The sequence below is a fragment of the Azospirillum formosense genome, from assembly GCF_040500525.1.
Lineage (GTDB): Bacteria > Pseudomonadota > Alphaproteobacteria > Azospirillales > Azospirillaceae > Azospirillum > Azospirillum formosense_A.
Map to the genome: position 1 here is coordinate 2016477 of NZ_CP159402.1, position 112865 is coordinate 2129341.

At 69.8% G+C, this 112865-nt stretch carries 97 protein-coding genes, 1 tRNA gene and 2 pseudogenes (2 of these 100 cut by a window edge); 52 read left to right on the plus strand and 48 right to left on the minus strand.

The window, feature by feature from the left end:
- The 3 genes from ftsA to lpxC all read left to right on the plus strand — a co-directional run.
- A protein-coding gene (gene ftsA, locus ABVN73_RS09645) for a cell division protein FtsA (protein ID WP_353859475.1) crosses the window boundary here: on the plus strand, positions 1–328 show its end. Its footprint begins 935 nt before the window's first position; 328 of the gene's 1263 nt are visible here — the last part of the coding sequence; its start codon lies off the left edge, out of view; the stop codon is at positions 326–328.
- 145 nt (positions 329–473) lie between these two features.
- Positions 474–2261, plus strand: a complete 1788-nt coding sequence (ftsZ, locus tag ABVN73_RS09650; RefSeq protein ID WP_353857799.1) for a cell division protein FtsZ — start codon at positions 474–476, stop codon at positions 2259–2261.
- A gap of 391 nt (positions 2262–2652) precedes the next feature.
- The gene (gene lpxC / locus ABVN73_RS09655) at positions 2653–3570 is read left to right on the plus strand and encodes a UDP-3-O-acyl-N-acetylglucosamine deacetylase (protein WP_353857800.1); all 918 of its coding nucleotides are present in this window, start codon (positions 2653–2655) and stop codon (positions 3568–3570) included.
- Between the two features lie 276 nt (positions 3571–3846).
- Here the strand turns inward: lpxC and ABVN73_RS09660 are convergent, their stop codons facing one another.
- Positions 3847–4245, minus strand: coding sequence for a bacteriohemerythrin (locus ABVN73_RS09660; RefSeq protein ID WP_353857801.1), 399 nt, complete (start codon positions 4243–4245; stop codon positions 3847–3849).
- 122 nt (positions 4246–4367) lie between these two features.
- Complete coding sequence (gene ligA, locus ABVN73_RS09665) at positions 4368–6755, minus strand: NAD-dependent DNA ligase LigA (protein WP_353857802.1); 2388 nt, start codon at positions 6753–6755, stop codon at positions 4368–4370.
- A gap of 220 nt (positions 6756–6975) precedes the next feature.
- Here ligA and ABVN73_RS09670 point away from each other — a divergent pair, with 220 nt between their 5' ends.
- A complete protein-coding gene (locus ABVN73_RS09670; protein WP_353857803.1) occupies positions 6976–7503 on the plus strand; it encodes a hypothetical protein in 528 nt (175 codons plus the stop codon).
- A 380-nt stretch (positions 7504–7883) separates the two neighbouring features.
- Positions 7884–9242: a globin-coupled sensor protein gene (locus tag ABVN73_RS09675; RefSeq protein WP_353857804.1), complete on the plus strand. Its 1359-nt coding sequence runs from the start codon at positions 7884–7886 to the stop codon at positions 9240–9242.
- A 247-nt stretch (positions 9243–9489) separates the two neighbouring features.
- Here the strand turns inward: ABVN73_RS09675 and ABVN73_RS09680 are convergent.
- From ABVN73_RS09680 to ABVN73_RS09725, 10 genes and pseudogenes are all read right to left on the minus strand, one after another.
- Positions 9490–9951, minus strand: a pseudogene (locus tag ABVN73_RS09680) (carbohydrate-binding domain-containing protein); the annotation flags it as partial.
- Positions 9952–10035: 84 nt separating this feature from the next.
- Positions 10036–10689 (minus strand): annotated as a pseudogene (locus tag ABVN73_RS09685) (S8 family serine peptidase); the annotation flags it as partial.
- Between the two features lie 204 nt (positions 10690–10893).
- On the minus strand, positions 10894–12564 hold the full coding sequence (recN, locus tag ABVN73_RS09690; RefSeq protein ID WP_353857805.1) for a DNA repair protein RecN: 1671 nt from the start codon (positions 12562–12564) through the stop codon (positions 10894–10896).
- A gap of 8 nt (positions 12565–12572) precedes the next feature.
- The gene (locus tag ABVN73_RS09695) at positions 12573–13391 is read right to left on the minus strand and encodes an outer membrane protein assembly factor BamD (protein ID WP_353857806.1); all 819 of its coding nucleotides are present in this window, start codon (positions 13389–13391) and stop codon (positions 12573–12575) included.
- A gap of 155 nt (positions 13392–13546) precedes the next feature.
- A complete protein-coding gene (locus ABVN73_RS09700) occupies positions 13547–14284 on the minus strand; it encodes a protein phosphatase CheZ (protein ID WP_353857807.1) in 738 nt (245 codons plus the stop codon).
- Positions 14285–14484: 200 nt separating this feature from the next.
- On the minus strand, positions 14485–15594 hold the full coding sequence (locus tag ABVN73_RS09705) for a protein phosphatase CheZ (RefSeq protein WP_353857808.1): 1110 nt from the start codon (positions 15592–15594) through the stop codon (positions 14485–14487).
- A 3-nt stretch (positions 15595–15597) separates the two neighbouring features.
- A complete protein-coding gene (locus tag ABVN73_RS09710; protein WP_014241240.1) occupies positions 15598–15963 on the minus strand; it encodes a chemotaxis response regulator CheY in 366 nt (121 codons plus the stop codon).
- A gap of 366 nt (positions 15964–16329) precedes the next feature.
- Entirely contained in the window at positions 16330–18360 is a 2031-nt protein-coding gene (locus tag ABVN73_RS09715; protein ID WP_353857809.1) for an aminopeptidase P family protein, read from the minus strand.
- Positions 18361–18469: 109 nt separating this feature from the next.
- On the minus strand, positions 18470–18931 hold the full coding sequence (locus tag ABVN73_RS09720) for a TerB family tellurite resistance protein (protein WP_014241242.1): 462 nt from the start codon (positions 18929–18931) through the stop codon (positions 18470–18472).
- Between the two features lie 67 nt (positions 18932–18998).
- Positions 18999–19913 (minus strand): 50S ribosomal protein L11 methyltransferase, encoded by a 915-nt coding sequence (locus ABVN73_RS09725; protein ID WP_353857810.1) that lies wholly within the window; start codon positions 19911–19913, stop codon positions 18999–19001.
- Positions 19914–20263: 350 nt separating this feature from the next.
- On the opposite strand from ABVN73_RS09725, the gene ABVN73_RS09730 reads away from it, so the two are divergent.
- Positions 20264–21370 carry a PDZ domain-containing protein gene (locus ABVN73_RS09730; RefSeq protein WP_353857811.1) on the plus strand — a complete coding sequence of 369 codons (1107 nt, stop codon included), beginning with the start codon at positions 20264–20266 and terminating at the stop codon, positions 21368–21370.
- Positions 21371–21386: 16 nt separating this feature from the next.
- Here ABVN73_RS09730 and ABVN73_RS09735 read toward each other — a convergent pair whose 3' ends face one another.
- The gene (locus tag ABVN73_RS09735) at positions 21387–22583 is read right to left on the minus strand and encodes a hypothetical protein (protein WP_353857812.1); all 1197 of its coding nucleotides are present in this window, start codon (positions 22581–22583) and stop codon (positions 21387–21389) included.
- Between the two features lie 148 nt (positions 22584–22731).
- Positions 22732–25074 (minus strand): UvrD-helicase domain-containing protein, encoded by a 2343-nt coding sequence (locus tag ABVN73_RS09740; protein WP_353857813.1) that lies wholly within the window; start codon positions 25072–25074, stop codon positions 22732–22734.
- Positions 25075–25635: 561 nt separating this feature from the next.
- Between ABVN73_RS09740 and ABVN73_RS09745 the strand changes: the two genes are divergently transcribed.
- Together ABVN73_RS09745 and ABVN73_RS09750 are read left to right on the plus strand one after the other, a co-directional pair.
- Entirely contained in the window at positions 25636–26325 is a 690-nt protein-coding gene (locus ABVN73_RS09745) for a response regulator transcription factor (RefSeq protein WP_353857814.1), read from the plus strand.
- Positions 26326–26569: 244 nt separating this feature from the next.
- Positions 26570–27232 carry a response regulator transcription factor gene (locus ABVN73_RS09750; RefSeq protein ID WP_353859476.1) on the plus strand — a complete coding sequence of 221 codons (663 nt, stop codon included), beginning with the start codon at positions 26570–26572 and terminating at the stop codon, positions 27230–27232.
- Positions 27233–27263: 31 nt separating this feature from the next.
- On the opposite strand, the gene ABVN73_RS09755 is transcribed toward ABVN73_RS09750, so the two are convergent.
- Positions 27264–28034, minus strand: coding sequence for an alpha/beta hydrolase (locus tag ABVN73_RS09755; protein WP_353857815.1), 771 nt, complete (start codon positions 28032–28034; stop codon positions 27264–27266).
- 257 nt (positions 28035–28291) lie between these two features.
- Positions 28292–28852, minus strand: coding sequence for a hypothetical protein (locus ABVN73_RS09760; RefSeq protein WP_353857816.1), 561 nt, complete (start codon positions 28850–28852; stop codon positions 28292–28294).
- 232 nt (positions 28853–29084) lie between these two features.
- Between ABVN73_RS09760 and ABVN73_RS09765 the strand changes: the two genes are divergently transcribed.
- On the plus strand, positions 29085–29534 hold the full coding sequence (locus ABVN73_RS09765) for a YccF domain-containing protein (protein ID WP_353857817.1): 450 nt from the start codon (positions 29085–29087) through the stop codon (positions 29532–29534).
- 123 nt (positions 29535–29657) lie between these two features.
- Here ABVN73_RS09765 and ABVN73_RS09770 read toward each other — a convergent pair whose 3' ends face one another.
- Positions 29658–30815, minus strand: coding sequence for a DUF3095 family protein (locus tag ABVN73_RS09770; protein ID WP_353857818.1), 1158 nt, complete (start codon positions 30813–30815; stop codon positions 29658–29660).
- A 203-nt stretch (positions 30816–31018) separates the two neighbouring features.
- Between ABVN73_RS09770 and ABVN73_RS09775 the strand changes: the two genes are divergently transcribed.
- Positions 31019–32293 carry a hypothetical protein gene (locus tag ABVN73_RS09775; RefSeq protein WP_353857819.1) on the plus strand — a complete coding sequence of 425 codons (1275 nt, stop codon included), beginning with the start codon at positions 31019–31021 and terminating at the stop codon, positions 32291–32293.
- A gap of 60 nt (positions 32294–32353) precedes the next feature.
- Here ABVN73_RS09775 and ABVN73_RS09780 read toward each other — a convergent pair whose 3' ends face one another.
- Complete coding sequence (locus tag ABVN73_RS09780; RefSeq protein ID WP_353857820.1) at positions 32354–32794, minus strand: CBS domain-containing protein; 441 nt, start codon at positions 32792–32794, stop codon at positions 32354–32356.
- A gap of 438 nt (positions 32795–33232) precedes the next feature.
- Between ABVN73_RS09780 and ABVN73_RS09785 the strand changes: the two genes are divergently transcribed.
- Positions 33233–33589, plus strand: coding sequence for a hypothetical protein (locus ABVN73_RS09785; protein ID WP_353857821.1), 357 nt, complete (start codon positions 33233–33235; stop codon positions 33587–33589).
- A 97-nt stretch (positions 33590–33686) separates the two neighbouring features.
- Here the strand turns inward: ABVN73_RS09785 and ABVN73_RS09790 are convergent, their stop codons facing one another.
- The 4 genes from ABVN73_RS09790 to ABVN73_RS09805 form a co-directional block, all read right to left on the minus strand.
- Positions 33687–34895 (minus strand): acetate/propionate family kinase, encoded by a 1209-nt coding sequence (locus ABVN73_RS09790; RefSeq protein WP_353857822.1) that lies wholly within the window; start codon positions 34893–34895, stop codon positions 33687–33689.
- A 14-nt stretch (positions 34896–34909) separates the two neighbouring features.
- Positions 34910–36304 (minus strand): bifunctional enoyl-CoA hydratase/phosphate acetyltransferase, encoded by a 1395-nt coding sequence (locus ABVN73_RS09795; RefSeq protein ID WP_353859477.1) that lies wholly within the window; start codon positions 36302–36304, stop codon positions 34910–34912.
- 675 nt (positions 36305–36979) lie between these two features.
- Complete coding sequence (locus tag ABVN73_RS09800; protein ID WP_353857823.1) at positions 36980–39178, minus strand: CHASE domain-containing protein; 2199 nt, start codon at positions 39176–39178, stop codon at positions 36980–36982.
- Between the two features lie 315 nt (positions 39179–39493).
- Positions 39494–40957, minus strand: coding sequence for a hybrid sensor histidine kinase/response regulator (locus ABVN73_RS09805; protein WP_353857824.1), 1464 nt, complete (start codon positions 40955–40957; stop codon positions 39494–39496).
- Positions 40958–41341: 384 nt separating this feature from the next.
- On the opposite strand from ABVN73_RS09805, the gene ABVN73_RS09810 reads away from it, so the two are divergent.
- The 3 genes from ABVN73_RS09810 (at position 41342) to ABVN73_RS09820 (ending at position 45175) form a co-directional block, all read left to right on the plus strand.
- Positions 41342–42559: a HAMP domain-containing sensor histidine kinase gene (locus ABVN73_RS09810; protein ID WP_353857825.1), complete on the plus strand. Its 1218-nt coding sequence runs from the start codon at positions 41342–41344 to the stop codon at positions 42557–42559.
- A 94-nt stretch (positions 42560–42653) separates the two neighbouring features.
- The gene (locus ABVN73_RS09815) at positions 42654–43136 is read left to right on the plus strand and encodes an MmcB family DNA repair protein (protein WP_353857826.1); all 483 of its coding nucleotides are present in this window, start codon (positions 42654–42656) and stop codon (positions 43134–43136) included.
- Positions 43137–43315: 179 nt separating this feature from the next.
- On the plus strand, positions 43316–45175 hold the full coding sequence (locus ABVN73_RS09820; RefSeq protein WP_353857827.1) for a response regulator: 1860 nt from the start codon (positions 43316–43318) through the stop codon (positions 45173–45175).
- A gap of 86 nt (positions 45176–45261) precedes the next feature.
- On the opposite strand, the gene ABVN73_RS09825 is transcribed toward ABVN73_RS09820, so the two are convergent.
- Positions 45262–45825 carry an N-acetyltransferase family protein gene (locus ABVN73_RS09825; RefSeq protein ID WP_353857828.1) on the minus strand — a complete coding sequence of 188 codons (564 nt, stop codon included), beginning with the start codon at positions 45823–45825 and terminating at the stop codon, positions 45262–45264.
- A 183-nt stretch (positions 45826–46008) separates the two neighbouring features.
- On the opposite strand from ABVN73_RS09825, the gene ABVN73_RS09830 reads away from it, so the two are divergent.
- From ABVN73_RS09830 to ABVN73_RS09840, 3 genes are all read left to right on the plus strand, one after another.
- On the plus strand, positions 46009–48093 hold the full coding sequence (locus tag ABVN73_RS09830; protein ID WP_353857829.1) for a 4Fe-4S binding protein: 2085 nt from the start codon (positions 46009–46011) through the stop codon (positions 48091–48093).
- A 207-nt stretch (positions 48094–48300) separates the two neighbouring features.
- Positions 48301–49326, plus strand: a complete 1026-nt coding sequence (gene moaA / locus ABVN73_RS09835) for a GTP 3',8-cyclase MoaA (protein ID WP_014241273.1) — start codon at positions 48301–48303, stop codon at positions 49324–49326.
- A gap of 168 nt (positions 49327–49494) precedes the next feature.
- Positions 49495–50349, plus strand: coding sequence for an NAD kinase (locus ABVN73_RS09840; RefSeq protein WP_353857830.1), 855 nt, complete (start codon positions 49495–49497; stop codon positions 50347–50349).
- A 12-nt stretch (positions 50350–50361) separates the two neighbouring features.
- Here ABVN73_RS09840 and ABVN73_RS09845 read toward each other — a convergent pair whose 3' ends face one another.
- Complete coding sequence (locus ABVN73_RS09845; RefSeq protein ID WP_353857831.1) at positions 50362–51228, minus strand: N-formylglutamate amidohydrolase; 867 nt, start codon at positions 51226–51228, stop codon at positions 50362–50364.
- Between the two features lie 256 nt (positions 51229–51484).
- On the opposite strand from ABVN73_RS09845, the gene ABVN73_RS09850 reads away from it, so the two are divergent.
- The gene (locus ABVN73_RS09850) at positions 51485–52435 is read left to right on the plus strand and encodes a succinylglutamate desuccinylase/aspartoacylase family protein (RefSeq protein WP_353857832.1); all 951 of its coding nucleotides are present in this window, start codon (positions 51485–51487) and stop codon (positions 52433–52435) included.
- A 19-nt stretch (positions 52436–52454) separates the two neighbouring features.
- Positions 52455–53516, plus strand: coding sequence for an AbrB family transcriptional regulator (locus ABVN73_RS09855; RefSeq protein ID WP_353857833.1), 1062 nt, complete (start codon positions 52455–52457; stop codon positions 53514–53516).
- Between the two features lie 307 nt (positions 53517–53823).
- Here the strand turns inward: ABVN73_RS09855 and ABVN73_RS09860 are convergent, their stop codons facing one another.
- Positions 53824–54285, minus strand: coding sequence for a CreA family protein (locus ABVN73_RS09860; RefSeq protein WP_353857834.1), 462 nt, complete (start codon positions 54283–54285; stop codon positions 53824–53826).
- Between the two features lie 199 nt (positions 54286–54484).
- Here ABVN73_RS09860 and ABVN73_RS09865 point away from each other — a divergent pair, with 199 nt between their 5' ends.
- Genes ABVN73_RS09865 through ABVN73_RS09875 form a run of 3 tightly spaced genes read left to right on the plus strand, consistent with a single transcriptional unit; the run spans position 54485 to position 57180 of the window.
- Entirely contained in the window at positions 54485–55597 is a 1113-nt protein-coding gene (locus ABVN73_RS09865; RefSeq protein WP_353857835.1) for an AI-2E family transporter, read from the plus strand.
- 54 nt (positions 55598–55651) lie between these two features.
- The gene (locus ABVN73_RS09870) at positions 55652–56707 is read left to right on the plus strand and encodes an SPFH domain-containing protein (RefSeq protein WP_353857836.1); all 1056 of its coding nucleotides are present in this window, start codon (positions 55652–55654) and stop codon (positions 56705–56707) included.
- A 44-nt stretch (positions 56708–56751) separates the two neighbouring features.
- Positions 56752–57180 carry an NfeD family protein gene (locus ABVN73_RS09875; protein ID WP_353857837.1) on the plus strand — a complete coding sequence of 143 codons (429 nt, stop codon included), beginning with the start codon at positions 56752–56754 and terminating at the stop codon, positions 57178–57180.
- A 364-nt stretch (positions 57181–57544) separates the two neighbouring features.
- Here the strand turns inward: ABVN73_RS09875 and ABVN73_RS09880 are convergent, their stop codons facing one another.
- On the minus strand, positions 57545–57961 hold the full coding sequence (locus tag ABVN73_RS09880) for an HRDC domain-containing protein (RefSeq protein ID WP_353857838.1): 417 nt from the start codon (positions 57959–57961) through the stop codon (positions 57545–57547).
- A gap of 226 nt (positions 57962–58187) precedes the next feature.
- On the opposite strand from ABVN73_RS09880, the gene ABVN73_RS09885 reads away from it, so the two are divergent.
- The 4 genes from ABVN73_RS09885 (at position 58188) to ABVN73_RS09900 (ending at position 61245) form a co-directional block, all read left to right on the plus strand.
- Positions 58188–59174, plus strand: coding sequence for a hypothetical protein (locus ABVN73_RS09885; protein WP_353857839.1), 987 nt, complete (start codon positions 58188–58190; stop codon positions 59172–59174).
- Between the two features lie 162 nt (positions 59175–59336).
- Positions 59337–59654 (plus strand): STAS domain-containing protein, encoded by a 318-nt coding sequence (locus ABVN73_RS09890; protein ID WP_353857840.1) that lies wholly within the window; start codon positions 59337–59339, stop codon positions 59652–59654.
- A gap of 19 nt (positions 59655–59673) precedes the next feature.
- Entirely contained in the window at positions 59674–60939 is a 1266-nt protein-coding gene (locus ABVN73_RS09895; RefSeq protein ID WP_353857841.1) for a fused response regulator/phosphatase, read from the plus strand.
- A gap of 93 nt (positions 60940–61032) precedes the next feature.
- The gene (locus ABVN73_RS09900) at positions 61033–61245 is read left to right on the plus strand and encodes a hypothetical protein (RefSeq protein WP_353857842.1); all 213 of its coding nucleotides are present in this window, start codon (positions 61033–61035) and stop codon (positions 61243–61245) included.
- A 58-nt stretch (positions 61246–61303) separates the two neighbouring features.
- Here the strand turns inward: ABVN73_RS09900 and ABVN73_RS09905 are convergent, their stop codons facing one another.
- Complete coding sequence (locus tag ABVN73_RS09905; RefSeq protein WP_353857843.1) at positions 61304–61774, minus strand: ferritin family protein; 471 nt, start codon at positions 61772–61774, stop codon at positions 61304–61306.
- A gap of 640 nt (positions 61775–62414) precedes the next feature.
- Between ABVN73_RS09905 and ABVN73_RS09910 the strand changes: the two genes are divergently transcribed.
- From ABVN73_RS09910 to ABVN73_RS09930, 5 genes are all read left to right on the plus strand, one after another.
- Entirely contained in the window at positions 62415–64181 is a 1767-nt protein-coding gene (locus ABVN73_RS09910; RefSeq protein ID WP_353857844.1) for an ABC transporter permease subunit, read from the plus strand.
- 76 nt (positions 64182–64257) lie between these two features.
- Positions 64258–65613 (plus strand): nitrate/sulfonate/bicarbonate ABC transporter ATP-binding protein, encoded by a 1356-nt coding sequence (locus ABVN73_RS09915; protein ID WP_353859478.1) that lies wholly within the window; start codon positions 64258–64260, stop codon positions 65611–65613.
- Between the two features lie 57 nt (positions 65614–65670).
- The gene (gene hrpB, locus ABVN73_RS09920; protein ID WP_353857845.1) at positions 65671–68238 is read left to right on the plus strand and encodes an ATP-dependent helicase HrpB; all 2568 of its coding nucleotides are present in this window, start codon (positions 65671–65673) and stop codon (positions 68236–68238) included.
- Between the two features lie 17 nt (positions 68239–68255).
- Positions 68256–68783, plus strand: a complete 528-nt coding sequence (locus ABVN73_RS09925) for a DNA-binding protein (protein WP_353857846.1) — start codon at positions 68256–68258, stop codon at positions 68781–68783.
- Positions 68784–68826: 43 nt separating this feature from the next.
- Positions 68827–70059, plus strand: coding sequence for an adenylate/guanylate cyclase domain-containing protein (locus ABVN73_RS09930; RefSeq protein ID WP_353857847.1), 1233 nt, complete (start codon positions 68827–68829; stop codon positions 70057–70059).
- A gap of 156 nt (positions 70060–70215) precedes the next feature.
- Here ABVN73_RS09930 and ABVN73_RS09935 read toward each other — a convergent pair whose 3' ends face one another.
- The 4 genes from ABVN73_RS09935 to ABVN73_RS09950 form a co-directional block, all read right to left on the minus strand.
- On the minus strand, positions 70216–71772 hold the full coding sequence (locus tag ABVN73_RS09935) for a SpoVR family protein (RefSeq protein WP_137139176.1): 1557 nt from the start codon (positions 71770–71772) through the stop codon (positions 70216–70218).
- A gap of 163 nt (positions 71773–71935) precedes the next feature.
- Positions 71936–73228 carry a YeaH/YhbH family protein gene (locus ABVN73_RS09940; RefSeq protein WP_353857848.1) on the minus strand — a complete coding sequence of 431 codons (1293 nt, stop codon included), beginning with the start codon at positions 73226–73228 and terminating at the stop codon, positions 71936–71938.
- 50 nt (positions 73229–73278) lie between these two features.
- On the minus strand, positions 73279–75225 hold the full coding sequence (locus ABVN73_RS09945) for a PrkA family serine protein kinase (protein ID WP_353857849.1): 1947 nt from the start codon (positions 75223–75225) through the stop codon (positions 73279–73281).
- 819 nt (positions 75226–76044) lie between these two features.
- Positions 76045–76434: a response regulator gene (locus ABVN73_RS09950; protein ID WP_353857850.1), complete on the minus strand. Its 390-nt coding sequence runs from the start codon at positions 76432–76434 to the stop codon at positions 76045–76047.
- Positions 76435–76603: 169 nt separating this feature from the next.
- Here ABVN73_RS09950 and ABVN73_RS09955 point away from each other — a divergent pair, with 169 nt between their 5' ends.
- The gene (locus ABVN73_RS09955; protein WP_353857851.1) at positions 76604–77452 is read left to right on the plus strand and encodes a DUF4743 domain-containing protein; all 849 of its coding nucleotides are present in this window, start codon (positions 76604–76606) and stop codon (positions 77450–77452) included.
- 48 nt (positions 77453–77500) lie between these two features.
- Here the strand turns inward: ABVN73_RS09955 and ABVN73_RS09960 are convergent, their stop codons facing one another.
- The 3 genes from ABVN73_RS09960 to ABVN73_RS09970 form a co-directional block, all read right to left on the minus strand.
- Positions 77501–79063 carry an ATP-binding protein gene (locus ABVN73_RS09960; protein ID WP_353857852.1) on the minus strand — a complete coding sequence of 521 codons (1563 nt, stop codon included), beginning with the start codon at positions 79061–79063 and terminating at the stop codon, positions 77501–77503.
- A 167-nt stretch (positions 79064–79230) separates the two neighbouring features.
- Positions 79231–80082, minus strand: coding sequence for a tRNA glutamyl-Q(34) synthetase GluQRS (gluQRS, locus tag ABVN73_RS09965; protein WP_353857853.1), 852 nt, complete (start codon positions 80080–80082; stop codon positions 79231–79233).
- 76 nt (positions 80083–80158) lie between these two features.
- Positions 80159–80326, minus strand: coding sequence for a hypothetical protein (locus tag ABVN73_RS09970; RefSeq protein WP_014241314.1), 168 nt, complete (start codon positions 80324–80326; stop codon positions 80159–80161).
- 343 nt (positions 80327–80669) lie between these two features.
- On the opposite strand from ABVN73_RS09970, the gene ABVN73_RS09975 reads away from it, so the two are divergent.
- On the plus strand, positions 80670–81233 hold the full coding sequence (locus ABVN73_RS09975) for an HNH endonuclease (protein ID WP_038526361.1): 564 nt from the start codon (positions 80670–80672) through the stop codon (positions 81231–81233).
- Positions 81234–81275: 42 nt separating this feature from the next.
- On the plus strand, positions 81276–81428 hold the full coding sequence (locus tag ABVN73_RS09980) for a DUF1289 domain-containing protein (RefSeq protein WP_353857854.1): 153 nt from the start codon (positions 81276–81278) through the stop codon (positions 81426–81428).
- A 37-nt stretch (positions 81429–81465) separates the two neighbouring features.
- Here ABVN73_RS09980 and ABVN73_RS09985 read toward each other — a convergent pair whose 3' ends face one another.
- Complete coding sequence (locus ABVN73_RS09985; RefSeq protein ID WP_353857855.1) at positions 81466–82086, minus strand: demethoxyubiquinone hydroxylase family protein; 621 nt, start codon at positions 82084–82086, stop codon at positions 81466–81468.
- The gene (locus ABVN73_RS09990; protein WP_353857856.1) at positions 82083–82613 is read right to left on the minus strand and encodes a disulfide bond formation protein B; all 531 of its coding nucleotides are present in this window, start codon (positions 82611–82613) and stop codon (positions 82083–82085) included. The genes ABVN73_RS09985 and ABVN73_RS09990 overlap by 4 nt, the downstream gene beginning before the upstream one ends.
- Before the next feature lie 137 nt (positions 82614–82750).
- Between ABVN73_RS09990 and ABVN73_RS09995 the strand changes: the two genes are divergently transcribed.
- The 3 genes from ABVN73_RS09995 to ABVN73_RS10005 all read left to right on the plus strand — a co-directional run bounded on the left by ABVN73_RS09995 (position 82751) and on the right by ABVN73_RS10005 (position 83939).
- Positions 82751–82837: transfer RNA gene (locus ABVN73_RS09995), tRNA-Leu, on the plus strand.
- Positions 82838–82999: 162 nt separating this feature from the next.
- Positions 83000–83395, plus strand: coding sequence for a cupin domain-containing protein (locus ABVN73_RS10000; RefSeq protein WP_353857857.1), 396 nt, complete (start codon positions 83000–83002; stop codon positions 83393–83395).
- Between the two features lie 151 nt (positions 83396–83546).
- Positions 83547–83939 (plus strand): c-type cytochrome, encoded by a 393-nt coding sequence (locus ABVN73_RS10005; RefSeq protein WP_014241321.1) that lies wholly within the window; start codon positions 83547–83549, stop codon positions 83937–83939.
- Positions 83940–83954: 15 nt separating this feature from the next.
- Here the strand turns inward: ABVN73_RS10005 and ABVN73_RS10010 are convergent, their stop codons facing one another.
- On the minus strand, positions 83955–84542 hold the full coding sequence (locus tag ABVN73_RS10010; protein ID WP_353857858.1) for a PQQ-dependent catabolism-associated CXXCW motif protein: 588 nt from the start codon (positions 84540–84542) through the stop codon (positions 83955–83957).
- A gap of 426 nt (positions 84543–84968) precedes the next feature.
- Here ABVN73_RS10010 and ABVN73_RS10015 point away from each other — a divergent pair, with 426 nt between their 5' ends.
- The 4 genes from ABVN73_RS10015 (at position 84969) to ABVN73_RS10030 (ending at position 87938) form a co-directional block, all read left to right on the plus strand.
- Entirely contained in the window at positions 84969–85955 is a 987-nt protein-coding gene (locus ABVN73_RS10015) for an ABC transporter substrate-binding protein (RefSeq protein ID WP_353857859.1), read from the plus strand.
- Positions 85955–86713, plus strand: a complete 759-nt coding sequence (locus ABVN73_RS10020; RefSeq protein WP_353857860.1) for an ABC transporter permease — start codon at positions 85955–85957, stop codon at positions 86711–86713. The genes ABVN73_RS10015 and ABVN73_RS10020 overlap by 1 nt, the downstream gene beginning before the upstream one ends.
- Positions 86604–87413 carry an ABC transporter ATP-binding protein gene (locus ABVN73_RS10025; protein WP_353857861.1) on the plus strand — a complete coding sequence of 270 codons (810 nt, stop codon included), beginning with the start codon at positions 86604–86606 and terminating at the stop codon, positions 87411–87413. Before ABVN73_RS10020 ends, ABVN73_RS10025 begins: the two co-directional genes overlap by 110 nt.
- Before the next feature lie 90 nt (positions 87414–87503).
- A complete protein-coding gene (locus tag ABVN73_RS10030; RefSeq protein WP_353857862.1) occupies positions 87504–87938 on the plus strand; it encodes a hypothetical protein in 435 nt (144 codons plus the stop codon).
- A gap of 34 nt (positions 87939–87972) precedes the next feature.
- Here ABVN73_RS10030 and ABVN73_RS10035 read toward each other — a convergent pair whose 3' ends face one another.
- The 6 genes from ABVN73_RS10035 to pedF all read right to left on the minus strand — a co-directional run bounded on the left by ABVN73_RS10035 (position 87973) and on the right by pedF (position 94148).
- Positions 87973–88638, minus strand: coding sequence for a response regulator transcription factor (locus ABVN73_RS10035; protein WP_145622721.1), 666 nt, complete (start codon positions 88636–88638; stop codon positions 87973–87975).
- A 225-nt stretch (positions 88639–88863) separates the two neighbouring features.
- Complete coding sequence (locus ABVN73_RS10040; protein WP_353857863.1) at positions 88864–90627, minus strand: methanol/ethanol family PQQ-dependent dehydrogenase; 1764 nt, start codon at positions 90625–90627, stop codon at positions 88864–88866.
- 272 nt (positions 90628–90899) lie between these two features.
- The gene (locus ABVN73_RS10045; RefSeq protein ID WP_353857864.1) at positions 90900–91832 is read right to left on the minus strand and encodes a quinoprotein relay system zinc metallohydrolase 1; all 933 of its coding nucleotides are present in this window, start codon (positions 91830–91832) and stop codon (positions 90900–90902) included.
- On the minus strand, positions 91829–92656 hold the full coding sequence (locus ABVN73_RS10050; protein ID WP_353857865.1) for a quinoprotein dehydrogenase-associated SoxYZ-like carrier: 828 nt from the start codon (positions 92654–92656) through the stop codon (positions 91829–91831). Before ABVN73_RS10050 ends, ABVN73_RS10045 begins: the two co-directional genes overlap by 4 nt.
- A gap of 161 nt (positions 92657–92817) precedes the next feature.
- Complete coding sequence (locus tag ABVN73_RS10055; protein WP_353857866.1) at positions 92818–93708, minus strand: transporter substrate-binding domain-containing protein; 891 nt, start codon at positions 93706–93708, stop codon at positions 92818–92820.
- Complete coding sequence (gene pedF / locus ABVN73_RS10060; RefSeq protein ID WP_353857867.1) at positions 93705–94148, minus strand: cytochrome c-550 PedF; 444 nt, start codon at positions 94146–94148, stop codon at positions 93705–93707. The genes ABVN73_RS10055 and pedF overlap by 4 nt, the downstream gene beginning before the upstream one ends.
- A 264-nt stretch (positions 94149–94412) precedes the next feature.
- On the opposite strand from pedF, the gene ABVN73_RS10065 reads away from it, so the two are divergent.
- From ABVN73_RS10065 to ABVN73_RS10080, 4 genes are read left to right on the plus strand one after another with little or no spacing between them, the layout of a single operon-like run.
- On the plus strand, positions 94413–95582 hold the full coding sequence (locus ABVN73_RS10065) for an ABC transporter substrate-binding protein (protein ID WP_353857868.1): 1170 nt from the start codon (positions 94413–94415) through the stop codon (positions 95580–95582).
- Positions 95583–95621: 39 nt separating this feature from the next.
- The gene (locus ABVN73_RS10070; RefSeq protein ID WP_353857869.1) at positions 95622–96590 is read left to right on the plus strand and encodes a YVTN family beta-propeller repeat protein; all 969 of its coding nucleotides are present in this window, start codon (positions 95622–95624) and stop codon (positions 96588–96590) included.
- Positions 96591–96610: 20 nt separating this feature from the next.
- The gene (locus ABVN73_RS10075; RefSeq protein WP_353857870.1) at positions 96611–97351 is read left to right on the plus strand and encodes an ABC transporter ATP-binding protein; all 741 of its coding nucleotides are present in this window, start codon (positions 96611–96613) and stop codon (positions 97349–97351) included.
- A complete protein-coding gene (locus ABVN73_RS10080; protein ID WP_353857871.1) occupies positions 97348–98172 on the plus strand; it encodes an ABC transporter permease in 825 nt (274 codons plus the stop codon). Before ABVN73_RS10075 ends, ABVN73_RS10080 begins: the two co-directional genes overlap by 4 nt.
- A 13-nt stretch (positions 98173–98185) precedes the next feature.
- On the opposite strand, the gene ABVN73_RS10085 is transcribed toward ABVN73_RS10080, so the two are convergent.
- A complete protein-coding gene (locus ABVN73_RS10085; protein WP_353857872.1) occupies positions 98186–99850 on the minus strand; it encodes an NAD+ synthase in 1665 nt (554 codons plus the stop codon).
- Between the two features lie 146 nt (positions 99851–99996).
- Here ABVN73_RS10085 and ABVN73_RS10090 point away from each other — a divergent pair, with 146 nt between their 5' ends.
- From ABVN73_RS10090 to ABVN73_RS10100, 3 genes are all read left to right on the plus strand, one after another.
- Positions 99997–101565 carry an FAD-dependent oxidoreductase gene (locus ABVN73_RS10090; protein ID WP_353857873.1) on the plus strand — a complete coding sequence of 523 codons (1569 nt, stop codon included), beginning with the start codon at positions 99997–99999 and terminating at the stop codon, positions 101563–101565.
- A 142-nt stretch (positions 101566–101707) separates the two neighbouring features.
- On the plus strand, positions 101708–102679 hold the full coding sequence (locus ABVN73_RS10095) for a hypothetical protein (protein WP_353857874.1): 972 nt from the start codon (positions 101708–101710) through the stop codon (positions 102677–102679).
- A gap of 134 nt (positions 102680–102813) precedes the next feature.
- Positions 102814–103248, plus strand: a complete 435-nt coding sequence (locus tag ABVN73_RS10100; RefSeq protein WP_353857875.1) for a nuclear transport factor 2 family protein — start codon at positions 102814–102816, stop codon at positions 103246–103248.
- Between the two features lie 27 nt (positions 103249–103275).
- Here ABVN73_RS10100 and ABVN73_RS10105 read toward each other — a convergent pair whose 3' ends face one another.
- The 3 genes from ABVN73_RS10105 to ABVN73_RS10115 all read right to left on the minus strand — a co-directional run bounded on the left by ABVN73_RS10105 (position 103276) and on the right by ABVN73_RS10115 (position 107484).
- Positions 103276–104430 carry a serine hydrolase gene (locus ABVN73_RS10105; RefSeq protein WP_353857876.1) on the minus strand — a complete coding sequence of 385 codons (1155 nt, stop codon included), beginning with the start codon at positions 104428–104430 and terminating at the stop codon, positions 103276–103278.
- 226 nt (positions 104431–104656) lie between these two features.
- On the minus strand, positions 104657–106348 hold the full coding sequence (locus tag ABVN73_RS10110) for a glycosyltransferase family 39 protein (RefSeq protein ID WP_353857877.1): 1692 nt from the start codon (positions 106346–106348) through the stop codon (positions 104657–104659).
- Positions 106345–107484, minus strand: a complete 1140-nt coding sequence (locus ABVN73_RS10115; protein WP_353857878.1) for a glycosyltransferase family 2 protein — start codon at positions 107482–107484, stop codon at positions 106345–106347. The genes ABVN73_RS10110 and ABVN73_RS10115 overlap by 4 nt, the downstream gene beginning before the upstream one ends.
- Before the next feature lie 401 nt (positions 107485–107885).
- Between ABVN73_RS10115 and ABVN73_RS10120 the strand changes: the two genes are divergently transcribed.
- The 4 genes from ABVN73_RS10120 to ABVN73_RS10135 all read left to right on the plus strand — a co-directional run bounded on the left by ABVN73_RS10120 (position 107886) and on the right by ABVN73_RS10135 (position 112818).
- Positions 107886–109895 carry a HAMP domain-containing methyl-accepting chemotaxis protein gene (locus ABVN73_RS10120; protein ID WP_353857879.1) on the plus strand — a complete coding sequence of 670 codons (2010 nt, stop codon included), beginning with the start codon at positions 107886–107888 and terminating at the stop codon, positions 109893–109895.
- A gap of 118 nt (positions 109896–110013) precedes the next feature.
- Positions 110014–110664, plus strand: a complete 651-nt coding sequence (locus ABVN73_RS10125) for a hypothetical protein (protein ID WP_353857880.1) — start codon at positions 110014–110016, stop codon at positions 110662–110664.
- A gap of 50 nt (positions 110665–110714) precedes the next feature.
- Positions 110715–111881, plus strand: coding sequence for an ABC transporter substrate-binding protein (locus ABVN73_RS10130; RefSeq protein WP_353857881.1), 1167 nt, complete (start codon positions 110715–110717; stop codon positions 111879–111881).
- Positions 111882–111903: 22 nt separating this feature from the next.
- Complete coding sequence (locus tag ABVN73_RS10135) at positions 111904–112818, plus strand: branched-chain amino acid ABC transporter permease (RefSeq protein WP_109072288.1); 915 nt, start codon at positions 111904–111906, stop codon at positions 112816–112818.
- Positions 112819–112842: 24 nt separating this feature from the next.
- Here the strand turns inward: ABVN73_RS10135 and queC are convergent, their stop codons facing one another.
- On the minus strand, positions 112843–112865 hold the 3' end of the coding sequence (gene queC / locus ABVN73_RS10140; protein WP_353857882.1) for a 7-cyano-7-deazaguanine synthase QueC. Its footprint extends 673 nt past the window's final position; only the last 23 of its 696 coding nucleotides appear in the window; its start codon lies off the right edge, out of view; it ends in the stop codon at positions 112843–112845.

A 112865-nucleotide genomic window follows, 5' to 3' on the forward strand; every position in this document is an offset into this window, starting at 1 on the left:
AATCTTCGAGCATGTCCGCTCGCGGCTGGAGCAATCCGGCTACGCGAAGCTGGTCGGCCGGCGCGTCGTCCTGACGGGCGGCGCCAGCCAGCTTCCGGGCATGCGCGAACTGGCGCAGCTGATCCTGGACAAACAGGTCCGCATCGGGCGACCGACGCGGATCACCGGTCTGAACGAGGCGCAAGGCGGTCCGTCCTATTCGACCGCCGCGGGCCTCCTTCTCCACGCCGTGCGCAATCCGGCGGAACTTCCCGTGGCGGGCCATGAGGCTGGCGCCGGCACGGGGTTCTTCGGTCGTGTCGGCCTGTGGCTGCGGGAGAACCTGTGATGATCCACCGGAAATGGTTCCCGGCCCCAAAAAGGCTCCCGCCGCACCACGGCATTCCTGCCTAAAAACATCACCCGGACCCAACCGGGCAAAGAACCCGCGACGCAAAGCATCGAACCAATCAAAAGGTTGTGGAGGCCATAACATGATCAACGTGACCATCCCCAGCATCGAGCCCGAACTGAAGCCCCGCATCACCGTCTTCGGTGTCGGCGGCGCCGGCGGCAACGCCGTGAACAACATGATCAAGTCCAACCTGGAAGGCGTGGACTTCGTCGTGGGCAACACCGACGCTCAGGCCCTGAAGGGCTCGCTCTGCGAGAAGCGCGTCCAGCTCGGCACCACCATGACCCGCGGCCTGGGCGCCGGCTCCAAGCCGGACGTCGGCCGCGCCTCCGCCGAGGAGCAGCTCGAGGAGATCATCGGTCACCTCGAAGGCGCCAACATGGTGTTCATCACCGCCGGCATGGGCGGCGGCACCGGCACCGGTGCGGCCCCGGTCATCGCCCGCGCCGCCCGCGAGCGCGGCCTGCTGACCGTCGGCGTGGTGACCAAGCCCTTCCATTTCGAGGGCGCGCACCGCATGCGGCTGGCCGAATCGGGCATCGCCGAGCTGCAGCAGTACGTCGACACGCTGATCATCATCCCGAACCAGAACCTGTTCCGCATCGCCAACGAGAAGACGACCTTCGCGGACGCCTTCAAGATGGCCGACGACGTTCTGCATTCCGGCGTGCGCGGCGTGACCGACCTGATGGTGATGCCCGGCCTCATCAACCTCGACTTCGCCGACATCCGCTCCGTCATGACCGAGATGGGCAAGGCGATGATGGGCACCGGTGAGGCCGGCGGCGAGCGCCGCGCCATCGAGGCCGCCGAGGCCGCCATCTCCAACCCGCTGCTCGACGACGTGTCGATGAAGGGGGCCCGCGGCGTCCTCATCAACATCACCGGCGGCTACGACATGACCCTGTTCGAGGTCGACGAGGCGGCGAACCGCGTCCGCGACGAGGTCGATCCGGACGCCAACATCATCTTCGGCTCCACCTTCGACAGCTCGCTGGACGGGGTGATGCGCGTGTCGGTGGTCGCCACCGGCATCGACGCTGCGGCCATGTCCAACCCGCGCACCCTGCACCCGGTCAACCTGTCGCTGGTCTCCGACCGCAACGGCGGCAACGGCGGCCCCAAGAAGCCCGCCGGAGCGGCCGGCCTGACCCAGGCCGCCCCGGCTCCGCTCGCCTCCTCCGGTCCGGTCGCCCCGGCGATCCCCGGCGCCGGCTTGGCTCCGCGCCCGATGGGCGGGGTCGCGCAGCCGCAGGTCCAGCCGCCGGTCCATCCGTCGGAGTTCCAGCAGCACGTTCCGGTCCAGCAGCCGGTCCAGCAGCCGATCGAGCCGATGGCTCAGCACGCCCCGCAGCATGCGCCCCACCCGCACATGCCGATGAGCCACGACCCCATGCAGCCGGTGGAAACCGCTCCGGCCCGCAACGTCGCCACCGGTCCGCTGCACAGCGAGCGCCGCGACGGCCACTTCATCGCCCCGAAGGCCGCCGATCCGGGCCCGCGCCAGCCCTCCGTGCCGATGTCGAGCCAGCTCGCCTCCGCCCCCCAGGCGGAGCCGCCGGCCCGCAAGCCGAACTTCCTGTTCGGTCTGGTCACCGGTCTGGCCGGCCGCAAGGCCGACCCGGCGCCGCAGCCGGCCCCCCAGCCGCAGCATCAGCCGCAGCACCACCATCAGCCGCAGCAGCATCAGCCGCAGCAGCATCAGCCGCAGCACCAGCAGCCGGTGATGCCGCAGCCGCCGATGGCCGCGCCGCAGCCGCCGATGCAGGCCCCGCGCCCGCAGGCGACGGGCGCCGACGGCACCACCCAGAGGATCGACGAGGAAGCGCTGGACATCCCCGCCTTCCTGCGCCGTCAGGCCAACTGACGCGTCACCGAGGCTGGCCCAATTGATCTGAGGGCAACAGCAACCCGCCGGTCGCCGCCGCCTCTTTCGAAGCGGCATCGGCGGGTATCCACAACCTGTTAGACTTCAACCGCCTCCAGAGCTTCGCAAGAACGCTCCGGAGGCGGTCTTTTCGTGTTTGGGGGGACGCCCGTTTCGCGTCCGGCGACGGCGCTCTACCGCCCTGCAACAAACGGTAACAAAGAGTGATTTGTCGTCCACAGGGGCCAATGATACCTAGCATATGCGGTCATAAGTGCTGGCCCGCCCCCCTTCCGAGGGAGACCGGCGGCAAGTCGCGGACCGATCGCACAAAGACCAAGATTGAAACGGGACAGACACCGTGGCTCAGAATCGCATCAAGACCGAAGGCATGCTGCAGCGTACCCTGGCGAAGCCGGTGCGTTGCTCCGGCGTCGGGCTGCATACGGGCGCGACGGTCACCCTGACGATTTCCCCGGCCGAGCCGAACAGCGGCATCGTTTTCCGGCGCACCGACCTCAGCGGCCCCGCCGTGGTAGTCCCGGCGCGCTGGGACCATGTGGTCGACACCAAGCTGTGCACGGTCATCGGCAACGCCCACGGCACCACCATCGGCACCATCGAGCATCTGATGTCGGCGCTGGCCGGCTGCGGCGTGGACAACGCCGTGGTCGCGCTCGACAACATCGAGGTGCCGATCATGGACGGCAGCGCCGCCCCCTTTGTGGAGGCCATCGAGCGCGTCGGCACCGTGTCGCAGAACGCGCCGCGCCGCGCCATCCGCATCCTGAAGCCGGTCACCGTGACCGAGGGCAACAAGAGCGCCACCTTCACGCCGGACCACGGCACGGGCTTCAGCTTCGAGATCGACTTCGCCAGCAAGGCGATTGCCCAGCAGAGCCATGAGTTGGAGCTGGACGCCGAGACCTTCCGCGACGAGATCAGCGCCGCCCGCACCTTCGGCTTCCTCCACGAGGTCGAGGGGCTGCGCAAGATGGGCCTCGCCCGCGGCGGTTCGCTGGACAACGCGGTGGTCATCTCCGGCGACGAGGTGATGAACGAAGGCGGCCTGCGCTTCGACGACGAGTTCGTGCGCCACAAGATCCTGGACGCGGTCGGCGATCTCTATCTGGCCGGCGCGATGTTCGTCGGCCACTTCCACGGCGTCCGCTCCGGCCACGCCCTGAACAACCAGCTGCTGCGCGCGCTGTTCGCCGACGCCAGCGCCTGGTGCTACGAGACCCCGCCGAGCACGGCGCTGCCGGGCGCCGTCTGGAACGCGACCAAGCGGCTCGCCGTCGTCGCCTGACGCGCCTCGAACGCCGGGTTTGCCCCTGCCCTCCCCTTCCGGGGAGGGCGTTTTCGTTTTGCGCACTCCCCTCCCCTACCGGACTCGCGCGCAAGGAGTTTCGCGCGCACTCCCCTCCCCTTCCGGGAGTGGACGGGAGCGATTCCCTCTTCACTTTCCCGAAATCGAAGAAGTATTAAATTATATCAATACTTTATGTGGTGTTTTTGAGACGTTGGCTGAGATGACGCCATCGACATCCCCTCTCCCGGTACGGGAGAGGGGACATGAGGCGATTCACCGATCCGCGGCATAGGCGCCGAAGCGGGTGTCTTCCTTCAGGATGTGCTGGCCCAGCCAGTCGGCGCAGAACTCGAACACCGCGTCGCCCGTGATGGTGTCGCGCTGGGCGTGGAAGCGCTCGCGGTAGGATTCGACGTTGCGCGTCAGAGCGTCGTGCAGGGCCTTGTGCGCGGCGAAGGTCGGGTAGTTGGCCTGGGCCATGTGCGCTTCTTCGCGTGCGAAGTGATCCTTGGTGTAATGGATCAGTTCGTCGAGGATCGCTTCGACGATGTCAGGAGAGGCGCGGTTTTCGTCCGCACTCAGCTTGTTGACGATGTCCACGAGAACGCGATGATCCTCATCGAGTTCTTCGATGCCGACGCTCATCCAGCGCGACCATTGAATGGAGTCCATAGCGATCCCCCGTCTCGTTTTTCTTATGGCGCTTCGACCCTTTATGGAACCGGCGGCGAGGGGCGTCAACGCGGCACTCGGCCGCGCCGCCCCTCCCCTTCCGTCCCCCGGCCAGACGGCGATCAGCCGGCGATCAGTTCGGCCCACTCCTGCTCGCTGAGGATGGTCACGCCCAGGTCGCGCGCCTTGGCGGCCTTGCTGCCCGCGTCCGCCCCGCAGACCACGTAGTCGGTCTTGGCCGAGACCGAGCCGGCGACCTTGGCCCCCAGCGACTCGGCGCGGGTCTTGGCCTCGGTGCGGGTCATGGTCTCCAGCGTGCCGGTGAAGACCACCGTCTTGCCGGCGACGGGGGAGCCGCTGGCCGCCTTCGGGCGCTCGGCGTCGGCCACCCGGACGCCGGCCGCGCGCAGGTCGTTGATGATGGCGCGGTTGCGCTCCTCCTGGAAGAAGCCGGCCAGCTCCTCCGCGGCGACCTCGCCCACGTCGGGGATGGCGACCAGCTCGCCCCAGCCGGGGCCGGGCTGCGCGCCGACCGCGGCGAGCATCGCCGCCTTCCAGTCCGCCAGGGCGCCGTAGCGCTCGGCCAGCGCCTGGGCGGCCCGGCTGTCCACCTTCTTGATGCCCAGCAGCTTGATCACGCTGTCCAGCCGCAGCGCCTCCTGGCCGGCGTAGAAGTCCAGCTTCGGCAGGTTCTCCGGGTCGGCGAACCAGACGAGCAGCGCGTCGGCCTTCACCGGGCCGAGGCCGCTCAGAGCGTGCAGGTCGCGCCATGCGTCGCCCGGCATGTTGGCGACGGCGCGCTCCATCCCTTCCAGCCAGCCGTCGATGGAGCCGTAATGGCGGGCCAGCGACTTGGCGGTCACCTCGCCGATGTGGCGGATGCCCAGCGCGAAGATGAAGCGGTGCAGGTCGATGCGCTCGCGCCGCTGGTTGATCGCGGCGAACAGGTTCTCGACCGACTTCTCCTTCCAGCCAGGACGGCCGAGGATGGCGATCTCGCCCGCCGCCACCCGGCGCTCCAGCGTGAAGATGTCCACGGGAGAGCGGATCAGCCCGTCCTCCCAGAACTCCTCGATGGTCTTCTCGCCCAGCCCCTCGATGTCGAAGGCGTTGCGCGACACGAAATGGCGCAGCCGCTCCTTGGCCTGGGCGGCGCAGATCAGGCCGCCGGTGCAGCGGCGCACCGCCTCGTCCGGCTCGCGCACGGCGAGGCTGCCGCAGACCGGGCAATGGTCGGGGAAGACGTAGGGCACGGCGTCGTCGGGGCGCTGCCCCTCCACCACCCCGACGATCTGCGGGATCACGTCGCCGGCCCGCTGGACGGTCACCAGATCGCCGATGCGGATGTCCTTGCGGGCGATCTCGTCCTCGTTGTGCAGGGTGGCGCGGCTGACCACCACGCCGCCGACGGTGATGTCCTCCAGCTCGGCCACCGGGGTCAGGGCGCCGGTGCGGCCGACCTGGATGGTGATTCCCGTCAGACGGGTCTGCGCCTGCTCCGCCGGAAACTTGTGGGCGATGGCCCAGCGCGGCGCCCGGCTGACGAAGCCGAGCCGCTGCTGAAGCTCCAGGCTGTTGACCTTGTAGACCACCCCGTCGATGTCGAACGGCAGCGCCGAGCGCTCCTCGCCGATCTTGCGGTAGTGGGTCAGCAGGGCTTCGGCGCCGTCGCACAGGTTGGCCGGGCGGTTCAGCGAGAAGCCCCAGCCGCGCAGCCGCTCGCGGATGCCCCATTGGGTGTCGGCGATCGGCTCCGACAGCTCGCCCAGCGCGTAGCCGAAGAAGCAGAGCGGGCGCGACGCGGTGATCTTCGAATCCTTCTGGCGCAGCGAGCCGGCGGCGGCGTTGCGCGGGTTGGCGAACAGGTCCTCACCCCGCTCCGCGTAGGCGCGGTTCATCGCCAGGAAGTCGTCGCGGTTCATGTAGACCTCGCCGCGCACCTCCAGCACCGCGGGATAGGGAGCCTTCAGGGTCTGCGGCACGTCCTTGATGGTGCGGACGTTGGCGGTCACGTCCTCGCCCTCCGTCCCGTCGCCGCGGGTGGCCGCCAGGACCAGCCGGCCGTTCTCGTAGCGCAGCGAGCAGGACAGCCCGTCGATCTTCGGCTCGGCCACGAACTCCAACGGCGCGTCGTCGGACAGGCCGAGGAAGCGGCGGACGCGGGCGACGAACTCGTGCGCCTCCTCCGGCTCGAAGGCGTTGCCGAGCGACAGCATGGGCAGGGCGTGCCGCACCTTGCGGAAGCCCGCCGCCGGGGCGGCACCGACGCGCAGAGACGGCGAATCGGCCCGGCGCAGCTCCGGATAGCGCGCCTCGATCCCGTTGTTGCGGCGGACCAGCGCGTCATAGTCGGCGTCGGAAATCTCCGGCTTGTCCTGCTGGTGGTAGAGCCGGTCGTGGTGAGCGATCTCCTGGGCCAGCGCGGCCAGTTCCGCCTGCGCCTGCTCCACCGTCAGCTCCTCCACGGGGATGCTGCGGAGCGCGGCGGGGGTGTCGAACAGGTCGTTCATGGCGGGTCTCTTCGATGCCTTCTCGTGTGGACGGCGCGGGATCGGCGGGCGCCGCCGGGGGCGCAGCATAGCGCCGCGGGGGCGTGCCGTGGAGTCCGGCCTTGAGCCGGTCTGGCATTCGGCCCCCTGCGCACCAACCTTGAATCCAAGGCCCTTGAGAGGTGCGGGGGTTCCAGGGTTGCGTGTATGATGAGCCGGCGCCCGTGAACGGATGTGCTGTATGACCGAGCCGACCAGCCGTGCGACCGCCGGCAGCCTGACCATCGACGATCGCTTCGTCATCGCCGCGGCGCTTGACCGCATCCTGTACGACGATCCCGACCAATTCGCGACGGAGGACGCGCGCCTGCTGCGCCGCATGATCCCGCGCACCCGCTCTCCCTGGCTGCGCCTGGGCTTCCGCGCCGAAAGCCAGGGACCGTCCATGTCGGGCCGCGCCGCCGGGGTGGGCGACGTGAAGATGGACGGCGACAAGAAGGTGGTCGAGGGCGGCGTGGGCGAGGCCCCGGTCTGGCGCTGCGGCCAGTACAAGATCTCCAACCACGGCGACGATCTGGAGATCTGGCAGGTGATGAGCGACGAGTTCGCGGAGGAGCCGAAGGGCGCCCGCCTGGAATACGGCCCCACCGGCGCGCCGGAACGCCTGACCTTTTTCCAGCCTCGCGACCTTGAGTTGCGCATCCCTTTCACGGGCATCGCCGTCGGTCTTCGTCTGGGCGGCTGGCAGCCCTGGAAGCGCGCCGCCTAGGACCGGCATAAGCCTGCGCCCGGTTGTCGCATACCAGAGTATTAAAACCTTCCGGCAGTGAACCGCCAGACGGCGGGCGAACGACGCTTCGCCGCATCTTTGCGAAGTTTTCCAGCGACTTGAGAATCCGCCTTATCTCTTATGACCTCGGCAAGAGTCTGGCATGGGAAATTATCTGATTTTCTTGGTTTTCTCTTTTTATCTCTCGTCATCTGATAAATTTAATATTTTACAGAGCTGCAATAGAGCATGAAACTAATCGTTAAAATTGTCATGCCCATGATGCCCGCATGGTGATAGCCGAGCGGTGATCAGCCGGGAGGAGCCCCGGTCCAGCCGCAGTTCAACGCTTGCCAACCAAGAACAAAGAGATGAACACCATGGACCGTGGCATTCAAGCCGGCACTCAAGGCGGGATTCAGGAACGCCTCTCCTTTCTGCGGATTGGTGGTGACACGGCCACGCTTCTGAAGGAAGCCTGGAGCATCGCCGAGCCGCAGCTGCCTATCATTCTCAAGGACTTCTACGACCACCTCCTCGCCATTCCGGAACTCCGGACGATCCTGGACGGAAAATCCGTCGAGCGGCTGAAGGAAGCCCAGGTCAACCACTGGCGACATCTCTTTTCCGGGAGCTTCGACGACGTCTATCTGACGCGCGTGAAGGCGGTGGGCCAGGCGCATTACCGCATCGGCCTGCACCCGCGCTGGTATTTCGGAGCCTACCGGCTGGTCATGGGACGGCTGGGCGGTCTGATCGGCGAGCGGCACCGCCGCGACGCGCCGCGCGCCATGAGGATCATGGGGGCGGTGGAAACCGCGATCTTCCTCGACCTCGACCTGTCCTTCGACGCCTACAGCACCGCCGTGATGACCATGACCAACCGGATGCTGGTCGAACTGGCGGAGAATTTCCGCGACACCGTGCAGGGCGCCATCGAAACCGTCGGCCACTCGGCGGCGGCGGTCAACGCGGCGACCGGCGCGGTGCGCGACATCGCCCAGGACACCGGCGTGCGCACCGAGCATCTGACCGTCGCGGTCGCCGGCACCGCCAGCAACGCCCGCGCCATCGCCGCCGCCGCCGAGGAGCTGACCGCCACCAACCACAGCGTGGTGTCGCGCATGGAGAGCGCCTTCTCCATCGTCGACGACGCGCAGGCCGCCACCCAGCGCTCGACCGAGGCGGTCACCGCGCTGGCCGGGATCGCCGGGCGGATCGGCGGGACGCTGAAGCTGATCAACGCCATCGCCAACCAGACCAACCTGCTGGCGCTGAACGCCACCATCGAGGCGGCCCGCGCCGGCGAGGCCGGGCGCGGCTTCTCCGTGGTGGCGGCGGAGGTGAAGGTGCTTGCCAAGCAGACCGCCGGAGCCACCGAGGACATCACCCGCCTGCTTCAGGAGATCGACGGCGCGACGGGCCGGACCCGCGACGAGATCGCCGGGATTGGGACGGTGGTCGGGGCGCTGCGCACCCATTCGCAGGACGTGCTGTCCATCATGGGCCAGCAGAACGACGCCACCCGCGAGATCGCCCAGAACATCCATGAGGCCAGCCGCTCCGCGGAGCGCATGTCCGATGAGGCCGGGCATCTCGCCGACGGCGCGCGGTCGGTCATGGCGTCGGTCGAGGACGCCTTCCACACCACCGCGCGGCTGACCGGGACGGCGGACGAACTGCGCGCCGCGCTGGACAAGTTCCTGTCGCACATGATGTCGCTGCGCGTGGCGGCGTGAGGCAGGGGGGCGTCGATCAGGCCGCGTCGAACGGATGCAGCGGGTCGGGGTGATGGTCCGTCAGCGCGGCGAGGGCGTGGACATCCCCCGACAGGCCGAGATCCGCCATGGAGGGCACCGCATCCGCATGGACCGGCGCCGCGGCCTCCAGACCCTGGGCGACAAGGTGCTGCCACACCGTGTCCTGGCCGTCCGCCGACAGGGCCGAGGCCATGGCGCCGCTTCCCGAGGCGCCTGCGGAGGACGGGAACCAGGACTTGTCGGCGTCGACGACCAGCGTGCCGTTCCACCACAGTCCGGCCTGCCCCTTCACCACGTCCTTGCCGTCGAGCGCGCCCTTGTCATAGGTGACGTTGGCGGCGGTCGGGCTGTGGGCGGTGCCGTTGATGGTGACCTTGTTGACGAACAGGTTGCGGTCCTGGCCGTTCACGAAGCCGTCGTTGTCGTACTGGACCTGCACCTTGTGGGCCTGGTCGGCGGTCAGGTTTGCGGTGAAGCTGTAGTCCTTGGCCGCCGAATCCACCGTGGCCTGCCCCACCGTCTTGCCGTCGACCAGCAGCTTGAAATGCGCGTTCACCCCGCCGGCCGGCGCGCCGGAGGCGTTGACGGTGATCGTCGTGGCGCTCTGCGCTGTGGGCACCGGCGCCGACTGGGCGATCTTGGCGAGCAGGGCGTCGGTGTCCAGCTCGAAAAAGCCGGCGGTGCCCATGGCCTTGCCGGTGCTGCGGGCGAGATCGAGGAACTCTCCCTGGGTCAGCCGGGTGCCGGTCTGCTCCACCCACGCCTGCTGCGCCTTCGCCACCGCCGCGGTGACCGCCGGGGCGGCGAAGGAGGAGCCGTTGGCCGTGTAGGTGACGCCCGACAGGTTGGTGATCCGCACGTCGGTGCCGTCGGCGCAGATGTCGGTCAGCGTCGGGCTGCGCTGCGCCCAGGACGGGAAGGCGCCGTCGCCGGTGGAGGCCGAGACGCAGATCTGGTTCACGTCGGCCGAGTAGCTGGACACGCCCTGCGTCACACCGCCGTCGCCGCTGTTTCCGGCGGCGGCCACGGTCAGCACGCGCTTGGCGGCCAGAGCGGCCAGCTCGTCGGAGATCGAGGTGGTGGCCGCGGTCGTCTGCGCGCCGCCGCCCAGCGACAGGTTCACCGCCGTGATGTTGTAGGCGTCGGCGTTGGCGACGACCCACTGCAGGGCCTTTTCGATGTTGGCCTCGCTGGCGCCGCTGCCGTCGTCGGGCATGACCTTCAGCGCGATGATGCCGACGTCGGGCGCGTTCTCCAGGATTTCCGCGGTGACCAGCGCGCCGTGCGTGTTCGCGTTGGCGACCATGACGTCGTTGTCGTTTCCGTAGAAGTCATGCTGGTAGACCAGCCGGCCCGTGTTCCAGGCGGAGGACAGGCCGCTGTCGATCACGACGACGTTGCCGGCGGAAGCGGAGCTGTTCGACATCTTGCCAACCTTGTTCGTTCTTGGGCGTTCGTTCTTGGGCGAACGGCGCCCGGTTACCGGACGCGCAAGGCTGGACTATGCGTGTTTTGCTGTGGCCGCCGTATGACCGCTGCGGGCGATTGCTGTGACCTCGACGGCGGATTTGGCCCCCTCCCCTCCGGGGAGAGGGCGCGTTCCGTGCGGCGGGCATGGGATTCCCGGAAGTTATCCCCGGCCGGCGATCAGGCTGTCAGCGGCGGCGCGGGCCTCGGCGGTGACGGTGGCGCCGGACAGCATGCGGGCGATCTCCTCGCGGCGGTCGTCGCCGTCCAGCTCGACCACGCCAGTCGTCACCTGCTCGCCCTTCACCGACTTCTGGACCTTCAGGTGGATGGAGCCGCGGGCGGCGACCTGCGGGCTGTGGGTGACCACGAGCACCTGGAGCCCTTGCCCGAGCGTCTTCAGCCGCTCGCCCACCGCGGCGGCGACGGCGCCGCCGATGCCGGTGTCCACCTCGTCGAAGACCAGCGTGCCGACGGTCGAGGTCTGGGCCAGCACCACCTTCAGCGCCAGCATGAAGCGCGCCAGCTCGCCGCCGGACGCGATCTTGTTCAGCGCGCCGGGGGGGGAGCCGGGGTTGGTGGCGACTTGGAAGGCCACGCGGTCCATGCCCGACGCCGTCCAGTCCGATTCGTCGGTCAGCGGCTCGACCAGCGTGCGGAACTTCGCCTTCTCCAGCTTGAGCGGGGCGAGTTCGGCGGCGACCGCCGTATCCAGGCGGCCGGCGGCCTGCTGGCGCTCCCGGCTCAGCGACTCGGCGGCCTTGCGGTAGGCGTCGCGGGCGACCTCGGCCTCGCGGGCGAGGCGGGCCAGCAGATCGCCCTGGTCCTCGATCAGCAGCAGCCGGTCGGCCATGTCCTTGCGCAGGGGGGCCAGCGCGTCCACGTCCACCCCATGCTTGCGGGCGGCGGCGCGCAGGGCGAACAGCCGCTCCTCCAGCTTCTCCAGGGCCTGCGGGTCCATGTCCACGTCGGAGGACACGGCCTGGAGACCGGCGATGGCCTCCCCCGCCTCGGTCGCGGCGCGGTCCAGGGCGGCGATGACCGGGTCGAGCTTGCCGGCGGCCTTGTCGGCGATTCGGCTCAGCGTGCGGATGGCCGAGGAGAGCGCGCGCTCCACCCCGCGGTCGCCCGACAGCTCCCCATAGGCGGCGTTCAGGGCGTCGACCAGCTTTTCCCGGTGCATCAGCACGGCGCGGGTCTCGGCCAGCTCCTCCTCCTCGCCGGCCTTGGGGGCCAGCGCGTCCAGCTCGGCCACGGCATGGCGGAGATACTCCTCCTCCGAGCGGGCGCGGGCGATCTCGGCGGCGGCGTTGGCGCGCGCGTCCTCGACCTGTCTCCAGGCGCGGTGGGTGGCGGCGACCTGGGCGGCCTGGGCGGCCAGCCCGGCGTAGGCGTCCAGCACGCCGCGGTGGGTCTGCGGATTCAGGAGGCCGTGCGTGTCGAACTGGCCATGGACCTCGACCAGCTCCTCGCCCAGCCGCTTGAGCAGGCCGACGCCGACCGCCTGGTCGTTGACCCAGGCGCGGCTGCGCCCATCGGCGCTGACGGTGCGGCGGACGACCAGCCGCTCCTCGGGGTCGAGTCCCTGCTCCCTGAGGATGGCGAGCGCCGGGTGGTCGCCCGACAGGTCGAACTCCGCGGTCACCGACGCCTGATCGGCGCCGTGGCGGACGAGGCCCGAATCGGCCCGCGCGCCCAGCGCCAGACCCAGCGCGTCGAGCAGGATCGACTTGCCCGCACCGGTCTCGCCGGTGAGGACGCACAGGCCCTTGCGGAAGCCCAGCCCCAGCCGTTCGATCAGGACGACGTCCCGGATCGTCAGCGACGCCAGCATGGATCGTCCTAGAACAGGGAGCTCCAGGCTCTGCTGATCCAGGACTTCTCGTTTCGCTCCGGACGCACGTTGGCGTCCACCAGCAGTGCGTAGCTGTCCGTGTACCATTCGCTGCCGGGGAAGTTGTGGCCGAGCACGGCGGCGGCGGTCTTCGCCTCGTCCGTGATACCCAGCGCCAGATAGCACTCCACCAGCCGGTGCAGCGCCTCAGGGACGTGGGAGGTGGTCTGGTAGTTTTCAATCACCATGCGGAACCGGCCGATGGCGGCGGTGTACTGGCGCTGCTTCAGATAAAAGCGCCCGACCTCCATCTCCTTGCCGGCGAGATGGTCGTTGGTCAGGTCGATCTTGATCTTGGCGTCGCGGGCGTACTGGCTGTCCGGGAAGCGGCGCACGACCTCCGACAGCGCGTCGAGCGCCATACGGGTCATGCGCTGGTCGCGGCGGACGTCGGTGATCTGCTCGTAATAGGACAGAGCCCGCATGTAGTAGGCGTAGGCGACGTCCGGGCTGCCCGGATGGAGCTGGATGTAGCGGTCGAGCGCCAGGATCGCGTCGTCGTACTTCAGATCCTGGTAATGGGCGTAGGCCGCCATGATCTGCGCCTTGCCCGCCCATTCGGAATAGGGGTGCTGGCGCTCCACCTCGTCATAGAGCTTGGCGGCCACCTTGAACCGCTCCTCCCGCATGGCGGCGTCGGCCTCTTGGTAGATCTGCTCGGCCGGGCGCTCGACATACTGGTCCTCGGGTTTGGTCGAGGAGCAGGCGGTCAGGGCGGAAGCCAGGAGGAGGGCCGCAAGCGGCAGACGGGAAAAACGGCGGGGCATGGTCGTCGCGATGCTTTCGAAGTTGGCCCTATATAGCACGCCGGGGCGCGGGGGCGGCAAGCCGCTTCGGCGAACAAATTTCGAACCTCGCCGCCGTGACGCGGCCGGGCGGCCGGATTGGAAGGCGGAAAGCGGGGTCGGCTCAGCCGAACCGATCAGCCGAACAGGGCGTCGATGTCGGCCTGGCTGATGTTGCCCATCTCCTGATGGTCGGCCGGGCCGTGCAGCTCCAGCGTCTCGTCCATCTTGGTGACGGTGGGCGGCAGAGGCATCGCCTCGAACTCGCGCTTGTTCCAGTGGCTCATCATGGCGTCGACGCGCTCCTCGATGAAGGACAGGGCGCGGACGACCTTGGTGATGCGCTGGCCGGTCAGGTCCTGGAAGTTGCAGGCCTCGTAGATGCGGACGATCACGTCGTTCATGTCGTTGACGCGGTCGGCGTGGTAGCCCTCCGGCAGCGACGACTTCAGCTCGTGGACGACCTCCTCCAGCTCCTCGGCGCAGGCCATGATGGTGTTGGTCGCGGCCTCCGTCGCCGAGACGACGGCGTTCAGCTCCTGCGACGCCTGCACGAACTTGTCGTCGCCGGCCAGCGGGTGGCGAATCGCCGCCATCTCCACCTTGGTGGCCTTGATGCGGCCGGAGATGTCGGCGATCTCGACCTGGATCTGGTCGATCTGCTGGGCGTCCATGGTCAGGAAGCGGTCGAGCTTCGCACCGAGATCGCTGATGGCGCGGATGACGTCGCTGTTGTCCACGGTGACCGGACCGGACGGCAGCGACGCCAGCGCCGGCGCCAGGGCGGCGGCGTCATCCGCCACCGCCTGGTAGGGGTTGCCGGTCCGGCGGGCCTTCTGAAGCTCCGCCATGAAGGGTTTCGAGAGATTCCTCATGCGGGCTGCGCCTCTTTCCGAAGGGACGTCCGGGGCATCCGCGCACGCCGGCCCGTCTGGTCAGGACTGCCCGCCAAGGCCGGCATCGACCCGGCGGGCGACGATCGTCATAGCAAACTTCAGGTCCCAATGCGCCGGCCGATTGGCGCTGCGGCAACTCTTCACAATTCCGACGCCGAACCGTCTTGCTGACCGTGGGGTCAGCCGAACAGGGCGTCGATGGCCGCCTGATCCAGGGGCGCCGGAGGCTCGTCCGCCGCGGGCGGCGGGGCGGCGGCGGCCGGCTTGGCAACCGGCTTCGGAGCGGGCTTGGCCGCCGAGGCCGGCTTCGGCACCGGCTTCTTGGCGGCGGGAGCCGCAGCCGGGGCGGGCGGCGCCGCGGCCGGGGCGGGAGCCGGGCTGTCGAACAGGCTGTCGATGTCGGCCTGGCTGGCCTTCGCCGGCGCGGCGGGGGCCGGGGCCGGGCTGTCGAACAGGCTGTCGATGTCGGCCTGACTCGCCTTGGCTCCGGTCTGGGCCGCCGGGGCGGCGGCCGGAGGCGGAGCGGGCGGCGGTTCGGGAGCCGGCGGAGGCGGTGCCGCCATCGCCGGACTGTCGAACATGCTGTCCACGTCGGCCTGGCTGACGCCGAGGCCGTCGAGCTGGGGACCGTTCAGCAGATGGGCGTCCGGCCGGGTGTCCGTGTTCTCGTGGGAGACCTGGATGCCGGCGAGCTTCTCGACGCCCCAGATGTTGATCATCGCGTTGACGCGCTGCTCGATGTAGCGCAACGCGTTGACCACCTTGCTGGTGCGCTGGCCGGTCAGGTCCTGGAACGAGCAGGCGGTGAAGATGTTGGTCACCTCCCCCTCGATCTCGGAGCACAGGCCGGGGTCGGCGCCGTCCGCCTTCAGCTTGCCCGACAGGTCCATCAGCCGCTCGGCGGCGTTCAGGATCTCGAAGGACGCGCGTTCGGTGGAGATGACGATGGCGTCCAGCTCGTTGGTCGCCGACGTGATCTTGTCGCCGCCGGCGTCGGGCGGACGCAGGGCCGCGACCTCGCGCCGCGCCTGCTCGATGGAGGCAGCCATCTCCATCAGCTCGCGCCGCAGAACCTCGACGTGCTTGGAGGCTTCCACCACCTCGCTCTGCTGATGCCAGGAGTTGCGGAACTCCAGCAGCATGTTGCGCACCTCCTCCGCCGCGGCCCCATGGGCCCGGCGGTGGAAGCGGCGCAGGAAGGCTCGCCCCTTGGTCGTGCGGGCGATCGCTTCCTCGATCTGGTCGAACTCTTCCTCGGAAAGCTGCGGAAGCTGATCCAACCCAACCACTCCTTACCCGCCGATGACGGCCTGGATCTTCTGCTTCAGGGTATCGGCGTTGAAAGGCTTCACGATGTAGTTGTTCACACCGGCCTGCTTGGCGGCGATCACGTTCTCGGTCTTGCTTTCGGCGGTGACCATGATGAACGGGGTCGAGGCGAGCTTGGCGTCGGCGCGAATCTCCTTGAGGAGCTGCAGACCGGTCATCGGCTCCATGTTCCAGTCGGAAATGATGAGGCCGAACTTGCTCTCGCGCAGCTTCTGCAGGGCCGAGACGCCGTCGCCGGCCTCGTCGATGTCCGTGTAGCCGATCTGGGTCAGGAGGTTCCGCACGATGCGCCGCATGGTGGCGTAGTCATCGACGACAAGGATCTTCATCTACGCGTCTCCGCATTCTTCCGTTGCTAGGCACCGGCCCGGCGTTCAGCCGCCCGGCGCGGCATGGCGTGCGCCGAGGTCGGTCTGGTCCGACTGTGATGCCTTAAGTCTGCCGAAAAGTCATCCCTCACGGCCACAGTGACGCACGCCCGTAAATATCGGGTTACCAAGACCGCCGAATTTCCGCCAAACCCCGACGCGATTGGCATCGCGTCCAGGGTGCGGGCGCGCGTCCGGCGGTGGTCCGAACAGGCATACCCCTGCGCCGGGTGGGGACCTTGCCAGAATTCACAGGCGAACGCACGGGCTGATTCTCGCTCCACGCGCCCTCACCCGCCGGCAATGGTCCACGCCGGGGCATTTCCCTCAGACGATGATCGGGGAGGTCGCCTGCCTCAACCATTGCGTCACGGCGGCATCCCCCTCACCCGCGAGCCGCGGTTCCAGCGCCTCGCGCACCTGGGTGTGGTAAGCGTTCAGCCAGGCGATCTCCGCCTGGGTCAGCAGCGCCGGCTCGACCAGATTGCGGTCGATGGGGGCCAGGGTCAGCACCTCGAACCCCAGCATGGGCCGCTCCGCCATCGGCAGGTCGAGCGGCTGGACGACGATCAGGTTCTCGATGCGGATGCCGTAGGCGCCGGTCTTGTAGTAGCCGGGCTCGTTGGACAGGATCATGCCGGGCTGCAGCGCGACGCTGTTCGGCACCTTGGAGATCCGCTGCGGCCCCTCGTGCACCGACAGGTAGCTGCCCACCCCGTGGCCGGTGCCGTGGTCGTAGTCGAGCCCCAGCGACCACAGCGGCAGGCGGGCCAGCGTGTCGAGCTGCGACCCGGTGGTGCCGCGCGGGAAGCGCGCCGTGCTGACGGCGATGTGGCCCTTGAGAACCAGCGTGAAGCGCTCGCGCATCTCCGGGGTCGGCGCGCCGATGGCGATGGTCCGCGTCACGTCGGTGGTGCCGTCCTGATACTGGGCGCCGCTGTCCAGAAGGAACAGGCTACCCGGCTCCAGCCGGCGGTCGGTCGCCTCCGACACCCGGTAATGGACGATGGCGCCGTTCGGCCCCGCCCCGGAGATCGTGTCGAAGCTGAGGCCGCGGAAACGGTCGTTGGCGCGGCGGAAGGCCAGCAGCCGGTCCGCCGCCGCGATCTCCGTCACCGTGCCCGACGGCGCCTCCTGCGACAGCCAGTGCAGGAAGCGGACGAGCGCCGCGCCGTCGCGGGCGTGGGCGGCGCGGGTGCCGGCCAGCTCCGCCTCGTTCTTGCAGGCCTTGGGCAGGGCGCAGGGGTCGGGGTCGCGCTCCAGCTTGGCGCCGGCCATGTGCAGCCGGTCGAAGATCCAGGCCGAGGTGCTCGCCGGGTCGGCCATGACCTTGCGCCCCTCGCGCCCCAGCGCGTCGAGCGCGGTCCCCAGCTCGTCCGGGGCGCGCACGGCGACCTGGTTGCCGAGATGGGCCTCGACGCCCGGCGCCAGCTTGCGGCGGTCGATGAACAGGTCCACCTGCGCGTCGTCCTTCAGGATCGCGAAGGACAGAGGCAACGGCGTGCAGGGCACGTCCGCGCCGCGCAGGTTGAGCAGCCACGCGATGGAGTCGGGCTGGGTCAGCACCACGGCGCCGATGCCGTTGCGCGCCAGATCGCCGGCGATGCGGGCGCGCTTGTCGGCGGCGCTGTCCCCGGCGAAGACGAGGTCCTGGGCGACCACCGGGGCCAGGGGCGGCGGCGGCTGGTCCGTCCACACGCGGTCCACCGGGTTGTCCGGGCAGGGCACCAGCGACAGTCCGATGCGCTCCAGCTGCTGGCGGGTGCGCTCCACCCAGCCGGCGGTGTGCAGCCACGGGTCGTAGCCGAGCCGCCCGCCGCGCGGCAGCGCCTCTCCCACCCATTCGCTCAGCGGATCGTCCACCAGATGCCGGTATTCGTAGAGATCGCCCGACACCTCCGCCTGGACCTGGAGGGTGTAGCGCCCGTCCACGAAGATGGCGGCGCGCTGCCGTCCCACGACGGCGTGGCCCGCCGATCCGGTGAAGCCGGTCAGCCAGGCGAGCCGCTGGGCGCGCGGCGGCACATACTCGCCCTGATGCTCGTCGCCGCGCGGCACGATGAAGCCGTCGAGGTCGGCGCGCGCCAGGACGCCGCGTAGGGCGGCGATCCGGGCGGCGTAATCGGGCGCCGGGGCGGCGCGGCTGTCCGCGAGTTCGGCCTTCAGAGCGCGGAGCTGACCGGCGAGATCCTCCGGAATCCGCGCCCCGACCAGGACCATCCAACCGTCGGGGTCCTCCCCCTCCGGCGCGGCGAGCACCCCGGCGACGAGGCTGCGGATGTCCGCGGGGGTTTGGGACAGGCCCGCTTGGGCCAGAAGCTGCGCCAGGGTTTCGTCGCCGCGGTAAGCGCTGGACACGGGGGCTGATCCTCATCCGGTGAAGCCGTCCGCGACAGGCTAGGCAGGGACGCCCCACCGCGCAAGCGCGGGAAAGGGCATAGCCGCGTGAAGGCTCCGGGGAGACGCCCTACAGCCCCGAATCGTCGGGCAGGCCCAGCCGCTCCAGCACGCGCTTGCGGGCGAGGCCGCGGTCGACGTCGGGGACATGGAGCAGGCCGCCGATGCGGCGCAGCAGGTTGGCCTCCAGGTCGTTCAGCTCGCCGTCGGCGTAGGCGACCTCCCACAGCATCTCGATGATCCACAGCCGCTTGTCCGGCGGGCAGTGGTCGTTGATCACCGTGACGTAGCGGTAGTAGGGCGAGGCGCCTTCCGTGTCGAACACGGCGGCCGACAGCAGGTCCTGCGCCTCTTCCTCGCTCAGGTGGAAATGGCGGCGGGTGACGTCGAGGATGCGCTCGCGCTCCGCCTGGGAAATGGTGTTGTCGGTGCGTGCGGCCTCGACCAGAAGGGCGGCGGCGGCGGCCTCCAGCCTGTGGCGGTCGTCGCCGGGGTCGTTCTCCTGGAACAGCGCCCTGATCCGGTTCAGCATCGGTCCTCCGCGGGTCGTCCATATGTCCGGAAGACATTGGCGACGGAAGGACCGAAATCCAGGGGTGTCAGCCCTTTACGGCCTTCCGCTTCGGGCGCTTCACCACAAGGGTGGTCCATTCGCCGACCGGAATGCGCGCGACCAGATGCAGGCCCTGGGTGCGGTGCGCCTGGATGACGTGGCGCTCCTGCCGGTTCAGCAGACCGGCCAGAACGGCGACGCCGCCGCGCTGCAGGTGGCGCTTCAGCTGCGGCGCCATGCGGGCCAGCGGGCGGGCCAGGATATTGGCGGTGATCAGCCGGTAGGGCTTGTGTTTCCCAACGATGGCGGTGTGGTAGCCGTCGCCGCCCTGCGAGCGGACGCGGGCCTTCACCCCGTTGAGGGCGGCGTTGACGCGGGTGACGCGCACCGCCTCCGGGTCGATGTCCACGGCGGTGACGGGCACCCGCCAGCGCTTGGTCACCGCCAGCGCCAGGATGCCCGAGCCGCAGCCCATGTCGAGCGCCCCGCCCCGTCCGGCGCGCGGCAGGCTCATCCGCCGGGCCAGCCGGTCCAGCGCCATCAGGCAGCCCTTGGTCGAGCCGTGCTCGCCGGTGCCGAAGGCGGTGGCGGCGTCGACCAGCAGCGGGATGCTGCCCGCCGGAACGATCCCCTCATGGTGGGAACCGTGGACGAAGAAGCGCCCGGCCTGGATCGGCGGGAAGCCCTGGTAGCTGTGCGACACCCAGTCGATGAGGGGCAGTTCCTCGATGATCAGCTTGGGCTCGGGGATGCCCACGGCCTCGGCCAGCACGGCGACGCGGGCGTTCAGCCGGGGCTCGTCCGGCTGCCCGTAGACCGTCGCCTCGACCAGCCAGTCGCCGTGCTCCTCCAGCTCGAAGGTGGACACCGCATCGGCATGATCGCCAATCGCCTCGGCGAACGCGGGGGCGTGGGCTTCGGGAATGACGAGCGCGATGCGCCAGAGCTTGGAGGAGGACATGGAAGGTCGCCGATGATGGGGTGGTCGTTGTCTGGTGGGAGACTTAAACACACAGACGCGGAGACACAAAGATTTCCTGCAGCCGGGACGTCCCGCGGTCGAGCGCGTTCGCCATCGCCGCACACGGGTGCCGCACCCGGAAACCGGTCGGCCACGCTGGATCGACCCCGGCGTGCGGCATTTTGGCCGACGAAAGCACGTCACAGGCTTGCTGCCGCTTTTCTTACCACTTTTGAGCGGGCACACTGCACCCGGAGACAAGCGGGCCAGGGGTCCGCCAAAGGCTGTTTTGTGGGCACAGGGGGGAGACGGGCTTGATGCAGCGTGTTTGCAAAGCGGCCAGGGCATGGATGGCCGCGCTGGTGGCGGTTTCCGGGGCGGCGATGGTGTCGGGCTGCGCGCTCGATCCGGCCGGGCTGGCGATCGGAGCGATGAACGCGGCGAGCATGCGGTCGGAAGCGTCGCTGGTGGCCGATATGGTCCCCTCCTACCGGGGCACGGGCTGCCAAGCCCTGGCGTCGCTCCAGAAAGGCTACATCGACCAACTGCCCACGGTGGACCCGTCGTACCGCGAGGCGGTGGTGGTCAACATCAAGGCGGTGCGTCAAGTCATGGCGGAACAGAGCTGCGCGGAGGGTGGCGGCACGGTGGCGGGTGCAGGCTCCGCACCGGCGACGACCGTCACCACCGGCCCCAATGGCATCAGCGGAGCGGTGGCCGGCACGGTCGCTCCCGCCGCGGCACCGGCGAGCGAACCGCAGGGGGCGATGGGAGCGGCTGTGGGTCCGTTGACCGCCCAACTGGCGCAGGCCTTGGGGCTGGAGTCGCCGCGCGGTCTGGTGGTGACGGCGCTGCTCCCGGGCAAGGCGGCCGAGCTGTCGGGCATCCGCGGCGGCGACGTGATCCTGGAGGTGCGCGGCGTCGCGGTGGATGATGTGATGCAGATGCGCCGTGTTCTGGGCGCGGTGCCCAGCGGGCAGAGCGTGCTGGTCAAGCTGTGGCGCGCCCGCGAGCCGCGCGAGCTGATCGTCGGCCCCATCACCAGCACCACCCCGGCGCTGCCGCCGGGTGCTGTGTACGCCGATGCGCCGGTCCTGCCGGCGGCGCCGGTGCGCGAGCGCTTCTGCGTGGCCCAGATGACCGGTTCGGGCCTGTTCTCGAGCAGCGTGCACTCGCCGCTGTTCACGGTGCGCAACGACGGCAGCGAGGCGGAAAGCGCCAAGCTGACGACGGCTTTTTGGGAGGCGGCGCGGAAGGCTCAACCCGGATATTGGCTGGCGCCGCACCCGCGGCCGACCTGCAACCGGGATTCCACGGTCTGCACGTCGGCCAGCGCCGACTCCGACGTTCTGATGATGCTGTGCGAGACGGACCGCGAGAAGGGTGCGGCGGTCTACGAAGCGCTGCGGCGGGACAAGCCGGTGACCGAGCTGGCCTGGTCGCCGCCGGCGCCGTGAGGCGAAGCCGGCGGGGTCAACGCCCCGACAGCCGGTCGGCGATGTCGTGCATCCCCTGCTCCCGCAGGATCGCCTGACGGTGGCGGATCAGGCGGCGGGCCAGCGCCTTCTCCACCTCGGCGCCGCCGAGCAGGCGCCCCTGCGGATCGCGCAGATGGGTGGCGAGATGGTCGGCCAGCAGCGCCTCCTTCCTCGGGTCGCGGCGGTCGAGCGGCTGGGTGCCGTTCAGCGACTGCTGGATGCGCTCCAGCAGGACGGCGCGGCAGCACGGCGCGCGCCCCTGGACGATCAGCGCGCCGATGTGGGCCAGCAAAGGGCTGACCGGCTCGCTCTTGGGCTGCGGGTCGCGGCCCAGGATCAGGTCGGCCAGCGCGCACAGCCCCAGGGCGAGGTTCGGCTGCGCCCCCAGAAGCTCCTTCACCAATTCCGCGGAGCCCAGCGCGTCGGCCATCACCCCGTCGAGCAGCGCAAGGTGCCGCGGCTCCACGTCCGGCCCGATCAGGTCGAGCAGCATCTCGATCTTGCCCGCCAGCGAATTGCGGTCGGCCAGATGGATGGTGAGCTGGCTGAGAAAGGCGAAGTCGTGCCCCTCCTCCCCCACCGCGGCGGCGAGGACCCGGCTGGACCGGGAGAGGTCGGCAGGATCGAAGGCCGGCAGAGCCTTGCGCTCAGCCTGGAAGTCGCGGGCGCGCGCCATCACCGCGTCGGCGAAGGCCCGCAGCTCGCGCGCCCGCGCCGGCACCGCGACGCCATGGCGGTCCGCGTGGTGGCGGGCCACCGCCTGGAGCGCCGCGCCCAGCAGAAGACCCTGCTCGTCGAGCTTGCGCAGGTAGGTCCAGCTGTGGAGAAGCTCGGTCGGGGTGATGCGGAACTTGTCGAGGAAAGGCCGCAACAGCCGCCCGGTGACCATCCGCGACTCGAAGCCGTAGAGATCGCCGGGGGCCGTGCAATAGGGCGCGCCCTCCGCCGTGCCGCCCAGCGTCATCGGCTTGTCCTTCACCACCGGGACGGCCTTCTGGAAGATCACCATCTCCAGCGACAGCCCGGCCAGCGTGCGGAACCTGATGGCCTTGACCTCCTCAACCCCGCTGACCGCCAGCCAACTGCGGGCGGAGGCCAGGGCCCGGCGCTCGTCGTCGTAGGTCCCCTCGATGGTCCAGCGTCCCTCGCGGCGGATCTGGACCTCGAACGCGGTGCTGCTCTTGCCGAACACTGGGTGGGTTCCGTGGCTGTTGGGGCGGCTGTGGGCACGCTGTCTGTGCGCAACCAGTAGCCGAACGCCGCCGCCCGGCCTGTGACGATCGTCACCGCGGCGGGACGCTGCGGCAATCGGTCACCCTGCCTTCAGCGCCCCCTGATCCTCAGCCCGCCTTCTCCGCCGGCACCACGAAGCTGTCCATCACCTTCTTGCTGCCGGCCTGGTCGAAGTCGATCTCCAGCTTGTCCTGGTCGACCGCCGTGACGGTGCCGTAGCCGAACTTCTGGTGGAACACGCGCGCACCCTTCGGGAAGGGCGCGTTGGGACGGGCGCGCGGGGCGACCTGATAGGACCCGCTGTCCAGCGTGATGGTGCGCGGCGACGGGGACTGCTGCCGGCCCGCCGCCTGCTGACCGGCGCGGAAGGCGGCGTAGCTCGACGAGTCGCGGAAGCTCCCTCCCCCGCCAAATCCCCCGCCGCCGGCGTTGCCGCCCGGATAGAGGCCGCTCGCCGCCTCCGCCTCGACGTCGCCCCCGGGGATCTCCTCCACGAAGCGCGAGGGGATGGCGCTGACCCAGTTGCCGTAGAGCCGCCGGTTGGCGGCGTGGCTGATGTAGGCCCGCTTGCGCGCCCGGGTCAGACCGACATAGGCGAGGCGGCGCTCCTCCTCCAGCCCGGCGATGCCGGTCTCGTCCAGCGCGCGCTGGTTGGGGAACACGCCCTCCTCCCAGCCGGGCAGGAAGACCATGTCGAACTCCAGCCCCTTGGCGCCGTGCAGGGTCATCACCGTGACCTGATCGACGCCGGCGGCCTCGGCGTTCTCCATGACCAGGGCGACATGCTCCAGGAAGCCCGACAGGTTCTCGAACTCCGCCATGGCGGTGATGAGTTCCTTCAGGTTCTCCAGCCGGCCCGGCGCCTCGGGCGTCTTGTCCTCCTGCCACATGCGGGTGTAGCCGGACTCGTCGAGCACCATGCGGGCCAGTTCGGTGTGCGGCATGGTCGCCGACAGGGTGCGCCAGCGGAAGAAATCCTGAAGCAGGTTGCGCATCACGCCGCGCACCTTTGGCTTCAGCTCGTCCGTCTCGGTCAGCGCCCAGCCGGCCTCGGTCAGCGGCATCCCGCGCGAGCGCGCCGCCTGATAGAGGCATTGCAGGGCCGCCGGGCCGACGCCGCGCTTGGGCACGTTGACGATGCGCTCGAAGGCGAGATCGTCGTCGGGCGAGTTGACGACGCGCAGATAGGCCAGCGCGTCGCGGATCTCCTGGCGCTCGTAGAAGCGCGGGCCGCCGATCACCCGGTAGGGCAGGCCCAGCGTGATGAAGCGCTCTTCGAACTCGCGGGTCTGGAAGCCGGCGCGGACCAGGACGGCGATCTGGGCGAGCGAGACACCCTGGCGCTGCAGCGCCTCGATCTCGTCGCCGACCCAGCGGGCCTCCTCCTCGCCGTCCCAGACGCCGCGCACGCGCACCGGCTCGCCGCCGTCCGCCTGGGTCCACAGCGTCTTGCCGAGCCGCCCCTTGTTGTTGGCGATCAGGCCGGAGGCCGCGGACAGGATGTGCCCGGTGGAGCGGTAGTTCTGCTCCAGCTTGACCACCTTGGCGCCCGGGAAGTCGGCCTCGAAGCGCAGGATGTTGCCGATCTCGGCGCCGCGCCAGGCGTAGATCGACTGGTCCTCGTCGCCGACGCAGCAGATGTTCTTGTGGGCCTGCGAGAGGATGCGCAGCCACAGATACTGGGCGACGTTGGTGTCCTGATACTCGTCCACCAGGATGTATTTGAACTTGCGGTGGTATTCCGCCAGCACGTCGGGGTGCTTCTGAAAGAGCGTGATGTTGTGCAGCAGCAGGTCGCCGAAGTCGCAGGCGTTCAGCGTGCGCAGCCGCTCCTGGTAGGCGCGGTAGAGCGCCACCACGCGCCCGCCGGCCACATCGCCGCCGTCGCCCTCGTTCAGCCGGTCCGGCGTCAGGCCGCGGTCCTTCCAGCGCTCGATCACGCCGAGCACCTGCCGCGCCGGCCACTTCTTGGAATCGACGTTCGCCGCCTCCAGAAGCTGCTTGATCAGGCGGATCTGGTCGTCGGTGTCGAGGATGGTGAAGTTGGACTTCAGCCCCACCAGCTCGGCGTGGCGGCGCAGGATGCGCGCGGCCAGCGCGTGGAAGGTGCCCAGCCACCAGCCCTCCGGCTCGATCCCCACCAGATGGGCGACGCGCTCGCGCATCTCGCGGGCGGCCTTGTTGGTGAAGGTCACCGCCAGGATCTGGAAGGCGGCGGCGCGGCGCGTCATCAGAAGATGGGCCAGCCGCGTCGTCAGAACCCGCGTCTTGCCGGTGCCGGCGCCGGCCAGAACCAGCACCGGGCCGTCCAGAGCCTCCACCGCCTCGCGCTGCACGGGGTTCAGCCCGTCCAGATAGGCGAAACGCTGCGCCGGCGCGGGGGCCGGAGCGCCCGCGTGGCTGAGGGGATCATGGCCCAGCGGATCGTCGTAGGCGTAGGGATCGGACATGCGGCACCGGATTTCCTGGGTGGGCTCCCCCGCGGTCGGGAGACGCCCTTCATCGAAAGAGGACACCGTATATAGCACGCCCCCCGGCGCATCGAACCCCTTCCCTTGACAGAACGGCCGGGGCGCTCCGCCAATGGACATGGGACTAGGCCCATGGGCCGAGATCACCACGCCCCGCACTATGTCCGACACCATAACGCTGGTCTTATCACAATGGCCCGAAGTCACATTGGCCATAGGATCCAAAAAATCATCCGCAGTCACAGACAAATCAAAGGCTGAACCGAATTCTTGACCGAATGATTATTCCGCGCGCGACATTCGTGAATGGTTCGTTGGACGGTTTGTCTTATTTCGGCTTAGGGCATATGCCCATTGCGAGACATAATTTTTCCTTTGGGGAAATTTTCTGTTCCGCAAATCCGGGGTAAGGTCCAATCAGATCGTGGCACCCCGGAACCAAACGGACAGCCGCGGAGAGCGGCCCTCCCCCCGGACCGGATGTCCACGGAGGCGCCAGACGAACGACGAATTGAAACAAACAGAGGGCGGGTAGGAACAATGGACCCCGTGAACGTTTTCCTGATCGACGCGAACAAGCTCTTCCGCGAAGGCATGAAGCGTCTGTTCGAGAACACGCCCTTCAAGGTGATGGGCGAGGCGGGCACCCTGCGTGAGGGCGTCCCCGCGGTCGAGGCGGCGGGCACCCAGCCCGACCTGATCCTCATCGACCTCGCCAACGGCGGCGAGGACGAGGTCGACCAGCTCCGCGCCCTGCGGGACGGCCATCCGGGCATCCGCGTCGTCATCCTGACCACCGACCTGTGCACCCGCCGCCTGTCGGGCGCGCTCGGCGCCGGCGCCCACGGCTACCTGATGAAGGACATCGCCTGCGAAGCGCTGATGCAGTCGCTGAAGCTGGTGATGATGGGCGAGAAGGTGTTCCCCACCCATCTGGCCGAGCTGCTGATCAACGGCCGCAGCGAGGAGCTGGCGACCGAGGTTCCGGCCCGCCGCAAGGGTCTGTCCCAGCGCGAGATCCAGATCCTGCGCTGCCTGCTGAACGGCAACTCCAACAAGATGATCGCCAACCACCTCCACATCACGGAGGCCACGGTGAAGGTCCATCTGAAGAGCCTGCTGCGCAAGATCAACGCCTCCAACCGCACCCAGGCCGCCATCTGGGCGCTGAACAACGGCATCGGCGATCAGCCGGCGGAAGCCGCCGGGGTCAGCGCCGGCGTGGTCTGACGCATCCCTTCGGTTCTGCTTCCCGGCACCCGGAACGCCGGCCGCGCCATCCCGCGGCCGGCGTTCCGGCGTTCGGGGCACCCGCTTTGGGTGTGTCGGCATGCCATAGGTGGTGCGCCATAGGACCAAAGGCGCTCTTCCGCCTCGAAATGATGATGGCTATTTCCGCATTACATTCCGAATTTGGTTGGATCGCAGCCCCGACACGATGAGCATCATGGAAGCCAGCGCGGAAAAGCCGACCCTGAACGTTCTGCTTGCCGACGACCACCTGCTGTTCCGGGACGGGCTGCGGCGTCTGCTCGCCCAGTCGGACGACAGCATGGTGTTTCACGAGGCCGGGACGTTCGACGACGTCCGCCGCCTGTGCGACGGCGCCATCGCCTTCGACCTGATCCTCCTGGATCTGGGCATGCCGGGGTGGAACGGCTTCTCCCTGCTCGGCGAGATCCACCAGCGGCTTCCCAAGGCGCTCCTGGTCGTGGTGTCGGGATCGGAGAAGCGGTCGGACCTGCTGGCCGCCCTGGAGAACGGCGCCGCCGGCTTCATCCCGAAGTCGAGCAGCGCCAAGGTGCTGATGGGTGCCCTGCAGCTCGTGCTGGCCGGTGGCGTCTATCTTCCGGAACAGGCGATCCGCGGCGACCGGATGACGGACAGCGCGCCGCACGCCGGCGGCGGCGCGGCGGACGCCGACCCGCTGGGCGCCCTGGCCGACGGGGCGGGCGAGCAACTGACGCCACGCCAGCGCGATGTGCTGAACCGCCTGCGCGACGGCAAGTCCAACAAGCAGATCGCGCACGAGCTGGGCCTGACCGAAGGCACGGTGAAGGTGCATGTGACGGCGATCCTGCGCCAGCTCGGCGTGCGCAACCGCACCCAGGCGGCGATCACCGCGAACGGACTCTGACCCGACGCCGTCTCCGGCCTCTGTTCCGGCCTCAGGCCCCTCCCCGCTCCACCGAGGCGACCAACGCGGCCAGCGCGCCGCGGATGGCCGTTTCGTGCTTGGCGGGCAAGACCTGCTGGCCGGGGACGGTGACCACGGTCAGGGTGCGGCAGCCGGTCAGGCGCTGCTCCAGGAAGGACGCGCCCGGCACGCCGTCCGGCACGTCCTTGCCCTGAACCAGCGTGACCGGCACGCGGACCGCGTCGAGCGCGGGCGCCATGGCGCGAAGCTCCGCCGCGCTGTCGCGGGCGACCGGCGGCAGGATGCGGGCGGCGATGCGGCGGAGCACGCCGGGCCTGGTTGTCTCCTCGGCCATCGGGTCGATCAGCAGAAGGCCGCCGACCAGTTCCGGGAAATCCACGACGGCCCGCAAGGCCACCGGCACGCCGCTGCCGCAGCCGATCAGCAGCGGCTTGCGCGACCGGCGGAGGGTCAAGAGCGGGCGCAGCGCCGCCGCCGGCACGCCGGGATCGCCGCCGCGCAGGCGGGAGGCGCCGTTGATCGGCGCCGGGTCGGGTCGGGGAACCGCCACCCATTCCTGTCCCGCCGGGACGGCGCGCAGCAGGCGGGTCCAGGCCCGTGAATCGCTCGACGCCGCATGGACCAGGATGATCCGCCGTCCCGCGGGATCGCCGGCGACGAGGCAACCCGCCCCCACCTCCCGCGATGCGCCGCAGCGTGCGGTCGGCGCCTCGCCGGGCGACGACGGCACGATGCCGAACGCGGCCCCCGCGGGGCGCCCGGCGCTGCTGTGTATGGTCAAGGCTCCGCTCCCCGATTCCCGAACATGGCGCGGAGATCGTCTCCGCCGATTGACAGGGAGCCTAATGGAGGGTTCGCGGCCTTGTCCCGTACCATAAAAAGGCCCGAAATGGCGCGAACGGTGGCCGTAAATCCCGAAAATCGCAGGTTTTTACCCCAATTGTTGTGCAGTTCCGACTTTATCCGCGGAAGCCGCACAAGAATTGGGACCATTAAGGCCCGGAAACGTCAGCGGGCCGGAAACATCAATGGGAAACATCAATGGATGGTGTTGCCGTCGGGAAGCGCCTCGACCGGACGGTCATCGCGCGGCTCGGACGGACGGTGCAGCTCGCGCATCAGGTCCCGCCAGTCCGGCGACCCGCCGAGCTGCTGGATCAACTGCGTGGAGAAGGCGAAGACGGCCATCTCCAGCGGCCCGTTGTCCTCGGCGTGGGCGTTGACGGTGAGGCAGGATTCGGCGGCGCTGACGAAGATGGCCGACGCGATGGCCACCCCCGGCCCCGGTTGGGGCAGCGGCACCGGCGCCGGGGCGGACCCGGTGGTGCGCAGGGCCGACAGGTTCTCCACCAGCAGGCGCGTGCGGATGGCGGTGTCGATCGCCGCCCCCATGGTGTAGCCGGCCTCCGACTCCGCGGCGGAGCGCAGCAGGCGCAACCCGGCGATCACCCCGTGGGCGACGTCGGCGGTGCCGGCGCGCTTGGCCGCCGCGGCGATGGCGGTGCCAAGGATGGCGGTGACCACCGGCGCCATGCTTTCGGCTTCGTCGCCCATGATGGCGGCGTCGGTGGAGTCTTCGTGGTTCTGGACCTCGTTCATGCGGCCTCCGATCCGGTGATACCCTGGATGGCGTGCGGCGCGGACCCCGGTTCCCTGCGGAACCGCTTTTTGCTCAAAGGTCCCTCTTTCGATCTGTGGCCTTTCCGGAAGGCATTCAAGCCGCCGGAAGCCGGGAGGGGATGAATCTTTCGATGCGCCACTTTTGCCGATCCCTCCTCTGGGCGAAGCCACCCGCCATCCCCACATGTGCGGGCAAAAGGAGAAACACCCGATGCCCTTCCTCAGCCTTCTTCTCAACATCCTGTGGGTGGTGACCGGCGGCATCTGGATGGCCGCGGGATGGCTCCTCGCCGCCATTCTGATGGTCATCACCATCGTCGGCATTCCGTGGGCGCGATCGGCCTTCACGATCGCCTGGTACACCCTGTTGCCCTTTGGACAAACCGCCGTCCGCCGGGATGAGTTCCGTGGCCGCGAGGACATCGGCACCGGCCTGCTCGGCACGCTGGGCAACATCCTGTGGTTCGTCCTGGCCGGCTGGTGGCTGGCGCTCGGCCATCTGGTGGCCGCGGTCGGCCTTGCCATCACCATCATCGGCCTGCCCTTCGCCTGGGCGCACCTGAAGCTCGCCCTGCTGGCCCTGTGGCCGGTCGGCACCGAGATCGTGACGGTGGACGAGGCGGAATCCCGCCGCCGCCTGCTCGGCCGCGGGGCCTATTGAGCCGCGGAGTCCAAAGCGACTTTTCATTCGCTTTGGACTCCCATGGCCTCATGCGCCGGCCGGGCTTCGCCCGCATGAGCGGCCGGGACCGCCGTCGCGGTCCGGAGCGGAACGCATTCCGCCTTAGGGAGCGGACGGTTGCCGCCCGGCCATCCGCTTCAGCATGACCGAGGCCCGCCAGAAGCCGAGTTCCGCCCCATCCACGAAATGGACGTGCCGGTCGGCGGCGAGGTCGCCGACCAGGCAGGTCATGGTGGAGGCCGCCGCCCGCGCCGTGCCGTAGCGGATGCGCCCGGCCGCCGCGTGGGCGGCCAGCATGGCCTCGATGGCGCCGGCCTCGTCCTCCGTCACATCCAGGACGAGGCGCGGCCCGCCCGCCGATTTGCGGAAGTCCGACCGTTCGGCCATGCCGCGGCGGTAGCGGTCCGGATCGAAGCCGGCCACCCGCCACCCGGCCCCCAGCATCATGGCGAGCAGGGCGGATTTCCCGAGCGCCGACAGGGCGCAGGCCAGACGCCGCCCGCGCGGGCGCGTCCGCGCCTCCAGCCACAGCGACCGCCAGGAGGGCGGCCAGCGCACCGCCAGCCGTTCCCCCATGCCGAGCGGCGCCGCCGTGGCGGTCGGCACGATCCCCTCGATGTCGGCCTGGACGCGGGACAGCACCGACAGTCCCGGCCCGCCGTCGGGCAGCGGGTCGACGATCACGCACAGGATCACCCCACGCGCGCTGTTCACCGGGCTCCAGCGGCAGGACACGCCCTCCAGCCCGGTCAGCGGACCGGGCCGCGGCTCCAGCCGCCAGCGCGGATCGGCCTTCACCCAGGCGTCCGCCGCGGCGACCCCGCGCCCCAGGAACAGGCCGAAGGCGTCGCCGTTGCCGAACTCCTGCAGGGCGACCAGCACCTCCAGCCCCTCGTCCAGAAGCGCCCGCACCGGCACGAGGCCGACCCGGAGCGGTACATCCATCTCGGTCGCCGCCCAATGGGCCAGCGCCGCCAGCGCCTGCTCGGCCGCCGCCCGGCGTCCCGGCGGAACTGCGGCGATGGCGCCGTCCCCGCCGAACTGGCAGGCGGCGGGCTGCTCCGGCTCGCGCACCGCCTCCGACAGGACGGCGACCACCGCGGCGGCCACGAAATTCACGTCGCGGTGCCGCCCCTCCGCGGCCAGGCGCGTGCTCGCCACCACGTCGGCGACGGCCAGCGCCCAGTCGCCGTCCAGCGCCGCGTAATGGGCGGGGTCGGCGGCTTCGGCGGTGAAATCTTGGATGGACGGCAGAGGCATCGCCTTCCTCGCGCCAGCAGGGGTCCGGAGACGGGCCGCTCCACACCGCGCCCCGCTCCGCGCTGCAGTCTACGCCCCGCCGCGCGCCCTGTGAATCGCCCCCGTCGTCCGCGCCCCGATCCCATCCGCAATGGACCCATCCCGGATTGTCGGCCCGCCCCGTCCGGCCCATCGTTCCGCCGTCCAATCCGGGGAGGAACGCCATGGGATTCGCAAGCGACTGGAAATCCGCCAAGACGGCTTTTGAAACGGCCACCGGCAAGAAGAAGCCGAGCGCCAAGTTCATGGGCGTCTTCCACAAGTCCGGGCTGGAGGACGTGACCAAGGCGCTCGACACCGCGCTTGGCAAGAGCGACGCCAAGGCGCTGGAGAAGGCGCTGCTCGACTACGTGAAAAGCGCCACCGCCTACCAGACGACGCTGGAGAAGTCGGCCAAGACCGAGGGCATCGCGACCATCGCGGCGGAGCTGAAGAAGCTCGGGCAGGCGCTGGACGACATCGGGCGCCGCGCCGGCGTGGCCGTCAACGAGCGCATCGCCGAGATGCGCGAGGACGCCGAGGCCGAAAAGGCCAAGGAGGCCGAGGAGCAGGGCAAGGCCGCCCGTGCCATCGCCGACAAGGTCGCGGTGCAGATCGACGGGCTGCTGAAGACCACCAACGCCGACGTCAAGCTGCTCGATCAGGCCGCCGCCAACGCCGACCTCGCGCTGCGCAACGTGCTGGAGGCGCAGGGGGCGGGCAACGCCAAGGAGGCGAAGGCCCAGGCCGCCGCGGTCCAGACCGCCGCCAAGGCGGTGGACGCCCAGGCGAAGAAGATCGCCGCGACCGCCACCCAGGCCGGGAAGCTGTTCAGCCAAGCCAAGGCCGCGGTCGCCAAGATGAAGCTCGACCCCAAGCAGTATGGCGGGCGCGACCCGGCCCAGGGGGCCTTCGACCGGGCCGACGGGATCGTCATGAAGCTGGACCAGATCAAGGATGACGCCGCCCAGGCCGCCACCGAGGCCGCCGGCATCGTCAAGGAGGCCGCCCAGGCGCTGAAGGGCGCCCTGGACCTGCGGGCCACCTATCTGGCGAGCTGCCGCAAGCTGGCCAAGCGGGCGCAGGACGCCGACTCCTTCTACGACACCGTCGCCCGCGACGTCGGCGGGCAGGCCGACCGCGCGCAGCAGGAGCAGATGGTCGCCGAAGAGGCGGCGGACGACAAGCGCGCGGCGTCGGTCAAGACGGCGACCTTCTACATCACCCAGGTGCGCCAGCAGGCCGCCCAGGCGAAGAAGGAGATCCTCGCCGCCGCCAACGAGATCACCAGCACCCGCAAGTCCTTCCCGGCCATGGTCTCCGACAAGGACCCCGACTTCGGCCCGCTGCTCGCCGCGGCGAAGGTCTCCCTGGACGGCCTGAAGGAATCGCACGCCGCCCTGGCCAAGGCCGAGACCAAGATCGACAAGGTCGAGACCGCCCTCAAGAAGCTGGGGTAAGAGGCGCGACCGCCGAAGCCTCCCGCGCCGCCCGGAGGGCGCTGGAGGCTTCGCGCGCCGTCACATCATGACCTCGGTCAGGCTGTCCATCATCTCCCGCTCATGCTCGATCAGCATCAGCTCCTCGCCAAGGAAGTCGCGCATGGACACCACGCCGATGACGCGGCCGTCGCGGACGACCGGCAGATGGCGCAGCCCATGGTCGACCATCCGGCGCAGCGCCTCGCCCACCGTGACGTCATGGGGCGCGGTGATCGGGCACGGGGTCATCACCTCCGACAGCGCGGTCTGATCCGGGTCCAGCCCATCGGCCACCACGCGGTCGGTCAGGTCGCGCTCGGTGAAGATGCCTTCGATCCGCTCGTCGATGGAGGCGGTGACCACGACGGACGCCACATGGGCGGCCTTCATCTGCCGCGCGGCATCCCGCACCGTAGCGCCCGCCGGAAGGCTGACCACGCGGCGACGGTTCAAAAGATCCCCGATGTTGCGATGCATCATGGCTTTCCTCCTCCAAGTGCGGATGTTTCTGGAAGACCACGGCGGCTGTTTTCGTTGGTCGGACCGCCGCGCCCGCGCCTCGTCGCCGGCCCCCGCCTCCTTTCGCCGTTCATTTGCGGATGCGAAGAAAATGCCGCATCCGCGAAATGCCGGAATGGGCGAATTCTGTTCACAGACCGATTGATCAAGTGTTGAAAAAGGTAATCACTTTCCCGTGCCTTGACGAGAACGGCCGCCGCAAAGCAACGTCATGGTTGCCATGACGGCGCAACATGCGACAAAACCACTCACCATTGGCTGGCGACGGTGGTTCTGGCATGGAAAATCAGACCCGTTTCGCTGGCGGATCACGCTTAACCATTATTAAAGGAAATAGGCCGGAAACTCCGGACAATTGCAGTTCTGTCACGATGTCGTCTGGAAGGGGCCTGCGCCGCCATGTCGTGGTTGTCGAAATTGAGCGGACGAGGCAAATCCACCGCGGCTTCCGCGGCTTCGACCAAGGAACGCCCCGCCGATCCCCCGACCATCCGGATCGACAGCCACGAATATGTGCCGGAGGAATTCGTCCTCGGGTCTTTCCGCATCCGTCCCTATGACGGGGACTTGATCGCCAAGCAGCAGTTCGACTTCCGCATCCTCTTCCGGCTTGGCGAGGAACATTCGGATTTTGCCTGCCGGGGCGTCGTCGTGAAGATGGACGAGCAGGCCGGTCTGGTCGCCCGCTTCCACCAGCCGCCGCCGCTTCACACGCGGAAGTTGATCGAGTATCTGAAGCTCTGGAAAGGTCTGTGAACGCGGACCGCTCTCCCCCGCAAAAGGAAGGCCCGCCGTCACGACGGCGGGCCTTTTTCATTCAGCCGTCCTGCGGCGGCACCGAACGGGCCGCCGGTCAGGCGGATTCCAGCGCCCTGCGGCTGTGCAGAGCGATCATCTGCTCCTCGTCGGTCGGGATGACGTAGACGGGGATGCGGCTGTTCGGGGCGGAGATCAGCGGGCCGTTGGCCTCGTTCGCCGCCGGGTCGAGCACCACGCCGAGCCAGGCCAGCTTGTCGCCCACCCGCGCCCGCACCGGGGCGGAGCGCTCGCCGATGCCGGCGGTGAAGACCAGCGCGTCGATGCCGCCCATGGAGGCGGCAAGCGCTCCCGTCTCCTTGGCGATGCGGAAGCAGAACAGCTCCACCGCCTCCTCGGCTTGCGGGTCCGTGCTGTCGAGCAGGACGCGCATGTCGTTGGACAGGCCCGACACGCCGAGCAGGCCCGACTTGTTGTAGAGCAGCTTCTCGATGGCGTCGGCGCCCATGCCCTTCTGGCGCATCAGGTAGATCAGCACCCCGGGATCGATGTTGCCGCAGCGGGTGCCCATCGGCAGGCCGTCCAGCGCCGTGAAGCCCATCGTGCTGTCCACGCTGCGCCCGGCGTGGATGGCGCACATGCTGGCGCCGCTGCCGAGATGGCCGACGACGACCCGGCCGTCGGCCAGCTCGGGGGCCAGTTCGGGCAGGCGACGGGCGATGTACTCGTAGGACAGGCCGTGGAAGCCGTAGCGGCGCACGCCCTCGTCCGTCAGCTCCCGCGGGATGGCGAACATCTGAGCCTGCCAGGGCTGGCCGCGGTGGAAGGCGGTGTCGAAGCAGGCCACCTGAGGCAGCTCCGGATGGGCCTCGGCCAGCGCGCGGATGGCGGCGAGGTTGTGCGGCTGGTGCAGCGGCGCCAGCGGGATCAAGCCCTCCAGCTCCTCCATCACCGCCGGGGTCAGCAGCACCGGGGCGGCGTGGCGGGTGCCGCCATGCACGACGCGGTGGCCGGCGGCCAGCAGCCTCGCCCCGTCCAGCCGCTCCTCGATCCAGGTCAGCAGGAAGGACAGCAGGGCGGTGCGGTCGGACGGCTCGCCCGCCGCCCAGACCCGCTCGGCCAGCGGGCGTTTGGACGCGTCCTTGGCCTCGAATTTCGGCTCGGTGCCGATGCCGGAGATCTGGCCGTTGATCGTCACCCGCAGCCCCCCCGCCCCGCTTTCCCGGAAGACCGAGAATTTCAGGCTGGAGGAGCCGGCGTTGATGACCAGGATGGCGTTGCCGCCACCCGCGTTCTGGCTGGTCATGACGGGCACCCCTCTCACTCGGCCGCGGCGGCGCCGCGGCGGCGGGCGGCGGCGGCCAGGACGGCCACGGCGCAGGACGCCAGACGGGTGCGCACGTTGTCGGCGCGGCTGGTCAGGATGATCGGCACGCGGGCGCCGAGCACGATGCCGGCGGCGTCGGAGTTCGCCAGGAAGGAGAGCTGCTTGGCCAGCATGTTGCCGGCCTCCAGGTCGGGCACCAGCAGGATGTCGGCCTGCCCGGCGACCTCGGAGACGATGCCCTTGGTGCGGGCGGCCTCCAGGCTGATGGCGTTGTCGAAGGCCAGCGGGCCGTCGAGGATGCCGCCCTTGATCTGGCCGCGGTCGGCCATCTTGCACAGCGCCGCGGCCTCCAGGGTCGAGGCGATCTTCGGATTCACCGTCTCGACCGCCGACAGGATGGCGACGCGCGGCGTCTCGACGCCCAGGACCTTGGCGAGGTCGATGGCGTTCTGGACAATGTCGACCTTGTCCTCCAGCGTCGGGTAGATGTTGATCGCCGCGTCGGTGATCAGAAGCGTGCGCGGGTAGGTGGGCACGTTCATCACGAAGACGTGGCTGAGCCGCCGGCCGGTGCGCAGGCCGGTCTCCTTGCGGACGACCTCGGCCATCAGCTCGTCGGTGTGCAGGCTGCCCTTCATCACCGCCTCGCACTCGCCGGAGCGGGCCAGCCGGACGCCGGTCTCGGCCGAGGCGTGGGAATGCGCCACGTCGACGATGCGGTAACGGCTGATGTCCAGCCCATGGGCCTCGGCGACCGACTTGATCTTGGAGGCCGGGCCGATCAGCACCGGGTCGATCAGGTTGGCCTCGGCCGCCTCGACCGCGCCCTTCAGCGAGCTTTCGTCGCAGGGATGGACGACGGCGGTCGGCACCGGGGGCAGCGTCTCCGTCTTGCCCAGCAGCTCGTCATGGCCGTCGTGGCGGATGACCTGGACCTGCGGCAGTTCGTGCGCGGCGCGGCGGACCTTGCGGGTCGGCGCGATCACCTCGGCGAGGCCGGAGACGACCTCCTTGCCGTCCTGGTTGCGGGCGACACAATCGAAGACGACGATGTTCTTCTCGGCGTGCTTCTCCTTGGCGGTGACCGTCACGGTGATGACGTCGCCCAAGCCCACCGGGCGCTTGAAGCGCAGGTCCTGGCCCATGTAGATCGTCCCCGGCCCCGGCAGCAGCGTGCCGAGCACCGCGGAGATCAGCGAGCCCGACCACATGCCGTGGCCGATCACCTTGTGGAACTGGCTGTCCGCCGCATACTCCTCGTCGAGGTGCGCCGGGTTGATGTCGCCGGACACCGTGGCGAACAGCTCGATGTCGGACATGGTCAGACGCCGCGACAGGCTCGCCTGCTGGCCGATCTGGATTTCCTCGAAGGTGACGTTCTCGATCATGGCGGATGAGCCGTTCTTGCCGAAGTCGGGGGTGGCGGGCGCGGTAACACGGTCCATTGGAGAAGCTCCTCAATCGGATAGCGGCTCGGAAACGCATGATCCCCGGGGCCGAATCCTCCCGGCCTGCGGATCGCCCTGTCGTCCGCGGCCTTTTTGTTGGACCCCTGGATCGGTCGGCCCGGGAAGGGCCGCCCGCCAGAGGCCGGTTCGGGGTGCCCTGAATAACCCGGCACCGTGAAGGAGATGTGACAGGGTGGCGCATTTCGCGGTTCCGTTGCGGTGCAACAATGTCGCACCCCCGTCGCCGCCGGTTGCGCCGGCCCCGCCGCACCTCATGCCGCCCGTCTTTCCCGGCCGGCGGAAGTGTCGTTCCGTCACGGTCTTACGACGGCCCAAGGCCTCACCCCATGACCTATGTCAAGCGCTCGGAAGGCGGTAGTTCTTGACTTCTCATCAACCCGAACCGCTCGCGCAGCATTGTATCACTGAGCAGGCGCAGCATGGCAAGACCTTGCGCGCGGAGGCGCAGGATTAACGGATTGTTGGCATTTTCCTGAAAAGGCGATGATTCCGTCCGGCCAACCCTGCCGATTTCGCGGCGCACACGCCCGCCGCGCGCATGGCAAAGCACAGGCGGCAGGTCAACCATCGCCGTGACGGCACGGGCGGGCAGGCTCAGGCGCTCGCCGCCGACGTGGAGGGCTCCTCGGGCAACGGGTGGTGCCGGTCGCCGACCATCAGCACGGCAATGGAGAAGACCGTGCCCTTGCCCACGCGCGATCGCACATCGACCTGATGGCCGAGGATGTGGGCGGTGCGACGGACGATCGACAGCCCCAGCCCCAGCCCGCGCCCGCTGTCCCTCTGGTCGGTGCCGCAGCGGTAGAAATCGTCGAAGATCAGCTTCAGCTGGTCGGCGGGAATGCCCGGCCCGGTGTCCCACACCTCGATCAGCGCGTGTCCGTCGCGGTGCCGGCACCCCAGCAGGATCGTCCCGGTCCCGGCGTAGCGCAGCGCGTTGACCAGCAGGTTGCGCACCATGCGCTCCAGCAGCACCGGATCGCTGAGGACGTAGGCGGAGGTCGGGACCATCCGCAGCACCATGCCCTTGCTGGCCGCCTGCTCGGCGAATTCCCGGTTCAGCCGGTCGGCGATGTCCTGGAACGGGAAGACCGTGGGGCGCGGCTTGACGTTGCCGGCCTCCAGCGCGGAGGTGTCGAGCAGCGTGTTGAGCAGCGTGTTGCCGGCGGCGATCGCCTCCCCCAGCTTCTCCGCCACCTCAAGCTGCTTGGCGTCGGACAGGCGGGCGGACAGGATGTGGTGGAACAGGCTCATCGCCTGGAAAGGCTGGCGCAGGTCGTGGCTGGCGGCGGCCAGGAAGCGCGATTTGGCCCGGTTGGCCCGCTCCGCCTCGGCATGGGCCTCGGCCAGCGCCTCGCGGATGCGCACGCCGTCGGAGATGTCGATGGCGGCGCAGATCACGCCCGACACCACCCCGGCCTCGTCCCGCAGCGGCTCGACGATCAGGTCGAAGACCTGTTCCGGGCCGGGCGCCGTCCCGATGCGGACCTCCTGCCGGGCGCCGGTTCCGCTGTCCAGCACGCCCCGCTTCACCGCGTCCAGCCGGGCCGCGTCGTCCGGCGCGTGGATCGCGGCGTTGGTCCGCCCGATGAAGTTTTCCGCCGCCCGGCCGGTCTGCGGGTTGTACATCCACATGTAGCGCAGGTTGCGGTCCAGGCTGAAGACGGCGACGCGCGAGTGGCGCAGGGCCATGCGGAAGCGCTCCTCGCTCTCGCGCAGCGCGCGGGCCATGGCGGCGCGGGCGCGGGCCTCGGTCACCAGGAGACGCTTGGCCTGCGCCTCGCGCCGGGTGTAGCCGGCCAGGGCGCCGGTCAGCAGAAGCCCCATCACCAGGACGATCCAGGCCGGATAATCCACCGGCGTCAGCCGCGGCTCGGGCGGAATCGCCAGGGCCAGGGTCCAGCGCCGCCCGCCGATCACCAGATCGCGCTCGACGACCGTCTCGCCCTCCTTGCGGATCTCGCCGAAGGGCACGCCCTCCCGGCTCGCCGACGGACCGTCGAGGTCGCGGGACGCCAGGATCCGCCCGCCGTCCCCTGCCGGCCCGTCGAGCAGATGCACGGCGCCGTGCAGGCCGTTCACGCGGTTGCCCGCCTCCTCCAGTAGGCGGGCGATGCCGAAGACCGAGGCGACGTAGCCGGCGACCTCCGCGCAGCGGTCGGCGCCGTCCATCTCGTCCACGGGATAACGGTAGACGGGTAGATACAGGCCGATGCTGCGTCCGGCCTCTCCCTGCTGGCGCGGCGGCAGGGCCTCCGTCGCCGTCAGGTCGCCCGACGCGCAGGCCCGCGCCAGCACCTCCGCCCGGTTGGGCAGGGACAGGATGTTGATCCCCTGCGCGAAGGCCCCGCCACGCTCCGGCTCCACCAGCGTGTTGACGAACAGGTCCCCCTGGGAGGAAGCCGCGGGCGCCGCCGCGGGGGAATCCCCCGCGTCGCCCCCGTCCTGAACAACGAAGTCCTTCCGTCCGGCGGCCCTCATATCCGCCTCCAGCGCCGGAACCTCGGCCGGGGGAACCCGGCGGACCCAGGTGACCGACCACAGGCCGGGATAGAGGGGCATCATCGGCCGGACCGCCGCCGCGAAGGCGTCGCGGGTGGCCGGGCGGGCGGCGTCCGAGAAGGCCGAGCGCAGCGTGCGCAGCAGCAGCGCGTGGCTGCCGATCCGCTCCGTCAGGGCGTCGTGGAACTGGGCGAACTGCCGCTCGTGCTGAGCGCGCTCCGCCTGGCGGTTGGTGGCGCGCATCTGGAAAAAGGCGCCCAGGGTCAGCGTCAGGCCCGCGGCGACCAGCACCGGAACCGCAAACGAGACCCGCCTCCTTCTCTCCAGCAGTGGCATGCCACCCGTTCCCAACGGCTATCACCGAAATCGTCGGATCGTTCGACTATAGCAAGCAGCCCCACGCCCCGATAATGGAAAAGCCATTATCCTCCCAAATGGATAGTATGTTCCGACGAGAACAGGCGGGCGGCCGACTATTGATTGTCGTTTGAAAGGGCATTGCGCGCTCATTTCGATGTCAATCCTGCAATACAAGGCGCAGGGCGGGGATCGGGGCGTGAGAGCGACCCGAAACCTTCCCAGGACTTCAGCCTCAGGACTTTAGCCTCAGGCCTTCAGCCGCTCGCGGCCGAGAAGCCGCGCGACCGCCCCCCGCAAGGCCATCGGCGCCACCGGCTTGTGCAGCAGCGGGTAGCCGGACAGCCGCGCCTCGCGCAGGCGCATGGGGTCGGTGTCGCCGGTCAGGATCAGGCCGGGCAGCGTGGCGTCGAGCGCCTTGCCGATCTGACGGATGGCGACGATCCCGTTCATCGCCCCCTTCAACCGCAGGTCGGAGATGACGAGGTCGGGGGGCTGCGGGCCGGGACCCAGCCGCTCCAGCGCGGCATCCACCGAGTCCGCGGCGACCACCGCGCAGCCCCATTGGCCGAGCAGCGCGCCCAGCGCCTCCAGCACCATCGGGTCGTCCTCGATGACCAGCACGCGGGCGCGGCTGACATCCTCGCCGGGCTCGGTGACGAGGACTCCGGCCGGGCCGGCCGGCTCCGCGGCGGCCGGCGGATCGTCCGCCCCGTCGGCGGCCCGCGGCACCAGCACCGCCAGCATCGTGCCGCGGCCGGGCGCCGAGTCGACCTCGATCCGGTGCCCCAGCCGCCGCGCCAGACCGCAGGCAAGACGCAGCCCGAGGTCGATCACCGACGGGTCGCCCGCCCCGTCGGGGCGCCGCATCTCCTCCCGCAGGGCGAGCAGCTGGTCCGGCTGCAGGCCGCGGCCGGTGGACCACAGCTCGATCCGCAGATCCGGCCCGCGGCGGCGGCAGCCGAGCACAACCCTCCCCCGCTCCGTGTGGCGCAGGGTGCTGGCGACGAATCCCTGGAGAATGCGCTCCAGGAGCGAGGCGTCGGTGGCGACCCGCACCGAGCAGGGCAGCACCGAGAAGCGCAGCCCCCGCCCGTCGAGGCGGGGGGCGGCGTCCAGCGCCATCCGCGTCAGGATACCGTTGACCACGGGCGCGCCGATGTCCGGCTGCACCAGACCGGCCTCCAGCCGCACCAGGTCGAAATGCCCGTCGACCATGCCGCGCAGCGACTGCACGGCGTTGCCCATGGCGTTCAGCAGGTCGCGCGCCGCCGGGTCGTTGAGGGCGCCGCCCCGGCCCGGGGCGCCCTTGCCACCCCCCGCCGCGGCTCCTCCGTCGAGCCGCCCTTCCAAAGCCCCCAGCAGCAGCGACAGGGCGGCCAGCGGCTGGCGCAGGTCGTGGCTGGCCGCGGCGAACAGGCGGCCGGACAGATCGCCGCCCGCCGCCGGCCCGCCGCCCGCGGGTCCGTCCCCGGTGGCACGGCGGACGAACCCGCCGCCGCTGAGCGGCCAGTCGGTGACGGTGTGGCCGGGGGGCAGCCCGCGGAACAGCGGCGCCAGCGCTTCCGGCAGCGCTCCCTGGACCAGGAGGCGGTCGGCATCGGCCAGCCCCTCCGCCGCCTCGTTCCAGCCGGTCAGCCGGTCGTCGGCGTCGAAGACCAGGACCGCGCCATGCCGTCCCGCGCCATGCGGATAAGCTCCATCGCTCGTCACGGGCGGCGTCCTCCACTGCGTGCACGCGGATTGCCGGCGACCGGAAATGGTCCCTTGCGAACAGGCTACGGATGCGGCGCCAAGGATCAAGCCCACCGTTCGTCCGATTGCCGACAGGACTATTCGGCGCGGCGTCTGGCACGGCGACCGGCACAGCCCCGCGGCCGCTGGCCATGCGAACAATTCAGCTTGCTTTTATATAAAAGTCAAGAAAAGGCGGCGGGCACCGCCCGGAACACCATAGTAACGGCGGGAGCTGTCGCAATTTGTCGGTTGCGCGCACCTCGAAATTTTTCGACTATGCGACCAATGGATGCCGTGATCGAAACCCCTTTCCGCGACCGACAACCGGAGGCGGCAACGCCGGCTGGCGCGGACTCTGCTGTGCATTTGAGCGGCGGCAATCCGGACGGGAACGGCCCGGCCGGCCATGCACAGGGTGGCGACGCCCTGCTGGGCGCGGCGATGGCGGCGCTCGCCGACGGCATCGGCGTTCTGGTCGCGGTTCGTGACGACACCGGCGCCATCGGCGATTTCGAGTGGCTGACGGCCAACCGCGCCGCGGAGCGGCTGTTCGGGTACCCCCTGGCCGGGCGCCGGCTGCGCGCCGACGATCTCCAGGATGGCGAAGGGGCCGGCTTGTTCGCCTGCCTCGCCGATTGCCTGACGGACAAGCAGACCGTGCGTCGGCTGGTGATCGCCCCCGGCGGCGCGCGCTGGCGGATCGCCGCCACCCCGCTTGCCGCCACCCCGCCCGGCACCGGCCACACGGCGCCGACGGTCTGCGTCTCCCTCGTGGAGCTTGGCGCCGAGGTTCCCGTCGTCCCGGAATCGCAGCGCGCCCACCGCGCCAAGGCGGAATTCCTGGCGCACATGAGTCATGAGCTGCGCACCCCGCTGAACGCGGTGCTGGGCTTCTCCGAGGTGCTGCTGGCGGAGACCTTCGGCCCGCTCGGCTCCCCCCGCTACCGCAGCTACGCCGCGGACATCCACGCCAGCGGCATGCATCTCCTGTCGCTGATCGACGGCATCCTGGACCTCTCGCAGAGCGACAGCGCCCGGACGGACATGCAGGAGGAGGCCATCAATGTGGCCGACGCCGCTCGTCAGGCGCTGGCCCAGGTGGGCGACAAGGCGGCGGCCCGGGGCGTCGACATCGGGGAGGATCTGTCCGCGGAGCTGCCCCTGCTCTACGGCGACGCCCGGGCGCTTCAGCGGATGCTGACCAACCTGCTGTCGAACGCGGTGAAGTTCACTCCCTCGGGCGGGCAGGTGATGGTGTCGGCCAGCCCCATGCCGGACGGCGGAATCGGGCTGATGGTGGCCGACACCGGCGCCGGCATCGCCGAGGACGAGTTGGCCCGCGTCCTGGAACCCTTCGGCCGCGCCGACATGGCCGTGCCGCGCGGCACCGCGGGGGCGGGGATCGGCCTGCCCGTGGTCAAGCGGCTGATGGAGATGCACGGCGGTCGGCTCGACCTCTACAGCGAGCCCGGCGCCGGCACGACGGCCATCCTGATGTTCCCGCCACGGCGCAGCCTGCCGCACGCGGCGTCCCACGGCATCTCCCATGGCATCTCCCACAGCGGCGCCCGCGTCTGACCCTTTCGCGCGGCCGGCATTCGGCAGAAGACCCTTGGCAAAGCCGCGAAGCCGGGCCATTGTGCCCCTTCGTTCCTGAACTGTTCCGTTTGACATGGTCGATATCCTGTTGCAGGGCGACGAGCCGCCGATGCCGGCGGGCGGCGCCGTCCCGATCTTCCGCGGGGTGCGCCGGGCGCTGGCCGCCCGCGGCTTCGTCAGCATGGCGGAGTTCCGGCTGGCCAGCGGGCGCCGCGCCGACGTCCTGGCGATGGACGGCGCCGGCACCGTCGTCATCGTCGAGGTGAAAAGCTGCGTGGCCGATTTCCGGGCCGACCAGAAATGGCCGGAATACCGGGACTGGTGCGACGCCTTCTACTTCGCCGTGGACGACGCCTTCCCGCCCGAGCTGATCCCCGAGGACTGCGGCCTGATGGTCGCCGACGCCTACGGCGCGGAGATCCTGCGCGAGGCGCCGGAGCACCGGCTCGCCCCGGCGCGGCGCAAGGCGCTGACCCTGCGCGCCGCGCTGACCGGGGCCGGGCGCCTGCACCGGATCGAGGACCCGTCCTGGACCCAGGCCACCTCGCCGGTGTGAAGGCCCCGGCCCGGCCGCTCCACCCGACCGAGGCTCCGCCCGACCGAAGCTGCATGGCAAAGCCTCGCCAAGCCGGTGTACTCTGCGCCATGAACGGGAACGGGCGGCCGGACATGCACGCACAGGACGCCGGGCCAGCCGCCGCGGCGCAAACGCACCATCGGGACGGCGGCCCGCGGATGAAATCCCCAAGAACCGGCGCCGCCTGGACGAGCGGCCTCGGAATCAGCGCCTCCGGGATCGGCGCGCTCGCCCTGGCCGCTCTGCTGGCCGGCGCCGGTGCCGGCGGCTCCGTTTGGCTCGCCCTGGCCGAGTTGGACGCCCGTGCCCGCGGCCAGGCCACCCGCAGCCTGGACGAGGCGTTCGACCTGATGCGAGTCGCGGAGTTGGCCGCCGGGCTGTCCTCCAGCGCGGCCGAGCTGGAATCGGCGCGCACCGCCCAGCACCGGCTGACCGCCCACAACGCCTTGCGCCAGCGCACCCAGCAGCTCGGCGCCACGCTGGAAACCCTGCCGCGGGAGTGGCACGCCGAACTGCGCTTCGCCACCCAGGCCATCCGTGCCGAAGCGGACGAGTTGAACGCCATGGTGGAGCGCCGCCTGACCGTGCAGCGCGGCCTTCAGGATCTCACCGAGCAGGTGACGGCGCGCAGCGAGGCGCTGGCGGAGGCGCTCGCCGGCGCGCGCTCACCGCTGGACGGCGCGCCCCTGCGCCGGATCGACGATTCCCGGCAGGCGGTGGCCCTCCGGCTGCTCGCCGCCGGGACGGCCCCGGCCACGGCCACGGCCGCGCGGGACGATTTCCGCAAAGCCGCCGCGACCCTGTTCGACGCACTGACCGATCTGCCGATCGACGGCGCGAGCCCGCGCCGCGCCGACGCGGCGCGCCAGCTCGTCGCGCTGGGATTGGACGATCAGAACCTCTTCGACCTGCGGCAGGAACAGGAAACATTGACCGCCAAGGCGGCGGGGATCGCCGCGCTGTTGCGCGGCACCGCCACGGACCTCGTCCAGCGGGCCGGGCACGGCGCGCTGGCCCTGCGCGACGGGTTGCGGGACGGAATGCGGGACGGGGAGGACGCATCCTCACACCGGATGGGCGCGGACCTGTCCGCCGCCGCCCCGGTCGGGGTCGGGCTGGTCACCGGACTGGCGATCCTCGCGGCCGGCCTGGGCGTGGCGCGGTCCCGCGCCCCGCGCCCCCTCCCATCCCCTGCGGAGCGGACCGGCGCGCCGCCCGAGCGGCCCGAGCGGCCCGAGCGGCCCACGCTGCGCATCCTGCTGGCCGAGGACGAGCCGGTCAGCCAGCAGGCCGCGGCCATGCTGCTGCGCCGCGCCGGCCACGCGGTGACGGTGGCGGGCGACGGGCGGGCCGCCGTGGCGGCGGTGGAGCGGGAGCGCTACGACCTCGTCCTGATGGACATGCAGATGCCGGAGATGGACGGGGTCGAGGCGACCCGCCGCATCCGCGCCCTTCCCCAGGATGGCGGAACCACGGCGGCGGGGCTGCGCATCGTCGCTCTGACCGCCTCCGCCCTGCCCGGCGCGGTGGAGCGCTGCCGGGCGGCGGGGGCCGACGCCGTCCTGGAGAAGCCGCTGACCCTGCCCGCCCTGGCCGCCCTGCTGGACCGCCTGTCCGGCGGCGCCGGCACGCCCCCCGTCGTCACGGAGGATCTCCCGCCGCCGAAGCGTGACTCCGGCCTTCCCGTGTTCGACGAGGAGGCGATCCGCCAGATGCGCGAGCATCTGCCGGCGGAGCGGGTGGCGACCCTGGTGACCGGCACCCTGGTCACGCTGCGCGGCTACCACGCCGCGTTCGGGCAGGCCTGGAGCGCCGGAGACCGGGAAACCGCCGGGGCCATGGCCCACAAGATCGCCGGGGTGGCCGGAATCTACGGCTGCGTGGCGCTGCGGGGCGCCGCGAGGTCGCTCGAAGCCGCGCTGGACAGCGGCGAGGGCGACCCCGACGCCCTGTGCCGCGCCCTGGACGACGCCGTCCCGCCGGCGCTCGCCGCCCTGGACCGCTGGAGCGGCGGCTGAAGCGGAATGCACTCCGTTCCGGACCGCGACGGCGGTCCCGGCCGGCAAATGAGGTCATGTGAATCCAAAGCGAATGAAAAGTCGCTTCAGCGCACCGCCACCGGCTGGCTCGGTCCCTTGCCCTGCGGAATGTCCGACCGGCCCGCCCCCAGGTCCTTCTGCATCATGACCACGTCCAGCCAGCGTCCGAACTTCAGCCCCACGGCCTCGACCACGCCGCAGGTGCGGAAGCCCAGAGCGGCGTGCAGCCCGATGGAGCCGGCGTTCTCCGACCCGCCGACCAGCGCCACCATCTGGCGGTAGCCCTGCGCCACGCAGCGGTCGATCAGCGCCTGGAGCAGGAGGCGCCCGATGCCCCGGCCGCGCGCCTCCTCCGCGATGTAGACGGAATCCTGGATGGTGAAGCGGTAGGCGGAGCGGACATGGTAGGCGCTGCCGTAGGCGTAGCCCAGGACCGCGCCGTCGCGCTCCGCGACCAGCCAGGGCAGCCCGGCGCCGGTGATGGCGCGGAAACGCGTCTCCAGCTCGGCCGCGTCGGGCGGCTCCTCCTCGAAGGTGCCGACGCCATGAAGGACGTGATGCTCGTAGATGCGCTGGAAGGCGGGGACGTCCTCGATGCGGGCGTCGCGGACGGTGGGGGCGCTGGTCATGGCCGGTCTGATCCGAGGAAGGGGCTTGGAGCCTGGGGACGGGGGATGGCTGGGCGACCATCCTGCCGCACGCATTTTGCAGTCGCAACCGTGCCACCCAGCCGATATGTACAGAACTGGAACGCGCTGTGTGCAACAGGGCTTTTCAGGGCAGGTCTTTTTCAGGGCAAGGGGTTGGAAGCGATGAAGATCAACGGCCGGACGGTGCTCGTCTGCGATTGCGTCCACAGCATGGCGCTCGACGGCAAGGCGTTGGCCAGGGCCTGCGGAGCCGCGGCGGGGGCGGAGGGGGATCTGTCCGTCGCCACCCAGCTCTGCCGCACCCAGCTCGACCGGTTCGAGGCGCGCGTGGCGGAAGGCGCCCCGCTGCTCGTCGCCTGCACCCAGGAGGCCCCGCTGTTCGCGGAGATCGCGGCGCAGGACAATCTTGACGCCGACAACCCCAGCGCCGCGCTCGCCTTCACCAACATCCGCGAGCGCGCCGGCTGGTCGGACGAGGGCGCGCTGGCGGGGCCGAAGATCGCCGCCCTGCTGGCCGAGGCGGCCATGGACATCCCGCCGACCGGCACGATCACCCTGGCCTCGGAAGGCACAGCGCTGGTCTACGGCACCGACGAGCGCGCCATCGAGGTGGCCCGGCAGCTCTCCGGCAGCCTGGACGTCACCGTTCTGCTGAAATCCCCCAAGGACGTCGCCCCGCCGCGCGTCATGGACGTGCCGGTCTTCAAGGGCACCATCCGCGCCGCCAAGGGCTGGCTCGGCAATTTCGAGATCGTGGTGGACGACTACGCCCCGGCCATCCCGGCCTCGCGCGCCGTCCTCGCCTTCGATCCGCCGCGGCACGGCGCCGCCTCGCGCTGCGACGTGATCGTGGACCTGACCGGCGGCGCGCCGCTGTTCCCCGCGCACGGCAAGCGCGACGGCTACCTGCGCCCCGACCCGGACAGCCCGGCCGCCGTCGCCAAGGCGGTGTTCGAGGCCGCCGATCTGGTCGGCGAGTTCGAGAAGCCGCGCTACATCGACTTCAAGGCCGACCTCTGCGCCCATTCGCGCAGCCGCAAGACCGGCTGCACGCGCTGCCTGGAGGTCTGCCCGACCGGCGCCATCACGCCGAACGGCGACCATGTGGCGATCGACCCGCACATCTGCGCCGGCTGCGGCTCCTGCGCGTCGGTCTGCCCGACCGGAGCCAGCACCTACGCCCTGCCGCCGCTCCAGACGGTCTACGAGCGGCTGCGCACACTGCTGTCCTCCTACGCCAAGGCCGGCGGGACGGAGCCGGTCCTGCTCGTCCACGACCCGCGGCACGGCGACGAGATGATCTCGCTGATCGCGCGCCACGGCCGCGGCCTGCCGGCCCGCGTCCTGCCCTTCGCGGTGAACGAGGTGACGCAGCTCGGCTTCGACGTGTTCGCGGCGGCTCTGGCCTATGGCGCGGGACGGGTGCGCGTCCTGGTCGGGCCTGGCAACGCCGGCGAGACCGCCGGGCTGGCCAGCCAGATCGGCTTGGCCGAAACGGCGATGGCCGGGCTTGGCTACGGCTCCGGCCGGGTGTCGATCATCGACTCCCAGGACCCCGACGCGGTGGCCGCGGAGCTGTGGGACCTGCCGCGCGAGGGCGCTCCCGCGCCCGGCACCTTCCTGCCGATGGGCGGCAAGCGCACCGTGACCATGCTGGCGCTGCGCCATCTGCACAAGGTGGCACCGGAACCGGTGGAGGTTCTGCCGCTGCCGCCGGGCGCTCCCTTCGGCCGGGTGCAGGTGATGACGGAGGGCTGCACGCTCTGCCTGTCCTGCGTCGGCGCCTGCCCGACCGGGGCGCTGCTCGACAACGCCGACAAGCCGATGCTGTCCTTCTCGCAGGACGCCTGCGTCCAGTGCGGCCTGTGCAAGACGACCTGCCCGGAGAAGGTCATCGCCCTGGTCCCGGAGATCGACTTCCGCGACAGCGCCCGCGGCGCCAGGGTCCTGAAGGAGGAGGAGCCCTTCTGCTGCGTCAAGTGCGGCAAGCCCTTCGCCACCAAGTCCTCGATCGACAAGATCGTCGCCGTGCTGGCCGGTCGGCACGCCATGTTCGCCACACCGGAGGCCGCCGACCGCATGCGCATGTGCGGCGACTGCCGCGTCGTGGACCAGTTCGAGCGGGGCGACTCGCCCTTCGCGCTCGGCGCCCCGCGCGCCCCGCGCACGACCGAGGACTATCTGCGCGAGCGGGAGCTGGCCCAAAACGGCAAGGACGGCGGTCCGGACGGCGGCAGCGTCCACTGAGCGACGCCGCCGGATGACGGGGATCATGTGCGCGGAGCCGGGATTTGATCCCCGTCAAGTCCCGGCTCCGCGCTTCATGGTCTGCTGCGTCTGAAATTCCAGGTGGCGAAAAATCCGCAACTCGGACCTATATATCAGGATCGGGTTCGGGGTCATAATCGCCGCCCGGACTGCATGACACGCACCCCCTTGGGGAGAAGCCTGACGATGACGACCGTTCCGCCGACCGCCGCCGCCCCGCTCGTCGATCCTTTCGGGCGGACCGTCAGCTATCTGCGCGTGTCCGTCACCGACCGCTGCGACCTGCGCTGCGTCTACTGCATGGCGGAGGACATGAGCTTCCTGCCCAAGGCGGAGGTGCTGACGCTGGAGGAGATCGACCGCGTCTGCTCCGCCTTCGTCAAGCTGGGCACCCGCAAGCTGCGCCTGACCGGCGGCGAGCCGCTGGTCCGCAAGGGCATCCACGAGCTGATCCACAGCCTGGGCCGCCATGTGAAGGCCGGCGACCTGGACGAGCTGACGCTGACCACCAACGGCACCATGCTGTTCAAGTATGCCGGCGATCTGGTGGAGGCCGGGGTGCGCCGGATCAACGTGTCGCTGGACACGCTCGACCCCCACAAGTTCCAGGCGATCACCCGCTGGGGCCGGCTGGACAAGGTGCTGGGCGGGCTCCAGGCCGCCAAGGAGGCGGGGCTCCAGGTCAAGATCAACACGGTCGCGCTGAAGGGCGTGAACGACGACGAATTCCACCGGCTGGTCGGCTGGTGCGGCGAGCAGGGCTTCGACCTGACCTTCATCGAGGTCATGCCGATGGGCGAGATCGGCGACGAGGCGCGGCTCGACCAGTATCTGCCGCTGAGCCTCGTCCGGGCGGAGCTGGCCAAGCGCTGGACGCTGGACGAGATCGACTACCGCACCGGCGGTCCGGCCCGCTACGTGCGGGTGGCCGAGACCGGCGGGCGCATCGGCTTCATCACGCCGCTGACCCACAATTTCTGCGAAAGCTGCAACCGCGTGCGGCTCACCTGCACCGGCACCCTCTACATGTGCCTGGGCCAGGAGGACGCCGCCGACCTGCGCACCCCGCTGCGCCTCAGCGACGACGACGGGCTGCTGGTCCAGGCGGTGCGCGACGCCATCGCCCGCAAGCCCAAGGGCCACGACTTCATCATCGACCGCCGCCATCAGGGCCCGGCGGTCCCCCGCCACATGAGCGTGACCGGGGGATGACGGGCCGGCCCGGCGCCCGCTCCAATCCCTCTCCCGCCTCGGGAGAGGGTGCCCGCGCAGCGGGCGGGTGAGGGTCGTGCGAGAAGCGAGGTCTTTCCGGCGGCAGCCCCACCCATCGACCGAAGCGGCCTTCTGCAACCGGGCTTCCTGCGCTATGGTCCCCGTGACATGACCGAAACCGCCGCCAAGCTGCCCGCCGATCCGACCCTGGACCCGCTGGCGCCCGATCCCGCAGGCCGCAGGCCCGCCGACCTCCGCATCGCCTTCTGCGCGGCGAACACGGAAGAGGCGATGCGGGCGCGCACCCGGCTGGTCCACCGCTACGGCAACGCGCCGCTGGAGGACGCCGACGTCATCGTGGCGCTGGGCGGCGACGGCTTCCTGCTTGAGACGCTGCACCGCGCGCTGAAGCGCGACGGGCACAATCCGCCGCCGGTCTACGGCATGAACCGGGGATCGGTCGGCTTCCTGCTGAACGTCTTCCGCGAGGACGAGCTGGCCGAGCGGCTGGCCAGCGCCCAGAGCGTCAAGCTGCACCCCCTGCGCATGAGGGCCACCCGCTGCAACGGCGAGCAGGTGGAGGCGCTCGGCATCAACGAGGTGTCGATGCTGCGCGAGACGCGGCAGGCCTCGAAGCTGCGCATCACCGTGGACGGCGTGGTCCGCCTGCCGGAGCTGATCTGCGACGGCGTTCTGGTCGCCACCCCCGCCGGCAGCACCGCCTACAACCTGTCGGCCCACGGCCCGATCATCCCGCTGGGCGCCGGGGTGTTGGCCCTGACGCCCATCAGTTCCTTCCGGCCGCGGCGCTGGCGCGGCGCGCTGCTGCCGCACAGCTCCAAGATCACCGTGGACATCCTGGAGGAGGTCAAGCGCCCGGTCAGCGCCGTCGCCGACTCGACCGAGGTGCGCGAGGTCATCCGCGTCGATGTGGAGGAGGCGCGCGACGTCGCTCTGACCCTGCTGTTCGACCCGGAGCTGAACTTCGAGGAGCGGATCCTGAAGGAGCAGTTCTCGCCGTAACGCGCCCGGCTCCTACTCGGCGGCGCGGCGCGCGGTGCTGGCCTGCGCGTGGGCGCAGATGCGGCGGGTCAGCGTGGTCAGGTCGGCCTGAAGCTTGGCGAACCCCTCGTTCCGCTCCAGCGTCTCCTCGTTCATGTAGAGGCGGCGGTTGATTTCGAGCTGGAGGGAATGGCGGCCCCGCGCCGGGTCGGAGTGGCGGGACACCAGCTCGACCCCCTTGAAGGGATGGTTCCGCGCGACCTTGTAGCCGAGCCCGGTCAGCACCCGCTCGACCAGCGCGGTGAAGCCCGGCTCGCAGGTGGTGCCGTCGCGGTCGCCCAGCACGAAATCCATGCCCAGCTTGTGCGCCGCCCCCGGCCCGACCGCGGAGGGCATCGAATGGCAGTCGATGTGCCAGACGGCGCCGAACCGGTCGGCCAGATCGTCCATCACGCTGGACACCTGGAAATGATAGGGCCGGTAGTAGCGGTCGATGCGCTCCGCCACCTCGGCGACCGACAGCCGCCCGTCGTAGAGCGGCATCCCCGGACGGCACAGCGTGCGGATCAGCCCCATGCCGGCGGCGCTCTTCTCCGTCGGGCGCAGCGGTTCGGGCCAGCGCCCGTCGAGAAGCGCCGGGTCGATGTCGTCGATGGCCCGGTTCGCGTCGATGTAGGTGCGCGGGAACAGCGCGCAGAGCAGCGTCGCGCCATGCTCCGGCGCGTGGGCGAACAGCTCGTCCACATGGGTGTCCTCGGCCTGCCGCAGGGTGGACAGCGGGCAGACGAAGGCGAAATCGCGCGGGTAGACGGTGCCGCTGTGCGGTGAATCGAAGAACACCGGCAGGCGCGGGACGATCGGATCGTTGCGGACGAGCACGTCCTCGATCACGAAACTCATGGCTGACCCCGGTGTACCAACTGCGCCGACCAACCGCGGCACCTGCCCGGATGGCATAGCAGGACGCTGCGGCGGATGGATTCGGGTATAGACGATGGCCGGGAGCCCGTCGACCAAAAACCGTCATACACCGGTAAGGCAAAGAACATGATTGGCCGGGGAAATGGCGGGACTGGCGCAGCGCCGGACTCTCCGCCATACTGATCGTTCAGCGAAAGCGCCCGGCACCGGCCAGACCCGCAAAGGCGAGATCCGCTTGACCGAATCCCTGCCACCGATTGAATTGACGCCGCCGGACATCGGCCCCTACCGCCGTGGCAACACCGGCATCGACCACGTCACGACGCTGGAGTCCGGGCGCCCCGGCCCCCACGCCGTCATCGTGTCGTTGATCCACGGCAACGAGATCGGCGGGGCGGTGGCGATGGACCGGCTGTTCCGGCTGGGCGTCCGCCCCACCCGCGGGCGGCTGACCCTGGTCTTCGCCAACACCGCCGCCTATCACGGCTTCGACGCCGAGCGCCCCTACGCCTCCCGTTTCGTCGACGAGGACATGAACCGCGTCTGGTCGCCGGAGGTGCTGGACGGGCCGCGCGACAGCGTGGAACTGCGCCGCGCCCGCCAGCTCCGGCCCGTGTTCGACGCCGCGGACGTCATCCTCGACCTGCATTCCATGACGGCGGACACCCCGCCACTGACCCTGTGCGGGCGGACGGACCGCGCCCGCGCCCTGGCCCGCCGTCTCGGCCACCCGGCCTGGATCGTCGCGGACGAGGGGCACGCGGCGGGGCGGCGGGTGATCGACTACGCGGACTTCGCCGCGGCGGACGGGCGGCGCACCGCCATCCTGGTCGAATGCGGCCAGCACTGGCGGGACGAGACGGCGCTGGTCGCCCTGGAAAGCGCGATGCGTTTCCTGCTCGCCCAGGAGATGGTCGACCCGTCGCTGGCCGACCGCCACATCCGCCGCCACCCCGATCCGCAACGCACCGTCGAGGTGACCGAGGCGGTGACCGCCGAAACCGACGAATTCTTCTTCGACCAGCCCTATGTGGGGATGGAGGTCATTCCCCGCGCCGGAACGGTCCTGGGCCGCGACGGCGATCGCCCGATCGTGACGCCCTACGACGACTGCGTGCTGATCATGCCGGCCCGGCGCCCCAAATCCGGGCAGACCGCCGTCCGGCTGGGGCGGATCGTTCCTTGAACCGGACACAGCGAACGGCATGACCATCGGACCGGGGCTCCGGCCCTTCGCGCTCGCCCTCGCGCTGGGGACGGCGGGGGGCGCGCTGTTCAGCTATTTCCATCTGCCGCTGGCCTGGATGATCGGCGCCATGACCGCCACCACGGTCGCCGCCATGGCCGGTGTCGCGCTGCATGTGCCGAAACCGCTGCGCAACACCATGATCATGATCCTCGGCGTGATGCTGGGCAGCGGCTTCACCCCGGACATCCTGGGGCGGCTCGGCGAGTGGAGCCTGTCGCTGAGCGCGCTGACCGTCTATCTCGTGCTGGCGACCACGCTGGGGGTTCAATACCTGCGCCGCGGGGCCCGGCTGGACCCGCCGACCGCCTTCTTCACCGCCACTCCCGGCGGGTTGAACGAGATGGTGATGGTCGGCACCCAGATGGGCGGCGACAGCCGGACCATGGCGTTGTCCCACGCGCTCCGTGTGATGCTGGTGGTGCTGGTCATCCCCTTCGCCTTCCAGGCGCTGGGGCTGTACGACCCGGCGCGGCGCGGCACGCTCGGCCCGCCCCTGCTGTCGCTCGCCCCGCTGGACGTGGCGCTGCTGTCCGCCTGCGCGCTGGGCTATCCCCTGGCGAAGCTGCTGCGCATCCCCGCCGCCCAGATCGTCGGACCGATGCTGCTGTCCGCCGCGATCCACCTCGCCGGGCTGACCGAGGGCAAGCCGCCGGGCGTTCTGGTCGCCGCGGCCCAGGTGGTGATCGGGGCGTCGCTGGGCTGCCGCTTCACCGGGTTGAACATCCGCCGCATCGGGCGCGACGGGCTGACCGCGCTGGGCCTCACCGGGCTGATGCTGCTGGTCACCACGGCGGCGGCCTGGATGGTCGACGAGGCGACGGGGTTGGGACTCGCGGCGCTGATCCTCGCCTTCGCGCCGGGCGGGCTGGCCGAGATGACGCTGGTCGCGCTGGCGCTGAACATCGACGTGGCGCTGGTCGCCACCCACCACATGGTGCGCATCATCCTGATCGTGACGCTGGCGCCCGGCTTCTACCTGCTGTGGCGCAAGTGGCGCTCCCACCGCGGCAAGACCTGACGGTTCCCCTCTGGCCGGGCCGGCCAATCCGCCGCACACGCATGTGTGGAGTTTCCATTGCGCCCATCCCGCACCCCGTGCGAGGTGGAGGCGCGGACGGGTGGTGGAGTGCCACCACCCCGCCGCTCAACGAGGAGGCTCGGAGGATGAAGGAAATCCTCGGTCTCCTGATCCTGCTGCTCCAGATCGTCAAGGCGATTCTTGATCTTCTGAACCGGCAGTGATCGGGCCGGGAGGCGGGGGATAGGAGCCCCTGCCTCCCAAGCCTGATGATGGCGCCGCACCCGCCCGATTGCAAGCCATCCGATCATTTCACGGGAGGTTTACCCTTTTCCCACTGAGGGTTCGTGTCGATCAGCGGCACGCTGGAAATGGCCATCTTCGCCGAGGCGTCCTTCACCTGCCGGCTGTAGACCACATAGATCAGCGTGTCGTTCACCCGGTCGTAGATGCGGCGGATGGCGATCGACTTGAAGACCAGGCTCTTGCGCTCGGAGAAGACCTCCTCGCCCTTCTGCGACAGCTCGATGTCGCCGATCACCAGCGGCCCGGTGCGCCGGCACGAGATGGAGGCGTTGGACGGGTCCTCGAACCAGTTCCCCTTGGTCAGCCGGTCGAGCACGCTGCGGTCGAAATCCACCAGATGGCAGGTGATGCCCTTCACCTTCGGGTCCTCGATCGCCTGCACCTGAAGCCCGTTGCCGGTCCAGTCGTTGGAGAAGCGCCCGACGACGAGGTCCTCGGCCGACGCCGTGGTGGAGGCAGCCATCGGTGGCAGCACGGTTAGCGCCAGGACCATCAGGCCTCGGCGGATGTTTATCGAAGGGAACGGGCTGCGCATCTCGTGGAACTCCGGTCGTCGCGAAGCGGGGCCGCGTGGGCGCGGTCCTGGAATACCCCTAAATCGGGCGGGGGTCCGGCGCCGTCAAGCGCCCCCCGGCCCGCTACTCCCGGAGTGCCTGCCCCCGATGAGCGACCGCACGATCGACCCGCCCCTGAGCCCGCCGCCGGAGCCGGTGACCGAGCCCCTGCCCCCGGCCCGGAATCCCCGCGACCCGGTGCGGGTGGCGGTGGTGGGGCTGTTCGTCATCGCGATTCTGTTCACGCTGTATTTCGGGCGCGATGTGCTGCTGCCGATCATGCTCGCCTTGATCCTCAGCCTTCTGCTGCGGCCCTGCGTGCGCGGCCTCTACCGGCTCGGCCTGCCGGAGGCGCTGGGCGCGGCGGTGGTGGTGATCGTGGTGTTCGGCGCCGGGCTGGGGGCCATCTTCACGCTGGCGACCCCGGCCACCGAATGGGTCAACAGGATGCCCCGCGTGGTCCACGAGCTGGAGTTCAAGCTGGGGGACATCCGCGAAGGGATCGAGCGCGCCCGCGAGGCCTCCCGCCAGATCGAGCAGATGGCCTCCGACCGCAACGGGGCTGCGCGCGAGGTGGTGGTGCGCGGCCCGTCGCTGGCCGAGCAGGTGCTGCACCAGGCGGAGGCGGTGATCGCCAACGTGGTGATCCTCCAGGTCCTGCTCTATTTCTTCCTGGCCCGCGGCCGGCAGAGCCTGGAGGCGCTGATCGGCACGATGCGCGACGTGGACGACCGCGTGCACTACGCCATGGTCGCCGCGACGGTGCAGCAGAACATCGCCGCCTATCTGGCGACCATCACGGTCATCAACATCGGGCTCGGCATCGCGACGACTCTGGCGATGTGGCTGTGGGGGGTGCCCAACGCGGCGCTGTGGGGAACGCTGGCCGGGCTCATCAACTATGTGCCCTTCATCGGGCCGGCGGTGATGACGGCGGTGCTGTTCCTGGTGTCGGCGCTCAGCTTCGACGGGGGCCTGCACATCTTCGGGCCGCCGCTGACCTTCGTCGCGCTGACGATGATGGAGGGCAACTTCCTGACCCCGATGATCGTCGGGCGGCGACTGGCGCTGAATCCCATCGCGGTGTTCGTGTCCATCCTGTTCTGGGGCTGGATGTGGGGCATCCCCGGCGCGTTGCTGGCGGTGCCGATCCTGGCGATCCTGAAGATCCTGTTCGACGCCCACGAGCCGCTGAAGCCGATCGGCGCCCTGCTGGGCTGACGCTGTAGCCGCGGCCGTCCCGCCGTGGCATGGTCCAGGGGAGGAAACGGCCGGATGGGAGGTGGGGTGATGGTGGTCAGCGGCCTGACGCTTTTCGTCATCGCGCTTCTGATCTTCGCGCTGGCGCTGGTTCTGCTGGGCGTGCGGACCGTGCCGCAGGGCCAGGAATGGACGGTGGAGCGGTTCGGGCGCTACACCCGCACGCTCCAGCCCGGCCTGCACCTGCTGCTGCCGCTGGTCGACCGTATCGGGCGCAAGCAGAGCATGATGGAGACGGTGCTCGACGTGCCCTCGCAGGAGGTCATCACCCGCGACAACGCCATGGTCACGGCGGACGGCGTCGTCTTCTTCCAGGTGATCGACGCCGCCAAGGCCTCCTACGAGGTCAACAACCTGGAGCTGGCGATCCTCAACCTGACCATGACGAACACCCGCACGGTGATGGGCTCCATGGACCTGGACGAGCTGCTGTCCCAGCGCGACCAGATCAACGCCCGCCTGCTGGGCGTGGTGGACGAGGCGACCAGCCCCTGGGGCGTCAAGGTGACCCGCATCGAGATCCGCGACATCCAGCCGCCGCGCGACCTCGTGGACAGCATGGCCCGCCAGATGAAGGCGGAGCGCGACCGCCGCGCCTCCATCCTGGAGGCCGAGGGCCAGCGCCAAGCGGCCATCCTGCGGGCGGAGGGCGCCAAGCAGGCCGCCATCCTCCAGGCCGAGGGCCGGCGCGAGGCCGCCTTCCGCGACGCCGAGGCGCGCGAGCGCTCCGCCCAGGCGGAGGCCGAGGCCACCCGGCTGGTCTCCGACGCCATCGCCGGGGGCAACGTCCAGGCCATCAACTACTTCGTCGCCCAGCGCTATGTGGACGCCCTGACCGCGGTGGCCGCCGCCCCGAACCAGAAGGTGCTCTTCATGCCGCTGGAGGCTGCCAACGTGATCGGCGCCATCGGCGGCATCGCGGAGATCGCCCGCGAGGCCTTCCCGAACCGCCCGCAAAATTCCGGAACGGCGTCCGCCCCGCCGCCGCCGCCGCGCAGCCCCTGGACCCGCGACGAACGGACTCGGGAGGAGCCCAACAGGGGCGATGCGCCGGCGCCCCCGGGGTCGTAAACCGGAGTCGTAGGATTGGACGAAACCCCGAAGGCGAAGCCGCTATGATCGAATTCTGGCACTGGTGGGTTCTGGCCGTGCTGCTGGGCGCGCTGGAGACGGTGGCGCCGGGGGCCGCCTTTTTGTGGCTGGGCGGGGCGGCGGCGCTGGTCGGCGTCCTGCTGCTGGTCTGGCCGTCCCTGCCGTGGGAGCATCAGGGGCTGCTGTTCGCCCTGCTCGCCATCGCCGCGCTGGCGGGAACCCGCTTCCTGTCCCGCGGGTCAGCGCATACGACGCACACGCCGCATCTGAACCGCCGGACGGCGCAATACATCGGAACGCTGCACACGCTGGACGGGCCCATCGTCAACGGGCGGGGCCGGGCGCAGATCGGCGACGGGCTTTGGACCGTCGAGGGTCCCGACCTTCCCGCCGGAACCCGCGTCCGCATCGTCGGTGCCGAGGGCACCTTGTTGAAGGTGGAGAAGGCCTAGGCGCCAGCCGAAGCGGCGCGTCGGGGCTTCGGCCAGATCATGCTGGATCTGTTCGGCGTGACGCTCCAGGCGCCGTGCCAGGGCGTCCATGGTGCCGTCGCCGGTGGCCGCGGCGCGCTCCGCCGCCTGACGGCTGAAGGCTTCCAGTTCCCGCGCCATCGCGCGGTAATCGGGAGCGCCGCCTCTCGATCCGGATGTCCCGTCCATGGCCCCCGCCATGCTGCATTGCCGCAAATTACACCGGTATGCTGGCACAGCGGGGGCGCGTCTGGAATCGAGCTTACGGCGGGTCGGGCCTCTCTTTCGGCACAGCGAAGCCGGTCCTTAGGTCTCTTCGCCTATGCTCTTCCGCAGGGCGGAATCGTCAGTCGATCAGCTCGTCCAGGGTCGCCCGGACGACCTGCACGATCTCTCCCCCGTAATGGCTGACGTCGAGATCGCGGGCGCCGACGATGATGGACAGCTCACGCTCCGTCGTGGGGGCGAAGCGGGCGATTTCCGGCACCAGCTCGTCCGCCAGGACGGCATCGCGCGTCAGCCCTTCACCGGCCGCCTTGCGGTCCCGCCAACCGTTGAGGGCGGCGTTGATCGCGGCCTCGATCTGGAGGGATTCCTCCTTGCGCTTCAGGTCCTTGTAAAGAACGAGAACACGCCAGGCGCCGTCGGCGTAGGCGGTGTCGATGCGCTGCACCTCGACCGTTCGCAGGAAGGAGGACAAGTGCCCCTGCGCCTCGTCCGCGCTCGCGTCGGGGATCATGAAGGTGCGGATTTCAGTGCTCATCCTGGTCCTCGATGCGTGCCTCGCCTTTTGCGCAAGACTACACGAAAGAGCCCGCAGGCGGCTACTCCGGCACGCTCCCGGCCGCTGTGCCCTTCGTCATAGGAGGCGATCACGGGAAACCGGATGGAAAGCGTGGCGGCGCCCGGGACCCAGCCCCCTCCCGCGGTGTTTGAGTCACCGGACACCGTGCATCGCTGGGCGCACCGCTGGGAGGAGCAGAAGGACCATGACCGGGCCTGTTGAACCGCAAAAGCACCGGAAGGACCGGACCGGGCCGCACACCAAGCCGCGGCGGCTGTGGATCACCCTCCTGGCGGTGATCCCCGCCCTGTTCGCGGCCGGAACGGCGGGGGCCTTCTGGACCGGCTACAGCCTCCACGACCGGCCCTTCGCCTGGTACAACAGCAACCGCATCGCCGCGACGGCGGAACGGGCGGCGCGCGACCTGTCCCCGACCGTGGTGGTGGCACTTGGGGATTCGGCGCTGCGCCACGCCACCCTGGACGAGCCGGGCATGGCCGCTCTGGCGGCGAAGCATGGGGTGGAGAGCCTGCATTTCCTGCGCATCGTCCACGACCACGCCCGCATCGAGGACTTCGAGCCGCTGCTCGGCGACGTGCTCAAGCTGAAGCCGGCGCTGGTTCTCCTGGACGTCGACCTGCTCTTTGCGGAGCGCAGCGACCTCGCCGGCCTGCGCCGCTACGGCGCGCACCTGACCGACGTGGCGATGCTCGGCCGCTCCTACCTGCCCGACCAGAGCGCCCTGCAATACGCCAAGCCGTGCCACACCGTCGGCCCGCAGGGCTGGTCCGCCGCCGCCGCCGACCGCTGGGTGGCGACCCGCGACGACGCCGTCCGGATGAACGACGACTCGCCGGCCTTCGAACAGGTGCGCCGCTTCGCCGATCAGGCGCGCGCCGCCGGGGTCGGGATCGCCCTGCTGCTTCCGCCCCGCCCGGCGGCGGTGGAGGAGCGTCTGTACGGCGCCGGCAACGCCTACCGGCCGGCGGCGCTCGACCGGCTGCGCGGGCAGGCCGACCTGCCGCTGTGGCGTTTCCCCGACCCGGCGCGCCTCAAGCCGGCCAAGGCGTCGGCCTTCTGCCGCAACGGCATGCTGGGGCCGGAGGGCCGCGATGCCTATTCGGCATGGCTGGCTGGCGGAATCGCCGAACGCCTGTCGCATCCACGGGTGGAAGAGGCCGCGCTGCAATAAAAGCCGGCCCATCCGCGCCGGATGACCCGGTGCCGACACGGCAACGTCATCAAAGTGCAATTCCCGGCGCTCTAGAATGCGCCCGCGTCCCCGCCGGGCCCACCGCCCATCAAGCGCACCGGCGGGGGATTGCGCCCTCCTTCGGCCACGGGTGAACCACAGATGAGCGCCGCCATGGATTTCTCCGTCCGCGAGGCCCCGGCCAGCACCGAGATCGTGCTGAGCGGGCGCATGACCTTTGCCGACCACGACACCTTCCGCGACGTCATCGCCACCTTCGAGCGGCCGGCGGGCCACCGAATGGTCTTCGACCTGTCGCGGCTCGACTTCGTCGATTCCTCGGGCCTCGGCATGTTCATCATCGCCCGCGACACCGCGCAGCGGCGCAACCTGGACTTCGCGATCCGCGGCGCCCGCGACGAGGTGCGGCGCCTGATCACGATCGCCAAGTTCCACACCATGTTCAACATCGCCGACTGACGCGGCGGGATCGGACGCGATGGGCCACGCCCGCGCCATGACGGCGGCGCCCGGCACGGACGGCGGCGACACGCCGACGCGCCCCCCGCCGCGCACCGGCGCCGGCGCGTCGGTCTACGGCATGGAGCTGGGCATTCCGCTCGACGGTTGCCGGGTGCTGATCGCCGACGACAGCGCCTTCAACCGCCGGACGCTGACCCGCTTCCTGCAATGGGCCGGCATCACCCAGGTCGCCTTCGCCGCGTCGGCGGAGGAGGTGATGGAGCGGCTGGAGAGCTTCGCGCCCGACCTGCTGCTGCTCGACGCCGCCATGCCGCGGATGGACGGCATCGGCGTCTGCCGCAGCCTGCGCGGCGACCCGCGCTGGCGCGACCTGCCGATCCTGATGCAGAGCGCGCTGCACTCCGACCAGATGAGGACGGTCTGCTTCAGCGCCGGGGCGACCGACCTGATCGCCAAGCCGATCAACCCCGGCGAATGCATCGCCCGCGTGCGCTACCACCTGGAGCGCCGCTCGATGGTGCGGGAGCTGCGCGCCTTCCACAAGCGGGTGGAGCGTGACCTGCGGCAGGCCCGCGCCATGCAGCTCGCCCTGGTCCCGGAGGAGGCGGAGCTGGCCGCCCTGGCCGAGCGGAACGGGTTGGCGGTGGATTCGGTCTTCCGCGCGTCGGACGAGATCGGCGGCGATTTCTGGACGGCCTTCGAATTCGACGGGACCCGCGTCGGCATCTTCGCCGCCGACCTGTCGGGCCACGGCATCGCCGCGGCGATCAACGCCTTCCGCCTGCACACCCTGCTCACCCGCACCCCCCCGGAGGAGATGCGCGACCCCGCCGGCCTGCTGCGCCAATTGAACGGACGGCTGTGCGAGATCCTGCCGCTGGGACAGTTCGCCACCGCCTTCTACGGGGTGATCGACCGCGCCGACGACACGCTGCTCTACGCCGCCGCCGCGTCGCCAAGCCCCCTCCTGGCGACCAGCTTCGGCTTCCAGCCGCTGGACGCCTCCGGCCCCCTCCTCGGCGCCTTCGGGGAGTCGGCCTACACGAACCGGCGCGTGCCTCTGCGGCGCGGCGACGCCCTGTTCCTCTATTCCGACGGGTTGAGCGAAGCCCGGGACGCCGGCGGCGCCATGCTGGGCGAGGACGGGCTTCTCCGTCTGGCCGAGCGGGCGGCGGCGGACGCCCCCGACCGCCCCCTGCCCGCCCTGATGGCCCGCCACGCCGCCATCCATGGCGAACGGCTGACCGACGACGTGACCGCTCTCTGGATCACCCTTCGCTGACGCAGCGCGGCCATTTATCCATTGGCTCCATATCCTTATTCGCGTTATGGATATTCCGGCGTCGGGCGACGTGTAACAGGAGACGGAACGGATATGGCTTCGATCATGATCAAGAAGGCCGGCGAGGGCCTGATTTCCCAGGCTCACCGCAATGCCGACGTTGGCCCGACCAGCGGCAGCTCGGTGGTGTACGAGATTCTCAACGTGCCGGCGGGCGTGTCGGTGGACGACATCATCGCCACCTTCAAGACCTTCAAGCCGGCGGACAAGAAGTACGAATACGACTACGCCGACCTGTCCAAGTAAGGCGAGCGTTCGCCCTTCCCGCGGTTCCCGCAAGGGCGGAAACCGCGGGAAACGGCCTTTACCCCTTCTTGGGGAAGCGCTCGATCCAGCGCTCCAGCTCCGCCACATGCTCCGCCTCTTCCGAGGCGAACTCCTCGGCCATCATGCGGACCTCCGGGTCCGTGGTGGAGGCCGCCACGTCGGCGTAGAAGGCGTGCCCGCGCTTTTCGCTGTCGAGCGCCAGCTCCAGCGCGTAATCCACCGTCATCAGATAGTGCGAGCCCTCCATGGAGGCCGCTTCCGGGCTTTCGCCGTCCGGCCACTGGAAGTCTTCCGGGGCGAGCACCGGCACGTCGCGGAAGGCGGAGCGCTTGCGGGCGTCCGCCAGATGCAGGCGCGAGAACTCGGCCATCTTGGCGAAGAAGGCCGCGACGTCCGCGTTGCCGTAGGTCTTCATGGCCTCCGACAGGTCGGCGAAACGGTTGGCGGCGTCCTCCTCCAGCGCGCAGGCGTGGGCGAGGAACAGGGCGGGGTCGTGAATGTTGGCCATAGGGTCCCGGGATCGTTAAGTCACAAATGGATTGTGGTTATTTGAACCATAACGCCTTGTTGCGAAAGCTTCTCGGTTCGCTGGCCGGTTGCGGGCTTCTGCGACACTTTGACACGTCCACGGCCGGCTTCGCGCGGCGGCGCGCCCTATGCCCCGGCATCGCCGGGCGGGGAACATGAAACCTTTGCAATGATCGCCAGGAAACGCCGCCATGCGCTTGACCGGCCCCGGTCTCAGGAGTAGATGAGCCACAACGTCACCGCATGATTGGCGGGCGTCCGGGCATGTGGTCCGGTTCCGCGCCGAGAAAGCAAGAGATGGACAGCCACAGTCGTCGATCCCGACATCGTTTCGGTTCTCTGCCGATCCTGGGCTGACCTCTTCGCGGGTTCGCCACGGCCGGCCGCGATGCCGACAGCCGCACAGGTGAACCATGGTGACGTCTTCCATCACCATTCCAACGCCGTTCCACGCGCCCGCGCGCCCGGGCGTCTGCGCCCCCGTGCCGCCCGCACCGGGCTGACCGTTCCCTTTCCTCCGTGACGCCCACCCGACGCCGCGCGGCATCGGGTGCCTGGACAGGTTGATTGCGCATGCCGAAGGCGGCCGGGCTCCAATCCGGCCGCAGGATGGAGGGGCCATGGTCTGGACCCAGACAAGCGTTTCCGTGAAGACGGCCGCCGCCACGCCCAACCGCTGGGATCTCGTTGCCCTGCCGCTGGTCGTCGGCCTGCTCGCCCTGGCCGCTGTCGGCGGTCACCAGATGGCCGCGCCCCTGGGGAGCCTCGACGCGCCCGCCGTCTCGCTCGACCCCTGGAACCTGCCGGACTACGCGCTGCGCTCGACGCTGCGCATGCTGGCGGCGATGGCGGCCTCGCTGGTCTTCACCTTCGCCTACGCCACGCTGGCGGCCAAGAGCCGCCGGGCCGGCATGGTGCTGATCCCCGTGCTGGACATCCTCCAGTCGGTGCCGGTGCTCGGCTACATCTCCTTCACCGTGGTCTTCTTCCTGTCGCTGTTCCCCGGCAGCGTTCTGGGCGCCGAATGCGCGGCGATCTTCGCCATCTTCACCAGCCAGGCCTGGAACATGACCTTCAGCGTCTACCAGTCGCTGCGCTCGGTGCCGCGCGACCTGGACGAGGCGGCGACCAGCTTCCGCTTCTCCGGCTGGCAGCGCTTCTGGCGGCTGGAGGCACCCTTCGCCATGCCGGGGCTGGTCTGGAACATGATGATGTCGATGTCCGGCGGCTGGTTCTTCGTCGTCGCGTCGGAGGCGATCACCGTCGGCGACCGCACCGTCACGCTGCCCGGCATCGGCTCCTATCTGGCCGAGGCGATCGCGCAGAGGAATCTCGGCGCCGTTGGCTGGGCGGTGCTGGCGATGCTGGCGGTCATCCTGCTCTACGACCAGTTCCTGTTCCGCCCGCTGGTCGCCTGGGCCGACAAGTTCCGCTTCGAGCAGACCGGCGCGCAGGAGGCGCCCGAGTCCTGGGTGCTTCGGCTCTTCCAGCGCACCCGCGTCTGCCGCTCGCTGCTGGCGCCGGTCGAGTCCCTGCTCGGCCGGGTGGCGTGGCTGCGCCTGTCGCCGCTGGCCGCCCTGGCCGACGCCCTGCCCCCGGCCCTGAAGCGCCGGGTCGCCGGCCCGCCCTCCGCCGCGCTCGAACGCACGCTCGACCGGGCGTGGTACGCGGTCGTCGCGCTGGCGGCGCTCGCCCTGGGCTGGACCATGTTGCGGTTCATCGCCGGCGGCGCCGGCTGGGGCGACGTGGGGACCGCGCTGCTGCTCGGGGCGGCGACGCTGCTGCGCGTCGTGGTGCTGATCGCCGTCGCCTCGCTCGTCTGGGTGCCGCTCGGCGTGCTGATCGGGCTGCGCCCGCGCCTTGCCCAGGCGGTCCAGCCGCTGGCCCAGTTCCTGGCGGCCTTTCCGGCCAACCTGCTGTTCCCGGTCGCCGTCGTCACCATCCTGCGCTTCGACCTGGACCCGGACGTCTGGCTCAGCCCGCTGATGATCCTGGGCACGCAGTGGTACATCCTGTTCAACGTCGTCGCCGGAACCGCCGCCTTCCCCAGCGACCTCAAGGAGGCGGCCTCCAGCTTCCGCATCCGCGGCTGGCAATGGTGGCGCGACGTCATGCTGCCCGGCGTCTTCCCCTATTACCTGACCGGCGCGGTGACCGCGGCGGGCGGCTCGTGGAACGCCAGCATCGTCGCCGAGGCGGTGCGCTGGGGCGACGCGGAGGTCACCGCGCACGGGCTGGGCAGCTACATCGCCCAGGCGACCGCCGCCGGGGACTACCCGCGCATCGTGCTCGGCATCGCCGTGATGTCCCTGTTCGTCACCCTGCTCAACCGGCTGCTCTGGCGCCCGCTCTACGGCTACGCCGAACGCCGCCTGCGCCTTGCCTGACGGAGGCCGTACCATGATGACGCAGACCACGATGACCCAGCCCACGGCGACCCAGCCCACGGCGACCCAGCCCACGATGACGCGAACCACCGCCCTCTTCGAACTCCGCGGCGTCCGGCAGGCCTACCGCAAGCCGTCGGGCCAGCGGTACGTCGTGCTCGATGGCGTGGACCTGACGCTGCGCGACGGCGAGATCGTCGGGCTGCTCGGCCGCTCCGGCTCGGGCAAGTCCACGCTGCTGCGCATCGTCGCCGGGCTGGCGCAACCGACCTCCGGCCAGGTCCTGCACCACGGCGCGCCGGTAGCCGGGCCGACCGACGGGGTGGCGATGGTGTTCCAGTCCTTCGCGCTGTTCCCCTGGCTGACCGTCGAGGAGAATGTGCTGGCCGGGCTGAAGGCGCTGCGCGTCCCCCGCGACGAGGCGGCGGCGCGCGCCGGGGAGGCCATCGACCTGATCGGCCTGTCGGGCTTCGAGAGCGCCTACCCCAAGGAGCTGTCCGGCGGCATGCGCCAGCGCGTCGGCTTCGCCCGCGCGCTGGTGGTCCATCCGGAGATCCTGCTGATGGACGAGCCCTTCTCGGCGCTCGACGTGCTGACGGCGGAGACTCTGCGCACCGACCTGCTCGACCTGTGGATGGAGCGCAAGCTGCCGACCCGGTCGATCCTGATGGTCACCCACAACATCGAGGAGGCGGTGCTGATGTGCGACCGCATCCTGGTCTTCGCCTCCAACCCGGGCCGCGTGGCGGCGGAGATCCGGGTGGACCTCCCGCACCCGCGCAACCGGCTGGCCCCGGATTTCCGCGATCTGGTCGACGACATCTACGGCCGGATGACCGCGCGGAAGCCGCTGGCCGCCCCGGCGGCGGCACCGGAGACGGCGAGCGGGCGGCCGCGGCCGGTCTACGCCGAGCCGCTCCAGCAGGTCTCGACCAACCTCCTGGCCGGCCTGATGGAGACGCTGGCCGCCCCGCCCTACCACGGCAAGGCGGACCTGCCGCACCTCGCGGCAACGCTGCGGCACGAGATCGACGACCTCTTCCCCATCGCCGAGACGCTCCAGATGCTGGGATTCGCCGAGGTGGCGGAGGGCGACATCCGGCTGACCGAGCCGGGCCGCCTGTTCGCCGAGGCCGGGATGGACGACCGCAAGGCGCTGTTCGCCGAGCATCTGGTCCATTTCGTGCCGCTCGCCGCGCACATCCACGCCGCCCTGTCGGAGCGCCCCGACCACCGCGCCCCCTACGCCCCGTTCGCCCGTGAACTGGAGGCCTTCATGAGCGAGGACTACGCCGAGGAGACGCTGAACGCCGTGACCGGCTGGGCCCGCTACGCCGAGCTGTTCACCCACGACACCGAGGCCGGGGTGTTCTGCCGGGAGGAGGCCGACCAGCCGCCCAGGCCGGATGGGTGCATGTGGCGGAAGGCTTGACCGGGGCGTCCGCCGCTGCCAGGAACACGGGCGGCCCCCACCATCGTTGCAGAGTCCATGACCATCCCGCCCCTTCCCATCGATCCCGTGCTTCCCGAGCTGCTGGCCGCGCTGGACGGGCGCGGCGTGGCGGTGCTCCAGGCGCCGCCGGGGGCGGGCAAGACGACTCGCGTGCCGCTGGCGCTGCTCGACCGGCCCTGGCTGGCCGGGCGCAAGGTGATCGTGCTGGAGCCGCGGCGGCTGGCCGCCCGCGCCGCCGCCCGCCGCATGGCCGCGATGCTGGGGGAAAGCGTCGGCGAGACGGTCGGCTACCGCGTGCGGCTGGACACGAAGGTCGGGCCGAAGACCCGGATCGAGGTGGTGACCGACGGCCTGTTCCTGCGCCAGCTCCAGGAGGACCCCGAACTGCCGGCGGTCGGCGCCGTGCTGTTCGACGAGTTCCACGAGCGCGGCATCGACAGCGATCTGGCGCTGGCCCTGGTGCAGGAGGCGCGCGGCGCGCTGCGCGACGACCTGCGGCTGGTGGTGATGTCGGCGACTCTGGACGGCGCGCCCGTCGCCGCCCTGCTCGGCGACGCGCCGATGGTGACCAGCGCGGGCCGCGCCTTCCCGGTGGAGACCCGCCACCTCGACGCCCCCGGCACCAACACCAGCGGCGGCACCCGCATCGAGGACGCCGTGGCCGCCGCCGTCCGCCGCGCCCTGCGCGAGGAGACCGGCAACGCCCTGGTCTTCCTGCCCGGCGCCGGGGAGATCCGGCGGGTGCAGAGCCTTCTGGAATCGGCGGACCTCGGCCCAGGCACGGTGATCGCCCCGCTCTATGGCGACCTGACGGCGGACGCCCAGGACCGGGCCATCGCCCCCAGCCCGCCCGGCACGCGCAAGATCGTGCTCGCCACGCCCATCGCCGAGACCAGCCTGACCATCGAGGGCATCCGCATCGTCGTGGACGGCGGGCTGATGCGCGTCCCCCGCTTCGACCCGCGCAGCGGCATGACCCGGCTGGTCACCGCCAAGGTCTCCCAGGCGTCGGCGGAGCAGCGGCGGGGCCGCGCCGGCCGCCTGGAGCCCGGCGTCTGCTACCGCCTCTGGCCGGAGCCGTCGCACAAGGCGCTGGCCCCCTTCACCCCGCCCGAGATCATGGACGCCGACCTCGCCCCGCTGGCGCTGGAGCTGGCGGTGTGGGGCGTGTCCGACCCGGCGTCGCTCGCCTGGCTCGACCCGCCGCCCGCCGCCGCCATGGCCCAGGCGCGGGAGCTGCTGCGCGAGCTGGGGGCGCTGGACGCCGACGGCGGCATCACCGCCCATGGCCGCCGCATGGCCGGCTTCGGCGTGCATCCGCGGCTGGCCCACATGATGCTGAAGGGCAAGGCGATGGGGCTGGGCGCGCTGGCCTGCGAGGTCGCCGCCCTGCTCGGCGAGCGCGACATCGTCCGCGCCCAGCCCGGCTTCCGCGACGCCGACCTGCGGCTGCGCGTGGAGTTGCTGCGCGGGCTGGATGATGCCAACAGCAAAGAAGGCGGTCGGATGCGCGGTGCCGGGCGCGGCCTGACCGTGGAGCGCGGCGGCGCCCAGCAGGCGTTGAAGCAGGCCCGGAACTGGAAGCGGCAGTTGGGCGTGAAGGGCAATGGTGGTGATCTCGGCGCCACCGGCCTGCTGGTCGCCCTGGCCTACCCCGACCGCATCGGTCAGCGCCGCCCCGGCGGCAGTACGGGCGGGGCCGCCGCGCAATACCGGCTGTCCAACGGGCGCGGCGCCTATTTCCAGGACGCCGAGCCGCTGAGCGCCGAGGACTGGCTGGCCGTCGCCGACCTGGACGGGGCCGCCCGCGAATCGCGCATCTTCCTGGCCGCCCCGCTCTCCCTGGCCGAGCTGGAGGAAGCCTTCGCCGAGCACATCCGCAGCGAGACGGTGGTCGCCTGGGACGGGCGGGAGCAGACGGTGCTGGCCCGCCGCCGCCGCATGCTGTTCGCCCTGGCGCTGGAGGACAAGCGCCTGCCCAACCCGCCCGCCGAGGCCATCGCCGCCGCCATGCTGGAGGGCATCCGGGAGATGGGGCTGACCGCCCTGCCCTGGAGCGACGAGCTGCGCAAGTGGCAGACGCGCGTCCTGTTCCTGCGCCGTATGGAGGGGGAGGAGTGGCCGGACGTCTCCGACCCCGCCCTGCTGGAGACGATGGAGGAGTGGCTGGCGCCCTTCCTGAACGGCGCCTCGCGCCGCGCCCATCTCGACCGGGTGGAGTTGGGCAACGCGCTGCGCGGCCTGCTGCCCTGGGCGATGCAGCAGCGGCTGGACAAGGAGGCGCCGACCCATGTCGAGGTGCCCAGCGGCTCCCGCATCCCCATCGACTACAGCGGGGAGGAACCGGTTCTGGCCGTGCGGCTGCAGGAGATGTTCGGGCTGGCCGAGACGCCGCGCATCGCCGGCGGGCGGGTGCCTCTGCTGCTGCACCTGCTGTCCCCGGCGCGCCGCCCGGTGCAGGTGACGCGCGACCTCGCCAGCTTCTGGGCCAACGCCTACAAGGCGGTGAAGGCCGACCTCAAGGGGCAGTATCCCAAGCACTACTGGCCCGACAACCCGCTGGAGGCCGAGCCCACGGCGCGGGCCAAGCCACGCGGGCGGTAACGGAAAGGCGGAAGGGCATGGCGATCATCGGGGTGATGGGGTCGGGGCAGGAGGAATGGGCGGATTACGCCGAGCCGCTCGGCGCGTGGATCGCCGGGGCCGGGCACGACCTGCTGACCGGGGGCGGCGGCGGGGTGATGCGGTCGGCCGCGCGGGCCTTCCACGGCACGCCGGGACGCCGGGGCCGCTCCATCGGCATCCTGCCGTCCGAGCCCGACCCGATCCGCGGCCATGCGCCCCTGCCCGGCTACCCCAACCCCTACGTCGATCTGCCCATCCTGACGCCCTTCGCGCGCAAGCCGGCCGGCGCGCCGCCGACGGAGCTGAGCCGCAACCACGTCAACATCCTGACCAGCGACGTGATCGTCGTCCTGCCGGGCCGCCACGGCACCCTGGACGAGGTCCGGCTGGCCCTGCGCTTCGGAAAGCCTATGATCGGTTTCGGACCGGAGCTTGACTTTCGGGCCATGCCCGCCGAATTGCGAACAACCGGCGACTTCGGAACGGTCACGGCCTTCATCGCGGACACCCTGTCCCGCCGCTGACCCTCCGTTCCCGAAGGGCGCCACCTGTGGCAGGATGGCGGGCATGGATGCGCAAGGGATTCTCGACCTCAGCCGCTGGATCGCGGAGGCCGGGCTGCGGGGGGTGCCGGAGACGGACCTCATCGGCGGCTTCTGCGAGCGGCTGGTCGCGGCGGGCGTGCCGCTGACCCGGACGGTGGTCGGGGCGGACACGCTGCACCCGACCATCGCCGGCCATGTCGTCACCTGGGACAGCAGCGGCCGCAACGCCGCCGAGGTGCGCCGGACCGAATATGGCGGCGACGGCAGCGATCCCGACATCGACGAGAAATGGCTGCGCAGCCCCTTCCACCGGCTCTACACCTCCGGCGAGACGATGCTGCGGCTGCGGCTGACCGACGTCGCGGAGGGCGGCGAGTTTCCGATCGTGGACGAGCTGCGGGCGCAGGGAGCCACCGACTACATGGCCATCGTCAACCGCCTCGGCCCCCGCGCCGCCATCGGGGAGCTGGACTGCATCTTCTCCTCCTGGGTGTCGCACCACCCGGACGGCTTCAGCGACGCCCAGCGCGACGCCCTGCTCACCCTCACCGGCAGTCTGGCGCTGGCGCTGCGCGGCCACGCCATGGCCCACATCGCCAACACGCTGGCCGAGACCTATCTGGGGCGGGACGCCGGCCATCGCGTGCTGCGCGGCCACATCCGCCGCGGCGTCGCCGAGGAGCTTGACGCCGTGCTGTGGTTCAGCGACCTCCAGGGCTTCACCCGCATCACCGACACCGCCGCCCCGGAAACCATCCTGCCGCTGCTGAACGACTACGCGGAGCTGGTGGTGACGGCCATCCACCGGCACCACGGGCAGGTGCTGAAATTCATCGGCGACGGCATCCTGGCCGTCTTCGACCGCTCCAGCGCCGAGGACGCCTGCCGCGCCGCCCTCGACGCGGCGGAGGAGGCGCGGGAGCGCTGCAAGGAGCTGAACAGCCGCCGCTCGGCCGCCGGCCTGCCGGTGACGCGTTTCTATCTCGGGCTGCACCAGGGGAAGGTGTTCTACGGCAACATCGGCGGGGTGGACCGGCTGGACTTCACCGTGGTCGGCCCGGCGGTGAACGAGGCGAGCCGCATCGCCGCCATGTGCCGGTCGCTCGACCAGGACATCCTGCTGTCCTCCGCCTTCACCGAGTCCGCTCCGGAATGCCGGGAGCGGCTGATCTCGGTCGGGCGCTACCTGCTGCGCGGGGTGGGCCGCCCGCAGGAGCTGTACACGCTGGACCCGGAGGCGTCGGGGTCGGCCTAAAGCGTATTGGGAACGGGTGGGAGAGTGTTGCCCCCACCCCAGCCCTCCCCCGCTTCGCGGGAGAGGGTGCCTTACGCGAAGCGCCGGCAGTCCCCTCCCCTGCGATAGCGGGGGAGGGTTAGGGAGGGGGCAAGTGCGGCCGAACTCCGCCCCCCATCACCCCCCGATGCCGCTGGGCGCGGTGACGGCGTGCTCCTTCAGGATGGCGTCGGACAGGGCCGACACCTCGACGAGCTGGACCTCGTAGCCCCACAGGTTGGCGATGTGGCGCAGCACCGCCTTGGCGTCGCTCTCGTCCAGCAGCACGCCGTTGGTCACGCGGTGATGCAGGATCAGCTTGCGGTCGCCGGCCAGATCGACGTCGACGATCTGGATGTCCGGCTCCAGGAAACCCAGGTCGTACTGCCGCGCCAGCAGCTTGCGGATGCCGCGGTAGCCGCGCTCGTTGTGGATGTTCTCGACCAGAAGATAGGGGTCTTCCGCGTCGTCGCGCACGCTGAACATCTTGAACTTCCGCATCAGGTGCGGGCTGAGATACTGGAGCACGAAGCTCTCGTCGCGGAAGTTGGCCCAGGCGTCGCGCAGCGCGCCCATGCCGTCGCCCCGCCCGGCCAGGTCGGGGAACCAGTAGCGGTCCTCGTCCGTCGGGGTCTCGGCGATGCGCTGGATGTCCTGCATCATCGCGAAGCCCAGGGCGTAGGGGTTGATGCCCGAGAAGCGCTGGTCGTCGAACTCCGGCTGGAACACCACCGAGGTGTGCGAATGCAGGAATTCCAGCATCGCGCCTTCGCTGATCATCCCGCGCCGGTGCATCTCGTTCAGGATGGTGTAGTGGGTGTAGGTCGCACACCCCTCGTTCATCAGCTTGGTCTGCTTCTGCGGGTAGAAATACTGCGCCATGTGGCGGACGATGCGGAGGATCTCGCGCTGCCAATGCTCCAGCCGCGGCGCCTTCTTCTCCAGGAAGTACAGCAGGTTCTCTTCCGGCAGGCCGAGCAGCTTCTTGCGCTCCGACACCGACTTGGAGGGGCGGTTGCCGCCGACGGCGACCTTCGGCACGGTGCGCCACAGGTCGTTGAAGGTCTGCTCCTGGTACTCCTGACGCTCCCGCTCGCGCTTCTGCTCCAGCCGCAGATCGAGGCTGCGCTTCTTCGGGTACTTGTGCACGCCCTGGTTCATCAGCGCGTGGGCGGCGTCGAGCACCCGCTCCACCGCGTGGTGGCCGTAGCGGTCCTCGCACTGGGCGATGTAGGACTTGGCGAATTCCAGATAGTCGAGGATGCCCTCGGCGTCGGTCCACTGCTGGAAGAGCTGGTTGTTCTTGAAGAAGTGGTTGTGGCCGAAGGCGGCGTGGGCGATCACCAGCGTCTGCATCGTCATGGTGTTCTCTTCCATGATGTAGCTGATGCAGGGGCTGGAGTTGATGACGATCTCATAGGCGAGGCCGCGGTAGCCCTTGCGGTAGAGCATCTCGTCGCGGGCGAAATGCTTGCCGAAGGACCAGTGCTTGTACATCAGCGGCATGCCGATGGACGAATAGGCGTCGAGCATCTGCTCGGCGGTGATGACCTCGATCTGGTTGGGATAGACGCTGAGGCCCATGTCCTTCAGGGCGATGTCCTCGATGGCGTCGTAGACGCGCTTGATCTTGTCGTAATCCCAGTCCGCCCCGTCGTAGAGCAGGCTGTCGGGCTTGTCGATCACAGCGGTCATGCCTCACATCCTCTCGATGCTCTGCGGGGTGTTGGCCCCGATTCTTGGTGCGGCCTCGCGGTGGCGGGCATTGCCCCCTCCCTAGCCCTCCCCCGCTACGCGGTGGAGGGAACCGGCCCCCTCTCCCGCGCCAGCGGAGGAGGGTTGGGGAGGGGGCTGGAAGTCAGGCCCCCGCCTTCTCGCGGGCGAACAGGTCGCGGAAGACCGGGAAGATCTCCCGGCGGGAGCGGACGCGGCGCATGGCGATCGGCAGGTCCGGTCCCTGGACCGTCTTGTAGGTCCGCCACAGCTCCGTCTCGCGGCCCAGCGCCGACAGGCCCATGTTGTGCTCCGCCGCCACCTCGATGTAGGCGAAGTACTGGCACAGCGGCAGGATGCCGTCCCGCAACAGACCCGCCGACCGCGCGTTGTCCGACGACATGTTGTCGCCGTCCGACGCCTGGGCGGCGTAGATGTTCCACTCGTTCTCCGGATAGCGCTCCTTGACGATGCGCTGCATCTCCTCCAGCGCCGTGGAGACCACGGTGCCGCCGGTCTCGGTGGAGTAGAAGAACGTGTCCTCGTCCACCTCCTTGGCCTCGTGGGTGTGGCGGATGAAGACGATGTCCACCGACCGGTAGCGCCGCTTCAGGAACAGGTACAGCAGCATGAAGAAGCGCTTGGCGAGATCCTTCATGTGCTCGGTCATCGAGCCGGACACGTCCATCAGGCAGAACATCACCGCCTGCGCGATGGGCTTCGGCACCGTCTCGAACCGGTTGTAGCGGACGTCGATCGGGTCGATGAAGGGGATGCGCTTGGAGCGGAGATAGTGCCGCTCCAACTGGTCGCGCATCTCCCGCAGTTTCTCGGGATCCTCGCCGCGGTCCTCCGCCTCGCGCAGAAGCGCCTCCAGTTCCAGCATCTCCGCCGGCTTGGGACGCTTCAGCGCGATGCGCCGGCTGAGGCTGTTGCGCATGGTGCGGACGAGATTCAGGTTGGCCGGCGAGCCGGTCACCGAATAGCCCGCCCGCGTCAGCGAGTGGGACTCCGTCTGCTTGACCTTCTGCTTGACGAGGTCGGGAAGCTCCAGGTCCTCCAGGAAGATGTCCAGGAACTCCTCGCGGGACAGGACGAAGCGGAAATCGTCGTCGCCCTCCCCGTCCGGACTGCCCTCGTTGCCGCCGCGGCCGCCGCCGCTCTCGGGCCGCGCGATGGTGTCTCCTTCCACATACTCCTTGTTGCCCGGCACGACGTAGTCGCGCACGCCGCCGGCCCCGGAGCGGTGGAAGGAGGGCTCCCGCACGCCGCCGGTCGAGATGGTCACCTTCTCGCCGTTTTCGATGTCCTGGATGCCGCGTTTGCCGGAGGCATCCCGCACCGCCTTCACCACCTGCTCCTTGGCACGGCGCAGGAAACGCTGGCGGTTGGCCAGGCTCTTGCCTTGCGGATTCAGGCGACGGTCGATGATGTTCATCAAGGGGGAGCCCCTCCTACCCGTTCACGCTCGTGTGGCGAAGCGGGCCGTCAGCCAGCCTGCTTCACGCGCATGTACCACTCGACCAACCGGCGGACCTGCCGCTCGGTGTAGCCGCGCGACATCATGCGCGACACGAACTCGTTGTGCTTCTTCTCGGTCTCGCCGTCCTTCTTGGACCCGAAGCTGATGACCGGAAGCAGATCCTCCACCTGGGAGAACATGCGTTTCTCGATCACCTCACGGATTTTCTCGTAGGACGTCCAGGAGGGGTTGCGCCCGGCGTTCGCGGCCCGCGCGCGCAGCGCGAACTTGACGACCTCGTTGCGGAAGTCCTTCGGGTTGGCGATCCCGGCGGGCTTCTCGATCTTGGTCAGCTCCTGGTTCAGAAGCTCGCGGTTCATCAACTGGCCGGTGTCGGGGTCCTTGAAGTCCTGGTCCTCGATCCACGCGTCGGCGTAATCCACATAGCGGTCGAACAGGTTCTGTCCGTAGTCGCTGTAGGATTCCAGATACGCCTTCTGGATCTCGTTCCCGATGAACTCCGCGTAGCGCGGCGCCAGCTCGGCCTTGATGAACTCGATGTACTTCTTCTCGGTGTCGTCGGGGAACTGCTCCCGCTTGATGGACTGCTCCAGGATGTACATCAGGTGGACGGGATCGGCCGAGATCTCGTTGGAGTCGTAGTTGAAGGTCGCGGCCAGCACCTTGAAGGCGAAGCGGGTGGAGATGCCGTCCATGCCCTCGTCCACGCCCGCCTGGTCGCGGTATTCCTGCATGGACTTGGCCTTGGGATCGGTCTCCTTCATGCTCTCGCCGTCATAGACGCGCATCTTGGAGTAGAGGCTGGAGTTCGGATGGTCGCGCATGCGCGACAGCACCGAGAACTTCGCCAGCATCTCCAGCGTCGACGGCGCGCAGGGCGCGGTCGCGAGGTCGGAGCCCTTGACCAGCTTGTCGTAGATCCGCTGCTCCTCCTGCACGCGCAGGCAGTAGGGGACCTTGATGACGCAGATGCGGTCGATGAAGGCTTCGTTGTTCTTGTTGTTCTTGAAGGACTGCCACTCCGCCTCGTTCGAGTGGGCGAGGATGATGCCCTGGAACGGGATGGCGCCGATGTTCTCCGAGCCGACGTAGTTGCCCTCCTGGGTCGCCGTCAGCAGCGGGTGGAGCATCTTGATCGGGGCCTTGAACATCTCGACGAATTCCAGCAGGCCCTGGCTGGCCCGGTTCAGGCCGCCGGAGAAGCTGTAGGCGTCGGGATCGTTCTGGCTGTACATCTCCAGCTTGCGGATGTCGACCTTGCCGACCAGCGAGGAGATGTCCTGGTTGTTCTCGTCGCCCGGCTCCGTCTTGGTGACGCAGATCTGGCGCAGCTTGCTGGGATGCAGCTTGACGACGCGGAAGCGGGAGATGTCGCCGCCGAACTCGTCCAGCCGCTTCACCGCCCACGGGCTCATCAGGCCGGTCAGGCGGCGGCGCGGGATGCCGTAGCGGTCCTCCAGCAGGTCGCCCATCTCGTCCGGGTTGAAGAGGCCGAGCGGGCTTTCGAAGACCGGGCTGATCTCCTTGCCGGCCTTCAGCACATAGACCGGGCATTTCTCCATCAGCGACTTCAGCCGCTCCGCCAAAGACGACTTGCCGCCGCCCACCGGGCCCAGCAGGTAGAGGATCTGCTTGCGCTCCTCCAGACCCTGCGCGGCGTGGCGGAAGAAGCCGACGATCCGCTCGATCGTCTCCTCCATGCCGTAGAAGTCGGCGAAGGCCGGGTAGATCTTGATCGTCCGGTTCATGAAGATTCGGCCAAGGCGCGGGTCCTTGGCGGTGTCGACGACTTCCGGTTCGCCGATGGCGGCGAGGATGCGCTCCGGCGCGGAGGCATACATCATCGGGTCGTCGCGGCATTCCTGGAGGTATTCCGTGAGGCTCATCTCGACCTCACGGCGCCCCTCGTAGGACTGTGTGTAGCGCGTGAACAGTTCGTCGGCCGGGAACATTCCGCTCTCCGTGTCTCTTAGTCCGATGCGTCGGGGCTGCCGCCGGGGGACCCGGGCGGCGGGGGCGGCACCTGCCGCAGGTGCGAACTCTGGGGCGTCACGGACACAACGGTCCCGCGGCACCCCCGCTCACCGTCGAAAGCCAGACCTTTTATCCAGTTGCCCTTCAAATGAAGCGCCCCCTTTGGAGTGCTAAACTCGAATGCTTCAAAACTGAATGTAATGCTCGACCTAGAGCTTTCCAGGAGGAAAGCCTTGATAGCCTGAAAAGACGGGCGGTCGGACGCACCGGTCGTCAGTAATAGACCACGCGGCCGGGTTGTCCGGGAAAGCCGGCGCGCAAGCACCGGCGGAAAGGACGGCAAAAGCAACGAAGTTCGATGGGGTTGAAACTTCCAGCCGGCTTCCGGACAGCGGCCCGGATGCCGTTCGTCGGGGACTCGCTGGACTTCGCCGATCACCCATCGACCTCCAGTGCATCCACGCGCCTTAACCCACTAAGGCGCTACGGTTAACGTTAAGTGTGCCGATTATTTCTTAACAACACACTTCCATGCCCGTGACCATCGCCGTGGCTGAGGATATTAACGCATGGGCCATCGGCGCGGTCCACACCTTCCAAAGAAGGATGGTGAGCCTCATCACAGCAGATCAACAAGGCAGAATTTGGGTGAGGCCCCAGGCACCGTTGCGGCGCACAATCCCCAGGAAATCCGGAAGCCGGCTGAAATCAAGCACTTGGCCGCGTTTTTGCAGTCCTGCCACAGGTCGGGGAAAAAGTGTGACCGGCGCGGGCGCCCCGGGCCGGTCAAGCGCCCCTCAACCGAGCTTGGCGCCCAGCGTTTCCTTGAGCGACGCCGGGGTGGGCGGCTTGACGATGAAGGTGTCGGCGCCGAAGGCCGCGGCTTCGTCCATGCGGCTCTGGTCGGCGCGGTTCGTCATGAAGACCACCGGCAGCGCGCGGTGACGGGCGTCGGGACTGGCGCGCAGCGCCCTCAGGAAACCAAGCCCGTCCATCGGCTGCATTTCCACGTCGCAGACGACCAGATCGGGGACATGGGCCTGGACGGCGGCCAGCCCGGCCTCGCCGTCGGCGGCCTGATGGACGGAGCGGAAGCCCAGCGCGACCAGCATCCTCGCCAGCACCATGCGGGTGAAGCTCTCGTCCTCGATCACCAGAACCGAAAAATCCCCGAACGCCGCCGGCATCGACCTGTCCCCCGAGTCCGATAGGCCGTGTGTGTACGCCGCAAAAACGCCCTTGGCAACCGGCTGGCATCGCCTCCGGCCGGGTCGCGGGGCCGTCCCCGCGGACGGAGGACCCGTTTTACGGAAGAACGGTTGCACGGCGGGGGGCGCTGCGGCTACACGGGGTCGCATGAGCTTCCTCGACCACATCCGCGCGTGCAACGCGCATGACCTGTCCGGCTTCCGTCCGTTCGAGCTGGAGGGGCATCGTCTCGGCTGGGTCCGCCACGCGCTGGCCGAGCAGCTTCCCGGCGTCGACCCGGGATTCGTCGTCACCGCCGACCGGGTGACGCTTGCCCCCGAGGTCCGCGACTTCGAGGCGCGCTCCTCGGTGCTGGCGCACGCCGCCCAGTTCCTCGTCGAGACGGGGGCGGTCTCCGCCCTGCGCGGCGAATTCTACCCGGTCGCGCCGGCCTGGGGGGCCGAGCCGCTGATGCGCATCGACCGCGCGGTGGTGGCGCAGTTCGGCACCGCGGCCTATGGGCTGCACGTCAACGGCTTCGTCCGCCAGCCGGACGGCGGCCTGTCGCTATGGATCGGGCGGCGCGCCCGCGACCGCGAGGTCGCGCCGGGCAAGCTGGACAACATGATCGCCGGCGGCCAGCCCATCGGCCTGACGCTGGCGGAGAATCTCGTCAAGGAAGCGCAGGAGGAGGCGGGGATCGACGCGGCCCTGGCGTCCCGCGCCGTCCCCGTCGGAGCCGTCACCTACCGCATGGAGACGGAGGCCGGGCTGAAGCAGGACACGCTGTTTCTCTACGACCTGGAACTCGACGCGGACTTCGTCCCGCGGAACACCGACGGCGAGGTCGAGCGGTTCGAGCTGTGGCCGCTGGACCGCGTCGCGGAGTCGGTGCGCACGACGAAGGACTGGAAGTTCAACGTGAACCTCGTCGTCATCGATTTCATGGTCCGTCACGGCTGGCTGACTCCGGACGAGCCGGACTATCTGGAGATCGTCAGGGGCCTGCGGCGGTAGGCGCCGTCCCCGAACCCGACGGTCGTCATCCGACGGCCATCATCCGGGTCACTCCGCCGCGGCGCGCGCCCTCGCCTCCTCCAGATGGGACGACAGCTCGGACAGGGTGACCGGCTTGTGCAGGACGGTGAAGCCGCTGCGCCGCGCCTCCCGGATGCGGTCGGGGCTGGTGTCGCCGGTCAGCAGGATCGCCGGGATGAGGTCCCCGGCGAAGGCGTGGATGTCGCGGATCGCGTCCACCCCCGTCCGGCCGTAGCGCAGGCGGTAGTCGGCGATGATGACGTCGGGAAGCCGCTCCGCCCCGTCGAGCTGGCGCAACGCCTCCTCCCCCGATGCGGCCGCCAGCACGTCCCACCCCCACTGCTCCAGAACCAGCCGCAGGCTCTGCAGGATCAGCTCCTCGTCGTCGATGATCAGGGCCAGCGCGCCGGGACGGTCCAGCGACGGCACGGCGCGTTCCGTCGCGTTGGGATTCCAGGAAGCGTGCAAGGGAACCTCCACCGTAAAGCATGTGCCCCGTCCGGGCCGCGACCGCACGCGGACCGGCAGGCCGAGCAGATGCGACAGCCGCTTCACCACCGCCAGCCCGAGGCCGAGGCCGCGGCTGCGGTCGCGTTCGGCGTTGCCGAGCTGGACGAACTCCTCGAAAATCTCATCGAGCTTGTCGGCGGGAATGCCGACGCCCGTGTCCGCTACTTCGATGCACAGCATCATGCCGCGCCGCCGGCACCCCAGAAGCACGCCGCCCGACGCCGTGTAGCGCACCGCGTTGTCGAGCAGGTGGCGCAGCAGCCGTTCCAGCAGCGTGGCGTCGCTGCGGACCTGCAGCTTGAGCGGACGCACCCGCAGCTTCAGGCCCTTGGCGGCGGCGCGCGGACCATAGTCGGCCTCCAGGCGCGCCATCATCTCGGTCAGCGCGAAGGGCGCCGGATCGGGCGACACGATCCCGGAGTCGAGCCGGGCCACGTCCAGCAGCGCGTCGAGCAGGCCGCGCATCGCTTCGACCGCCCGATTCATCGTCTGGACCAGGGGCAGCTGCGGATGACCGGCCAGCCGCTCCGCCAGGACCGCGCCGAACAGGGTTAGCGACTGGGCGGGCTGGCGCAGGTCGTGGCTGGCGGCGGCCAGGAAGCGGACCTTGGCCTGTCCGGCGCGCGCCACCTCGTCCCGCGCGACGCGCAGGCGCTCCTCCTGCCCGCGCAGCCGCGCCTCCACGGCCATGCGGCGGCCGGAATCCGCCGCGGTCATGACGATGCCCGCCGGCTCCCCGCCGCCCGCCGCCGGAAGCGGCGTCAGCACGATGTCGTACCAGGTTCCGTCGCCGGTCAGGGTCAGTTCCTGGACCAGCCCGCGGGCCGCGGCGGCCAAAGCCTGGGCGAAGCGGTCCGCCGCGCCCTCCCGGCCGCCCCAGACGAAGGCGCCGGCCATGGGTTGCCCGATCAGCAGATCCTGCGGGCAGCCGATGGCACGCTGCATCGCCGCGTTGAGATCGGCAATGCGCCCCTGCCGGTCGAGCAGGGCCACCGCCACGCCGATCGTGTCGAAAACCCGCCGCAGCCCGGCGGGATCGGCGGGGCCACGGCCGTTTTCCGCCACATCCTCCTCCCGCATCGCTTGCCCCCTTCGGATTGCAAGCCGACCGACCGTTTGGCGCCAATCGTCTGGGCGAAAAACAATCAGTCGCGATTCAAAAGATACGTGCAAGAGGAAGGAGATTCCAGGCGACTCGCCTCAAACGGATAGCGCGGCAATCCTTGTAATACACAGTTGGTGGTAGATCATAACTCTTCCGGAAAGCCGGCCAGAGCACGCACCGCCGCCGCCGTTTGCCCCGATTCCCGAAGCGATCGCAAGGTCTTGGCGTTGTCGCGCTTGGCAAGGCGCTCGCCCCGCTCATTCACGAGCAAAGGGTGATGATGATACTCGGGAGGAGCGACTCGAAGGAGTTCCTGAAGAAGGCGATGCACGTGAGTCGCGAAAAAGAGGTCTTCGCCACGGGTCACCAGCGTCACGCTTTGAAGGTGGTCATCCACGGTGACCGCCAGATGATAGCTCGTCGGAACATCCTTGCGGGCCAGCACGACGTCGCCGAGGAGGCCCGGCGTGGCGTCCTGCCAGCCGCGCCGCCGGTCATGCCAGCGCAGCGGCCCGGTCATGGCCATGGCCCTCGTCACGTCCAGCCGCAGGGCATAGGCGGCGCCCACGGCGATGCGGTGCTGGCGCTCCATCTCCGACAGGCCGCGGCAGGTGCCGGGATAGAGCGGGCCGTCCGGCCCATGCGGCGCGTGGCCGGCGCGGGTGATTTCCGCGGCGATGTCCTTGCGGGTGCAGAAGCAGGGGTAGACGACCCCCAGATCGCGAAGCCGCGCCAGGGCGGAGCGGTGATCGTCCAGATGCTCCGACTGGCGGCGCACCGGCTCTTCCCAGGCCAAGCCCAGCCAGGCCAGATCCTCGCGCAGGTCGCGGTCGAACTCCGGACGGCAGCGCTGCGGGTCGATGTCTTCGATGCGCAGCAGGAAACGCCCCCCGGCCTTGCGGGCGGTGGTCCAGCCGAACAGAGCGGAATGGGCGTGCCCGAGATGGAGATGGCCGGTCGGGCTCGGCGCGAAGCGGGTGACGACGTCGGTCATTCCCGCCTTATACCCCAACCGCGCCCAGCCTGCATGTGGGTCGGGCGCCGCGGATGGAAGAGGCAGACGGCGGGGCTCAGATGTAGGGGTTGTCCTTGATGGGCTCGACCGGAATGTCCTCGCCCTCCAGATACATGGCGAGGCGGCGGCGCAGTTCGCGGTCGAAGGCGTCGATGCGGCGCTGGCGGTCGCGCTCCTCGCGCTCGGCGCGCTTCTCGGCAAGGTCGATGATCGTGGCGCTCATGGATGTTCCCTTCGAAAGCGTCCCCCTAAGGCGCCGCCACCATCTCAGAGCATGGTTAACGCACAGTAACCACGATGTCGGAAAATGCACGATCAAGGCTGCACAACCAAATGTCACAGGCCGGCCGGGAGACATCTTCCGGACCGCCGGCAAGACCGGGCCCCCGCCCATCGAAAGGGTTACGGGATCGTGAAGAAATGACGCAGTGCGGCGCGACATATTGAGTTCGAAGCACAAATCAACTATGTATCTGGTGTTCCGGTCACCCGGCGGCGTGTCATCCCGCAAGGGGGCGGAACAGCAGACTAAGGTTCCAGACACGTTTCAGATAAGGGAGTGGCCATTGGCTCCACCACCCGATCACTGTCCGGCCCTGGTGCTGAACGCCGACTTCCGGCCGCTCAGCTACTTCCCTCTGTCGCTTTGGTCCTGGCAGGAGGCGGTCAAGGCCGTCTTTCTGGACCGGGTGAACATCATCTCCGAATATGACCGCGTCGTCCGCTCCCCCACCTTCGAGGTCAAGCTGCCGAGCGTCATTTCGTTGAAGGAGTTCATCCCGGCGACGCGGCGGCCGGCCTTCACCCGTTTCAACGTCTTCCTGCGCGACCGCTTCACCTGCCAGTATTGCGGCCACCACTTTCCCACGCAGGAACTGACCTTCGACCACGTCATCCCACGGTCGCGCGGCGGGCGCACCACCTGGGACAACGTCGTCACCTCCTGCTCGGCCTGCAATCTGGCGAAGGGAAACAGGCTGCCGCACAGTTGCGGCATGATCCCCCTCAGTCCCCCGTTCCAGCCGAGTGCCTACCAGCTTCAAGAGAACGGACGTGCATTCCCGCCAAACTTCCTTCATGAAAGTTGGCGGGATTTTCTTTATTGGGACACCGAACTCGATCCGATGTAGAAACGCCGCGATCGAGAAGGCCGGACCGAGGACGATTTGGGTATGGACGACGAAAACCCCTGCGTGGGCATCTGCATCATCGGCGCGGATGGCTATTGCGAAGGCTGCGGGCGGAGCGAGGACGAGATCTACGGCGTTCCGCCCGCTCCGGCGCCCACCCCCACGAAGACCGAAGCGGACGGTCAGGCCGGCTGAAGTCCTGTCCACCGGCCGCCCGTCACACCCGCGCCCGTTACACGCGCTCTGCCACCCAGATGACCGCCTTGGTGCCGGCCTTGATGGCGGCGGACAGCACCGGATAGGCCGGGGCCTGTTCGGCGCCGTTGAGCAGCCCGATGTCGCGGTGCTCCACCTCCTCCGCCTGGAACTTGAGGATGGAGGTCTTCAACTCCTCCTCCTCCGGGCCGAGGTGCTTCAGCTGCGCCTCGTAATGGCCGTCGATGACCTGCTCGACGGCGACGGTGCAGGCCATGGCCGCCCGCTCGCCCATCACCGCGGTGCCGGCCCCGAGCAGGAAGCCGGCGACGTGCCACAGCGGCTGCAGCACGGTCGGGCGAACCTGACGGGCGACGAGCTGCTTCTCGAAATACCGGAGATGCTCCAGCTCCTGATCGGCCATATGGCGCAGGGTCTTGGCGTGCCGGCCCCGGCTCATGACGGAGAGCTGGCCTTCGTAGATGCGCTTGGCGCCGTACTCGCCGGCATGGTCCACGCGCACGATCCGCGCCAGCCGCTGTTCCGGAGTCGGGTCGCCGGGCAGGCGCCCGCGCGGGCGGGGACGGTGGACGGTGGACTCGCCGGTGGACGGAGCGGCGGCGGGCGAAGCGGCGGCGGTGCTGTCGGGCGGGGTCATGCGAAGGTCCTGGAAACCGAGGTCCGGATGTAGGCGGCGCGGGCCGCCACGAAGGCGAAGGCGGACAGCGCCAGCGAAATCACGACGTTGTAGCCCGCCATCGAAATCCCGAACAGCGACCACGCCACTTCGTCGCAGCGGGTGACCGGGGCGGCGAGCACCTGGGCGCGCAATTCCTCCAGCGTCTGGGGCGCGCGTCCTCCGCCAGCGCCGCAGGCCGAGGTGCCGGCCCACCAATGCTGCTCCACCCCCACATGATAGGCGGCGATCCCGGCGCCGGCCAGCAGGGCCAGCCCGCTCGCCACCAGCAGCGCGTCGCCCAGCCCGCGCCACTGGCGGAACAGCAGCGTGACGATGCCGAAGGCCATCACCGCGCCGTAGGGCACGCGCTGCCACAGGCACAGGACGCAGGGCTGGTAGCCCAGCGCGAACTGGAAAAACAGCGCGGCGGCCAGCACGCCGGCGCTGGCGATGGCCAGAAGCCCGGCGGTGTAGCGCGGATCGTCGATGGGGAGGCGGTTCATCATGCGGGTGAGATTAGCGCGCCCCACAGGCTTAGGCCAGACACGCCGACGCATCCGCACAAAACACTTTGTCCCGGGGCCATTTCCCCTCTATATAGCGGGCACCGGTCGCCACGCGCGCCGGGTCCGGCAGGCACCGTGCGGGCGTGGCGGAATTGGTAGACGCAGCGGACTCAAAATCCGCCGTCCTCACGGATATGTCGGTTCGAGTCCGACCGCCCGCACCACCCCCTCCCGTGGACTCCTCCCCCACGCACCCGTGCCTTTCATTCATGAACGCGGTTCATGACGGCATGTGACGCCGCCGGTCTAATCCGCATCGACGGTCCCCGATAGAGTGGCGGCACGACGACCGCGCCCCCCTGGGGCGATCATCGGAGGGTTCCACCATGCAGATCACCCGGGTTGGCACCCAGCCATCCGTCACCGGGCCGGCCGACTGGTTCACCGGCACCGTCCGCATCGACCCCATCGTCCAGACCGACGCCCCGGCCCGCACCGCGGCAGCCAGCGTCACCTTCGAACCCGGCGCCCGCACGGCGTGGCACACCCATCCCCTGGGGCAGACCCTGATCGTCACCGCCGGCGTCGGCCGGGTCCAGCGCGAAGGCGGCCCCATCGAGGAAATCCGGCCCGGCGACGTCGTCTGGTTTCCCCCCGGCGAGAAGCACTGGCACGGCGCGTCGCCGACCATATTCATGACCCACATCGCCATCCAGGAGCAGCTGGACGGCAAGGCCGTCGACTGGATGGAGAAGGTCACCGACGAGCAGTACGGGGGGTGAGGCGGCGGGACCGGCCCGCCCCAAAACCTCATTGCGTTTGCGGGCTTGTTCCAAAGTCCAATTCGGCGGCCCGACCCAGCCCCTTAAAATGCGCGGCATCGACCGCCGCCGCGACCGGCGCCGCGGAGTCCTGGCTGGGGAGCCATCTCACATGACCGTTTCCAGATTCGTCATCGCCGCCGCCCTTCTGCTTGCCGCCGGCACCGCCAACGCCGAAAGCGGGCCGCAGCCCAAGACGGCCGAGGAGGCCGCCGGCAAGCAGATCTTCCATCAGTGCGCGGCCTGCCATTCGCTGGACTCCAGCAAGAACGCCTTCGGCCCGAGCCTGTACAACGTCGTCGGGCGCAAGGCGGGCTCGATCCCGCGCTTCGACTATTCCAACGCGCTGAAGACGTCCAACATCACCTGGACCGAGGACAACCTGCGCCACTGGATCGCCGGCAACGACAATTTCGTGCCGGGCACTCGCATGCGCCACGTCGCCATCACCGACCCGGCGGAGCAGGACTACCTGATCGCCTTCCTGAAGTCGCTGAAGCAGTAAGCATCGACAAGCCGGTTACGGTGCGGCGACCGCAACCGGCTTCCCGTCCTCGGTCGGCAGTCCCGCCTCGGCCCAGCCGTCCGCCCCGTCGCGGTACCACAGGACCCGGCGGTAGCCCATCTCCAGGGCGCGCTTGCCCGCGTTCCACGACATCCAGCAATCCGCCAGACAGTAGAACAGCAGGCCGCGCCCGCGGTCGCCACCGGTCAGCCGCTCCAGGTTGGACCGGAAATAGCCCTCCAGTTCCGGCGTCAACGCCCCAAGCCCGACGTTGGGCAGCCAGACGCTGCCGGGAATCTGCGGAAAGGGCTTCGGCACCAGCCAGGGACCGCCGGGCAGCGTGCTGCGGTCCAGCTTCATCACGTTGATGGGAAGAGCCGCACCCGACTCCACCAGAGCGCGGGCCCGCGCCGTGTCCACCGTCTCGGCCCCGGGCAGCGAGGCCGGGGTCGGCGACCGGTATTCGGTCATCCGGTAGCCGTCCGGCACCGGGACCGCGTCCGCCGCGGCGCCTCCCGCCGGCCCGGCCAGCAAGAGCGCCAGCCCGGCGGCGCCCAGCCATCCTGCGCGCACCACGTTCCCTCCCCCATTGTTCTGCGGCATCCACGAAATCCCCCCGTGCCCGACAGGGTCAAGTTGCCCGATAGTCGAATACCGGGGACCGGTGGACGGGGCCTAAGCTCACCGTTCGCCACCATGGATTCGCGACCGTGGGATTCCCGCGTTCCGCTGCGCCACCGCACCGCAGAGGCCTGCCTTGCAAACGACCGCAGGACGCATCATCATCAGGCTAGGGAGACAAGGGTGGCTAGACCCCTGCCTCCCGGCCCGATCCTTAGCGGTTCAGGAGGTCAAGGATGTCCTTGATCACCCGAAGCAGCAGGATCAGGAGAGTGAGGATCTTTTCCATCCTCCACACCTCCTTGTGATGGGACACGGGCGGTGGCCAATCCGCCGCCCGGTCCACCGCGCAACCATGACGCGAACCACCGTCCACACAAATGCAATTTTTGACGCAGGGGCAGTGCCATGCGCCTGATCCCCTTCGCCCGCCTGCTGCTTGTGCTGGCGCTGGTCTGCGTCGCCTCCGTGGCGCGTGCGGCGGAGCGCCCGACAGTGACCATCGGGGTGCTGAAATTCGGCACGGTCAGTTGGGAGCTGGATGTCATCCGCCACCACCGGCTGGACGAGGCCGCCGGCTTCGAGCTGAAGCTGATGGAGCTGGCGAGCGGCCAAGCGGCGCAGATCGCCCTGCAGGGCGGCGCGGTCGACATGATCGCCAGCGACTGGCTGTGGGTGGCCCGCCAGCGCGCGGCGGGGGCCGACCTGACCTTCATCCCCCATTCCGCGGCGGTCGGCGCGCTGATGGTGCCGGCGGCCTCCCCCATCGCCTCCGTCGCCGACCTGAAGGGCCGACGCATCGGCGTCGCCGGAACCCCCATCGACAAGAGCTGGCTGCTGCTGAAGGCGCTTGCCCGCGACCGCTACGCGCTCGACCTCGACGCTGCGGCGACACCGGTCTTCGCCGCCCCGCCCCTGCTCAACCAGAAGGCCGCGACGGGGGAGTTGGACGCCGTGCTGAATTTCTGGCCCTACGCCGCCCGCCTCCAGGCGGCGGGGATGCGGACGGTCATCGGGGTGGACGGAATGATGCGGGACCTCGGCCTGTCGGCCCAGGTGCCGGCGGTCGGCTTCGTCTTCCATGAGGGATGGGCCAGGGCCAACCCGGCGGCGCTCGACGCCTTCGTCGCCGCCTCGCGCAAGGCCAAGGCGATCATGGCGCGATCGGACGCGGAGTGGGACCGGCTGCGCCCGCTGATGAAGGCGGAGGACGAGGCGACCTGGGCGGCGCTGCGCGACCAGTTCCGCGCCGGCATCCCGCAGCGCTGGACGGAAGAGGAGCGGGAGGCCGCGGCCAGGCTCTACGGGTTGATGGCCAAGCTCGGCGGGCGGGAACTGGTGGGCACCGCCATGGCCCTGCCGGACGGCACCTTCTGGCCGGGAGTCCGCTTCTGATGCGGTGGCGGCGGCTGGCCCCGGTCCTGTCGCTGGCTCTGCTGGTCGGGCTGTGGGCCGTCGCCGCCGAACTGGCCGCCAGCCGCAGCCTGCCCGGCCCCGCCGCCGTGATGTCCGTCCTGGTCCGCGAGGCGGCGGACGGCGCGCTGTTCCATCACCTGGGGATCACGCTGGCGCGCATGGCCGCGGCCTTCGTCATCGCCATGTCCATCGGGTCGGCGCTGGGCATTCTGCTCGGCCGCTCGGCGACGGCGGACCGGCTGTTCGGGCTGTGGCTGACCGTGTTCCTGAACATCCCGGCGCTGGTCGTGATCGTGCTCGCCTATGTCTGGTTCGGCCTGACCGAGGCGGCGGCGGTCGGCGCGGTCGCCGTCAACAAGATCCCCAACGTCGTGGTCGTCCTGCGCGAAGGGACGCGCGCCATCGACGAGCAGTATGTCGAGATGGCGCGGACCTTCCGCATGGCGCGGTCGGACGTGCTGCGCCATGTGCTGCTGCCCCAGCTCACCCCTTACTTCGCCGCGGCGGCGCGGTCCGGCCTTGCGCTGATCTGGAAGATCGTGCTGGTGGTCGAGCTTCTGGGCCGCAGCGACGGGGTGGGATTCCAGATCCACCTCTACTTCCAGATGTTCGATGTGGCCGGCATTCTTGCGTACACCGTCGCCTTCGTGGCCGTCGTCCAACTTCTCGAGCTGTGCGTCCTGCAACCCGTCGAGCAGCGGCTCACCCGCTGGCGGCCGGTGCGCGCTGAGGCTTGAGATCCGCTCCAAACGCTTCGCCGGGCGGGAGGTCATCCGCGGCCTGTCGCTGACGGCCGCGCCGGGCGAATTCCTGGCGCTGGTCGGCCCGTCCGGCTGCGGCAAAACGACGGCGCTGACCATCGCCGCCGGGCTGGACCGTGATTTCGACGGAACGCTCGACTTCGGCGGGCCGGAGCCGGTGCTCGGCTGCGTGTTCCAGACGCCCCGCCTGCTGCCCTGGCGCACGGTGCGGCAGAACGTGGCGCTGGTGCTGCCCAAGGCGCGGCGGAGCGACGGGACGGCGGAGCGCTGGCTGGCCGCCATGGGGCTGGAGGCGGTGGCCGACGAATATCCGGGCCGCCTGTCCGGCGGCATGGCGCGGCGGGTGGCCCTGGCCCGCGCCTTCGCGGTGGAGCCCGGCCTGCTGCTGATGGACGAGCCCTTCGTCTCGCTGGACGAGCCGACGGCGCAGCGGATGCGCGCCCTCCTCGCCACGATGCTGGAGCGTTCCCCGGCCACCGTGCTGTTCGTCACCCACAATTTGCGCGAGGCGATCCAGCTGGCCGACCGCATCCTGGTGATGGCTCCCGGTCCGACGCGGGTGGCTGCGGAGGTGCCGCTGGAAACGCCGCGCGCCTTGCGCGACGACGCGCTGGTCGAGCGCGTGCGGGCGGAGCTGCTGGTCCGGCCCGATCCGGCCTTCCGGCTGATCGCCTGACTCTTTCGCCGAACCTGTGAAGCGGCTCACACCCGCCGCCACCCGCCGGGCGCAGTCTGTCCCGCTGCGACGAAACCGGCGGAGACGACCATGCGCACCCTGTTCTTTCCTCTATTGTTGCTGGGCGCCGGCCTGGCGCTCCTGTCCGGCGCGGCGCGCGCCGGGGAAATCGTGATCCTCGACCAGCACGGTTCCGGCCCCAACCACGCCGACCGGGCTCGCGATCGGGTGATCATCGGCGATCCCGTCACCGGGTCGTCCATCGTCATCATCGAACGGACGACGCGCGACGAGGAGCTGGGGCGGCGCGACCCCGGCCTGGAGGCCCGGCGCGCCGTGCGCAAGGCCGAGGCGAAACGGCGCAGCAAGGACAAGGACTGGTCGGACTGGGCGGAATTCGACGGCCACGCCCTGGACGGCTTCGGCTGGCTCGACAGCCCCGTGCCGCTCGGCTTCGGGCGGGGCGATCCGGGACAGGAGGCGGCGCGCGCCGCCGCGGACGCGCGGCGGATGCGGAACCGCTGAACGGTTGAGGCTGAACGGAAAAAGGCCCGCCCGGTCAGATGCCGAAGCGGGCCTTTTCCAGTTGCAGGCGGTTGGCGAAGACCACGGCCTGGGTGCGGCTGTAGACCTTCAGTTTTTGCAGGATCGCCGAGACGTGGGCCTTCACGGTGGTTTCCGTGATGCTCAGCTCATAGGCGATTTCCTTGTTCAGCTTGCCGGTGCCCAGCATCTCCAGCACGCGGAGCTGCTGCGCCGTCAGGGTGGACAGGCGGCGGGCGATCTCCGCCGTCTCCTCGTCCTCCGCCGCGGCCCCCTCCTCGACCGAGGCGGGCAGATAGACCTCCCCGGCCAGGATCTGGCGCAGCGCGCCGGCGATGGCGTCCCGCGGCGTCGATTTCGGGATGAAGCCGGCGGCGCCGCAGCGCACCGCCTCCAGCATCACCTTGCGGTCCTCGTGCGCCGAGACCACGGCGACGGGGATGGCCGGGAAGCGGCGGCGCAGGGCGATCAGCCCGGTCAGCCCGTTCATGCCCGGCATGTTGAGGTCGAGCAGGACGAGGTCCGGCTCCCCCTTGCCGCTGTGCATGGAGTCGAGGATGGAGATGGTTTCGTCCAGGCAACCGGCCTCGTGGATCTCCTGCGCCTGGCAGGAATAGAGGACGGCGCTGCGCAGGGCGTCGCGCACCAGCGGATGATCGTCCGCGATCAGAATTCGGCTCATGGCGTGGTTCCCACGCTCATCGTTTCGGGGCGTTTCCGAGAGAGATCATGCCGGACTGTTCAAGAATGCGCAAGGACGGGAACGGGTATTCCCCAAAACAGCCGATCGTAGGCAATTCCGTTCCACATCCTGCTCCAAATCCTGTTGCAAGCGGTTCGCAAGAAAAGGCGGCCCGAACCCTTCGGGCCGCCTTTCCTGATGCGGTCACGGCACGGGGTTTCCGTGTCAGGCCTTCGGCAGCTTGAAGACCCAGAGGGAGCCGCCCTGGTTGATGTCCTTGACCAGCTTGGCGACGTCGCCGCCCCACAGCGGCACCGCACCGCCCCAGCCGGAGACCACGGCCACATACTGCTCGCCGTCCTGTTCCCAGGTGACCGGGGAGCCGACGACGCCGGAGCCGGTGTTGAACTTCCAGACCTCCTTGCCGGACTTGGCGTCGAAGGCCTTCAGATAGCCCTCCGGCGTGCCGGTGAAGACGAGGTTGCCGCCGGTGGTCAGCACGCCGCCCCACAGCGGCGCCGGGTTCTTGTATTCCCAGACGATCTTGCCGGTCTTCGGGTCGATGGCGCGCAGCGCGCCGATGTAGTCGTCGTAGAGCGGCTTGATGGTGAAGCCGGCGCCCAGATAGGCGGCGCCCTTCTTGTAGGTGATCGGCTCGTTCCAGATGTCCATGCCCCACTCGTTGGCCGGGACGTAGAACAGCTCAGTCGCCGGGCTGTAGGCCATCGGCATCCAGTTCTTGGCGCCGAGGAAGGCCGGAGCGGCGAAGACCGACGTGCCCTTCTCGGCGCCGACGGGGGTGCCCGGACGGTTGTCGTCGTTGTAGACCGGCCGCCCGGTCTTCAGGTCGATCTCCTTGGCCCAGGTGATCTTGGTCACGAAGGGCGAGGCGCTGAGCAGCTTCCCGTTGGTGCGGTCAAGCACGTAGAAGAAGCCGTTGCGGTCGGCCTTGGCGCCGGCCTTGATGGTCTGCCCGTCCTTCTTCAGGTCGAAGGACACCAGCTCGTTCACGCCGTCGAAATCCCAGCCGTCGTGCGGCGTGGTCTGGTAGTGCCACTTGATGTCGCCGTTGGCCGGGTCGATGGCCAGCGTCGAGGAGGTGTAGAGGTTGTCGCCCGGACGCAGGTGCGAGTTCCAGGGCGCCGGGTTGCCGGTGCCGAAGAACAGCGTCTTGGTCTCTGGGTCGTAGGTGCCGCCCAGCCAGGTCGCGCCGCCGCCGGTCTTGTAGAGATCCCCCGACCAGCTGGCGTTCATCACGCCGGTCATGGTCGATTCCTTGCCGTTGAGGGTGCCCATGTTGCCCTCGATGGTCGGACGCTGCCAGACCAGCTCGCCCGTCTCGGCGTCGCGGGCCTCGACCATGCCGATGATGCCGAACTCGCCGCCGGAATTGCCGGTGATGACCTTGCCGTCGACGATCAGCGGGGCGGCGGTCGCCGAATAGCCGGCCTTGTAGTCCTCGATCTTCTTGGACCAGACGACCTTGCCGGTGTCCTTGTTCAGCGCGACCAGACGGGCGTCCAGCGTCGCGAAATAGATCTTGTCCTTGTAGAGCGCGGCGCCGCGGTTCACCACGTCGCAGCAGGGCATGATGCCTTCCGGCAGGCGGTGGTCGTACTGCCACTTCTTCTGGCCGGTCTTCACGTCCACGGCGTAGAGGCGCGAGTAGGAGCCGGTGACGTAGATCGTGCCGTCATGGATGAGCGGCTGCGACTCCTGCCCGCGTTGCTTCTCGCCACCGAAGGAGAAGGACCACACCGGCACCAGCCCCTTGACGGTGTCCGGGTTCAGCTTGTCGAGCGGGCTGAAGCGCTGCGCCTGGGGACCCATGCCGTAGGTCAGGACGTCGCCCGTCGACTTGGCGTCGTTCAGCAGGTCGTCGTTGCTCGGCCCGCCAGCGACCGGCGCGGCGGCCAGCGCGGGGCCGCTCAGGCCAAGGCCGGCGGCCATGGCGCTTGCAAGAAGGCAGGTGCGGAAGAGACGCTTCATGGTGCGGGTACCTCCCAGGGGAATGGACAGCCGGAGTCGCGGGCAGAGATCATGCGCAGACGAATTGGCGGAACCCGCCCGCTTCGTCCGCCCGGCCTCGGCTTCTTTTCGGAACAATCAGGGGTTCGACGCGGGGCGACGCGGTATTGCGAAGCCCTTATCCTTTTGACAGTAAAGCAGTTTACCGGCGCCCTGGATGGGGTCCATTGGCAAATAGTAGGATGGGCGGAGCGTTCTGCTGGACGACGGGAACCGTTTCATTACGAACGGCTTTAATTGACCCGCGGCAGCACGGCCTTCTCGATCCGCGGCCAGAGGTGGGAGACCGAGCGCCGATACTCCTCACGGAGCACGCCCATCCCGGCGAAGCGCTCGGGGATCGGCGCGTCGAGCAGCTCGGCCATGTCGGCCCCGGCCTCCGCCCGCTCGCGCAGGCTACGGCCCAGCCAGGTCAGCCAGTCGCGGGTCTGGGCGATGGCCGCCGTGTCGGAGCGGATGCGCCCGTGGTTGGGCACCAGAACCGTCACCTTCAGCGCGTCCAGGGCATCCAGTGCCGCCAGCCATTGGCCGATGTCGGCGTGGGGCGTCGTCGGCGTCCGGTCGGAAAAGACGACTCCGCCGGCGAACAGCACGCCCGTCGTCTCGTCCAGAATGGCGAGGTCGGCGGCGGTGTGGCCCTCCAGCGGGATCAGCCGCAGCCGGTGCGCGCCGAAGACGACGGTGGAGCCATAGACCGTCTCGGTCGGGACCAGCGGCTCGGTGCCGCGCATCCAGTCGCCGACGAGGCGGTACATGTTCTCGGTCATCCCCTGCCCCTCGGCCTTGATGCCCTCGATGGTGCCGGGGAGGGCTGCGATGGGCACGTCGGCGAAGGCGCGGTTGCCCAGCCAATAGTCTGGATGGAGGTTGCTGATGAAGACCTTGCGGATCGGCTTGTCGGTGACCGTGGCGATGGCCGCGCGCATCTCCTCGCCGAAGCGGCGCGACGGGCCGGTCTGGATCACGATCACCCCGTCGTCGGTCACGATGAAGCCGGGGTTGAGGATGTTGCCGCCGTTGGTGCGGGTGAAATGCTCCCGCGTGCCCTCGAAGACCCAGGTGTCCGGCGCGATGGCGACGGGCTTCAAATTATAGGTCAGCGGGCCGGCGGCCCAGCCTGGCGCGGCGGAGACGACCAGCAGGAGAAGGGCGAGAAGCGCTCTCATGGCAGCGCTCCCTGCACCCAGGGGAGCGGGATGGCCGCCTTGACCTCGCCGCCCTGGTTGTCGCGCCCGTCGAGCGTCAGGCTGCGCGCGCCCGCTGCGGGCTGCACCTCCAGCGTGAAGACGGGGTTCTCCGACAACGGTTCCGCCGTCTGCAGCCGGGCCAGCGCCCGCCCGTCGGCGTCGCGCAGGGTCAGCGCCTCGATGAAATAGGCGGGGATGCCGGCGACCAGACCGGTGTCCATGGGATGGCGGACGAGGAAGCGGACGCGCGTCGCCTTGTCCCCACCGGCGCCCTCACCGGCCGGCGCCCAGGCGCGGCCCTGAACCTCCCCCACATGGTCGGCCCAATCGGCGGCGGCGTAGGTCGCGGGCGGCGCGGTGCAGCCGCCGCCCGCCGCGTCGAGCAGCTTGCCGCCGATGTGCCACACCCCGTCCGGCGTGCGCGCGGCGGCGCGCAGCGGCGTGGCCTGCTGCACCTTGAAGCGCGTGGCGATCACCGGCTTCGCCGCCAGCGGCTGGAAGCGCAGGATGACCGGAAAGGGGTTGAGGTCGGCGAACAGCACCATCTCCTCGACCGCGCCGAGCGCCGTGGCGTCGGCCATCACCGGGACGGCGGCGGCGTTCTCGGCTTTGTCGGGGGCGGTGACGGTCACGCGGTCGTCGAATTGCACGGGGGCCGTGCCGAACAGCTCCGGCCGCAGCACGTCCCACATAACCGAGGCCAACGGGTCGGCGGGGTCCGGCGGGCCGGCCACAGCCTGGACGGACAGGGCTGGGCCGGAGAGCGCGGCCAGGAGCGCAAGGACATTCAGAACGGTCTTCACCTTTGGTCCCTCCCGATTCTTGACAGCCTTTTTGCCTCCACAGCCTTTGCCCCCTCCCTAACCCTCCCCCGCCTTTGGCGAGGGAGGGAATTTGGGCAGAAGCGGCGGCAGTCCCCTCTCCCGCAAAAGCGGGGGAGGGCTAGGGAGGGGGCCGCGGAGCCCTACTCCACCGGAATCGCGTTGTGAGTCACCCCGTGCTTCCGGAAAATCTCCGGCAGCGTCCCGTCCTCCAACATCGCGGTCACCGCGTCGCCCACCGCGTAGGCGAGGTCGCGGGAGTTCTCCTTCACCGCCATGCCGATGTCCCAGCTCGACGCCATCATGCCGGGAAAGGTCACGGGCGTGATCGGGAAGCCGGCGGCGCGGTCACCCAACGCGGCCTCCACCTGGCTCTGCGTCGCGACGACGGCGGCGACGTCGCCCTTGACCAGGGCCTCGACCGCCTCGGGGATCGTCATGAAATGGACCAGACGCTCGCGCAGCCGCCCGCCGAAGGCTCCCAGCAGGTAGAAGTCGGGGATGCTGTCGATCTCCACCCCCACCGGCTCGTCGGGCAGGGAGGCCAGCATCGGCTGGGTCATGCGCATCGGGTTGCGGGCCAGCGCGAAGCCCTCCCGCTGGTAGGGGCCGAACAGCACGGCCTCCGGGTTGCGCAGCGCGAACTCCTTCTGATAGGGCACATGCATCATCACGTCGGCCACGCCGCCCCCGACAACCGGGCCGCGCCACACCGCGTTGCGTAGGTCGTCCGACACGGTTTCCCCGGCGGTCAGCTCCATGAACTCGACGCCGACGCCCAGCCGCCCGGCGATGGCGCGGGCGAGGTCAACGTCCACGCCGACCAGGGCGCCGCCCTTGCGGTGGGAGAAGGGCGGGTTGTCGCGATAGACCGCGACCATCAGCCGCCCGGCGGCCACAACATCGTCCAACGGGCGCGCGCCGGCGCGCCGGGGGAGAACCCCGGCGGCCAGCGCGGCGGCGGCGAAGGACAGCAGGTGGCGCCGCGTCGGGAGCGCCTTCGCTCCAAGCGCCTTCGTTCCAAGCACCGTCATTCCTCGTGCACCGTCTCCAGCCACGACCGGATGGCCCACAGCGCCTCCTGCCCCAGCGCCTCGCCGAAGCGCGGCATGTAGGTGACGCCGTTGCGGATCGAGCCGTTGGTCACCCGCTCCTTGAACCACTCGTCCCCGGCGTCGCCCTTCTCCAGATAGCGCAGGTCCGGGGCGATGCCGCCCGACACCGCGCCCAGCCCGTGGCAGCGCGCACAGTTCTGGTTGAAGGCGGAGGCGCCGATCTCGATCGCCCGCGGGTTGCCGCGGTAGGGGTTCGCGTCGCGCCAGTCCTCGCCCAGCTTGTCGAGGCCGGTGGTGTCCACGGCCTGGGGCGTCACGTCGCCATGGGCGAAGGCCGCCGTGGGGACAACCGTGGAGGCGACGGCGGCCGCGCCGGTCAGGAAACCGGCCACTGCAAGCCGGAGAAGCCGTGCGTTCATAAGGGGCGTCCTCATTCAGAGAAGATGCGAAGGGAGCGTTGTCCGTTGCCCCGGAGCATAGCGGGCGGTCCGCGACGCCAATAATTGGACTTTGGTAGCAACCGTGCGCGCCGGCCCCCGCGTTCGGACCGAAACGCCATTTTCCGCCCGCGCAATCGTACCAAAGTTGCATTCCGGGACGCCGCCCAGCGGGGATACCCTGGCCTCCCGAAACCGAGCGAGTGCAAACCCGCGATGCGTTTCAGCCTATGGTTACCCTCCTTGATGCAGATCGCCTTGCTGGCCGGCGGGCTGTGCGCCTCGCCGGCCGCCTTTTCGCAGGAAGCATCCGCAGACCTCTCGACCGTCCGCATCGCCTACCTGACGCAGGCGATCGAGCATCCCCCCGCCCTGTCCAACCTCGACGAACCGCCTGCCGACGAAGGATTGGCCGGCGCCCGTCTCGCCGTGGCGGACAACAACAGCACGGGCCGCTTCCTCAAGCAGCGCTTCGCGCTGGAGGCGGTGACCGTCCCTATCGACGGCGACCCGGCGCAGGCGCTGCGCGACCTCGCCGCCGCCGGGCACCGCATCGTCGTGCTGGACCTGCCCGGCGAGACGCCCGGCGCGCTGGCCCGCCTGCCGGAGGCCGCGAACCTGCTGCTGTTCAACGCCGGCTCCACCGACGACAGCCTGCGCAACGCGCTGTGCGCGCCCAACCTGCTGCACACCGCCCCCGACCGCGCCATGCTGGCCGACGCGCTGGCCCAGTATCTGGCGGTGAAGCGCTGGACGAAATGGCTGCTGATCGTCGGCACCCGGCCCGAGGACCGGCTCTACGCCGCCGCGGTGAAGCGGGCCGCCAAGCGCTTCGGCGCTGAAGTGGTGGAGGAGAAGACCTGGAGCGAGGACCACGACGCCCGCCGCACCGCCCAGGCCGAAATGCCGGTCTTCACCCAGGGCAAGCGGCACGACGTGGTGATCGTCGCCGACGAGATCGGCGATTTCGGCGACTACGTCCTGTACCGCACCTGGGAGCCGCGCCCGGTCGCCGGCACGCAGGGCCTCGTCCCCACCAACTGGCACCGCGCCCACGAGGCGTGGGGGGCCGCGCAGCTCCAGTCCCGCTTCAAGGCCGCCGCCCAGCGCACCATGCTGCCCCGCGACCACGCGGTCTGGGCGGCCATCCGCGCGGTGGGCGAGGCGGCGACCCGCACCCGCTCCACCGACCCCGCGGCGCTGGCCGCCCACATCCGCGGTCCGGACTTCACGCTGGCCGCCTTCAAGGGCGTGCCGCTGTCCTTCCGCAGCTGGGACGGGCAGCTCCGCCAACCGGTGCTTCTCGCCGCCGACCGCTCGCTGGTGTCCGTCTCGCCGCAGGACGGCTTCCTGCACCCCCGGACCGAACTCGACACGCTGGGCCAAGACCAGCCCGAAACGGGTTGCCGCCGCTGACCCATCTCCAACATTTCCGCCAAAGAGGACGTCGCCCCGATGACCACCGCCCGCTCCCTTCTCCTCGCCGCGCTGCTGGCCGGCTGCGCCGTCCCCGCCTTGGCGGAGACCGTCTATGTCTCGAACGAGAAGGACAACACCCTGTCCATCATCGACGGCGCGACGCTGACGGTGACGGAGACGGTGAAGGTCGGGCGGCGCCCCCGCGGCATCACGCTGAGCGCGGACGGCAAGCATCTCTACATCTGCGCCAGCGACGACGACACGGTGCAGGTGATGGACCTCGCGACCAAAAAGATCCTGCACAACCTGCCTTCGGGCGAGGACCCGGAGCTGTTCGCCCTGCACCCCGACGGCAAGCAGCTGTTCATCGCCAACGAGGAGAGCAACGTCGTCACCATCGTGGACGTGCCCAGCCGCCGCGTCGCCTATCAGGTGGATGTCGGCGTGGAGCCGGAAGGCATGGCGGTCAGCCCCGACGGCAAATGGGCGGTGAACACGTCGGAGACGACGAACATGGTCCATTGGATCGACACGGAGAAGCGCGCCGTCGTCGACAACACGCTGGTCGACGCCCGCCCGCGCTACGCCCAGTTCAGCAAGGACGGCGGCCGCCTGTGGGTGTCGGCGGAGATCGGCGGCACCCTGTCGGTGATCGACACGGCCGACCGCAAGGTGGCGCAGACCATCCGCTTCAAGATCAAGGGCGTGCCGCAGGACCGCATCCAGCCCGTGGGAATCAAGCTGACCGACGACGGGCGCTACGCCTTCGTGGCGCTCGGCCCGGCCAACCACGTCGCGGTGGTGGATGCCCAGACTTTCGCGGTGAAGGACTATCTGCTGGTCGGCCGCCGCGTCTGGCAGCTCGACCTGTCGCCCGACCAGAAGCGGCTCTACGCCACCAACGGCGTCTCGGGCGACGTGTCGGTGATCGACGTGGACAGCCTGAAGGTCGTCAAGTCGATCAAGGTCGGCCGCTACCCCTGGGGCGTCGCGGTGAAGGGCTGAGCCGTTGAAAGGATAAAGGCATGGCCGAACCGGCGCTGTCGGTCGAAGGGTTGAGCTACGCCTACGGGCGCGGAGCCTTCGCGCTGAAGGACGTATCGCTGGCGGTCGGGGCGGGGTCCTTCACCGCCCTGCTCGGCCCCAACGGGGCGGGCAAGACGACGCTGTTCGCGCTGATCACCCGCCTGTTCGAATCGCCGGGCGGCACCATCCGCATCGGCGGCGTTGATCTGCGGCGGGAGCCGGCCCGGGCGCTGGCCCGCATGGGGGTGGTGTTCCAGCAGCCGACGCTCGACCTCGACCTGACGGTGCGGCAGAACCTGCTCTATTTCGCCGCCCTGCACGGCATCCCCCGCCGCACCGCCGAGGCGCGGGCGCGGGAGTCGCTGGAGCGGCTGGGCATGGCAGAGCGCGTCGGCGAGACGGTGCGGGCGCTGAACGGCGGGCACCGCCGCCGGGTGGAGCTGGCCCGCGCGCTGCTGCACGAGCCGGCCCTGCTGGTGCTGGACGAGCCGACCGTCGGGCTGGACGTCCCGGCGCGCCGCGCCATCGTCGAGCATGTCCACGCGCTGTGCCGGGAACGCGGCATCGCCGTGCTCTGGGCCACCCACCTGATCGACGAGATCGGCGAGGGCGACCGCGTGGTGGTGATCCACCGCGGCCGGGTCCGCGCCGCCGGGCCGGTGACGGAGGTGAACCGCGCGACCGGGGCGGACACGCTGACCGAGAGCTTCACCCGGCTGACCGCGAAGGAGGCGGCGTGACGGCCTTCGCCCACAATTCCCCCGCCCATTATGCCCGCGCCCTCGGCGGGATCGTCGGGCGTGAGGTGCTGCGCTTCGTCCACCAGCGGGAGCGCTTCCTGTCGGCGCTGGTCCGCCCGCTGCTCTGGCTGTTCGTCTTCGCGGCGGGCTTCCGCGCGGCGCTGGGTATCGCCATCACCCCGCCCTACGAGACCTACATCCCCTACGAGGTCTACATCGTCCCCGGCCTTGCCGGGATGGTGCAGCTGTTCAACGGGATGCAAAGCTCGCTGTCGATGGTCTACGACCGCGAGATGGGCAGCATGCGGATGCTGCTGGTCAGCCCCCTGCCCCGCTGGTTCCTGCTGACGGCGAAGCTGCTGGCCGGGACGGCGGTGTCGATCCTCCAGGTCTACACCTTCCTCGCCGTCGCCTGGGTCTACGGGGTGCAGGCGCCGCCGCTCGGCTATCTCACGGTGCTGCCGGCGCTGGTGGTCAGCGGGCTGATGCTGGGGGCGCTGGGGATGCTGCTGTCCTCGGCCATCCGGCAACTGGAGAATTTCGCCGGCGTGATGAACTTCGTCATCTTCCCGACCTTCTTCCTGTCCACCGCGCTCTATCCCCTGTGGAAGATGCAGGAGGCCGGGGAGATTCTCTACTTCCTGTGCACCGTCAACCCCTTCAGCCAAGCGGTCGAGCTGATCCGCTTCGCGCTGTATCTGGACGTGAACCTGCCGGCGCTGGGCTGGACGGTGCTGGCGCTGGCGCTGTTCCTCGGCGGCGCGATCTACGGCTACAACCCGGCGCAGGGCTTCCTGGCGCGCAAGACCGGCGGGGAGTAGGAAGACCCCACCCTCACAGGAGGCTGCCGAACCCGTTGGTGATCGGGTAGCGGCGCTCGCGGCCGAACGGACGCCGGGTGATCTTCGGGCCGGGAGGCGCCTGGCGGCGCTTGTATTCGGCCCGATGCAGCATGCCCCAGACCGCGTTCACCACCTCCGGCGCGTGGCCGCGGGCGACGATCTCCGCGACGCCCAGCTCCTCCTCGATCAGGCAGCGCAGGATGTCGTCCAGCGCCTCGTAGGGTGGCAGCGTGTCCTGGTCGGTCTGGCCGGGGCTCAGCTCCGCCGTCGGGGCCTTGACCAGCACCCGCTCCGGCACGACGCGGCCGGCCGGGCCGAGCGCGCCCTCCGGCACGTGCGCGTTGCGCCAGCGCGCCAGCGCGTAGACCGTCGTCTTGTAGACGTCCTTCAGAACGGCGAAGCCGCCGCACAGGTCGCCGTAGAGCGTGGCGTAGCCGACCGACATCTCCGACTTGTTGCCGGTGGACAGCACCATGGGGCCGAACCTGTTGGACAGCGCCATCAGCGTCACGCCGCGCGACCGCGCCTGGAGGTTCTCCTCGGTCACGTCCGGGTCGCGCCCCGCGAAGGCCGGCCGCAGCATCCGCTCGAACGCCTCCATCGCCGGCAGGATGGAAACGGTGTCGAGTCGGCAACCCAGCAGCTCCGCCGACTCCACGGCGTCCTCCTGGCTCTCCGGCGCGGTGTGGGGCGACGGCATCATCACGCCGTGCACCCGTTCGGCGCCCAGCGCGTCCACCGCGATGGCCGCCGCCAGCGCCGAGTCGATGCCGCCCGACAGGCCGAGGATGACGCCGGGGAAGCGGTTCTTGGCCACATAATCGCGCAAGGCCAGCACCAGCGCCGCGTAGATCGATTCCAACCCGTCCGGCGGGGCGACGCACTCCGTGTCGGCGCAGCTCCACACATCGTCCTCGCCACGCTCCCAGCGGGTGACCAGCAGATGCTCGGCGAAGGCGGGGGCCTGCGCGACCAGCCGGCAATCGGCGCCCAGCGCGAAGCTGGCGCCGTCGAAGACCAGCTCGTCCTGCCCGCCCACCTGATTGACGTAGAGCAGCGGCAGGCCGGACTCGGTGACCCGCCGCACGGCGAGCTGCACGCGCTGGTCGTGGTTGCCCAGCTCGAACGGGCTGCCGTTGGGAACCACCAGGATCTCCGCCCCGCTTTCCGCCAGCGTCTCGATCACGTCGGCGGACCACATGTCCTCGCCGATCGGAACGCCCAGCCGCACGCCCCGGACGTTGATCGGGCCGGGCAGCGGGCCGGGAACGAAGACGCGCTTCTCGTCGAAGACGCCGCAGTTCGGCAGGTCCACCTTGAAGCGGGTCGCCGCGATCCGCCCGCCGTCGAGCAGCAGGGCGGCGTTGTGGCGCTTGCCGCCGTCGCGCCAGGGCGCGCCGACCAGCAAGGCCGGGCCGCCGTCCGCCGTCTCGGCGGCGAGGTCACGCACCGCCTGTTCCACCACGTCCAGGAAGAAGGGCTTCAGCACCAGATCCTCCGGCGGGCAGCCGGTCACCGCCAGCTCCGGGCAGACCATCAGGTCGGCACCGCGCGCGGCGGCCTCCGCCCGCGCGGTGCGGATGCGCTCGATGTTGGCGGTGATGGCGCCGACGGTCGGGTTGATCTGGGCCAGCGCGATGGAAAGGCGGTCGGTCATGGCGGCGTCGTCCGGTTAGGCGGCGGATCGGCGATACCGTAGCAGCCGGAGGCGGAGGGCGGAAGCGGCGCACGGCCGCAGCGGAACCGCGCCACCGCACGCTGTGTTGCCGCAAGGACAGGACGCCAACAGAAGGATGACCGGCCATGCAACAGTCCGGGCAGGGTTCCGGTGCCACGACCTCCGTCTGGATGGACCGCGGCGGGGCGGCGATGCCCGCGGGGACGGTCGCCCCCACCGCCGCGGCGCTGGGCGTCCTGACGCCGGACGTGATCGTCGTCGGGGCGGGCATCGCCGGGGTGACCACCGCCTATCTGCTGCAGCGCTCCGGCAAGTCGGTGCTGCTGCTGGACGACGGGCCGCCGGGCGGCGGCGAGACCGGGCGCACCACGGCGCATCTCTCCGACGTCATCGACGACCGCTTTACCGAGATGGAGCGGCTGCACAGCGAGTCCGGCGCCCGCATGGCGGCGGAAAGCCACGGCGCCGCCATCGACACCATCGAGCGGATCGCCCGCGAGGAGGGCATCGACTGCGGCTTCGCCCGGCTGGACGGTTATCTGATGCTGGCGCCGGGGCAGGACCCCGCCGGGCTGGACCGCGAGCGCGACGCCGCCCGCCGCGCCGGGCTGGACGATGTGGAGCGGTTGGACGCCCCGCCCATCCGGCATCCCGGCCCCTGCCTGCGCTTCCCCCGGCAGGCGCGCGTCCACGCGCTGGACTATCTGGCCGGGCTGACCCGCGCCTTCCTGGCGCGCGGCGGCGCGCTGGCCACCGGAGCGCACGTCTCCACGGTCCGGCAGGACGGCGAGCGCGTGCGCGTCGAGGCCGGACCGGATCACGCGCTGGTGGAGGCCGACGCGGTGGTCGTCGCCACCAACTCCCCGATCAGCGACCGCTTCGCCATCCATTCCAAGCAGGCGCCCCACCGCACCTACGCCATCTCGCTGCGGGTGCCGAAGGGCAGCGTGCCCGACGCCCTCTATTGGGACACGCTCGACACCTATCATTACGCGCGGCTCCAGCCGGAGGACGACCACGACCGGCTGATCGTCGGCGGCGAGGACCACAAGACCGGCGAGGCCCGCGACATGGCGGAGCGCTGGGCCGCGCTGGAGGCCTGGACGCGCGCGCATTTCCCCCAGGCCGGGGCGGTCGAGCACCGCTGGTCCGGGCAGGTGATGGAGCCCTTCGACGGGCTGGCCTTCATCGGCCCCGACCCGGCCTATGGCGGGCGGGTGTTCGTCGCGACCGGCGACAGCGGCATGGGGATGACCCACGGCACCATCGCCGGGCTGGTCCTGTGCGAGCTGATCCACGGCAGCGGCAGCCCGTGGGCCGCCCTGTACGATCCCGGCCGCAAGATGACCAACAAGCTCGGCACCTATCTGCGGGAGAACCTCGACGTGGCCCGCCACTTCCTGCCCTACGTGCAGGGGCCGGAGCTGGAAGGGGAGGACCGCATCCAACCCGGCCAGGGGGCGGTGCTGAAATCGGGCGTCTGGCCCATCGCCGTGTTCCGCGACGAGACGGGGGCGCTGCACCGCCGCTCGGCCATCTGCCCCCACCTGAAATGCGTGGTGCGCTGGAATCCCGGCGAGCGGAGCTGGGACTGCCCCTGCCACGGCTCCCGCTTCGCGGTGGACGGGACGGTCCTGAACGGTCCGGCCACCCAACCCCTTGCGCCCGTGGAGGACTCCGCAAGCAAAAACTGATAAAATCCTTCGAAACCGAAGAGTTTCGACCGGGCGTTGCAGGAGCCCTGCGACGAATTAACCTGTGGTAAAGGACTCCGGTAGGATCATACCCTTACGGCGAAACGATCACGCGCGGGAGGCGGCGATGTATTACTCGGAGATGTCCGGACCGACAGGGACGACCAGCACGGTCCTGCAGCAGGCGAACAACGCCAAGAAGGCAACCGAGAGCAAGGCCGCGGACGGCGCCAAGGCCGCCGCCACGACCACCACCGACGCCGCGACTCCCGCGAAAAGCGCCAGCCCGGCCTACACGATCAGCCAGTCGATGGAAAACCTGCTCGACAACCTGTCCGGCAAGAAGCCGGCGGCGGGCGGCGACGGCGCCAACGCCGGTGCCGCGGGCGATGCGGCCACCGGCAACAAGACGGGCGCGCAGGCGATGGCTGACCGGGCCAAGCAGGCCGAGCAGATCATGCAGAAGGCGCTGGAGCAGTCCAAGGGCCTCTCCGGCCTGTTCGAGAAGGCCATCGACAACATGGCCGGCGACCTCGGCAGCCTGCTCGGCGGGCTGGGCATGTCGGACGACGACGTGAAGGGCGCCGTCGGCGATTTCGGCAGCGCCATGAAGGACAAGCTGAAGTCCATGGACTTCAGCCAGATGGGCATGAGCATGGAGGAAGCCCGGTCCCAGTGGTCGATCGAGTCCCGGGGCATGGAGCTGACCATCCAGGACGGCGACAAGTCGGTCCGCATCTCCTTCGCCAAGTCCACCCTGGACTTCACCCGCGAGGACCGCGGCCTGTCGGCCACGCTGAACGCGGACGGTTCGGGCAGCGCCATGTTCTCCGCCGCCACCACCAAGGTGTCCGGCAAGGCCACCGGCATGATCGTCCGCGCCAACGGCTTCAGCGACGACGAGATCAAGGGCGTCCTGGAAAAGCTGAACGGCATGGCCGCGAAGGGTGGAATGAGCGGCCTCGGCGCCCTGACTCCGACCAAGAGCGCCGACGGCGTGATGCACCTGAACCTCGACCTGTCGCAGCCCATCGCCGGGCTGACCGACGGCAGCAGCGCCGCCAAGGGCGCCGCCGCGGCGGACGCCCTCCAGAAGGTCGACATCACGGCGTGACGGGTCGCGGGCTCTTCTCCCGGAAAGGGCGCCCGCAAAAGGGGTGCGATCTGTGATAACGGGGGCCGGCGCTTGCCGTCGAGCCGGCTCCCTGTATAGAAGCGGCTTTCGCTGTTTCGGAGATCCGCTTCCCCATGACCGACCGCCCCACGACCGACCGCGACGCCGTCCTGGCCGCGAACCGGGCTTTCTACCAGGCCTTCACCGGGCGTGACTTTCCCGCCATGGACCGGCTGTGGGCCTCCCGCCTGCCCGTGTCCTGCATCCATCCCGGCTGGACCATCCTGTTCGGCCGGGAGGCGGTGGTGTCGAGCTGGCAGGACGTGCTGCGCTCCCCCCGCGGCCCGGCGGTGCAGGCGCGCAACGAACGCGTCAGCCTGTACGGCGACACTGCGGTCGTGCTGTGCGAGGAGATCGTGGGAGACGCCGTTCTGGCCGCGACCAACCTGTTCGCGCGCGAGGACGGCGAATGGCGGCTGGCCCACCACCAGGCCGGACCGGTCGCCGAGCCGGCCTCGCAGATCCTGACGCCTCCCGACCGCCCGCCGCCCGGCGGCCTGCTGCACTGACCGCGGCTCCTCCTTCCCCTCGCGCCTTCAGCGGCGCTCCGCCGCCCTCTCCAGCTGCCAGATCAGGTCGCCCACCACCCGGTCGGCGGCGACTCGCTCCGGATCGCTGTTGGTCAGGGCCACCGCGGCCCAGCGGTGGGCGCGTGAGAAGGCGATGTAGGCGTTGAAGCCGCCGGTGGAACCGGAATGCCAGAGGATCGGCGTTCCGTCCGCCGCCCAGGCGACGAACCAGCCCAGCGCCATCGCCCCCTGCCCCAGCGCCCCCGGATCGCGCAGCGCCCGCCCGTCCACCTGCACCGACTGGGCGAGCGCCAGCGTCGCGGCGGTGTCGCCGTCGCAAGCGGTCTTTCCCAGGCCGGCGCAATCGCCCATGTTGGCGCGCAGCCAGCGCAGCAGGTCGTCGGCGGTGGAGTAAAGGCCGAAGGAGGGCTGCATGGCCGGCGCCTCCCAGTCCGGCACCACCTGCCCGCGGGCGTGGCCCACCGCCTTGCGGGCGCGCTGCCCGGCCGTGGGCGCCAGGGTGGTGTCGGTCATTCCGAAGCGGTCGGTGACCACCCGTTTCAGCAGCGTCTCGTAGGGAATGCCCGACGCGGTGGACAGCGCCTCCCCCAGCACCGCCATGCCGACGTTGGAGTAGCGGAAGCGCGTGCCCGGCGGCACCGTCAGGCTGAAGCCGGACAGCCACGCCCCCACCTCCTCCCGCGTCAGCGGCTTGTAGGGGTTGCGCGGGTCCTCCAGCCGGCTCCAGGAGAAGCGCGGAGTCTCCGGCACGTTGGGCAGCCCCGCCGTGTGGGTGGCGAGGTCGAGCAGGCGGATCGGCGTGCCGTCGAAGTCCGGGGCGTGGACCGGCTTGGGCAGGTGGCGGGCCAGCGGATCGGTCGGGGCGACGCGCCCGGCGCGGATCAGCTCCGCCAGGATGGTGCCGGTGAAGGGTTTGGTCAGCGAGGCGATCTGGAACAACGTGCGCCCGTCCGGCGGGCCGCCATCGGGCCGCCCGCTGTCGCCGCGCCCGACGACGAGGCTGCGCCCGTCGTGGATCACCCCGACGACGATGCTGCCCGCCCCCGCCTCCTCAAGACGGCGGTCGGCCAACGCCGTCACCGCCTCCCGAAGACGGTCCGGAGGCACCGCGTCCGCCGGGGCCGGGGCCGTCGCCCAGACGGTGAGCGCAAGAAACGACACGACACCGAGCACCGGCCCCCGCATCCCCACCCTCCGTCATCGGCGCGCGGAATGGGCGCGCTTGAGGGAAGAGTGGGAAGCCGTCCCGCCCGCGGGTACGCCCGCGGACGGACATCACGCCAACGGAGCAGGCCGCGCCGGGCGGGTTAGACCGGTGAGGCCCCGCCCACCCGGCCGAAATCTACCCGGCCAATTTCTGCTCGGCCAATTTCTGCTCGGCCAATTTTTACTCGGTCGGAATTTCCGCCAGCGGCGGGCGGCGGTCCTTGACGATGGTCAGCGGCACGTCGTCGGCGGCGATCTCGATGATCGGCTGGCCGCCCAGCAGGCTGGGGCACTGCTTGACCTGGGTGAAGGCCATGAAGAAGTCGGCCTTGCGCCAGTCCATCCCGGTGCCGTTGACCAGCTTCAGCCAGGGCGGCAACTCGAAGCGCACGGCCAGCGTGTTGCCGCAGACCGACAGGGTGTACTGGCGCGGCGGCGCCTTGCCGCCGTTCTCACGCTCCACCAGGGCGACCAGCTCGGCCAGCGCCTCGTGCTGGGAATTGCCCCAGTAATCCAGCTCGAACCGGCCCTCGGCGCCCTTCAGCCCACCGGTGAACTGGTTGTAGTAGACGTACTGGTTCGGGTGCATGGCGCCGAGCTGCCACGCGTACAGCACGGCCACCGCGATGGCCGCCGCCCCGTACGCCTGCCCCGTACGCCGGCCCAGCGCCTCGGCCCCGCTCCACAGCCGGTCGAAGGCGATGCCGGCCAGCACCGCCATCGGCGGCGCCACGAACAGAAAATGGCGGATGCCGTTGTAAACGGACGGGCGCATCAGCATGAACAGGATCACCGGCAGGAAGGCCGCCAGCGCCAGCGGCACCCAGCGCACCGCGCCGAAGGCGCCGTCCACGCTCCGCCAGCCGCCGCGCACCACCCACAGGGCGGCCAGCGCCACCGCGGCCAGGGTGCCCAGCAGCACCGCCTCCGGCAGCTTCACCCCCAGATAGACCGGCAGGTAGAGCGCCGGCGGGGCGGCGGAGCTGACCATCTGCCCCATGAACAGCGTCTGGATGTCGATGGGGAAGTGCGAGACGACGCGCAGCGCCTCCAGCGGGTTCAGCGGCTTCTGCACCGCCCAGGGCCAGAACAGCGCCATCACCGCGTAGGCCAGCGGAATCGCCGGCAGCAGCGGCGGCACGGAGCGCCGGACGACGCCGAACGCCGGCCGCAGCCCGCCCTGCCACGCCACCAGCACCACATAGAGCGCCAGCGCCACGGCGAGGTAGAAACCGGCCAGCACCCCGCCCACCCGGATCGACAGGGTCAGGCCCAGCGCCAGCCCGAACTTCAGCACGGCGCTGCGGCGCGGGGCCGGCATCTGGCCGATGATCCGGGTGGCGAAATAGAGCGTCCACACCATGCCCGCGGCGAAGGGCACGTCCTTGGTGTTGTTGAACATGGCGCCGTAATAGACGCCCGACAGCGCCAGCAGCGCCGCCGCCAGGAAGCCCGCCCGCGGCCCGGCGAGGAGCCGGGCGTAGCGCCAGCAGCCGGCGATGCCCAGCACCCCGACCAGCGCGCAGAGCAGGTGGCGCGTCTCGTACTCCTCGAAAGGCGAGATCGGGACCAGCAGGGCGGTCACCAAGTCGAACAGCCCGCCATACAGGTACAGGTCCTTGAAATGGAAGGCCGACCGGTCGGTGAAGCCGGACAGGTAGAAGGACAGCAGCTTCTTGCCGTAGATGTGCTGCACCTCCTCGTCGGTGCTGATCCCGTAGTTCCGGAAGGTCAGCGCGGCGAGGATGATCAGGCACAGCAGAAGCGCGCGCGCCATGTCGTCCCACAGGGCGCCGGCGCGGCGCTGCGACAGGGCGCCCGCCGGGGGCGTCGCCCCGAGGGATTTCAGGCCGATCGGCGGCATCAGACTCATGAAGGGCGGTCCTCGCTTCCGGGCCGGCGCCAAGCGCCCGCATTGGCCCCCGGATTGACCGCTTGATTGGGTGCGGGAGCCGCAGCCTCGTCCTCGAAGCCATGCGCGGAGCGGACGATGTAGAGGGGGCGCCCCTTCACCTCGTTGAACACGCGGCCGAGATAATCGCCGATGACGCCCAGCGTGACGAGCTGGATGCCGCCCATGAACAGCACCGCGGCCAGCAGCGATTCATAGCCGGGCACGTCGATGCCGTAGATCAGGGTGCGCAGCAGGCGCATCAGGATGTAGACGAAGGCGAAGCCGGAGATCGCCATGCCCACCAGGCTCCACACCCGCAGCGGGAAGGTGGAGAAGGCGGTCAGCCCGTCGAAGGACAGGCTGAGCAGCTTCAGGAATCCCCATTTGGTGTCGCCGCCGGCGCGCTCCCCCTGCTGGTAGGGGATGCTGGCCTGACGGAAGCCGACCCAGGCGAAGATGCCCTTCATGAAGCGCGTGCGTTCCGGCATGCGGTTGATGACGTCGACCACCCGCCGGTCCATCAGCCGGAAGTCGCCGACCTCGCGCGGCAGCTTGACCTCCGACAGGTTGTCGAAGATCCAGTAGAAGGCGCGGGCGAACGCCCGGTGCTTCAGGCTCTGCCCAACCCGCGCGTGGCGCACGGCGACGACCACGTCGTAGCCCTCGCGCCATTTGGCGAGGAACTGGGGCAGCAGCTCCGGCGGGTGCTGCAGGTCGGCGTCCATCGGCACCACGGCGTCGCCGGTGGTGTGGCGCAGCCCGGCCGACAGGGCCAGTTCCTTGCCGAAGTTGCGCGACAGGTCGACCACCTTGACGCGCGGATCGGCGTCATGGACGTCCAGCAGACGGTCGAGCGTGTCGTCGCGGCTGCCGTCGTTGACGCAGACCACCTCCCAATCGGCGTCGAGCCGGTCGAGAACGGGCACCAGCCGCTCGAACAGCGCCGCGATGTTGGGGCCTTCGTTGTAGAAGGGGATCACCACCGACAGGCGCCCCCGCTTCGTGCGGGCGGAGCGCGACGGCTTCGGGACGGAAGCGGCATCGCCGGGGGTGGGAGCGGGTTTGGCTGCGGGGATGGCGGAAGCCGCCAGAGTGGGCGCGTCGGTCAGGGACATGGCCGGCCGTTGGGTCAGATGATCACGAGCCGGGTCGGAGGGGTCCAGGCAGGCGTCCCCGGCGGGGCGCTTCGCCCTTTGGCATATAGCACGATACATGTGGATGAGCAAAACGCCTCTATTGTGACCATCCACGGCCTAAGCCGTGACCAGCACACCGCTGGAACCGGCGCCGGAACGGTCCGTCGCTGGTGGGCTAACGCCACGGTCCCGACAAATATTCCAAGGCCCCGCGAAACCGCCAGAACCCGGAAGGATAAGGACATCCCCAAGCGTGCGCGGAGGGGGGCCATGCCCGTTTTCGGGGACCGGAAACCAGTTGGCACACTTAATGAATTGGTAAGCGGAGGCTGCCATGTTTTGTACCTAAACCATCAGCCTCATCCGGAGTTTTCCCGATCATGAGCCTGTTCAACCATCTTCGGGTCGGCACAAAGATCACCACGGCGAACGCCGGAGCCCTCCTCTTCCTGGTCGCCATCGGGGGCATCGGGGTCTATGCCCTGATGGACGCCAAGCACGGCTTCGCGACCTATCAGACCCTGGCCCGCCAGACCACCGAGGTCGGGCGCATCCAGGCGACGATGCTGGAGGTCCAGCTTCAGGCCAAGACCTTCCTGCTGACCGGCAGCGAGGAGGCCGCCCACACGGTGGACTCGCTGGCCGCCGACCTCGACGGGCGGATCGACGAGGCCAAGTCACTCTTCACCGAGCCGGCGCTGAACCGCACGGTGACCCAGATGGCCAACGAGCTGGACCAGTACCGCGAGGCCTTCACCCGGATCATGGAGTTCCAGGCGACCCGCAACGAGGCGGCGGCGGAGCTTGTGGACCTCGGGGCCAAGATGGAGAAGGCGCTGAGCGGCGTCATGGACAGCGCCTACGCCGACGGCGACACCGAGGCCGCCTATCAGGCGGGCATGGCGGCGCGGCACTTCCTGGCCGCCCGCAACGCCGTCAACCGCTTCCTGACCGACGGCTCGCCGGAGAGCGCCGACAGCTTCCGCAAGGATCTGCAGAGCGCCCGCGAGCGCGGCAACGCGATGCTCGCCAAGCTGACCGAGCTGGAGCGCCGCCGCGGCGCCTCGTCCTTCCTGGCCTACCAGCGCGTCTTCGCCACCCAGTTCGAGAAGGCGGTCGTCGCCACCACCAAGCGGGACGAGCTGGTCTCGCAGGTGCTGGAGACGCTCGGCCCGACCGTCAACGCGCGGGTCGAGCAGCTGCGCGACGCCAGCGCCCGCCAGCAGGCGGCGCTCGGCACCACCGCCACGGAGAACATCGACCGCGCCCGGACGATGACCACCGCCGCCGCCGCGGTCGCCGTCCTGCTCGGCCTGATCTCCGCCCTGCTGATCGGGCGCGGCCTGTCGCGGCCCATCGTCTCGATGACCGACACCATGACCCGGCTGGCCGGCGGCGACCGCCGGGTGGACGTGCCCGGCCTGGACCGCGGCGACGAGATCGGTGGCATGGCCAAGGCCGTGGAGGTCTTCAAGCACAGCCTGATCGAGGCCGACCGCATGGCCGCCGAGCAGGCCGCCGAGCATGAGACCCGCCGCGAGCGGTCGGAGCGCATCGACGCCCTGACCCGCGAGTTCGACCGCATGGTGATGGAGGTGCTGTCCCGCGTCTCCTCCGCCGCCACGCAGCTCAACAGCACGGCCCAGGGGATGTCGGCCACCGCCGAGCAGACCACCCGCCAGGCCAGCGCCGTCGCCGCCGCCTCCACCCAGGCCACCGCCAACGTGGAGACCGTCGCCGCCGCCGCCGAGGAGCTGTCCAGCTCGATCCAGGAGATCAGCCGGCAGGTCGCCCAGAGCAACAGCATCGCCGGTCAGGCGGTCAGCACCGCCGAGCGGACCGACGCCACCGTGCGCGGGCTGGTCGACGCCGCCCAGCGCATCGGCGAGGTGGTGCAGCTCATCAACGACATCGCCAGCCAGACCAACCTGCTGGCGCTGAACGCCACCATCGAGGCCGCCCGCGCCGGCGAGGCCGGAAAGGGCTTCGCCGTGGTGGCGAGCGAGGTGAAGAACCTCGCCAACCAGACCGCCAAGGCGACCGAGGACATCGCGGGCCAGATCGCCGGCATCCAGCAGGTCAGCCGCGAGGCCGCCGGGGCCATCGCCGAGATCGGCCGCGTGATCGGCGAGATCAGCCACATCTCCACCACCATCGCCGCCGCGGTCGAGGAGCAGGGAGCGGCCACCCAGGAGATCAGCCGCAACGTCCAGCAGGCCGCCCGCGGCACGCAGCAGGTGTCGGGCAACATCGCCGGGGTGACCCAGGCGGCGGAAGCCACCGGCGACGCCTCTCGCCAGGTGCTCGACGCCGCCGACGGGCTGAGCGGCGAGGCGGAGGGGCTGCGCGGCTTCGTCTCGCGCTTCCTGACCGACATGCGGGCCGCCTGACGGTTTCGTCTTCGCCCCTCCTCCATCCGATTGCGGTGGAGGAGGGGTTTTTCTTGCGCCGCCCCGGCCCTGTTGGGCAAATAGGGGTCATTGCGCACCCCGGACTGCTTTTCCCATCATGATCCTGACCCCGATCCCGGCCGAGACGATGCCGGAGGCCCTGGCGACCTTCGAGCGCCTGCTGGCCGGCAAGCCCCTGCCGCTCGCCGCCTTCCGGCGCATCGCCGCGACTTGGCCGGTGCCCGGCGGCGTCGACACGCCGGAGCAGCGCGCCGAGGCGGTGCGGCTGGCCCACGCCCACGGCATCGGCACGCTGGACGAGCCGCCGAACGCCTCCTTCATGTGGGATGGCGACGTCATCCGCACCGACGTGGAATCGACGGTCATCGTGCATGAGGTCGCCCACTGGCTGGTCGCCGCGCCCGAGCGCCGCGCGCTCTACGACTTCGGCCTGGGGCCGGGTCCGGAAACGACGCTGCGCAAGGAGGCGCGCAGCCAGCAGAAGCTGACCTTCGAGGAATGCATGCACGAGGAGCAGCAGACCTCCCTGCTCGGCGTGCTGTGGGAGGCCGAGTTGGGCCAGCCGGCGATCCTCGCCTTCCTGGAGCAGAACTGGATGGAACGCTGGGAGCGGGAAAGCACCGCCGCCTTCTTCATCCGCCATGTCGAGGAACTCTTCACCCGCGGCCTGATCGACGCCGAGGGCCGCCCGTCCACGGCGCGCGCCTGGGCGGACAAGCGGGCGGACGAACGGATGCGGGCCGCCTGATCTTTGCGCTGCCCATAAATCAATCATAATCCCCTGGAGGCTGGACCGTCATGACCCGCAACCTGCTTACGCTGACCTCCGCGCTGGCCCTGCTCGCCACCCCGGCGGCGGCGGACACGCTGAAGATCGGCATGATCACCACCCTGTCCGGCCCCGGCGCGGGCTTGGGCATCGACATCCGCGACGGCTTCGCGCTGGCGGTGGAGCATGCGGGCGGCAAGCTGGGCGGCCAGGACACCCAGGTCATCGAGGCGGACGACCAGCAGAAGCCGGACGTCGCCGTCGGACTCGCCAACCGCATGGTCGAGCGCGACCGCGTGCAGATGGTGACCGGCGTGGTCTGGTCGAACCTCGCCCTGGCGATGCTGCCGACTCTGGCCGGCGGGCAGACCTTCTTCATCAGCCCCAACGCCGGCCCGTCGCAGCTGGCGGGCGCGCAGTGCAACCCGTACTTCTTCAACGCCGCCTACCAGAACGACCAGATCCACGAGGCCGTGGGCAAGCATGTCCAGGACGAGGGCTTCAAGAAGGTCTACCTGATGGCCCCCAACTACCCGGCGGGCAAGGACGGCCTGGCCGGCTTCAAGCGCTACTACAAGGGCGAGGTCGCCGGCGAGGTCTACACCCAGGTCGGGCAGCTCGACTACGCGGCGGAGCTGGCGCAGCTCAAGGCCGCGGCGCCGGACGCCGTCTACGTCTTCTACCCCGGCGGCATGGGCATCAACTTCATCAAGCAGTATGAGCAGGCCGGGCTGAAGGGTGCCGTGCCGCTGTTCGGCCCCGGCTTCTCCTTCGACCAGGACATCCTGGCGGCGGTCGGCGAATCGGCCCTCGGCGTCAAGAACTCGGCGCAGTGGAGCCCCGATCTCGACAACGCCGCCAACAAGACGTTCGTCGTCGACTTCAAGGCCAAGTACGGGCGCATCCCGTCCATGTACGCCGCCCAGGGCTACGACACGGCGCTGCTGATCGACACGGCGGTGAAGGCGGTCGGCGGCAACCTGAAGGACAAGGACAAGCTGCGCGCCGCGCTGGCCTCGGCGAAGATGGACAGCCTGCGCGGCGCGGTGGCCTTCAACACCAACCACTACCCGATCCACAACATCTACCTGCGCGAGGTGGTGAAGGGCGCGGACGGTGCGGTGACCAACAAGACCGTCGCCACCGTCTTCACCAACCACGCCGACGCCTACGTCAAAGACTGCCCGATGAAGTGAGGCCGAGCCAGGACGCCGGAGAATGGACGCGCTCCTCCTCGTCGAACAGGGGCTGAACGGGCTTCAGCTCGGCGTGATGCTGTTCCTGATGGCCGCCGGGCTGACGCTCGTCTTCGGCATCATGGATCTCATCAACCTCGCCCACGGCACCTTCTACATGGTCGGCGCCTACCTGACGGCGGCGCTGGTGCCGGTGCTGGACAGCTTCCCGCTGGCGCTGGCGGCGGCGGTTCTGCTGACGGCGCTGCTCGGGCTGGTCGTGGAGGCGGTGGCGCTGCGCACGCTCTACCGCCGCGACCACCTGGATCAGGTGCTGGCGACCTTCGGGCTGATCCTGTTCTTCAACGAGCTGGTGAAGATCATCTTCGGCCCGGTCCCCATCTTCCTCAACCCGCCGGCGGCGCTGGCCGGGACGGTGGACCTGTTCGGGCTGAAATACCCGGCCTTCCGGCTGGCCATCCTGGCCGTGGGCATCGCCGTGGCGGTGTTCCTGTGGCTGCTGATCGCCCGCACGCGGGTCGGCATGCTGATCCGCGCCGGCGCCACCAACCGCGAGATGGTGATGGCGCTGGGGGTGGATGTCCGGCTGCTGTTCGGTCTGGTCTTCGCGCTGGGCTGCGGGCTGGCCGGGCTGGCCGGCGCCATGGCCGGGCCGGTGCTGGCCGTGCAGGTCGGCATGGGCGAGCAGATCCTGATCCTGACCTTCGTGGTCATCGTGATCGGCGGCATCGGCTCGATCCGCGGGGCGCTGGCCGGCGCCCTTCTGGTCGGCATGGTGGACACGCTGGGCCGCGCCCTGCTGCCCGCCGCCTTCCGGCTGGTGATGGACGCCGCCAACGCCAGCGCCGCCGGGGCGGCGCTCGCCTCCATGGCGATCTATGTGCTGATGGCGGTGGTGCTGGCGATCAAGCCCAAGGGGCTGTTCCCCGCCCACTGACGGCCCGCCCGCCGACGGCGTGCGTCATGCCCCGCCATAAGCCACAG

Bases quoted from the DNA above. Each gene is read 5' to 3' on its own strand.
- ABVN73_RS09710 (WP_014241240.1), bottom strand. From the start codon at position 15,963: ATGAAGATCCTTGTCGTCGATGACTACGCCACCATGCGGCGCATCGTG.
- ABVN73_RS09830 (WP_353857829.1), top strand. From the start codon at position 46,009: ATGAAGATCAACGGCCGGACGGTGCTCGTCTGCGATTGCGTCCACAGC.
- ftsZ (WP_353857799.1), top strand. From the start codon at position 474: ATGATCAACGTGACCATCCCCAGCATCGAGCCCGAACTGAAGCCCCGC.
- ABVN73_RS09935 (WP_137139176.1), bottom strand. From the start codon at position 71,772: ATGACCGCTGTGATCGACAAGCCCGACAGCCTGCTCTACGACGGGGCG.
- ABVN73_RS09990 (WP_353857856.1), bottom strand. From the start codon at position 82,613: ATGATGAACCGCCTCCCCATCGACGATCCGCGCTACACCGCCGGGCTT.
- ABVN73_RS10035 (WP_145622721.1), bottom strand. From the start codon at position 88,638: ATGAGCCGAATTCTGATCGCGGACGATCATCCGCTGGTGCGCGACGCC.
- ABVN73_RS09815 (WP_353857826.1), top strand. From the start codon at position 42,654: ATGGTCGATATCCTGTTGCAGGGCGACGAGCCGCCGATGCCGGCGGGC.
- ABVN73_RS09895 (WP_353857841.1), top strand. From the start codon at position 59,674: ATGGGCCACGCCCGCGCCATGACGGCGGCGCCCGGCACGGACGGCGGC.
- ABVN73_RS09660 (WP_353857801.1), bottom strand. From the start codon at position 4,245: ATGGACTCCATTCAATGGTCGCGCTGGATGAGCGTCGGCATCGAAGAA.
- recN (WP_353857805.1), bottom strand. From the start codon at position 12,564: ATGCTGGCGTCGCTGACGATCCGGGACGTCGTCCTGATCGAACGGCTG.
- ABVN73_RS09905 (WP_353857843.1), bottom strand. From the start codon at position 61,774: ATGGCCAACATTCACGACCCCGCCCTGTTCCTCGCCCACGCCTGCGCG.
- ABVN73_RS10090 (WP_353857873.1), top strand. From the start codon at position 99,997: ATGCAACAGTCCGGGCAGGGTTCCGGTGCCACGACCTCCGTCTGGATG.
- ABVN73_RS09780 (WP_353857820.1), bottom strand. From the start codon at position 32,794: ATGATGCATCGCAACATCGGGGATCTTTTGAACCGTCGCCGCGTGGTC.
- ABVN73_RS10135 (WP_109072288.1), top strand. From the start codon at position 111,904: ATGGACGCGCTCCTCCTCGTCGAACAGGGGCTGAACGGGCTTCAGCTC.
- ABVN73_RS10020 (WP_353857860.1), top strand. From the start codon at position 85,955: ATGCGGTGGCGGCGGCTGGCCCCGGTCCTGTCGCTGGCTCTGCTGGTC.
- ABVN73_RS09775 (WP_353857819.1), top strand. From the start codon at position 31,019: ATGGGATTCGCAAGCGACTGGAAATCCGCCAAGACGGCTTTTGAAACG.
- ABVN73_RS09790 (WP_353857822.1), bottom strand. From the start codon at position 34,895: ATGACCAGCCAGAACGCGGGTGGCGGCAACGCCATCCTGGTCATCAAC.
- gluQRS (WP_353857853.1), bottom strand. From the start codon at position 80,082: ATGACCGACGTCGTCACCCGCTTCGCGCCGAGCCCGACCGGCCATCTC.
- ABVN73_RS09740 (WP_353857813.1), bottom strand. From the start codon at position 25,074: ATGTCCGATCCCTACGCCTACGACGATCCGCTGGGCCATGATCCCCTC.
- ABVN73_RS09950 (WP_353857850.1), bottom strand. From the start codon at position 76,434: ATGCCGGCGGCGTTCGGGGATTTTTCGGTTCTGGTGATCGAGGACGAG.
- ABVN73_RS09870 (WP_353857836.1), top strand. From the start codon at position 55,652: ATGGGAGGTGGGGTGATGGTGGTCAGCGGCCTGACGCTTTTCGTCATC.
- ABVN73_RS10045 (WP_353857864.1), bottom strand. From the start codon at position 91,832: ATGAGAGCGCTTCTCGCCCTTCTCCTGCTGGTCGTCTCCGCCGCGCCA.
- ABVN73_RS09930 (WP_353857847.1), top strand. From the start codon at position 68,827: ATGGATGCGCAAGGGATTCTCGACCTCAGCCGCTGGATCGCGGAGGCC.
- ABVN73_RS09840 (WP_353857830.1), top strand. From the start codon at position 49,495: ATGACCGAAACCGCCGCCAAGCTGCCCGCCGATCCGACCCTGGACCCG.
- ABVN73_RS10130 (WP_353857881.1), top strand. From the start codon at position 110,715: ATGACCCGCAACCTGCTTACGCTGACCTCCGCGCTGGCCCTGCTCGCC.
- ABVN73_RS10095 (WP_353857874.1), top strand. From the start codon at position 101,708: ATGTCCGGACCGACAGGGACGACCAGCACGGTCCTGCAGCAGGCGAAC.
- ABVN73_RS10015 (WP_353857859.1), top strand. From the start codon at position 84,969: ATGCGCCTGATCCCCTTCGCCCGCCTGCTGCTTGTGCTGGCGCTGGTC.
- ABVN73_RS09720 (WP_014241242.1), bottom strand. From the start codon at position 18,931: ATGCTGAACCGGATCAGGGCGCTGTTCCAGGAGAACGACCCCGGCGAC.
- ABVN73_RS10040 (WP_353857863.1), bottom strand. From the start codon at position 90,627: ATGAAGCGTCTCTTCCGCACCTGCCTTCTTGCAAGCGCCATGGCCGCC.
- ABVN73_RS09980 (WP_353857854.1), top strand. From the start codon at position 81,276: ATGGACGACGAAAACCCCTGCGTGGGCATCTGCATCATCGGCGCGGAT.
- ABVN73_RS10110 (WP_353857877.1), bottom strand. From the start codon at position 106,348: ATGAGTCTGATGCCGCCGATCGGCCTGAAATCCCTCGGGGCGACGCCC.
- ABVN73_RS09900 (WP_353857842.1), top strand. From the start codon at position 61,033: ATGGCTTCGATCATGATCAAGAAGGCCGGCGAGGGCCTGATTTCCCAG.
- ABVN73_RS09730 (WP_353857811.1), top strand. From the start codon at position 20,264: ATGGCCGCGCTGGTGGCGGTTTCCGGGGCGGCGATGGTGTCGGGCTGC.
- ABVN73_RS09955 (WP_353857851.1), top strand. From the start codon at position 76,604: ATGAGCTTCCTCGACCACATCCGCGCGTGCAACGCGCATGACCTGTCC.
- ABVN73_RS09745 (WP_353857814.1), top strand. From the start codon at position 25,636: ATGGACCCCGTGAACGTTTTCCTGATCGACGCGAACAAGCTCTTCCGC.
- ABVN73_RS10010 (WP_353857858.1), bottom strand. From the start codon at position 84,542: ATGCCGCAGAACAATGGGGGAGGGAACGTGGTGCGCGCAGGATGGCTG.
- ABVN73_RS10030 (WP_353857862.1), top strand. From the start codon at position 87,504: ATGCGCACCCTGTTCTTTCCTCTATTGTTGCTGGGCGCCGGCCTGGCG.
- ABVN73_RS09890 (WP_353857840.1), top strand. From the start codon at position 59,337: ATGAGCGCCGCCATGGATTTCTCCGTCCGCGAGGCCCCGGCCAGCACC.
- ABVN73_RS09770 (WP_353857818.1), bottom strand. From the start codon at position 30,815: ATGCCTCTGCCGTCCATCCAAGATTTCACCGCCGAAGCCGCCGACCCC.
- ABVN73_RS09825 (WP_353857828.1), bottom strand. From the start codon at position 45,825: ATGACCAGCGCCCCCACCGTCCGCGACGCCCGCATCGAGGACGTCCCC.
- ABVN73_RS09985 (WP_353857855.1), bottom strand. From the start codon at position 82,086: ATGACCCCGCCCGACAGCACCGCCGCCGCTTCGCCCGCCGCCGCTCCG.
- ABVN73_RS09700 (WP_353857807.1), bottom strand. From the start codon at position 14,284: ATGAGGAATCTCTCGAAACCCTTCATGGCGGAGCTTCAGAAGGCCCGC.
- ABVN73_RS09855 (WP_353857833.1), top strand. From the start codon at position 52,455: ATGACCATCGGACCGGGGCTCCGGCCCTTCGCGCTCGCCCTCGCGCTG.
- ABVN73_RS09925 (WP_353857846.1), top strand. From the start codon at position 68,256: ATGGCGATCATCGGGGTGATGGGGTCGGGGCAGGAGGAATGGGCGGAT.
- ABVN73_RS09960 (WP_353857852.1), bottom strand. From the start codon at position 79,063: ATGCGGGAGGAGGATGTGGCGGAAAACGGCCGTGGCCCCGCCGATCCC.
- ABVN73_RS09820 (WP_353857827.1), top strand. From the start codon at position 43,316: ATGAAATCCCCAAGAACCGGCGCCGCCTGGACGAGCGGCCTCGGAATC.
- ABVN73_RS09670 (WP_353857803.1), top strand. From the start codon at position 6,976: ATGACCGAGCCGACCAGCCGTGCGACCGCCGGCAGCCTGACCATCGAC.
- ABVN73_RS09915 (WP_353859478.1), top strand. From the start codon at position 64,258: ATGACGCGAACCACCGCCCTCTTCGAACTCCGCGGCGTCCGGCAGGCC.
- lpxC (WP_353857800.1), top strand. From the start codon at position 2,653: ATGCTGCAGCGTACCCTGGCGAAGCCGGTGCGTTGCTCCGGCGTCGGG.
- ABVN73_RS10115 (WP_353857878.1), bottom strand. From the start codon at position 107,484: ATGTCCCTGACCGACGCGCCCACTCTGGCGGCTTCCGCCATCCCCGCA.
- ABVN73_RS10075 (WP_353857870.1), top strand. From the start codon at position 96,611: ATGGCCGAACCGGCGCTGTCGGTCGAAGGGTTGAGCTACGCCTACGGG.
- ABVN73_RS09725 (WP_353857810.1), bottom strand. From the start codon at position 19,913: ATGTCCTCCTCCAAGCTCTGGCGCATCGCGCTCGTCATTCCCGAAGCC.
- ABVN73_RS09675 (WP_353857804.1), top strand. From the start codon at position 7,884: ATGGACCGTGGCATTCAAGCCGGCACTCAAGGCGGGATTCAGGAACGC.
- ABVN73_RS09880 (WP_353857838.1), bottom strand. From the start codon at position 57,961: ATGAGCACTGAAATCCGCACCTTCATGATCCCCGACGCGAGCGCGGAC.
- pedF (WP_353857867.1), bottom strand. From the start codon at position 94,148: ATGAACGCACGGCTTCTCCGGCTTGCAGTGGCCGGTTTCCTGACCGGC.
- ABVN73_RS09875 (WP_353857837.1), top strand. From the start codon at position 56,752: ATGATCGAATTCTGGCACTGGTGGGTTCTGGCCGTGCTGCTGGGCGCG.
- ABVN73_RS09760 (WP_353857816.1), bottom strand. From the start codon at position 28,852: ATGAACGAGGTCCAGAACCACGAAGACTCCACCGACGCCGCCATCATG.
- ligA (WP_353857802.1), bottom strand. From the start codon at position 6,755: ATGAACGACCTGTTCGACACCCCCGCCGCGCTCCGCAGCATCCCCGTG.
- ABVN73_RS10055 (WP_353857866.1), bottom strand. From the start codon at position 93,708: ATGACGGTGCTTGGAACGAAGGCGCTTGGAGCGAAGGCGCTCCCGACG.
- ABVN73_RS10120 (WP_353857879.1), top strand. From the start codon at position 107,886: ATGAGCCTGTTCAACCATCTTCGGGTCGGCACAAAGATCACCACGGCG.
- ABVN73_RS10065 (WP_353857868.1), top strand. From the start codon at position 94,413: ATGCAGATCGCCTTGCTGGCCGGCGGGCTGTGCGCCTCGCCGGCCGCC.
- moaA (WP_014241273.1), top strand. From the start codon at position 48,301: ATGACGACCGTTCCGCCGACCGCCGCCGCCCCGCTCGTCGATCCTTTC.
- ABVN73_RS09765 (WP_353857817.1), top strand. From the start codon at position 29,085: ATGCCCTTCCTCAGCCTTCTTCTCAACATCCTGTGGGTGGTGACCGGC.
- ABVN73_RS09910 (WP_353857844.1), top strand. From the start codon at position 62,415: ATGGTCTGGACCCAGACAAGCGTTTCCGTGAAGACGGCCGCCGCCACG.
- ABVN73_RS10070 (WP_353857869.1), top strand. From the start codon at position 95,622: ATGACCACCGCCCGCTCCCTTCTCCTCGCCGCGCTGCTGGCCGGCTGC.
- ABVN73_RS10100 (WP_353857875.1), top strand. From the start codon at position 102,814: ATGACCGACCGCCCCACGACCGACCGCGACGCCGTCCTGGCCGCGAAC.
- ABVN73_RS09970 (WP_014241314.1), bottom strand. From the start codon at position 80,326: ATGAGCGCCACGATCATCGACCTTGCCGAGAAGCGCGCCGAGCGCGAG.
- ABVN73_RS09885 (WP_353857839.1), top strand. From the start codon at position 58,188: ATGACCGGGCCTGTTGAACCGCAAAAGCACCGGAAGGACCGGACCGGG.
- ABVN73_RS09845 (WP_353857831.1), bottom strand. From the start codon at position 51,228: ATGAGTTTCGTGATCGAGGACGTGCTCGTCCGCAACGATCCGATCGTC.
- ABVN73_RS09695 (WP_353857806.1), bottom strand. From the start codon at position 13,391: ATGCCCCGCCGTTTTTCCCGTCTGCCGCTTGCGGCCCTCCTCCTGGCT.
- hrpB (WP_353857845.1), top strand. From the start codon at position 65,671: ATGACCATCCCGCCCCTTCCCATCGATCCCGTGCTTCCCGAGCTGCTG.
- ABVN73_RS09865 (WP_353857835.1), top strand. From the start codon at position 54,485: ATGAGCGACCGCACGATCGACCCGCCCCTGAGCCCGCCGCCGGAGCCG.
- ABVN73_RS10085 (WP_353857872.1), bottom strand. From the start codon at position 99,850: ATGACCGACCGCCTTTCCATCGCGCTGGCCCAGATCAACCCGACCGTC.
- ABVN73_RS09945 (WP_353857849.1), bottom strand. From the start codon at position 75,225: ATGTTCCCGGCCGACGAACTGTTCACGCGCTACACACAGTCCTACGAG.
- ABVN73_RS09860 (WP_353857834.1), bottom strand. From the start codon at position 54,285: ATGGCTGCCTCCACCACGGCGTCGGCCGAGGACCTCGTCGTCGGGCGC.
- ABVN73_RS10005 (WP_014241321.1), top strand. From the start codon at position 83,547: ATGACCGTTTCCAGATTCGTCATCGCCGCCGCCCTTCTGCTTGCCGCC.
- ABVN73_RS09785 (WP_353857821.1), top strand. From the start codon at position 33,233: ATGTCGTGGTTGTCGAAATTGAGCGGACGAGGCAAATCCACCGCGGCT.
- ABVN73_RS09795 (WP_353859477.1), bottom strand. From the start codon at position 36,304: ATGATCGAGAACGTCACCTTCGAGGAAATCCAGATCGGCCAGCAGGCG.
- ABVN73_RS09940 (WP_353857848.1), bottom strand. From the start codon at position 73,228: ATGAACATCATCGACCGTCGCCTGAATCCGCAAGGCAAGAGCCTGGCC.
- ABVN73_RS10125 (WP_353857880.1), top strand. From the start codon at position 110,014: ATGATCCTGACCCCGATCCCGGCCGAGACGATGCCGGAGGCCCTGGCG.
- ABVN73_RS10000 (WP_353857857.1), top strand. From the start codon at position 83,000: ATGCAGATCACCCGGGTTGGCACCCAGCCATCCGTCACCGGGCCGGCC.